Origin of the sequence: Burkholderia sp. RF7-non_BP4 (assembly GCF_001521935.1) — a bacterium.
Classification (GTDB): Bacteria; Pseudomonadota; Gammaproteobacteria; order Burkholderiales; family Burkholderiaceae; genus Burkholderia; species Burkholderia diffusa.
In genome coordinates this window covers 112493-226571 of sequence record NZ_LOTA01000034.1, presented here as the reverse complement: position 1 = coordinate 226571, position 114079 = coordinate 112493, and the positions used below count along the sequence as shown (strand labels likewise).

The window sequence follows — 114079 nt, the reverse complement described above, 5'->3', positions numbered from 1 at the left end:
CACGAACACCGCATCGCGAATACGTGCGGCATCGCCGCCCAGCACGGCCCAGTCACCCGTTTCCACCCAGCCGTCGGTCATCGCTTCCTCCGCGCGGCGCCGGGCGCCGCCGCCGTCAAACGTCGTCGAATGCGGCCTTGAGCGCCGCCACCGCGTCGGCATGCGCGGCCCGCACCTCCGGCACGTAGCCGCCCATCTTGAAGAACTCGTGGATCATCCCCGGATAGCAGACCAGCGTAACCGCATTGCCGGCCGCGCGCAGCTTGTCCGCGTACGCAGCGCCCTCGTCGCTCAGCGGGTCGTATTCGGCCGTCGCGATCCAGGCCGGGGCCACACCGGCGAACGACGGCGCGCCGCGCGTGCCGTCGAGCGGCGCGAAGCGCCAGTCGTCGCGGTCGGATCGATCCCGCACGTATTGCGTGAAGAACCACTGGATCGTGTCCTGCGTCAGCAGGTAGCCGTTCGCGAGCCGTCCGTGCGATTCGGTGTCCTGGTAGCCCGTCACGCCCGGATAGATCAGCAGCTGCAGCGCAAGGTCGATGCCCGCGTCGCGCGCGAGCACCGCGCAGACGGTCGCGAGCGTGCCGCCCGCGCTGTCGCCGCCGACCGCGAGCCGCGCCGCATCGATGCCGAACGCGGCGGCCTCGCGATGCAGCCAGCGCAATGCGTCGTCGGCGTCGTTCACCGCGGTCGGGAACCGGTGCTCGGGCGCGAGCCGGTAGTCGACCGACAGCACCGCGCACTGCGCGTCGCGCGCGAACATGCGACACAGCGCGTCGTGCGTGTCGACGCTGCCGACCGTGAAACCGCCGCCGTGGTAATAGACGAACGCCGGCAGCGGTTCGGCGAGGCTCGGCTCGACCGGCAGATACAGCCGCGCGCCGATCGTGCGGCCATCGCGCGTCGGCACGACGCAGGCCTCGACCGAATGCATCGGCGCGGGCGCGACGTCGAGGATCGGCGCGCTCTTCTCGTACGCGGCGCGCGCCTGCTGCGGCGTCTGATGGTGATAGGACGGGCGTTTCGCGCGCTCGACCATGTCGAGTATCTGGGCGATCTTCGGATTCAGCGGCATCGGTGAGAACGGCGCGTGCGGCGCCGTGAACGGACAAGCGTCACATGATGCCATGCGCGGATCAGACGAGCTGCACGAGCTGCTTGCCGAAATTGCGGCCTTTCAGGAGCCCGAGGAACGCGTCCGGCGCCCGCTCGAGTCCGTATGCGATCGTCTCCCGGTAATGCAGCTGCTTCGTCGCGACGAGCTCGCTGAGCTCGGCCAGCGCGGGCGGCCATGCGTCGGGATATTCGAACACGATGAAGCCCTGCATCGTCAGCCGCGAACGCAGGATCAGGCCCGGATTCGCGAGCGGCACGGGCACGCCGTCGTAGCCGGCGATCATCCCGCACACGGCGATCCGGCCGAATGCGTTCATCCGCGTCATCGTCGTGTCGAGCACGGCGCCGCCGACGTTCTCGAAACAGCCGTCGACGCCGTCCGGCGTCGCGGCGGCCAGATCGTCGGCCAGCCGGCCGGCCTTATAGTCGACGCACGCGTCGAAGCCGAGCGTGTCGACCACGTAGCGGCACTTGTCGGGGCCGCCCGCGATACCGACCGCGCGGCATCCGGCGCGCTTCGCGAGCTGGCCGACGACGCTGCCGACCGCCCCGCTCGCCGCGCTGACGACGATCGTTTCGCCGGCTTTCGGCGCGATGATCCGGTTCAGCCCGACCCACGCCGTCACGCCCGGCATGCCGGTCACGCCGAGCCAGGCGGACAACGGCACCCGCGACGTGTCCACCTTGCGCAGCCCGTTGCCGTTCGACGTGCCGTATTCCTGCCAGCCGAACTGGCCGACCACGTGCTCGCCGACAGCGAAATCCGGGTGACGCGATTCGATCACCTCGCCCGCCGTGCCGCCGATCATCACTTCGTTCAGCGGCTGCGGCACCGCGTACGACTTCGCGTCGTTCATGCGTCCGCGCATGTACGGATCGAGCGACAGGAAATGGTTGCGGACCCGCAGCTCGCCGTCGGCGAGCGGCACGAGCGGCGTTTCGACGAGCCGGAAGTTGTCGGCGCTCGCGGCGCCTTGCGGGCGTGACACGAGCAGAATCTGGCGATTGATCGTGTTCATGGCTGGCTCCTTGGCTCCGTTCGCAGCGTGACGCGGGCCCGCTGCGAATCCGTGCCGCAAAACAAAACGGCCCTGCCCGTAACCAGGCAGGGCCGCGCGTTCCGGCGCTTACGCGTCGCTCGGGCCGGGGTGGGCATCCGGCGCCGTGCGCGTGCGTTGCCGCTTGATGTCGCGGCCGACCGCGAGCCGCCGCATGTACTTGAACGTGCCGAGCGCCTTCGCGACGAAGTTGCCGTCGCTGTCGCGCACTTCACCTTCGCAGTACGCCATCGTCGTCGAACGATGCATCACGCGTCCGTATGCGCGCAACTCGCCGCGCCCGGGCTGCATGAAATTCACCTTCATCTCGACCGTGACGACGCCGACGCCGTCGTCGGTCAGGCTCCGGGCGGCCATCGCGAGCGCGATGTCCGACAGCGTCATCGTCACGCCGCCGTGCGCGATGCTCCACGTGTTCATGTGCCGCTCGTCGAGCGGCAGCACGATCTCGCTCGCGCCATCCTTCGCGGACACGAGCCGCACGCCGAGCAGATCGACGAACGGGCTTTCGATCGACGGGCCGTCCGTCGGGGATGCCGCGTCGCTCATCGTGCGCTGTCGGACAGGTAGTCGACGCACTGGCGCGATTCGGCCACGGCAACGACGAATTTCTTCACTTCCTGGTGAACCGGGTGCACCTGGTACGCATCGAGCGCGGCCTGATCCGTGAAATCGGACACCAGCACGACGTCCGACGTGGCTTCCAGGCCCGGCGTCGCGATGCCGACGTCGAGTTGCAGGATGCCCGGTACGAGGTCGCGGCAGCCTTCGAGCTTTTCCTTCAGCTTCAACGCGTTTTGCGCACGCGTGCCGCCTTCCGCCGATTCTTTCAGCTTCCACATCACGATATGTCTGATCACTTCCGTTGCTCCTGTTCGTTGGCGTGCGTGCTGCCGGCGCGCCGCTGGGGCGGCGGGCGACGCACCCCGTCTGTTGTCGGTCTGCGCTGTTTGCCTGCTGGCGCGGGCGGGCCGGGACGAAACGGGTCGAATATCGACCGTCGTCCGGTCGTTCCGACGACGATACGCGATTTTTCACCGCATCGATATTCGACGACGCGATCCGGGAAACGGCGGCAGGCACCAAGCCTACCAAACTTGACGACCGCGATGGGGTGATCATGCAGCGGGCAGCCCGCATCGGTTGGCGTGCGGCGGCAATGGCGTCCGTCTGCGGCCGAATGGCGGGAACGCGCATTGCTCGGCCGAATCGGCCGGCTTCACGTCGCGATTGGCTCGACTCCGGTCCGGCATCAATCGCCGGATCGCCGGATTGAAGCGCCATTGCCAACCATTTGATCGATCGTTATCCGGATTCGTTATTCATATTTTCATAATCGCAGTTTTTACCGACTAGACGAGTAATAATTGCGATTTAACAGGCAATTAAATATTCGAAAATCCATAAAACATCATTGACTTTGACTTTCATCGAAATTTAGAATCCCATACAACGTCTTTCGTCTGATTTTTCAGAACCGCACGAACATTGCCCTTCGCCTTCGCGAAGGCTTTCTCCAGTGACTACACCCGCATCAAAACGGGCGGCGCGTCCTTTTGCCTTCACTTTTCGGCATTGATCGCCCATTCGATTAATACCGTTCAATTCGCCCCCGAGCATCACTCGACGATTAATCCCGGACATTTTCAGAATGCCCACGACGCGGCACAAAGCGGATCAAACCGTCCGCTCATTCAGCATTCCGATAAAAATCACATGCATCAGGAGGGTCGTCATGAACGTGCACCGCTTCACCAAATCGCTGTGTCTCGGATTCGTCTGCGCGGGCCTGCTCGCCGCCTGCAACGACGACGACGTACAGTCGAGCGGTACGCCGTCGAATAGCGCCGCACTGTCGTTTCGCATGGACGCCGGCGGGCAGATCAATGCGTTCTACCGGCAGGACAAGGTCGCCGCGCACTTGCTGGTGCGCTCGTCGACGAAACCGCGTCTGCTCGTGGTGTTTCCGGCCGGCAACAGCGGCACCGGGGTGTGGTTCGACGACGTCGCTCAGCCGGTGAACTGGAGTCTCGACACGCCACCGTCCGCACTGTCGGCGCCCGACACGCGCGGTCGCGCGTTGTACGGCATCGGCGCCGACGTGTCGGTCGACACCGATACGCTGACGATCCGCCAGGGCCTGCTCGGCAACGTGCGCTTCCTGCGCGACTTCAACGGCGGCGCGACGATTCCGCCGGAGATCGTCACCGCCCCGACGGTCCAGGGCAGCGCCGTGCAATGGCAGCGCGACCGGATCGACGGCGCGCCCGGCCAGATGCTGCGCATCACGCTGCGCGACGGCGGCAGCATCGCGACGGCCGCGGGCGGCAAGCTCGTGCTGCGCGCGGCGCCCGGCGCGCATACGCTGAAACTGCACGTCGACGCGCTGTCGGGCGAAACGCCGTTGTCGCCAATCCTGCGCGCGGACCTGCTCGCGCCGTCCGTGAATCCCGACCCGGTCAGCCAGAACGTGCTCGAATTCCTGAGCTTCCACGACAAGCTGCTGGCCGGCTCGTGGCAATACGACACGTACTTCGGCCGCGACACGCTGATCTCGGTGCGCATGCTGATGCCGGTGCTTGAGCCCGCGGCGATCGAGGCCGGGCTGACGTCGGTGCTGAGTCGCCTGTCGAACGACGGCAAGGTCGCGCACGAGGAAGGCATCGGCGAATTCGCGCTGGTCGACAACGCGAAGCACGGCCGGCCGAACGATGCAACGCCGACCTACGATTACAAGATGATCGACAGCGACTACCTGCTCGCGCCGATCGCGGCGGCCTGGCTGATCGACGACGCGCGCGGCCAGGCGCGCGCGGCCGCCTATCTCGCGCAACGCGGCAGCGACGGCCAGACGAACGGCAGCCGGCTCGTCGTCAACCTGCTGCACGTCGCGGCGACCGCGCAGCCGTTCGCCCAGCAGCCGTCGGTCGCGAACCTGATCCACCTGCGGCCCGGCGAAATCGTCGGCAACTGGCGTGACAGCACCGACGGGCTCGGCGGCGGCGTCTATCCGTACGACGTGAATGCGGTGCTCGTGCCGGCCGCGCTGCGCGCGGCGAATGCGTTCCTCGCGCGCGGCCTGCTCGATCCTTACCTGGACGCCGGGCAACGCGCGACGCTCGCGAACACGGCGACCGAAGCGGCGACCTGGGAGCAGCAGGCGCCGCCGCTGTTCCAGGTGAGCGTGCCGGCCGCGCAGGCCGCGACCGACATATCGGCCTATGCGCCGTCTGCCGGTGTGCCGGCCGGCGCCGCGCCGAGCGCGCCGCTGATGTTCTACGCGCTGTCGCTCGACCAGCAAGGCACGCCGATCCCGGTGATGAATTCCGACGGCGGCTTCGCGCTGCTGTTCGGCACGCCGCCGGACGACCAGCTTCAGCGGATCGTCACCGACGTTACGCGGCCGTTCCCGACCGGGCTCGTCACCGACGTCGGGATGCTGATCGCGAACCCCGCGTATGCGAACCAGGCGCTGTGGCCCAAATTCACGAGTTCCGCATATCACGGCACGGTGATCTGGTCGTGGCAGCAGGCGATGTGGGTCGCCGGGCTCGACCGCCAGCTCGCGCGCCAGGATCTGTCGGACACAACGCGCACGCTGCTGACGCAGGCCCGGCAGACGATCTGGCAGGTGATCTCGAACGGACGCGACATGCGCACGTCGGAAATGTGGACCTGGTCGTACGTGAACGGCCGGTACCAGACCGATGCATTCGGCACCCGCAGCGCGGATGCAACCGAGGCCAACGCGGCACAGCTGTGGAGCACGACGTATCTCGCGATCCGCGATCCGCAACTGCGCGCGGGCAAGTACTGGTGGCAGGCGTCGCAGCGGATGCAGGACGCGCAGCCGGAGCGTGCGGCGGCCATCGCGTCGCGTTAGCCGATGCGCCAGTGAAACGAAAGCCCCGCACGCGCATGCTCGTGCGGGGCTTCATTCCAGTTGCGTGCGAGACGAACCTGCCTCGCGTCGCGCCATCATGTTGCGGCCGCGCGCACTACGTCGTCGAATGCGCGACGGCCGCTCGTCAGTGCGCGACCACGCGATTGCGCCCGTCGCGCTTCGCCTGGTACAGCCGTTCATCGACCGCCCGCAGCAACGCATCGACCGTGCTCCCGTCGACACCGTACTGCGCGACGCCGACGCTGACCGTCACCTGCACGCGCTTGAAATCCAGCCCGAACGGCGAACTCGCGATCGACGAACGCACGCGCTCGGCCGTCATGCGCGCGCCTTCGAGCGGCATCTCGGGCAACAGCGCCATGAATTCCTCGCCGCCGACCCGCGCGAGAGCACCGGCCGGACGAATCGCCTCGAGACACTGGCGCACGACGCCGCGCAGCACCTCGTCGCCGATCTGGTGCCCGTATGCGTCGTTGATGTTCTTGAAGTTGTCGAGATCGAGCGCGAGCAGGCAAAACGGCGTGCCGTCGCGCTCCGCGCGCACGATCTCGCGCTCGACCTGCGCGATGAACTGGCGGCGGTTCGACGCGCCCGTCATCGGATCGGTCGCGGCCATGTATTCGAGCTTCTGGTTCGTGCGCCGCAACTCCTGCAACGCACTCTCGGTGCGCGCCATCGATTCCGAGAGCCGACTCATCAGGTCTTCCTGACTGTAGATCGCCGAGAACGAGCGCGTCGTCTGCAGCGCCTGCACGACGCCGTAGCTGAGCAGGAAGAACCCGCCCGCGAAGATCGCATGCGCGAGCCACCACATGTGGTTCCAGGGCTTGCCGAGGATGAACGCGAGCGACGACAGCGCGAACGCCATGATCGACACGCCGTAGATCACCATCAGCGGCGAACGGATGCGCCGCGCGAGCAGCACGCCGACGTTGAGCAGCGAAAACACCAGCGCGCCGCCTTCCATCGACAGTCGCGTGCCCAGCGCGCCCGCGACCGGCGAATACGCAATGTATGCGACCGCCACGTCGACGACCAGGAACAACACGATCCACGGCAGCCACGTTCGCGCGCGCGTACGCTTCTCAAACCGATCGGGCGGCTGCGAATACGACAGCAGCCCCGTCAGCAGCAGGATCGACATCACGAGGCGCGATGCAGGCCCGTACAGCAGGAACAGCCAGATGTTGTGATGCGCCATCCCGGTGAACACGCCGTGCATCGCATAGATCATCGCGAAGCCCAGAAAGCCGAGTGTCAGCCAGCGCAACAGCGGCTCGCCGGACGACCGGTAGCACACCCACGTCACGTAGGTGACGAACGCACCCTCGAGGGTCGCGGCGGCGATCGCAATTTCATGGAAGGCGTGGCTCTCGAACACGACGTGCGGGTCGCTGTAGAACCACAGATAGGCGATCAGATAGGCTGGCAGCAATGCGAAGCCGACCAGCAGGCATTTCGCATAGAGCCTCGCGGCCGCGCTGACGACGCGCGGCGGTTCCCCGGCTGCATAGGTCGTGCTCAATTCGGTCCCCGTTCGGTCTGCTGCGTGGTTCGAACGTTCACGGTGCCGGACACGCGCGATGCATCGACTGCGCCGGCTACCGGAAACGCATCGCGTGCGTCGGTGCGATGCACGCGTTGCCCCATCCCGCCGAAAGGCAAATGTCAGAGCAAGTATAGGTGCGGCAATTCGTTTGACAAGTAAGGGGAAACGGCAGCATCGAACCGGCACCGTTTGCTTCCCAATCCTTTCGAATCGCATTCGACGGCCGCGGCTTGCGTCGGCGCAAGCGGCAGCCGTCGGCCGGCATGCAAAAAAATCAGACGATTTCGAACAGGCCGGCGGCGCCCTGCCCGCCGCCGATGCACATCGTGACGACCACGTATTTCACGCCGCGCCGCTTGCCTTCGATCAGCGCATGCCCCGTCAGGCGCGCACCCGACACGCCGTACGGATGGCCGACCGCGATCGCGCCGCCGTTCACGTTCAGGCGGTCGTCAGGAATCCCGAGCGTATCGCGGCAGTACAGCACCTGCACCGCGAACGCTTCGTTCAGTTCCCACAGGCCGATGTCGTCGACCTTCAGCCCCGCCTGCTTCAGCAGCTTGGGCACCGCGAACACCGGGCCGATGCCCATTTCGTCCGGCTCGCAACCGGCGACCGCGAAACCGCGGAACACGCCGAGCGGCTGCAGCCCTTCGCGCTGTGCGACATCCGCGTTCATCACCACGCACGCCGACGCGCCGTCCGAGAACTGGCTCGCGTTGCCCGCGGTGATCACGCCGCCCGGCACGGCCGAACGGATCTTCGACACGCCGTCGAGCGTCGTGTCCGGCCGGATGCCTTCGTCGGCCGACACCGTCACGTCCTGCGTGAACAGCCGGCCCGTCGGCTTGTCGGCGATGCCCGCGCGTACCGTGATCGGCACGATCTCGTCGTTGAAGCGCCCGGCTTCCTGCGCGGCCGCGGCCCGCAGTTGCGACCGCACGCCGTACTCGTCCTGCCGCTCCTTCGAGATTCCGTAGCGCTTCGCAACGTTCTCAGCCGTCTGAAGCATGTTCCAGTAGATCTCGGGCTTGTGCTCGACGAGCCAGCCCTCCTGGATCATGTGCCGGTTCATCTCGTTCTGCACGCACGAGATCGATTCGACGCCGCCCGCGACATACACGTCGCCCTCGCCCGCGACGATCCGTTGCGCGGCGAGCGCGATGGTTTGCAGCCCGGACGAGCAGAAACGGTTCACCGTCATCCCCGGCACGCTCACCGGCAGCCCGGCGCGCAGCGCGATCTGCCGCGCGATGTTCGCGCCGGTCGCGCCTTCGGGGTTCGCGCAGCCCATGATCACGTCCTCGATGCGCGCGGGGTCCAGCTTCGCGCGTTCGAGCGCGGCCGCGACCACGTGGCCGCCGAGCGTCGCGCCGTGCGTCATGTTGAATGCGCCACGCCACGATTTCGCGAGCGGCGTGCGTGCGGTCGATACGATTACGGCTTCGGTCATGCGAGTCTCCTTCGGTCCTGCTGTCCTGAATCGGATGGGAATGCGCTACGCCGTCGGGCGCGCGCCCGCGGACGTCACGTGCGCGACGCCCGCCGCCTGCATCTGTTGCCATGCGTGCGCGAGCGACCCGTTCAGGTCGATCGCACGGCACGCATCGTTGATCACGGCGGCCTCGAAGCCGGCCGCGCGCGCGTCGAGCGCGGACCACGCGACGCAATAGTCGGTCGCGAGCCCGCAGCACCACACGCGCTTCGCGCCGAGCTCGCGCAGATAGCCGGCCAGCCCCGTGCGCGTCGTGCGATCGGCTGCGACGAACGCGGAATAGCTGTCGACCTGCGCGTCGCCGCCCTTGCGGATCACGAGCCTCGCGTGCGGGATGTCGAGGTCGCGATGCAGCGCCGCGCCTTCGGTGTCCTGCACGCAATGCACGGGCCACAGCACCTGCTCGCCGTACGGCAGCGCAAGCGTCGAGAACGGCTCGCGCCCCGGATGATTCGCCGCGAACGACACGTGGTCGCGCGGGTGCCAGTCCTGCGTCAGCACGACCTGGTCGAAGCGTCGCGCGAGCGCGTTGATCATCGGCACGACCGCGTCGCCGTCCGGCACCGCGAGTGCGCCGCCCGGCATGAAGTCGTACTGCACGTCGATCACGAGCAACACGTCGTCAGTGCGTTTCATTGCGTTTCTCCTTGCAAGCCCGGGCGCGCCGTCACGCCCGGCGTCAGCCGTTGAACCCGCGTCCGGCCTTCGCCAGTTCGACGATCGACGGCGCGAGCTGCCACGCATCGCCGTTCGGCGCGGCCGCATAGCGGCGGATCGCGCGCTCGACGTTGTAGAGGCCGACCATGTCCGCATACAGCATCGGGCCGCCACGCCACAGCGGGAAGCCGTAGCCGGTCAGATAAACCATGTCGATGTCGGACGCCTTCGACGCGATCTTCTCCTCGAGAATCTTCGCGCCTTCGTTGACGAGCGCGAACACGAGCCGCTCGACGATCTCGTCGTCGCCGATCTTGCGCCGCTCCACGCCGCGCTCCTTCGAATACGCGACGACCATCTCGTCGACGAGCGCCGACGGCTTCGCCTTGCGCTCGCCCGGCACGTAGTCGTACCAGCCGCCGCCCGTCTTCTGGCCGAAGCGGCCCTGTTCGCACAGGCGGTCGGCGATCTTCGAGTAATGCAGATCGGGCTGCTCGACATAGCGGCGCTTGCGGATCGCCCAGCCGATGTCGTTGCCGGCGAGGTCGCTCATCCGGAACGGGCCCATCGCGAAACCGAACTTCTCGATCGCGCGATCGACCTGCGCAGGCAGCGCGCCTTCCTCGAGCATGAAGAGTGCCTGGCGGATGTACTGCTCGATCATCCGGTTGCCGATGAAGCCGTCGCACACGCCCGACACGACCGCCGTCTTGCGGATCTTCTTCGCCACCGCCATCACGGTGGCGAGCACGTCCTTCGCGGTCTGCGCGCCGCGCACGACCTCGAGCAGCTTCATCACGTTCGCCGGGCTGAAGAAGTGCATGCCGACCACGTCCTGCGGCCGCTTCGTGAACGCGGCGATCTTGTCGACGTCGAGCGTCGACGTGTTCGACGCGAGGATCGCACCGGGCTTCGCCACCGCATCGAGCTGGCCGAACACCTGCGCCTTCACGCCGAGCTCCTCGAACACGGCCTCGACGATCAGGTCCGCATCCTTCAGGTCGTCGTAGGACAGCGTCGGCGTGATCAGCGCCATGCGCGCGTCGAGCTTCTGCTGCGTGAGCTTGCCCTTCTTCACCTGCGCGTCGTAGTTCTTGCGGATCGTGGCCAGCCCGCGGTCGAGCGCGTCCTGCTTCGTCTCGAGCAGCGTGACGGGCAGGCCCGCGTTGATGAAGTTCATCGCGATCCCGCCGCCCATCGTGCCCGCGCCGATCACGCCGACGCGGCGGATCTCGCGCACCGGCGTATCGGCCGGCACGTCGGGAATCTTGCTCGCCGCGCGCTCGCCGAAGAACGCATGGCGCAGCGCGCGGCTTTCCGGCGTCATCATCAGCGCGACGAAACCGTCGCGCTCGGCGACGCTGCCCTTGTCGAAACCGTTCAGCACGCCGGCCTCGATCGCGTCGATGCACTTGTGCGGCGCGGGGAAGTTCGGCGCGGCGGCCCGTGCGGAATTGCGCGCGAACTGGATGAAGCCCGCCGCATTCTCGTGGACGATCCCGCGATCGCGCACGCGCGGATGCGGCCCCTGCCGCGCGCCGACCTTGCGCGCGAACGCGACGGCCGCGTCGAGCAGGTCGCCGTCGGCCATCTCGTCGAACAGCCCGCTCGTCGCGAGCTGCTCCGACGGCACCGGCGCGCCCGACACGATCATGTTCAGCGCGGTTTCGAGGCCCACCGCGCGCGGCAGGCGTTGCGTGCCGCCCGCGCCCGGCAGCAGGCCGAGCTTCACCTCCGGCAGCGCGACTTGCGCGCCGGGCGCCGCGACGCGATAGTGCGCGCCGAGCGCGAGCTCCAGGCCGCCGCCCATCACGACGCTGTGCAGCGCCGCGACGACCGGTTTCGCGCTCGCCTCCACCGCGCGGATCACGGTGTGCAGCGTCGGTTCCTGCAGGGCCTTCGGGGTATTGAATTCGGTGATGTCGGCGCCGCCCGAGAACGCGCGGCCCGCGCCGGTCAGCACGATCGCCGTGACCGACGGATCCTGCGCGGCGCGATCGAGCGCGTCCATGACGCCCTGGCGTGTCGACAGGCCGAGCCCGTTGACGGGCGGATTGTTGAGCGTGATGACGGCCACGCCGTCGCGAGTCGAGTAATCCACTGCCATCTGCCTGCCTCCATGCATCGCGCGCCGGGGTGGCTGCGCTTCATTGTGCGCGGTCGAACGGCCGCATGTCCGGATCGAACGGAGGCAGCATACAACGAAAAAGCACGGTCGTTCAATTTGATTTTGTCCCGATCCGGGGCCGGATCGGGAGACCGCGCGGCGGGCCGTCGCCGGTCGCGGCTTACGGCTCGCCGACCGCCGTCGGCAGCACGTAGTTGCGGAACGTCTCGCGCAGCTTCAGCTTCTGCAGCTTGCCGGTCGCGGTGTGCGGCAGCGATTCGACGAACACGACGTCGTCGGGCACCCACCACTTCGCGACCTTGCCCTCGTAAAACGCGAGCAGCGCGTCGCGCGTCAGGTTCGCCCCTTCGCGCGGCACCACGACGAGCAGCGGACGCTCGGTCCATTTCGGGTGCGCGCACGCGATGCAGGCGGCTTCGGCGACACCCGGGTGCGCGATCGCGACGTTCTCGATGTCGATCGAGCTGATCCATTCGCCGCCGGACTTGATCACGTCCTTGCTGCGGTCGGTGATCTGCAGGAAGCCGTCGGGGTCGATCGTCGCGACGTCGCCGGTCGGGAACCAGCCGTCCGACAGCGGCGACGTATCGCCCTTGAAGTAGCGATCGATCACCCAGGGCCCGCGCACCTGCAGCTCGCCGAACGCGACGCCGTCCCACGGCAGTTCGCGGCCGTCGTCGCCGACGATCCGCATGTCGACACCGCAGATCACGCGCCCCTGCTTTTCCAGCAACCGGCGCTGCGCGTCGAGCGGCCGCTGCGACTGCGCCCAGTTCAGCGTCGCGAGCGTGCCGAGCGGCGACAGCTCGGTCATCCCCCACGCGTGGATCACGCGCACGCCGTATTCGTCCTCGAACGTGCGCAGCATCGCGGGCGGGCACGCGGAGCCGCCGATCACCGTGCGGTTCAGCGTCGAGAAACGCACGCCGGCCTCGCGCATGTAGTTCAGCAGCCCGAGCCACACGGTCGGCACGCCCGCGGAAAACGTCACGCGCTCGGTCTCCATCAGTTCGTACAGCGACTTGCCGTCGAGGTCCTTGCCGGGCAGCACGAGCTTGCCGCCCGTGAGCGGCACCGCATACGGCAACCCCCACGCGTTCACATGGAACATCGGCACGACGGGCAGCACGGCGTCGAGCGCCGACAGGTTCATCGCGTCGGGCAGCGCGGCGCCGTATGCGTGCAGCACCGTCGAGCGATGCGAATACAGCACGCCTTTCGGGTTGCCGGTCGTGCCCGACGTGTAGCACAGGCCGGACGCCTGCAATTCGTCGAGACGCGGCCAGTCGTAGCGGCCGTCCTCGGCGTCGACGAGCGTTTCGTAGCAGAGGAACGGCGTCGCGCCGGACGGCAGGTGCGCGGCGTCGGTCATCGCGATCCAGCCTTTCACGTGCGGACACTGCGGCGCGATCACGTCGATGAGCGGCGCGAAATTGATGTCGAAGCAGACGTAGCGGTCTTCCGCGTGATTGACGATGTAGGCGATCTGCTCAGGGAAGAGACGGGGGTTGATCGTATGGCACACGGCGCCCATCCCGCCGATCCCGTAATACGCCTCCAGATGCCGGTAGCCGTTCCAGGCCAGCGTGCCGACTCGGTCGCCCGATTCGACACCGAGCCGCGCGAGCGCCTGCGCGAGCCGTTTCGCGCGCTGCTCGCAGTCGCGGTACGTGTAGCGATGCAGGTCGCCTTCCACGCGCCTCGACACGATCTCCGTGTCGCCCGCATGACGCGCGGCGTGCGCGATCAGCGACGACACCAGCAACGGCATGTCCATCATCTGGCCCAGCAACGGCTTACCCATCGTCTTGTTCTCCCGGAAGGACGCGAATCGGTGACCAGCCTCGACACGGTGCGCCAGCTTGCAGCCTGTCCACGGCCCGGACAGGCCTGACGCAAGGCGCGCGGGCCGCCATGCGGGCGGCGCGGCGCCGCCTTACAATATCGGCTTACCCAGAGGCGCTCAACATGTCGTTTTCCCGAAGCGCAGCCGATACGGCTGACACTCTCCCCGACCTCGCCGCGACGCTCGGCGCGCCGGCCGCCGGCGCGTTCGTCACGCTCGGCGACGCGTTTCATACGCGGCTGCCGGCCGCGCCGCTGCCCGCGCCGTACGTCGTCGGCTTTTCCGACGAAGTCGCGCACCTGCTCGGGCTGCCGGTGTCGCTCGGCCGGCAGCCCGGGTTCGCCGAGCTGTTCGCCGGCAACCCGACGCGCGACTGGCCGGCGAGCGCGATGCCGTATGCGTCGGTGTATTCCGGTCACCAGTTCGGCGTGTGGGCCGGCCAGCTCGGCGACGGCCGCGCGCTGACGATCGGCGAACTCCCCGGCGCGGACGGCCAGCGCTACGAACTGCAGATCAAGGGCGGCGGCCGCACGCCGTATTCGCGGATGGGCGACGGCCGCGCGGTGCTGCGCTCGTCGATCCGCGAATTCCTGTGCTCGGAAGCCATGCATCACCTCGGCATCCCGACTACCCGCGCGCTCACGGTGATCGGCTCCGACCAGCCGGTGGTGCGCGAGGAGATCGAGACGTCGGCCGTCGTCACGCGTGTTTCGGAGAGCTTCGTGCGCTTCGGCCACTTCGAGCATTTCTTCTCGAACGATCGCCCGGACCTGCTGCGCCAGCTCGCCGATCACGTGATCGGCCGCTTCTATCCCGCATGCCGCGACGCCGACGATCCGTACCTCGCGCTGCTCGAAGCCGCAATGCTGCGCACGGCCGACCTCGTCGCGCAGTGGCAGGCGGTCGGCTTCTGCCACGGCGTGATGAACACCGACAACATGTCGATCCTCGGCGTGACGATCGACTACGGCCCGTTCGGCTTCGTCGACGCGTTCGACGCGAATCACATCTGCAACCACTCCGACACGAGCGGCCGCTACGCGTACCGGATGCAGCCGCGCATCGCGCACTGGAACTGCTACTGCCTCGCGCAGGCGCTGCTGCCGCTGATCGGGCTGCAGCACGGGATCGCCGACGACGATGCGCGCGCCGAGCGCGCGGTCGACGACGCGCAGGCCGTGCTCGCGAAGTTTCCCGAACGCTTCGGCCCCGCGCTCGAACGCGCGATGCGCGCGAAGCTCGGCCTCGAGCTCGAGCGCGAGAACGACGCCGAGCTCGCGAACAAGCTGCTCGAAACGATGCACGCGAGCCATGCGGACTTCACGCTGACGTTCCGCCGGCTCGCGCAGCTGTCGAAGCACGACGCGAGCCGCGACGCGCCGGTGCGTGACCTGTTCATCGATCGCGACGCATTCGACGCGTGGGCGAACCTCTATCGCGCACGGCTGTCCGAGGAAACGCGCGACGACGCGGACCGCGCGGCCGCGATGAATCGCGTGAATCCGAAATACGTGCTGCGCAACCATTTGGCCGAGGTCGCGATCCGGCGCGCGAAGGAAAAGGATTTTTCCGAAGTCGAGCGACTCGCGCAGGTGCTGCGCCGGCCATTCGACGAACAACCGGAACACGAAACGTATGCGGCATTGCCGCCCGACTGGGCCGGGTCGCTCGAAGTGAGCTGCTCGTCGTGACCCGCACGACCCGACCGACCGATCAGGAGAACATCCACATGTCACACGATTCCGACGACAAGACCTTCCCGTACCAGAAGGACGACGCCGAACTGCGCCGCCGGCTCACGCCGATGCAGTACGAGGTCACGCAGCATGCGGCGACCGAGCGCGCCTTCACCGGCGAATACACCGACACCGAGGACGCCGGTATCTACAAATGCGTCGTCTGCAGCACGCCGCTGTTCGAATCCGGCGCCAAGTTCCATTCGGGCTGCGGCTGGCCCAGCTACTTCAAGCCGCTCAACGGCGAGGTGATCGACGAGAAGATCGACCGCTCGCACGGCATGGTGCGCGTCGAGGTCCGCTGCAACCATTGCGGCGCGCATCTCGGCCACGTGTTCGAGGACGGACCGCGCGACAAGACCGGTTTGCGGTACTGCATCAATTCGGCTGCGTTAAACTTCGAGTCCCGACCCGAAAACGAATGAGCGGCACCGGACGGATCGGTCGGACAGCCTGCCCGGCTGCCCCGATCCCGGACGGTGGCGCCTGGCGGGTCCCCACAACGGTGAACGGCCGCGCGATGCGGCCTTTCACGCAGCTGCGAGCGCCATGAAATTCCTGTTCGATCTGTTTCCGATCATCCTGTTTTTCGCCGCCTTCAAGGTCTGGGGCATCTTCACCGCCACCGCCGTCGCGATCGTCGCGACACTGGCCCAGGTCGCGTGGGTGGCCTTCCGGCACCGGAAGGTCGACACGATGCTGTGGGTCAGTCTCGGCGTGATCGTCGTCTTCGGTGGCGCCACTCTCGTCCTGCATGACGAGAAATTCATTCAATGGAAACCGACTGTGCTGTACTGGCTGTTTGCGATCGGGCTGCTCGCCGCACGCTATGCGTTCGGCAACAACCTGATCGAGAAGATGATGGGCAAGCAGCTCACGCTGCCGCACCCCGTGTGGGACAAACTGAACGTCGCGTGGGCGCTGTTCTTCGCGGTGCTCGGCGTCGCGAACCTGTACGTGGTGCACAACTTCACCGAATCGCAGTGGGTGAACTTCAAGCTGTTCGGCACGACGGGCGCGATGGTCGTGTTCATCATCCTGCAGAGCCTGTGGCTCACGAAGTACCTGAAGGACGAATGACATGACCGACGCCTTTCTCGCCGCCTCTCCCGACGAACGCATCGCGCTGATCGAAGCGCGCCTGAGCGCAGCGCTCGCGCCGCTGTCGCTCGCGGTGCGCGACGACAGCGCGCAGCACGCGGGCCACGCCGGCGCGGCCGCCGGCGGCCACTACACGGTGACGATCGTGTCGGCCGCCTTCGCGGGCAAGCCGCGCGTCGCGCGGCACCGGCTGGTGTATGATGCGCTCGCTGATGCGATGCAGCGCGGCATTCACGCGCTCGCGATCGTGGCTTATACGCCCGAAGAATTCAACGAATCTTCAATCTAGTCTCAACAGGAATTCCCGATGATCCTGAAATCCCCCCGCCTGTGGGTCGCGGCGGCTGCATTCGCAGCGGCACCGGCATTCGCCCAGAACATCGCCGTCGTCAACGGCACGCCGATTCCGAAGTCGCGCGCCGATGCGATGGTCGCGCAGCTCGTCCAGCAAGGCCAGACCGACAGCCCGCAGCTGCAACAAGCCGTGCGCCAGGAACTCGTGAACCGCGAAATCCTGATGCAGGAAGCGATCCGCGAAGGCATCCCGAACCGTCCGGACGTGAAGGCGCAGGTCGCCGTCGCGCAACAGACGGTCGTGCTGCGCTCGATGATCGAGAGCTTCCTGAAGAAGAACCAGCCGACCGACGCGGAAGTGAAGGCGCGCTATGACGATCTCGTGAAGGGTGCCGGCGGCAACCGCGAGTATCACCTGCACCACATCCTCGTCGACAGCGAGCAGCAGGCGAAGGACCTGATCGCGAAGATCAAGGCCGGCGCGAAGTTCGAGGATCTGGCCAAGCAGTACTCGAAGGATCCGGGCTCGGGCAAGAACGGCGGCGACCTCGACTGGTCCGATCCGAAGGCGTACGTGCCGGAATTCGCGGCCGCCGCGCAGAAGCTCCAGAAAGGCCAGATGACCGACGCGCCGGTGAAGACGCAGTTCGGCTGGCACATCATCCGTGTCGACGACGTCCGCGACATCGCCCCGCCGCCGTTCGACCAGGTGAAGGCGCAGATCGCGCAGCAGCTCGTTCAGCAGAAGCTGCAGGCGTTCGAGGAAGGCCTGCGCCAGCAGGCGAAGATCCAGTAACGTCGGCGACGATCGCCCACGCAAAGGCCGCTCCCCGGAGCGGCCTTTTTCTTTGTCATGCTCGCTTGCGGTCGGCCGACCCACGCGGTGGCCGCGCAAAGAAAAAGCCGCTTCGAGGCGGCTTTTCAGGACTGCGGGGTAGCGTTCGGGCAGCGCGGCGAACCGCTATGCCGGATAAAACACATCGTGGTAGCGGACTTCGCCCGACGGCCGCGGCGCGTCTTCGTCGAACGCCAGCGCGAGAAAATACTCGGGCGGCGCATCCGGGAACACCAGATCGCCGGACTGCGCGAAGTCGAAACGCGCGTAATACGCGGGATCGCCGAGCACGACGCAGCCGCGCGCACCGAGCCGGCGCAACGCGTCGAGCCCCGTGCGCACGAGCCCCGCGCCGATGCTTTGCCGCTGGCAGTCGGGCAGCACCGCGAGCGGTGCGAGCCCGTACCACTGCTGGCTGCCGGCCGGCTCGCCGCCGATCGACACCGGCGAAAACGCGACGTGACCGATCACGCGCTCGTCGCGCTCCGCGACGAGCGACACGCTGAGCACACCCTCCGCGCGCAGCGCATCGACGATCTGCCGTTCGAACCGACCGTGCTGCGGCTCGTCCGCGAACGCGGCCACGATCACGCGACCGATCGCATCGACATCGCTCGCGTGTTCGTCGCGCAGCGTGACGATCTCGACCGGTGCGTGCGGATCGAACATCAGCCGATCCAGCGGCGTGCGTTACGGAACACGCGCATCCACGGGCTCGCTTCGCCCCAGCCTTCCGGATGCCAGCTCATCGTGACCGTGCGGTGCACGCGCTCCATGTGCGGCATCAGCACCGAGAAGCGGCCGTCGGCCGTCGTGACCGACGTGATGCCGGCCGGCGAGCCGTTCGGGTTGAACGGATAACGCTCGGTCGCCTCGCCACGGTGGTCGACGTAGCGCATCGCGACCGCGACGCGATCGATGTCGCCCTGCTGCGAGAAGTCCGCATAGCCTTCGCCGTGGGCGACCGCCACCGGAATCCGCGAGCCTTCCATCCCCGCGAAGAAGATCGACGGCGACTTCTCCACTTCGACGAACGAGAAGCGCGCCTCGAACTGCTCCGACTTGTTGCGCGTGAACTTCGGCCATGCCTCCGCGCCCGGAATCATCGACGCGAGGCTCGACAGCATCTGGCAACCGTTGCAGATGCCGAGCGCGAACGTGTCGGGACGCGCGAAGAAGGCCGAGAACATGTCGGCGAGATTCGCGTTGAAGCGGATCGTCTTCGCCCAGCCTTCGCCCGCACCCAGCACGTCGCCGTACGAGAAGCCGCCGCATGCCACCGCGCCCGCGAAATCGGCGAGCGTCGCGCGGCCGGCCAGCAGGTCGCTCATGTGCACGTCGTGCGCATCGAAGCCCGCGCGGTCGAACGCATAGGCCGTTTCGAGATGCGAATTCACGCCCTGCTCGCGCAGGATCGCGACACGCGGACGCGCGCCCGTCGCGATAAAGGGTGCTGCGATGTCGTCGGCCGGATCGAAGCTCAGCACCGGCGAGATGCCCGGGTCGGCCGCGTCCAGCAGCGCGTCGTATTCGGCGTCCGCGCAAGCGGGGTTGTCGCGCAGACGCGCGATGCGCCAGCTCACTTCGCTCCACGCGCGATGGAGCTCAGCGCGCGGCGCGTCGAACACCTTCTTCGCGTCGCGGTACACCTCGATCACGTCGCGATCGTTGACCGTGCCGATCACGTGCGAGCACGCCGACAGACCGAACTCGCGCAGCGCGCCGAGCACCGCGTCGCGATCGGCCGCGCGCACCTGCACGACGGCGCCGAGTTCTTCCGAGAACAGCGCGCGCAGCGTGCGATCCTCGCGACGGCCGCTCGTCTGCTTCGCCCAGTCCTTCGCGTCGCCGTAGTCCGATTCGTGATTCGGGTCGAGCGTCAGCATGTCGACGTTCAGCGACACGCCCGCGTGACCCGCGAACGCCATCTCGCACACCGTCGCCCACAGGCCGCCGTCCGAGCGGTCGTGGTACGCGAGCAGCTTGTCTTGCGCGTTGAGCGACTGGATCGCGTTGAAGAAGCGCTTCAGGTCTTCCGGATCGTCGACGTCCGGCGTCGTATCGCCGACCTGCTGCGTGACCTGCGCGAAGATGCTCCCGCCCATCCGGTTCTTGCCGCGGCCGAGATCGATCGCGATCAGCACGCTGTCGCCCGCGTCGGCGATGCGGCGCAGTTGCGGCGTCAGGTGGCGGCGCACGTCCTCGACCGGCGCGAACGCGGAGATGATCAGCGACACCGGCGACACCACTTCCTTCGCGACGCCCTGCTCGTCCCACTTGGTCTTCATCGACAGCGAATCCTTGCCGACCGGGATGCCGATCCCGAGCGCCGGGCACAGCTCCATGCCGATCGCCTTGACCGTGTCGAACAGCGCGGCGTCCTCGCCGGCCGTGCCGCACGCGGCCATCCAGTTCGCCGACAGCTTCAGCTTGTCGAGCGACGCGATCGGCGCGCTCGCGATGTTCGTGATCGCCTCGCCGACGGCCATGCGGCCCGATGCCGGCGCGTCGATCACCGCGAGCGGCGTGCGCTCGGCCATCGTCATCGCCTCGCCCTTGAAGCCCGCGTAGTCGAGCGCGGTCACCGCGCAGTCGGCCACCGGCACCTGCCACGGGCCGACCATCTGGTCGCGCACCGACGTGCCGCCGACCGAACGGTCGCCGATCGTGATCAGGAACGACTTGCTGCCGACCGTCGGGTGCTTCAGCACGTCGACCGCGACTTCCGACAGCGCGATGCCCGTCACCTCGACCGGCGCGCGCTCGGTCGCGACGCGCGCGACGTCGCGGTGCATCCGCGGCGGCTTGCCGAGCAGCACTTCCATCGGCATGTCGACCGGGAATTCCTCGATGCCCGTTGCTTCGTCGTCGACGAGCTTGAGCTGGCGTTCGTCGGTCGCGACGCCGACCACCGCGAACGGGCAGCGCTCGCGTGCGCAGATCGCCTCGAAGCGCGGCAGGTCGGCCGGCGCGATCGCCAGCACGTAGCGCTCCTGCGCCTCGTTCGACCAGATTTCACGCGGCGACAGGCCCGACTCCTCGAGCGCGACCTTGCGCAGTTCGAAGCGCGCGCCCTTGCCCGCGCCGTCGACGATTTCGGGGAACGCGTTCGACAGGCCGCCCGCGCCGACGTCGTGGATGCTCAGGATCGGGTTTTCCGCGCCGAGCTGCCAGCAGCCGTTGATCACTTCCTGCGCGCGCCGCTCGATTTCCGGGTTGCCGCGCTGCACCGAGTCGAAGTCGAGTTCGGCCGTGTTCGCGCCGGTCGCCATCGAGCTCGCCGCGCCGCCGCCCATGCCGATCCGCATGCCCGGGCCGCCGATCTGGATCAGCAGCGAACCTGCCGGCACGTCGTGCTTGTGCGTGTGTTGATCCGCGATGTTGCCGAGGCCGCCCGCGATCATGATCGGCTTGTGATAGCCGCGCACCTGGCCGCCGACGTTCTGCTCGTACACGCGGAAGTAGCCGCCGAGGTTCGGACGGCCGAATTCGTTGTTGAACGCGGCGCCGCCGAGCGGGCCGTCGATCATGATCTGCAGCGGCGACGCGATGCGGTCCGGGCGGCCGTACGGGCCGTGCGCATCGTTCGGGTTGCGCTCGCCGACCGGCTGCGCCGCGTCGCGTGCGTTCTCCCACGACTGGCGTGCGTCCGGCAGGTCGAGGTTCGACACGGTGAAGCCCGTGAGGCCGGCCTTCGGACGCGCACCGCGGCCCGTCGCGCCTTCGTCGCGGATCTCGCCGCCCGCGCCGGTCGCCGCACCCGGGAACGGCGAGATCGCCGTCGGGTGGTTGTGCGTCTCGACCTTCATCAGCGTGTGAGTGAGCTCGGTGTGACGACCGTAGCGTTCGCCCGGCTCGCCGGCCGCGCCCGCGTTGCGCGGGAACCAGCGCTCGGCTTCGGCGCCGACCATGATCGACGAGTTGTCCGAATACGCGACGATCGTGCCTTGCGGGCTCAGCTTCTCGGTGTTGCGGATCATCGCGAACAGCGACATGTCCTGCGCTTCGCCGTCGATCGTCCACTGTGCGTTGAAGATCTTGTGGCGGCAATGCTCGCTGTTCGCCTGCGCGAACATCATCAGTTCGACGTCGGTCGGGTTGCGTTCGAGCTTGCGGAACGCGTCGACCAGGTAGTCGATCTCGTCGTCGGCGAGCGCGAGGCCCAGCTCGACGTTCGCGCGCTCGAGCGCGGCGCGGCCGACGCCCAGCACGTCGACGGTCGCGAGCGGCTTGGCCGGCAGCTCGTCGAACAGGTGCTTCGCGTCGTCGCGCGCGGCGACCACGCTTTCGGTCATCCGGTCATGCAGCGCGGCCGCGACGGCTGCGCGCGCGTCGTCGGACAGCGCCTTCTTGCCGCCGAGCAGGCCCGACTTCAGCGTGACCGTGAATTCGACACCGCGTTCGATGCGGCGCACTTGCGTGAGGCCGCAGTGCTGCGCGATGTCGGTCGCCTTGCTCGCCCACGGCGAAACGGTGCCGAAGCGCGGCAGCACGACGAACGTCTCGGTCGTGCCCTTCTCGGCCGCCGGCTCGAACGGCGCGCCGTAGTGCATCAGTGCGTCGATGCGTGCGCTGTCGTCGGCCGACAGCGGCTCGGCCGCATTGACGAAGTGCAGGAACTGGCCGCGCACCGCGACGATGTTGGCGTCGATTTGCCTGAGCGTGTCGAGCAGACGGGTTTGACGGAAATCGGAGAGGGCCGAAGCGCCGGGAAAACACGAGAAGTGAGCCATGGGCTGGACTGACGTCGATGAGTCGCGCGAGGTGGCGACGTGGGGCGAAAGGAAGGCCGTAATTATACCCGGAAGTCGGCCGTCCCAGACCGGCTGATCGGCACCCGTCACGCACCGCAACGGTGCGGCGGCATCCGCGGCGCACAGCCGGCCGCCGCACCGGCAGGCACGGCCGCGGCGGCCGGCGACCACGCTATGGCGGAATCGGACGAGGTCGCGCGACGCCGGTTCGCGCGATTTTGGCGCTATCATTCCCGGTTCACCGGGCCGGGAGCCCGTCAGCGAATCCTCACCGGGCGGCATGCATGCCGCCCGTCATCGAAGCAATCCATGGATGTCATCGTCATCGGCGGCGGAATCAGCGGCGTCGCCACCGCCTACCAGCTGCGCGCGGCCGGCCATCGCGTGTGCGTGGTCGAACGCCACGCGACCGTCGCGCAGGGCGCGACCTACGGCGACGGCGGCACGCTGCTGCCGAGCCCGCTCGACGTCTGGTTCGGGCCGACCTTCATGCGCCAGCGCCAGCCGCAAGACACCGGCATCGTCTACAAGCCCGGCTTCAACGGCGGCGTGCGCCGCTTCGTCAAGCAGCTCGCCGCGCTGCGCGAGCCCGACGCATTCGCCGCGCAGTATGCGCGGCTGCGCCCGCTGATCGACGCGTCGCGCGAGTCGCTCGCCGACATCGAGGCGCGCCTCCAGCTCGAATTCGAGCAGAAACCCGGAATCCTGCACGTCGTGCGCGACCCGCGCGACTGGGAAGCGCTGCAACCGGCACTCGACCTGCTGCGTGCGCTCGACCAGCCGTACCGGGTGCTCACGGCCGGCGAATGCGCGGCGCTCGAGCCGTCGGTGCCGGCCGAGCCCGGCTTTGCCGGCGGCGTGCTGCTCGAGAGCGAGCGCACCGGAAATTGCCCGCTGTTCGCGAAACTGATCAAGCAGACGCTCGACGAGCACGGCGTGCAGTTCCGCTTCGGCGCGGACGTCGCCGCGATCCGCGTCGACACCGGCCGGGCCGCGGTCGAGCTCGCGCCGGCCGGCGGCCGGCACGCGACGAAGGCGCACGAGGTCGACGTGATGTCGGCCGACGCGATCGTGGTCGCCGCGGGCGCCGGCAGCCTGCCTCTGCTGGAGCGGCTCGGCTGGCGGCTGCCGCTGCATCCGGTGCGCACGCATACGCTGACCGCCCCGGTCGCGTACGAAGAACATGCGCCGCACCTGAGCGTCGTCGATTCGATCAAGCGGATCTCGATCACGCGCACCCACCAGCGGCTGCGCATCGGCGGCGGCGCCGTGCTGCAGAGCCTCGCCGACACCGCGAAGCCGCTCCCCGAGCCACTGTCCGAGGCCGCGCTCGCGCTGCTCGGCCAGGCCGTCCACGACTGGGTGCCGGGCGCCGCGAAGATTTCCGCCGCGCTGTCGTGGCAAGGCACGCAGCTGCTGTCGCCGGACGGCCTGCCGGTCGTCGGTCCGACCCCGCATCCGCGCGTGTTCGTCAATTTCGGGCATGGCCCGGCCGGTTGGGGCCTCGCGTGCGGGTCTGCTAAAGTGGTGACAGACTGTCTGAGCGGCGACACGCAGCAGTGGCCCGCCGACACGCTCGCCGCGCTGAGTCCCGCGCGCTTCACGACCTGACCGCCACGGGCCCGTCCCGGGGCGGCCTCCTCCCGCCGCCATGACCCCGCGATGACGAATCCCCGCCCGCTTCCCGACTCCGCCCCGCTCGCGCTGCTGCGCGTCGCCGACCTGCGCGCGGCCGAGGCCGCCGCGACCGCCGAACTGCCGCCGCACACGCTGATGGGCCGCGCGGGCGCCGCCGCCGCGCGCTGGCTGTCCGAACGGGTGGCCGGAGACGACCGCCCGGTCTGGTTCGCGGTCGGCCCCGGCAACAACGGCGGCGACGCGCTGGTGGCCGCCGCGCAACTGCAGCAGCTCGGCGTCGCGACGCAGGCCTGGATGCCGGTGCCGGTCAAGCCCGACGATGCGCAATGGGCGCTCGGCCTCGCGCGCGCGGCCGGCGTGCCGCTGTCGACCGAACCGCCCGCCTCGCTCGACGATTTCGTGTGGGTCGTCGACGGATTGTTCGGCATCGGCCTCGCGCGCGCACTCGACGGACCGTTCGCCGCCCAGGCCGCGCGCATCGCCGCACATGCCCGAAGCGGCGGCCGCGTGCTCGCGCTCGACGTACCGAGCGGGCTCGACAGCGACACGGGCCGGATCGTCGGCGCGGGCGTGGCCGTCACCGCGACGCACACGCTCACCTTCATCGGCGCGAAGCCGGGGCTTTATACCGGCGACGGCCGCGACCTCGCCGGCGAGATCGACATCGCGTCGCTCGACGTCGCACCGCCCGCCGCGCCGGCCGTCGTGCTGAATGCACCGGCACGGTTCGCCGCCGCGCTGCCCGCCCGCGCGTTCGCTTCGCACAAGGGCACGTTCGGCAGCCTGGCGGTGCTCGGCGGCGACACCGGTATGTGCGGCGCGCCGATCCTCGCCGCGCGTGCCGCGCTGTTCGCGGGCGCCGGCAAGGTGCATGTCGGCTTTCTCGGCGCAGGCGCGCCGCCGTACGACCCACCGTTTCCCGAACTGATGCTGCATCCCGCGGACAGCCTCGAGCTCGATGCGATGTCCGCGATCGCGGCAGGCTGCGGCCTCGGCGCGCGCGAGGCCGCGGTCGCCCTCGTGCGCGACGTGCTCGCGCAGGACGCCGCGACGCTGCTCGACGCCGACGCGCTGAACCTCGTCGCGACGCACGCCGACCTCGCCGCCGCCGTCGCCGCCCGCGGCGCCCGGGGCAACGCGTGCGTGCTGACGCCGCATCCGCTCGAGGCAGCGCGGCTGCTCGGCAGCGATACCGCGACGGTGCAGCACGACCGGCTGGCCGCGGCGCAGGCGCTGGCCGCGCGCTACGCGAGCATCGTCGTGCTGAAGGGTTCGGGCACGGTGATTGCGGCGCCCGACGGCCGCCTGACGATCAATCCGACCGGCAATGCGGCGCTCGCCACCGGCGGCACCGGCGACGTGCTCGGCGGCCTGATCGGCGCGTTGCTCGCGCAGCGCGTCGCGCCGTACGAAGCCGCGCTTGCGGGCGTTTACCTTCACGGCCTCGCGGCCGACACGCTGACCGCGAACGGCACGGGGCCGGCCGGCCTCACCGCGGGCGAACTCGCGCCGATGGTGCGCACGCTGATCAATCGCCTTTTTTACCCGTCGGCGCGCGCCGACATATAACGCCGCTATACTGGGTGCCCCGCCGCACGGCGGGCCCGCTCGTCCGCCGGCGTTCCGATCCCGATGCACCGGCGCGGCATTCCTCCCGATTCACGCTTCACTCGAACCGCCATGACGCTGAATTCGCTCCCCGCCTGGACTGCCCTTCAATCCCACTTCGAACAAATCCGCCACGCGCGGCTGCGCGACTGGTTCGCGCCGGAAAACGACCGCGCGCCGACCCGCGCCGAACGCTTCACGATCCCCGGCGGCGGCCTTGCGGCCGACTTCTCGAAGAACCGCATCAACGACGACACGCTGCGCCTGCTCGTGCAGCTGGCCCGCGAAGCGGGCGTCGAGGCGCGCCGCGACGCGATGTTCGCCGGCGAGATCGTCAACCCGACCGAAGGCCGCGCCGCGCTGCACACGGCGTTGCGCGCGACCGACCCGCACGCGCCGTTCCATGCGCAGGTCAGCGCCGAGCGCGCGAAGATGGCGACCTTCGCACGCGCCGTGCGCAGCGGCGCGTGGACCGGCTACACCGGCAAGCGCATCCGCCACGTGATCAACATCGGCATCGGCGGCTCGGATCTCGGACCGAAGATGGTCACGCACGCGCTGCACCATGTCGCGACGCCCGACATTTCGACTCATTTCGTGTCGAACGTCGACGGTGCCGATCTCGCGCGCGTGCTCGAACAGGTCGACCCGGAGGAAACGCTCGCGATCATCGTGTCGAAGACCTTCACGACGCTCGAGACGATGACGAACGCACGCTCGCTGCGCGACTGGTTCGTCGCGCGCGGCTGCCCGGAAGATGCGCTGGCGAAGCACTTCGTCGGCGTGTCGGCGAACCCGGCCGAAGTCGTGAAGTTCGGCATCTCCGCCGACAACGTGTTCGAAATGTGGGACTGGGTCGGCGGCCGCTATTCGCTGTGGTCGGCGGTCGGCCTGTCGATCATGATCGCGATCGGGCCCGAGCAGTTCGACGAACTCCTCGCCGGCGCGAACGACATGGATCGCCATTTCCGCGAAGCGCCGCTCGAGCGCAACCTGCCGGTGCTGCTCGGCCTGATCGGCATCTGGTATCGCAACTTCTTCGGCTCGCAGAGCTATCTCGTCGCGCCGTATTCGGAAGCGCTGCACTACCTGCCGTCGTACCTGCAGCAGCTCGAGATGGAAAGCAACGGCAAGTCCGCACGCCTGGACGGCACGTTCGTCGACTACCCGACGTCGGCCGTCACGTGGGGCGAGCCGGGCACCAACGGCCAGCACGCGTTTTTCCAGATGCTGCACCAGGGCCCGACGATCGTGCCGATCGACTTCATCGCGGTGCTGACGCCCGAGCATCCGCTCGCGAGCCATCATCCGAAGCTGCTCGCGAACTGCTTCGCGCAGAGTGAAGCGCTGATGCTCGGCCGCACGCTCGACGAAGCGCGCAAGGTCGCCGGCCCCGGCAAGGAAGCGCTCGCGCCGCACCTGACCTTCCCCGGCAACCGCCCGACGACGACGCTGCTGGTGGATGCGCTGACGCCGCGCACGCTTGGCGCGCTGATCGCGCTCTACGAGCACAAGGTGCTGGTGCAGGCAACGGTGTGGGACATCAATCCGTTCGACCAGTGGGGCGTCGAGCTCGGCAAGATTCTCGGCAAGGTCGTCGAAGCCGACCTGTCGGCCGAATCGGTCGATCCCGCGAAGCACGATTCGTCGACGACCGCGCTGATCGAGCGCGCGCGTGCGGCGCTCAAGCGCTGACGCGACAGCGTCGAACGCACGCCGGCCGCATCGGGTGAGCCACCCTGCGCGGCCGGCAAGAAATTCGGTCTCGCGCTATGCCGCGTGCGGCGCGACGATGCGGCCGGCGTCGATGGTGATCGTCGTCGCGCAGCGCCGCGCGAGTTCGGCGTCGTGCGTGACGAGCACGAGCGTTGCGCCGTGCGTGCGGTTCAGTTTGAACATCAGGTCGATGACGGCGTGGCCGGTGGCGGCATCGAGACTGCCGGTCGGTTCGTCGGCGAACAGGATTGCGGGATGCGTGACGAATGCGCGCGCAAGCGCGACGCGCTGCTGCTCGCCACCCGACAGCAGCTTCGGATAATGCGCGGTGCGCTCGCCGAGACCGACCTGCACGAGCAACGCGCGCGCCCGATCGGCGGCGTCGCGCGCGTTGATGCCGCCTTGCAACTCGAGCGGAAGCATCACGTTCTCGAGTGCCGTCAGGTGCGGCATCAACTGAAACGACTGGAACACGAATCCGACCGCGCCGTTGCGCAGCGCGGCGCGCTCGTCCTCGTCGAGCTGGTCGAGCGCGCGGCCGAGCAGGCGAACCGTGCCGCTCGTCGCGCTGTCCAACCCCGCAAGCAGGCCGAGCAGCGTCGATTTGCCCGACCCCGATGCACCGACGATCGCGAGGCTGCTGCCGGGCCGCACGGCGAACGTGATGCCGTCGAGGATCGTCAGCTCGCCCGTTGCGTCGGCGACCCGCTTGCACACGTCATGGACTTCGATGATCGGATCGGTAATCTTGAACATGGACACGACATTCCGCTGGAAAAGACGCGCGGCGTTCGCCGCGCTGCTGGGTACCCTGCTCGCAGCAAACGTGCCCGCACGCGCCGCAACGGCGGCGGCCTCGACATCGGGCCAGCCCGCGCTCGTCGTGCTCGGCGACAGCCTGTCGGCCGAATACGGGTTGCCACGCGACACCGGCTGGGTTGCGTTGCTGCGGCAACGGCTCGCGACCGAGCGAATCGATTATAGCGTCGCGAACGCAAGCGTCAGCGGCGACACCACGAGCGGCGGCCGCGCGCGACTGCCTGCGGTGCTGCAACGGCTCAAGCCGTCGATCGTCGTCGTCGAGCTCGGCTCGAACGACGCGCTGCGCGGCGTGCCGCTCGCGACGACCGAACAGAACCTGCGCGACATCATCGCCGATGCGCGGCAAGCGCGCGCGAAGGTCGTGCTGATCGGCATGTACGTGCCGCCCAACTACGGGCCCGATTACACGCAGAAATTCCATGCGGTCTACACGCGCCTGTCGAAGGAACTCGGCGTACCGCTCGTGCCATTCCTGCTGGCCGGCATCGAGAACAAGCCGGAGATGTTCCAGTCGGACCAGATGCATCCCGCGCAGCAGGCGCAGGGCATCCTGCTCGACAACGTCTGGCCGGCGCTGAAGCCGCTGCTCGGCAAGCCGCGCGGCTGACCTCGCGGCGCGCCATCGCCGGAAAGCAAAAAGCCCCGCTACGAGCGGGGCTTTGTGTTGCTGCACGCGAAACACCGTGAACGGCGCTTCGCTTGGTTGTCGCTTGGTCGTGGCTTAGTTGCCGCCATCCTGCGACTGGCTCTGCGTGGTGCCGTACAGCTTCACCTTCGAGCGGTCGCGCAGCGCGGCGAGGTACGCCTCGCCTTCGCTTTGCGCTTCGACCTGCGCCATCTGCTGCTGTGCGGCCGCGAGCTGCTGCGGATCGACGGCCGTGCCCGGGATCACCGCGTTCACGCGATAGATCGCGTAGCCGTCCGCGCCGAGATCGACACCGACGTATGCCGGCAGCGTCTTCGCATCGACCTTGTAGACGGCGCTCAGCGCCGCCGGCGTGAGGCCCTGCGACTGCGTGCGCGACACCTTCTGCGCGGCCGTGAAGCCATCGACCGACTTCGACTTCTGCAGCTCGGCCAGCTTCGCCGCGCCGTCCTTCTTCGCGCGTTCCGCGGCCTGCTCGGCGATGACCTTCTGACGCACCGCGTCCTTGATCGTGTCGAGCGCCGGCACGGCCGCCGGCTTGTAGTCGGTCACGCGCGCCGAGATCAGCGTGTTGTTGCCCACGTCGATCGCCTGCGTGTTGTTCTGGCTCTTCACCGAGTCGTTCGCGAACACCGCAGCGAGGAACTTCGGATTGTTCAGCGGGCTCGTCGGCGGCAGTTGCGGATTCGGCGTCGGCGTGACGGTGGCCGTCTGGATCGTCAGCTTGTACTTGTCGGCGGCCGGCTGCAGCGTCTTCGCCTTTTCATAGACGGTTGACGTGAAGCCTTCCGCGTTGTCGGAGAACGCCTTCGCCGCGTATTGCTGCTTCAGGTCGACTGCGATCTGGTCCTTCACGTCGGCGAACGGCTTGACCACCGACGGCTTCACTTCCGTCGCCTTCAGGATGTGGAAACCGAGATCCGATTGCACGATACCGCTCACGTCGCCCTGCTTCAGCGCGAACGCGGCATCGTCGAACGCCTTGCCGCCCGCCGTCGAGCCACGCGTGATGAAGCCCAGATCGCCGCCCTTCGCCGCCGACGGCGCGTCCTGCGAGCTCTTCTGCGCGATCTGCGCGAACTGGTCCGGATGCGCCTTCACGTCGGCCAGCAGTTGCTCGGCCTTCGCCTTCGCGGCCGCCTTGTCGGCCGCGCCTGCGTCGCTCGCCGCGGCGATGAAGATGTGGCTCACGCGCACCTGCGCTTCCGAGCGGAAGTGCGTCGGGTTGTCGTCGTAGAACTTCTTGATGTCGGCATCGGTCGGCTGCGCGCTCGCGGCGGCAGCGGCCGGCGAATAGACGAGATACTGAATCGTCGCGGTTTCCGGCGTCGCGAAGCCCTGCTTGTGCGCGTCGTAGTATGCGGTGAGCTGTGCGTCGGTCGGCTGCACCTTCGACGCGTAGTCGCTCGTCTTCAGCACGAGCGCCTGCACTTCACGCTGCTGCGCAGCCAGTTCCGACAGCCGTTGCGCCGGCCCCTTCGGCGTGAATGCGCTCGCCACGATGCTCGCCGGAATCTGCTGCAGCGCGAGGCTGTAGCGCACGCGTTCCTGGTACTGCTCGGGCGTCATCCCCTGGAACGACAACAGTTGCGCGTAGCGCTGGACGTCGATCGTACCGTCGGGTTTCTTCAGCGACGCGATCATCGGGTCGCTCATCAGCGCGTCGCGCACCGCGTTGTCGGATGCGGTCAGGTGCAGGCGCTGCGTCTCGTCGGCCAGCACGCGTTGCTGGATCAGGCCGTCGAGCACTTGCTTGCGATGTTCGGGCGTGTCGAATGCCTTGATGTCGAACTGCCCGCCGAGCGCCTGGCGCGCCTGGTCGATCTGCTGGCGGAACGCGCCGTCGAATTCGACCCGCGTGATCTTGTGCCCGTTGACCGCCGCGACGTTCGCGCTGTCGTCGAAGAAGCCGCGGAAACCTTGGATCCCGACGAAACCCAGCCCCGGCAACACGATCAGGAGCAGGAGCGCCATCATCAGGCGCTGGTGATTACGGAAGAAATCGAGCATGCGTGACGGGAAAATTGGACAAAACGTCCGATATTACAACATACGGGGTGGCACGGGAGAAAAGCAGGTGCGCAACGAACGGGCGCAACCGACGACGCAAATGAAAAAGCCCGCACGAGGCGGGCTTCTTCATTTTCTGGCGGAGCGGACGGGACTCGAACCCGCGACCCCCGGCGTGACAGGCCGGTATTCTAACCGACTGAACTACCGCTCCTTGGTCTGGCTGAATCAGGAAACTGGTGGGTGCTGAGGGGTTCGAACCCCCGACCTACGCCTTGTAAGGGCGCCGCTCTACCAGCTGAGCTAAGCACCCGTTTCCGATTCGTTCTGGCTGCGATCTGCGTTTCGGCATCAACAACCAGCGAGCCCGCAAGTTTAATTCATCCCCGATCATTTTGCCAAGCCCGTGCGCAAAAAATTTAACGCGCCGCTCAACCCACGATGTCGACGCACATAAAAAAACCCGCGGACACGCCGCGGGTTTCGTGAACAACCGTCAGGGACAGCGTTCAGGTTTTCAGTGCTTGACGACTTCCGTCGAGCCGGCATCCTTCGCCGCCTCGCCGACCGGTGCCGCAGCCTTCGCCTCTTCTTCCGGCGGCAGCGGGGTCGGCGTACGTTCGAGCGCGAGCTCGAGCACCTTGTCGATCCAGCGGACCGGCACGATCTCGATCGCGTTCTTCACGTTGTCCGGAATGTCCGCGAGATCCTTCACGTTCTCTTCCGGGATCAGCACGAGCTTGATGCCGCCGCGATGCGCTGCCAGCAGCTTTTCCTTCAGCCCGCCGATCGGCAGCACTTCGCCACGCAGCGTGATCTCGCCCGTCATCGCGACATCGGCACGCACGGGGATCCCCGTCAGCACCGACACCAGCGCGGTCGTCATCGCACCACCGGCGGACGGACCGTCCTTCGGCGTCGCGCCTTCCGGCACGTGGATGTGGATGTCCTGCTTCTCGAACGCCTCGTCCTTGATACCCAGACGGCGCGAACGCGAGCGCACGACCGAACGTGCGGCCTCGACCGACTCCTTCATCACGTCGCCGAGCGAACCCGTGCGGATCACGTTGCCCTTGCCCGGCATCACCGCGGCTTCGATCGTCAGCAGGTCGCCGCCGACTTCCGTCCACGCGAGGCCCGTCACCTGACCGACCTGGTTTTCCTTCGCCGCGAGGCCGAAGTCGTACTTGCGCACGCCGAGGAACGTATCGAGGTTCTCGCCATCGACCTTGATCGCGCCCGATGCCTTCTTCAGCAACAGCATCTTCACGACCTTGCGGCAGATCTTCGACACTTCCCGCTCGAGCGAACGCACACCGGCTTCGCGCGTGTAGTAGCGGATGATGTCGCGGATCGCCTGCTCGGTGACCTCGATCTCGCCGTCCTTCAGACCGTTGTTCTTCTTCTGCTTCGGCAGCAGGTAGCGCTGCGCGATGCTGACCTTCTCGTCTTCCGTGTAACCCGACAGACGAATCACTTCCATCCGGTCGAGCAGCGGCGGCGGGATGTTCAGCGAGTTCGACGTCGCGACGAACATCACGTCCGACAGGTCGAAGTCGACTTCGATGTAGTGGTCGGCGAACGTGTGGTTCTGTTCCGGATCGAGCACTTCGAGCAGCGCCGACGACGGATCGCCGCGGAAATCCATGCCCATCTTGTCGACTTCGTCGAGCAGGAAGAGCGGATTGCGCACGCCGACCTTCGCCAGGCTTTGCAGGATCTTGCCCGGCATCGAGCCGATGTACGTGCGGCGGTGACCGCGGATCTCGGCTTCGTCACGCACGCCGCCGAGCGCCATCCGGACGAACTTGCGGTTCGTCGCGCGAGCGATCGACTGGCCGAGCGAGGTCTTGCCGACGCCCGGGGGCCCGACGAGGCACAGGATCGGCGCCTTCACCTTGTCCACGCGCTGTTGCACCGCGAGGTACTCGAGGATACGTTCCTTCACCTTCTCGAGGCCGAAGTGATCCTCGTCGAGCACCTGCTCCGCGTTCGACAGATCGTTGTTGACCTTGCTCTTCTTGCGCCACGGCAGGCCGATCAGCGTGTCGATGTAGTTGCGCACGACGGTCGCTTCGGCCGACATCGGCGACATCAGCTTCAGCTTCTTGAGCTCGGCATCGGCCTTCTTCTTCGCTTCCTTCGGCATGCGCGCGGCGTTGATGCGCTTCTCGAGTTCCTCGAGGTCCGCACCCTCTTCGCCTTCGCCCAGTTCCTTCTGGATCGCCTTGACCTGCTCGTTCAGGTAGTACTCGCGCTGGCTCTTTTCCATCTGGCGCTTCACGCGCCCGCGGATGCGCTTTTCGACCTGCAGGATGTCGATCTCGGCTTCGAGCTGCGCGAGCAGGTGCTCGAGGCGCTCGATGACCGGAAACATCTCGAGGATGTGCTGCTTCTGGTCGAGCTTAAGCGGCAGACGCTCGGCGATCATGTCCGCGAGGCGACCGGCTTCATCGATGCCCGACAGCGACGTGAGAATCTCCGGCGGGATCTTCTTGTTCAGCTTCACGTACTGGTCGAACTGCGACACGATCGCACGGCGCAGCGCTTCCGTTTCCGCGCTGTCGGCGTGATCCGGCTCGAGCGGCATTACTTCACAGGAGAACTGCGTCTCCTGCTCTTCGATCGACAACGCCTTCGCACGCTGCAGGCCCTCGACGAGCACCTTCACGGTGCCGTCCGGCAGCTTCAGCATCTGCAGGATGTTGGCGATACAACCGACCTCGTACATGTCCTTTTCGGTCGGTTCGTCCTTGGCCGCGGTTTTCTGGGCGACGAGCATGATGTGCTTGCCGCCTTCCATCGCTGCTTCGAGGGCCTTGATCGATTTCGGCCGGCCCACGAAGAGCGGAATCACCATGTGCGGGAAAACGACGACATCCCGCAGCGGCAGCAGCGGGAGCGTGATGCGTTCCGGCGGGAGAAGTTGGGTGCCTGACATTTCATTTCCCCATGAGTGGAATCAATTGTTCGGTAATTGAGGCCGCCACAACGAATTGCAAGCCTTCAAGTGCGGGAAATATTCGGTAAGAAAGTAACCACCGCGTGTCGAGTCAGAGTTACCCACAAGATAAACGAAAAAAAGCCGCCCACGGACTCATGAACGGCCTTTTTCGCAGAACATCGTCGGCAAGCCGGTCAGTTCGAACCCGCCACCTTCGGCGTGTCCTCATAGATCAGCAGGGGTTTGCCGTCGCCATCGATGACGTTCTCGTCGATGATGACCTTGCTGACCCCTTTCATCGCCGGCAGCTCGTACATCACGTCGAGCAATGCCTGTTCGATGATCGAACGCAAACCGCGCGCGCCGGTCTTGCGGCGGATCGCCTTGCGGGCGACTGCCTGCAGCGCACCCGGCCGGATTTCCAGCTCGACGCGCTCCATCGCGAACAGCTTGTGATACTGCTTGACGAGCGCATTCTTCGGCTCGACGAGAATCTTCATCAATGCGGCTTCATCGAGCTTGCCGAGCGTCGCGACTACCGGCAGACGGCCGATCAATTCGGGGATCAGACCGAATTTGATCAGGTCTTCCGGTTCCGTTTCGCGCAGCACTTCGCCCGCGTCGCGTTCCTGCTTGCTCTTGACCGTCGCACCGAAGCCGATGCCCGTCTTTTCGGTACGGTCGGTGATCACCTTCTCGAGACCGTCGAACGCACCGCCGCAGATGAACAGGATGTTGGTCGTGTCGACCTGAATGAAATCCTGGTTCGGGTGCTTGCGGCCGCCCTGCGGCGGCACCGACGCCATCGTGCCCTCGACGAGCTTCAGCAGTGCCTGCTGGACGCCCTCGCCCGACACGTCGCGCGTGATCGACGGGTTGTCCGACTTGCGGCTGATCTTGTCGATTTCGTCGATATAGACGATCCCGCGCTGGGCCTTGTCGACCTCGTAGTTGCAGTTCTGCAACAGCTTCTGGATGATGTTCTCGACGTCCTCGCCGACGTAGCCGGCTTCGGTCAGCGTCGTCGCATCGGCGATCACGAACGGCACGTTCAGCAACCGCGCGAGCGTCTGCGCGAGCAGCGTCTTGCCGGAGCCCGTCGGGCCGATCAGCAGGATGTTGCTCTTCGACAGCTCGACGTCGTCCTTCTTGTCGAGGTGCTTGAGGCGCTTGTAGTGGTTGTACACGGCCACCGCGAGGATCTTCTTCGCGCGCTCCTGGCCGATCACGTACTGATCGAGGATGTCGCGAATTTCCTGCGGGCTCGGCAGATCCGACCGGGACAGGCTGGCCTCGACGCCGGCGGCAGCCGCCTCGTCGCGAATGATCTCGTTGCAGAGGTCGATGCACTCATCGCAGATGAATACCGACGGGCCCGCGATGAGTTTCTTCACCTCATGCTGGCTCTTCCCGCAAAACGAGCAATACAACAGCTTCTCGCTGTTCGAACCTTTTTTGTCCGCCATGAATGTAGAGCCTCCGGACAGGTAAATGACATGATACGCCGAATGCTCCGGACGCCGCGCCTAGGGCGCGACCGGAGCCGGCTGGATGCGCTTGCCGCAGATGCTCAGAGCACTCGGGACGTTGCAGGGGCACCGCGCGAATCGGGGCGGCACCCCACTTAAGCTCACGGGCGCTTCAACAGCACCTGATCGATCAGCCCGTACGCCTTCGCATCTTCGCTCGACATGAAGTTATCACGGTCGGTGTCGCGGGCGATGCGCTCGACGTCCTGCCCCGTATGCTGCGCGAGCAGGTTGTTCAGCCGTTCCTTCAGGTAGAGGATTTCGCGTGCCTGGATCTCGATGTCGGACGCCTGGCCGCGCGCGCCGCCCAGCGGCTGGTGAATCATCACGCGCGAGTTCGGCAGCGCGAAACGCTTGCCCTTCGCGCCCGACGCGAGCAGGAACGCGCCCATGCTGGCCGCGAGGCCCATGCAGAGGGTCGACACGTCCGGCTTGATGAACTGCATCGTGTCGTAGATCGCCATGCCGGCCGACACCGAGCCGCCCGGGCTGTTGATGTAGAGGCTGATGTCCTTGTCGGGATTCTCGCTCTCGAGGAACAGCAGTTGCGCGACCACGAGGTTGGCCGTCTGGTCGTTCACTTCGCCGACCATGAACACCAGGCGTTCCTTCAGGAGACGCGAATAGATATCGTACGAACGCTCGCCGCGGCCGCTCGTTTCGACGACGATCGGCACCAGCCCCAGCGCTTGCGCCTCGAAACCCTGCGGCGCGTTCGAAGCAAGCATGTCCAGCAATTCAGCGCGAGTGATCATTCAATGAACCTTGTTCGAATGGAAAATTGAACGGAGGGAAGCCGCCCGCTCAATCGCCATATTAATGGCAACCGTGCGCTTGACGTAAAAACGGCGTGCGGGCCGTCGCTCCGACAGCCGGCACGCCGCTAGAGCGACACTTACGCTTGCGCCGATGCGCTCGCGAGTGCCTCGAAGCTCACTTCCTTGTCCGTCACCTTTGCCTTGCCCAGCACGAAGTCGACGACGTTGCTTTCAACGACGAACGCTTCCATCTCGGCGAGGCGCTGCTGGTTCGAATAATACCAGCGGACCACTTCCTTCGGGTCTTCGTAGCTCTTCGCGAACTCGTCGACTTCCGCGCGGATCTGCTCCGGCTTCGCTTCGAGGCTGTTCGACTTCACCAGCTCGGCCAGCACGAGGCCCAGCTTCACGCGACGCTCTGCCTGCTCGGCGAACATCTCGGCCGGGATCGGTGCGTCCTTCGCGTTCGGCACGCCGCGCTGCGCCAGATCCTGGCGAGCCATTTCGACGAGACGTTGCTGGTCCTGCTCGATCAGCGCCTTCGGCACGTCGAGTTCGGAAATCTTCAGCAGCGCGTCCATCACCTGGTTCTTGACGATGGCTTGCGTGCGACGCTTCGCTTCGCGCTCGAGGTTTTCCTTGATTTCGGCGCGCATCTTCGTCAGGTCGCCGTCTTCGATGCCGAGCGACTTCGCGAATTCGCCGTCGATTTCCGGCATGTGCGGCCACTCGATCTTCTTCATCGTGACCGTGAATTGCGCCGTCTTGCCCGCCACGTCCTTGCCGTGGTAATCGTCCGGGAACTTCAGGTCGAACGTACGCTGTTCGCCCGCCTTCAGGCCCAGCGCCGCCGTTTCGAATTCCGGCAGCATGCGGCCTTCGCCGAGCACGAACGGGAAGTCTTCGGCCGTGCCGCCCTGGAACGCGACGTCGTCGATCTTGCCGACGAAGTCGACCGTCACGCGGTCGCCGTTCTTCGCTGCGGTGTCCGCGCCGCCGTCGCCATGCTCGCCGGCTTCGCCGCGAGCGTGGTAGTGCACGCGCTGCTTGCGCAGGATTTCCAGCGTGCGGTCGATTTCGGCGTCGCCGATCGACGTCGTCGAGCGCTCGACTTCAGCCGTCGCCAGATCGCCGATCTTCACTTCCGGGTAAACCTCGAACGTCGCGTCGAACGCGTATGCGTCCTCAGCCTGCTCCTGCTTCGGCTCGAAGCTCGGCTGGCCGGCGACGCGCAGGTTTTCCGCGCGGCTGATCGTGAAGAATTCCTGGCCGATCTTGTCGCTCAGCACTTCCGCCTCGACCTGACCCGCGTACTGCTGGGCGACCATCTTGAGCGGCACCTTGCCCGGGCGGAAACCCGGCATGCGAACGTTCTTCGCGAGTTTCTGGATACGGGCGTCGATTTCCTTCTGCACAGTGTCCTTCGGCAGGGAAATCGTCACGCGGCGTTCAAGCTTGCCGAGGTTCTCAACAACGTTAGCCATGGCTTCAATCGTCCTAAAATTATTCGAGCGAATCGGGTTTTCCTTGCCGTGCCTGCCTGCGGCGTGAGGTGCATCGCATGCACACGCCGCGCCGGAGCGCCACGCCATCCCTGCACGCGCCGGATGGCTAGCGCAAGCGGCTCGGAGCACGGCTTTGGCCGGAAGAATCGACTATTCTAGCAAACAATTTTCCTCGTACCGCCAGATCGGTACGACAACGATGCCGACCGGCCATGCCGCCCGCTCCCGCGCACGGCAATGCGCGCGGATCGCCGCTATGCCGAACGGCGTATCCCCCACGGGCCCACCATCCTGTAAGCTCCGAATGAGGATGCGCCGCGATCGCGGCCGCCATTCTTCACACCAATCACGCCTTCCGGAGACACCATGCCGCAACACCCGTCCGCGCCTGTCGTCGTCATCGCGCCCGATTCGTTCAAAGGCTCGCTTTCCGCCGAGCAGGTCGCGGACGCGATCGCCACCGGCATCCGCCGTGCCCGCCCCGACGCGGTCGTGCGCTGCTGCCCGATGGCCGACGGCGGCGAAGGCACGCTCGACGCGATGCTGGCGGGCGGCGGCACGCGGCGCACGCTGCGGGTGGCCGGCGCATCGCTCGCGGCACGCGACGCGGCGGTCGGGGTGATCGACGCGCGCACCGCGATCGTCGAGACGGCCGAGATCGTCGGGATCACCGACGCGGTCGGCATGAGCGTGCCCGTCGACGCGCGCAGCACGCGCGGCATGGGCGAAGCGATCCGCACGCTGCTCGACGAGGGTGTGCGCCGCTTCTTCGTCGCGCTCGGCGGCAGCAGCACCAACGACGCGGGCGCCGGGTTGCTCGCGGGCCTTGGCCTGCAATGCTTCGACGCGGCCGGCCAGCCGGTCGAACCCGTCCCGGCGCGGCTCGCCGATATCGAGCGGGTCGACGCGTCGGGGCTCGATCCGCGCCTGAAGGAAGCGGAATTCATCGGCATGTCCGACGTCGACAACCCGCTGACGGGCACGCACGGCGCGACCGCGGTGTTCGGTCCGCAAAAGGGCGTGACGCCCGAGCACGTTGCGACCCTCGACGCCGCGCTCGGCCGTTTCGCCGACCTGCTCGAGGCCGCGCTCGACCGGCGAGGCCGTGAGCTGCCCGGCGCCGGCGCCGCGGGCGGCCTCGGATTCGCGCTCCACATGCTGGGCGCACAATTCGAAGCCGGTGCGGAAGTCGTCGCGCGGCAGATCGGGCTCGATGCCGCGCTCGCCGGCGCCGACTGGCTGATCACCGGCGAAGGCCGCTCCGACGTGCAGACGCTGCACGGCAAGGCACCGTTCATCGCCTGCCTTCATGCGCGGGTCGCGGGCGTGCCCGCGTCGCTGCTGTCGGGCGCGGTCGATCCGGCCGCGCTGCCGCGCCTGTCCGAGCACTTTTCCGGCTGCTTCTCGCCCGCGCCCGGCCCGATCACGCTCGACGTCGCGATCCGCGACGCGGCGAACCTGCTCGCGAACGAAGCCGAACAGTTGACACGGCTGAAGTACGGCGCACACTGACCGTTGACCCGAGCGCGCGATACAGGAACAATCGGGCCCGCCCTTTTTCTTCAGGATTCGACATGAAAGGCCGCCAAGCCGGGCTCGATCAGTTTCTGACCTATCGCCTCCATGCGCTCACGAAGCGATCCGACCGCGGGATCGCCGACGTGTACCGGCACAAGCTGGACATCTCGCTGCCCGAGGCGCGGGTGATCGCCGCCGTCGGCGCCTTCGGTCCGTTTTCGATCATGGATCTCGCTCGCCACACCAACCTCGACAAGAGCCAGGCGAGCCGCGCGGCGGAAGCGCTGCTGCGCCAAGGGCTGCTCCAGCGCAGCGCCAGCGAGGAAGACGGCCGGATCGTGCTGATCGCGCTGACCGCCGACGGCCGCGCGCTGCATCGCAAGATCATGCCGATCGTGCGCAAGTGGAATGACGGCTTGCTCGCTTGCCTGTCCGACAGCGAGCGCCAGACGTTCGAGCGACTGCTCGACAAGGTCGTCGCGAACGCGGTCGAGCGCGACAACTGAATCGCATTACGGGTGCCCGCGGACCACCCGAGTCGCGCAAGGGCAAGCCAAAGGGCAGCGTGCCCGGCTTCTCTTGCCGTGGCTAACGGACGACTGCCCGGCACTTCTTCATCCTTCTTCTCGTGCCGGCCATCGGCGCGGTCATGCGCCTCCGCTATAGCCCGCTGTTCGCCGCACGCTGACGCAGCAATCCCAGCACCGCGTCGCAATACGGCGTCGGCACGTCGAGCTTGCGTCCCAGTTCCGGAAACACGCCGAGGATCGGTCCGATTTCCAGCGCTCGCCCGACCTCGAAATCCTGCAGCATCGATGTCCTGAACGCACCGAGCCTGCGCGTCACGGCAATCCGCTCCGGCCCGCTCATTCCCGTATCGAGACCGAGCTTCGCACCGATCGCGGCCGCCTCCTCCATCATCCGCAACGCGAGGTCGTGCGTGAACGGATCGTCGAGCAATTGCGAGGCGGTCGAACCCGTCAGCGCGCTCAATGGGTTCATGTTCATGTTGCCCCACAGCTTTGCCCAGATTTCGGTGCGGATCGCCGCGGTCGACTCGACGTCGAAGCCGCCCGCGGCGAGCGCCGCCGCGAATCGCGCGGTCGACGCATCGAGCCGCGGATCGGGCGAGCCAATGATCAGACGGTTGCCGCGACCGCGGCGCACGATACCGGGCGCGTCGGTGCTCGACGACAGGTGCACGACGCAGCCGATCGCCTGCGCGGGCGGCAGCGCCGCCGAAACCGCCCCCGCCGGATCGACCGCATCGAGCGGCACGCCGTCGAGCGGACCCGCGAACCCGTGCGTGAACCACCACGGCAGCCCGTTCATCGCGGCGACGATCACCGTGTCGGGCCCGACCAGCGGCGCGATGCGCGCGGCCAGCGCCGGCAATGCCTGCGCTTTGAGCGCGATCACCACGTAGTCCTGCACGCCGAGCGCGGCCGCGTCGTCGCTCGCACGCACCGGGACCGACGACTCGATGCCCGCTTCGTCGATCACGCGCACGCCGTGCGCGTTCAGGGCATCGAGCGTCGCGCCGCGCGCGAATGCGCTCACCGTCATGCCGGCCCGCGACAGCGCGGCCGCGAGCAACCCGCCGATCGCGCCGACACCGACCACCGCCGCGCGCACCGACCCTGAATTCGTGTCGTTCATGATGGAAATCCGTCTACCGGGAGCTGACGAGCATAGCGCCAGATGGTTGCGGATACAACCATTCACGCAAGCATCTGCGTGACCGTGTTCGCATGAGCGATTCAGCGCGGTGCGATGCCCGCCTCCACAGGCTCGTCGTCGGTCGAGCCGCCCGTCGCGCCGAGCACGCCGGCGATCTGGCTCTTGTCGTGCATGCCGAGCTTGCGGTACGCGCAGCGCAGATAGTGACGCACGGTCGTCGGCGAAATCGCCATCTGCTGCGCGACCTCCTTGTGCGAACGGCCGGCACCGTAATAGCGGATCGCCGCCAGCTCGCGCGGGCTCAGCCGGTCGAGCAGCGAGCGCGGCCGCGCCTCGATCTGGAACAGTCCCGCGACGGGCACGCACTGGATGCGCAGCGCGTCGCCGATGTACGGCTGGCCCGACTGGCGCCGCACATGCGCGACCAGCGGCTCCGGCACGCGCGGGCCCGTCCACGCCGGCCATTCAGTCCGCAGCACGTCGTCGAAGCCGTGGTCAGCGTGATGCAGCACGCCGAAGTTGTCGCACAGCGCGCGGGCCGCCGGCGCCACCGCATCGGCACGCTCGCGCGTGAGCTGTGCCGCGCGGTTGATCGTCAGCGCGGCCGCCAGATGCGGAATCACTTCCTCGACGCGGCTCGCGTCGTCGTCGCTGAACGGACGGTTCAGGCCCTGGCGGTAGATCGACATGAACGTCGTCAGCCCGAAGCGGCGATCGAGCGTACACACGCACATCAGTTGCGCCAGCCCGTACTTCACGCACCAGTCGCGAAACCGCGCGTCGAACCCGGGTTCGACGACCGACAAGCGCACCGCGCGACCATGCGCGCCGAGCAGCGTGCGCTGCGCGAGCGGATCGCAATCGCGCACGCGTTTCCAGTCGCTGAAGAACGCGTGCGGAAGACGGTACAGGAAACTGTTGTGCATCACCGGGCCGGTCGGCACGTGCGTCGCGACGCCGGTCCACGCGGCGTCGAACGGGATGAGCCCCTGCAGCAGCGAAAAGAAGCGGCACTCGAATTCGCCGATGCTCGACTGCGCGGCGAGCGCGTACAGGTCGAGCAGCATCAGGCCGAGTTCGCGTCGCGCCGCGTCGCCGCGCGTCACGCCGTCGAAATCGGCGCGGCGCGACGGCAGCAGCGGCCATGCGGATTCGTCGAGCACGATCGCGGCCGGCACGTCGCGCAGCGCATCGGGATCCTGCCTGATATCCGTGGTGATCCTCACCTTTCCGCTCCCCTGCCCGATCGGGCCGCTGATGCGCGCAACGCAGACCGGCCGATTATAGCGACCGGCATTTTTGGCGGGCTCCGCCGCCGGAACACGCGGCAACCCCATCCATTTGAACGGTGCGCCGCCCGTTGCTGCTGCGCAGCACGCCGCGCCGCGGTGTCGCGGTCCGTCCATCCCGTGCACCGCGGGTTTTCCTCACCGTTCATCTGCACGACTGTTCAGCGGTTTTCCTGCTGCCGACACTGCGTCGCGACAACACCAACGACAAACGATGCAGGACGGTATGGAGAACCCCACGTGACGACATTCCGCTTCATCCGCACGGCGACCGCCGCGGCGCTCGCCGCGTGCAGCCTCGCCGCGCACGCGCAATCGACCCTCACGCTGTACGGCGCGCTCGACGCCGGCGTGCAGTACCTGACGCATGCCGACGGACGGCACGCGGCCGTGCAGTTGCGGAACTACGGCATCCTGCCGTCGCAGGTCGGGCTGAAGGGCACCGAGGATCTTGGCAGCGGCTGGCGCGCGCTGTTCAAGCTCGAACAAGGCCTCAACATCAACGACGGCACCTCGACCGTGCCCGGCTACGCGTTCTTCCGCGGCGCGTATGTCGGCATCGCGGGGCCCGTCGGCACCGTGACGCTCGGCCGTCAGTTCAGCGTGCTGTTCGACAAGACGCTGTTCTACGACCCGCTGTGGTACGCGTCGTACAGCGGCCAGGGCGTGCTCGTGCCGATGAACGCGAACTTCATCGACCACTCGATCAAGTACCAGTCTCCGACGTTCGCCGGCTTCGATGTCGAGGCCCTCGCCGCGACCGCCGGCGTCGCGGGCAACACGCGCGCCGGGCGCGTGCTCGAGCTCGGCGGTCAATACGCCAGCAACGGACTGTCGGTCAGCGCGGTGCTGCATCAGGCGCACGGCGACGCGTCAGCCGCGGAGGACGCGTCCGCGCGCCGCCGCGAACTCGGCACGCTCGCCGCGCGTTACGCGTTCGCGACGCTGCCGCTCACCGTCTACGCGGGCGCCGAACGCCTGACCGGCGACCTCGATGCGGCGCGCACGATCGTCTGGGGCGGCGCCCGTTATCTGACGTCGGGCGGCATCGGACTGAACGCGGGCGTCTACCACACCGATTCGCACACGCCGACGATCGGCCACCCGACGCTCTTCATCGCCAGCTCCACCTACGCGCTGTCGAAACGCACCGTCGCCTACGTGAACCTCGGTTATGCGCGCAACAGCGGCCAGAGTTCGCAGACCGTCTACGAATACGACCCGACACCGCTCGCCGGCGCATCGCAGTTCGGCGCGATGGTCGGCATGTATCACCTGTTCTGATTCCGTCCAGCGAGATCCCGCCATGAAAACCCTTTGCTCCGATGCCGCGCCGTCGTCCGACGGCCGCGCGGCGCCTTTCGCGCGCTCGACGCTCGTCGCGCTCGTCGTATTCGCGGCCATCACGCCGCTGCTGCTGCTCGTCGCGCCGGCCGTCGCCGGTCAACTGGCGACGCAGCTCGGGCTGTCCGCGTCGCAGATCGGCACCTACTTCTTCGTCGAACTCGGCGCGTTCAGCCTCGCGACCGTGCCGTCGTACCTGTGGCTCGGCCGCGTCGATGCGCGCCGCGTCGCCGCGTGCGCGATCGCGCTGTTCGGCGCGGGCAATCTCCTGACCGCGTTGTGGATGCCCGGCTTCGTCGCGCTGCTCGCGCTGCGAGCCGTCACGGCGCTCGGCGGCGGCTCGCTGATGGTGCTCTGCATGACCAGCGCGGCCACGAGCGAGAACAGCGATCGTGTGTACGGGCTGTGGGTCGTCGGCCAGTTGGTCGCCGGTGCGGTTGGCCTGTTCATGCTGCCGCACGTGTTCGCCGCGTTCGGGCTGCGCGCGCTGTACGTCGCGCTCGCCGCGCTCGCGCTGGTTGCCGCGCCGTTGTCACGCGGCTTTCCGGCGACGCTCGGTGCGCGGCCCGCGTCGGCCCGGGCCGCGCGCGGCGCCGCGACGGATGCACCACGGCTCTTCGTCGCGCTCGCGATCGGCGCGGTACTGAGCTTCTATCTCGCGATCGGCAGCGTATGGACATTCGCGAGCCGCGCGGCGGCGGAAGCCGGACTCGACCCGCAATCGACCGGCAACGTGCTCGCGATCGCGAGCGTGATGGGGATTGCCGGCGCGGCGCTCGCATCGTGCGCGGGCGGCCGGCTTGCGCGGCGCACGATGCTGGCCGCCGGTTACGCGCTGCTCGCGGCGTCGCTCGTCGCACTCGCCGCGCTGCCGCATGCGAGCGGCTACGGCGCGGCGATCTTCGCGTTCAAGTTTGCGTGGACGTTCGTACTGCCGTTCATTCTCGCGACCGTCGCTCAGATCGACACGTCCGGACGCCTCGTCGCGACGCTCAATTTCGTGATCGGCGCGGGCCTCGCGGCCGGCCCGCTCCTCGCCGGGCTGTTGCTCGATGCCGGCGGCACGATGCACGCGCTGTTCGCGACCGCGACGGCCGTCGCGATCGCATCGTTTGTCGCGCTGCGCCATATCGATCGGCGCGCGCGGTCTTCCATCACTTCCGTTTCTTCCCAACCGTGACAGGTCACCGATCCATGAATCGCACTGCCTTCTTCACCGACGAACGCACCTTCTGGCACACCGGCGGCACGCACGCGCTGTTCTTCCCGGTCGGCGGCTGGGTCCAGCCGCCGTCGAGCGCAGGCTACGCGGAATCACCCGATTCGAAGCGCCGCCTCCTGTCGCTCGTGCAGGCGTCGGGCCTGGCCGACCAACTCGACATGCGCGGTGCCGCACCGGCCACCACCGGCGATCTGCTGCGCATCCACCCGGCCAGCTATCTCGACGCATTCCGCGCGCTCAGCGATGCGAACGGCGGCGACCTCGGCGATCTCGCGCCGTTCGGCAAGGGTAGCTACGAGATCGCCGCGCTGTCCGCGGGTCTCGCGATCGCGGCGGTCGACGCCGTCGTCGCCGAGCGCGCGGCGAACGCGTTTTCGCTGTCGCGACCGCCCGGCCATCACTGCCTGCGCGATCGCCCGATGGGCTTCTGCCTGCTCGCGAACATCCCGATCGCGATCGAGGCCGCACGCGCGAAGCATGGCATCGACCGCGTCGCGGTGATCGACTGGGACGTGCATCACGGCAACGGCACGCAATCGATCTACTACGACGATCCGGACACGCTGACGATCTCGCTGCATCAGGACCGCTGCTTTCCGCCCGGCTACTGCGGCGGCGACGAGCGCGGCGCAGGCGCGGGCATCGGCGCGAACCTGAACGTGCCGATGCTCGCGGGCAGCGGCGACGACGCGTATCGCCACGCGTTCGAGCGGATCGTGCTGCCGGCGCTGGAGCGGTTCCGGCCGGAACTGATCGTCGTCGCGAGCGGCCTCGATGCGAACGCGGTCGATCCGCTCGCGCGCATGCAATTGCATACGGACAGTTACCGGTACATGACGCGCGCGGTAAAGGAGGCGGCGCAACGCCATTGCGGCGGGCGGCTCGTGATCGTCCACGAGGGCGGCTATTCGGAAGCGTACGTGCCGTTCTGCGGACTGGCGATCGTCGAGGAACTGGCCGGTATCCGAACCGATGTCGCCGACCCGATGCTGGATCTCGCGATCGCGCAGCAGCCGGGCGAGCGGTTCGTCGCGTTCCAGCGCGAACTGCTCGACGAACTGGCCGCGTCGTTCGGCTTGTAACGCGCGCTCACCAACGATGCGGAGCCGGCCCTTGCGCGATCGGTGCGGATGGGGTTTCCTGTGCTTTTACACCTGCCAGGTCCAGCCCCCTCTTCAGATGAAATCGTCTCCGCGCGACCCCGACACCAACGACAAAGCGCGCCGCCAGCCTTCGAAGCTCGCACTGAATATCGCCGCCGTGCTGGTCGGGCTCGTCACGTTCGCGATCGGCGCGGCGTGGTTGATCTATAGCTGGATCGTCGATCGCGAAGCGCAGTATTTCGCGATTCCACTGGTGTTCTCGGTGCCGGTGATCGTGGCGGTCGCGGTGCGGAGTTTCTGGGACTAGGCACGCTTGAAACGACGAAGCGCCGCGGTCGGTGGACGCGCGGCGCTTCTTTTTCAGGTCCAGTACAGGTATCTGCGGCGAGCAGCAAGCCTCTCCATTCGGATTGGAACCGTTCATAAGCCCGCGCGTGCACTCCGCGCGGAACCGCACCAACAAAAAAGCGCTGCCGGTCAGCCAACCGGCAGCGCTTTTTTGGAACGGCCCTTGGCGGGGTACGTTCGACTTCGTGGTGCGTGAGGCCGGACTCGAACCGGCACACCCTTGCGGGCGTCAGGACCTAAACCTGGTGCGTCTACCAATTTCGCCACTCACGCGGATTTCTGTCGCCCAATCGCATGGCACGCAAGATGCGGTCTCCACGCGCCCGGGGCTTCATGCCGAACCAAAAACCGGCACACCCGATCAGGCGAGCGCGAGATTCTACCCGATCTGTGCAGCATTGTCTCGCCCAACCGACACCCGTCGAACAGCGGTGCTAGAATGCCGCGCTCGACGTGCCGGCCATGCGCCGGCGCGCGTCCCCGAACCCGCCTCCGCCACGATCCCACCTGTGAACTTCGACGACTACTGTCAGCAAAAGGCCGCCCCCGCAGGCTCCAGCGTCTACTACGCGCTGCGCCAGGCGCCGCTCGCCGCCGAACCGCGGCTGACGGCCCTGTTCGCGCTGCGCCGCGAACTCGAGGAAACCGTCAAGGAAACCAGCGATCCGACCGTCGGACACACGAAGCTCGCGTGGTGGCACAAGGAACTCGCGGCGCTCGCCGCCGGCGAACCGTCGCATCCGGTCACGAAGGCGCTCGCGCAACACCACCCGGCGATCAAGGCCGAATCCGATGCGCTGCGCACGCTCGTCAACGGTTACGGTATGGATCTCGAACAGGCGCGTTATCTGGATTTCGCGAACCTGCAACGCTACATCGCGCAGGTCGGCGGCACCTTCGCGTCGCTGGTCGCGCGCGCAAGTGCCGCGAATCCGGCCGACCCGCAACCGTGGGCCGCGGATGCCGGCCGCGCGCTGATGCTCGCGCAATTCGTGCAGGAACTCGGCAACGACGCGCGGCACGGCCGCATCTATCTGCCGATCGACGAACTGCAACGCTACAACGTGACCGCTGCCGACCTGCTGAACCGCCGCTACAGCCCGGCTTTCACCGAGCTGCTGCAGTTTCAGACGGGCCGCGCACGCGACGCGCTGGCCGCCGCCGACGCAGCGGTCCCCGCATCCGAGCGCCGCGCGCAACGCACGCTGCGCGCGCAGATTGCACTGGCCGGTGCGCTGCTCGACGAAATCGAGCGCGACGGCTACCAGGTGCTGCACCAGCGCATCGCCCTGACACCGATCCGCAAGCTGTGGATCGCGTGGCGCGCCGCGCGCCGCCGCTGACCCGCGCCGTCACCCTCCCCGGCATCACACCTTCAGCAGCGGCAGCGTATCGAAGCGCTGCTGCAGCACGTGCGTCGCATCGAGCCCCCACCACGGCCCGAGCACGGTCGCATACAGCTGGCGGAAATCGACCGCGACCGGCAGGTTGCCGTTGCCGTCGAGATGCCCGAGTGCCGGCGCCGCGCCGTACAACCCGCCCGCCACGCGCCCGCCCATCACGAAATGCGGCGCGGCGGTGCCGTGATCGGTGCCGTTGCTCTGGTTCTCGCGCACGCGCCGCCCGAATTCCGCATACGTCATCACGAGCGTCTGGTTCCAGCGTCCGAGTTCGATCAACGCGCCGCGCATCGCACTCATCCCTTCCGCGAACTGCTTGAGCAGCGCAGCCTGCTGCCCCGGCTGGTTCTGGTGCGTATCGAAACCGTTGAGCGTGAGCCGCAACACCGCGACGCCGTCCTGCGCGCCGGGCCCCGACGCCTCGCATGCAGCGAGCACCTGCATCGCGGTCTTCACAGACGTACCGAACGTGCCGGCCGGAAAGGCGGTCCTGAACTCGCGCATGCCGCCGCGCGGGCGCAGCCGGTCGGCCGCCTTCACGATGTCGTTCTCGACGTCGATGATGTGCGCGAGCGCCGGGTTCCGCTCGCGCAGCGACGACGGTTCGGCCAACCGCGCCGCGCGGATGAACTGCGCCGGATTGACGAGCGCGATCGCGCGCGCGCCGTTCGCGAGCGGCCCCATCTCCGCGCTGCCGAGCACGACGCCGTCGGCCGCGAAGCCCGGCGGCACCGGCGCCTGCGCGAACGTGCGCGTGAGCCAGCCTTCGTGCAGGTACTGGTCGGAGCGCGACGCGGTATCCCAGATCTCGATCGAGCGGAAATGCGACAGGTTCGGCTGCGGATAGCCGACGCCCTGCACGACCGCGACCTGCCCGTCGCGCCACAGCGGCATCAACGGCGCGAGCGACGGGTGCAGCCCCGTATGCGCATCGAGCTGCAGCACCTGATCGCGCTTGATGCCGATGCTTCGGCGAAACTGGTAGTAGAGCGGATCGGCATACGGCACCACGGTGTTGAGGCCGTCGTTGCCGCCCTTCAGCTCGACGAGGATCAGCACGTTCGCATAGCCGGCCGCCGGCTGCCGCCCCGCCGCGGCCATCGATGTCGCCGCCTGCGCGGGCGGCTGCCACAACGACACGCCCGCCGCGGCCGCGGCGCCCGTCAGCGTCAGAAAATCACGTCGGTTCATCGTGCATCCTTCGGTTCGCCGCGCGGCATGGCCACCGCGGCAGCGCGCCTGTTCATCGTCGTTTCGGTCATTTCAGTTGATAGGCCGGATCCATCAGCAGCGCCTCGAGATACGCGCCGCCGGTCGAGTCCGTATCGATGGCCGCGACCGGCGACACCGGCAGCACCGCGTGCTGCAATTGAAGCTCGGTCGACAATCCGGCAATCGCCTGCGGCCGTGCACGATACTGCGCAAGCCAGCGTTCGAGGTCGAATCGCAGGCCGCCGCGCGCGGGCCGGGCCGGCGCACCGCGCATGCCGGCAACCGACGCGGCGTCGGCAACCGGTATCGCGTGCGCATTATTCGGCGACGGTGCCGCCATTGCATGCGCCGGCGCCCGCATGCCGGCGGTCTCGGTCGCGCGGAACAACTGCTCGACGAACTGCTTGCGCGCAAGCAGCGTCGTGCTGTTGATCCACATCGCGCCGCCCGGCCAGCCCTTCACGTTCGGCGGATAGAACAGGTTCTGCCCGAGCGTGCGCACGGTGTTCGCGAGCATCTGCGGATCGCCGTATGCGACATCGAACAACCGCACCGATCCGACGACGAACTCGGCCGGCGACTTCACGAGCACGCCGCGATTGCGCGGATCCCAGAATTCGTCGGTCGACCAAAGGGCGGCGAGCGCCGCGCGTATGTCGTAGCCGCTCGCGCGAAACCGTTCGGCGACGACATCGAGCGCGCCGGCGTCGGGCGTATCGGATACGAACTCGCGCCACAGCTTGCCGGCGATGAAGCGTGCGGTGTCGGGCCGCTTCAACAGGATGTCGAGAAAGCCGTCGCCGTCGAACGCACCGGTCTCGCCGAGTATCGTCTTGTCGCCCGCGTCGTGCCATTCGGGCCGCACCACGAAGCGCAGCGTATCGGGATCGACGCTCCAGCCGGTCATCGCGCGCGCGGCCTCGGTGACGTCGTGCTGCGTGTAATGCCCTTCGCCGAGCGTAAACAGCTCCATCACCTCGCGCGCGAAGTTCTCGTTCGGACGGCCCTTGCGGTTGCTCGCGCCGTCGAGATACTGAAGCATCGCCGGATCTTTCGCGACCGCATGCAGGAGCGTGCCGAAGTTGCCGAGCGCCTCGCGGCGAAACAGCGCATTCTGTGCGGCCATCGTCTGCGGATACGGGACCTTGTCCTGACCGGACGTGAAATGCCCGTGCCAGAACAGCGTCATGCGCTCGGTGAGCGGGGAAGGCGTCACGACCATCTCGTTGACCCACGCCGCCCGCAACACATCGTAGCGACGATTGCGTTCGCCCTGCTCGTCGCGCCGCATGTCGGGCGTCAGCGCCTGTCGCTGCGCGCGGGTCGGCGGCAACTCGGCGAGCCAGTCGGGCCAGGGCGTCACGGGGTCGCGACGCACGTTGCCGAGCGTGTCGGCCACGACTTGCGCGCGCGTCATCCCGACGATGCGGGCGACCTCGGCCGGTGCGGGAGAAAAGCCGGTGCGGCTCAGGAAGAACAGCGCATCGTCGGCGTCGAGCGGCGCCTGCATCGCGGGCGATGCCGGGGCGGCAGCGTTCGCTTTCATCGTCGTGGACTCCCGGAACGCACCGGCGGTGCGGATGCCGGTACAACGGCAGCAGGCATCCGAAAGTTGACGGAAAAATTGCTACGGAATCTTTCCGCGCCGCGCGTGGGCGCGTGCGGATCAGCGCTTGTACAGCTCGCGAACGGCGTCCTCGATGTGCTGGCGCAACAGGTGGCGCTCCTCGGGCGTCATGTGCCCGTCGCGGCGGCGCTGTTCGAGATCGGGAGGCACGGCGGAACGGACCGCCATGTCGGCGGCGCGGTCGGGCTGCGGCGCTTTGCCGCGCGGCAGCTTGCGCGACGAGGCGCCCTGCTCGGGGCGCTGCGCATACGCGAAGTTCGACGCATATGGACCGGCAAGTGCGATCGTCAGCATCAGTGCAATCCGGGCAGATCGCATGACCGTCCTCGCTTCTTTGGTCGATTTGTTCCCTTCGTCACGCGGCAACCGGTTACCTCTGGTACTTGAAAAACCCTGCGGAATTCGGGCGTACAAAGATGAAAGATGGAGTGCAGGGGAGTATCTACCGAATTTCGGCTTCGAGTAAAGGAATCTCTATAGCCTGCCTTTACTCCGCGCGACACTACGGGTAAATTTTGTAACGGACTGTAACGCGCGAAAATACGCGACCGTGCGTAATTTCCCATTCGCGATAAGATGCCGCTCATGGAAACGAAAAACCCCTCCAAGATTCTCGTCGTCGACGACGACCCGCGCCTGCGCGATCTGCTGCGCCGCTATCTCGGCGAGCAGGGTTTCAACGTGTACGTCGCGGAAAACGCGACCGCGATGAACAAGCTCTGGGTGCGCGAGCGCTTCGACCTGCTCGTGCTCGACCTGATGCTGCCGGGCGAGGACGGCCTGTCGATCTGCCGCCGCCTGCGCGGCAGCAACGACCGCACGCCGATCATCATGCTCACCGCGAAGGGCGAGGACGTCGATCGCATCGTCGGCCTCGAGATGGGCGCCGACGACTACCTGCCGAAGCCGTTCAATCCGCGCGAACTCGTCGCACGCATTCACGCGGTGCTGCGCCGCCAGGCGCCGGCCGAGCTGCCGGGCGCGCCGTCTGAAACCACCGAGGTGTTCGAGTTCGGCGAGTTCTCGCTGAACCTCGCGACGCGCACGCTGACGAAGTCCGGCCAGGAAATTCCGCTGACGACCGGCGAATTCTCGGTGCTGAAGGTGTTCGCACGTCATCCGCGCCAGCCGCTGTCGCGCGAAAAGCTGATGGAGCTCGCGCGCGGCCGTGAATACGAAGTGTTCGACCGCAGCCTCGACGTGCAGATCTCGCGCCTGCGCAAGCTGATCGAGCCGGATCCGGGCAGCCCGCGCTTCATCCAGACCGTCTGGGGCCTCGGCTACGTGTTCATTCCGGACGGCGCCGCCTGATCTTTTTCCTTTCCGGTTTCGCCCGCCCTCGGCCCGTCCCATGCGTATCGACCGGCGCCTCCTGCAGCTCGCGTTCGGCGGGCTGTTCTGGCGCACCTTCCTGCTGATCGCGCTGCTGATCTCGGTCAGTCTCGCCGCGTGGTTCCAGAGCTTTCGCGTGATCGAGCGCGAGCCGCGCGCGCAGCGCGTCGCGCTCCAGCTCGTCGCGATCGTGAAGCTCACGCGCACCGCCCTGCTCTATTCCGATCCCGATTTGCGGCGCGCGCTGCTGCAGGATCTCGAGAGCAACGAGGGCGTGCGCGTGTACCCGCGCGAAAAAACCGACAAGTTCAAGCTGCAGCCCGACGAATCGCTGAACCGCCTGATCGAACACGACATCCGCAGCCGTCTCGGCGACGACACCGTGATCGCGCAATCGGTCAACGACATCCCGGGCGTGTGGATCAGTTTCAAGATCGACGACGACGACTACTGGGTCGCGCTCGACCGCGACCAGCTCGACAGCGTCACCGGCCTGCAGTGGGCCGGCTGGGGCCTGTTCGCGCTCGCGCTGTCGCTGTTCGGCTCGGCGTTCATCACGAGTCTCGTGAACCGGCCGTTCTCGCGGCTGGCGCTCGCCGCGCGGCAGATCGGCTCGGGCCAGACGCCCGAGCTGCTGCCCGAGCGCGGGATGGGCGTCGCGGCCGAGACCAACCGCAGCTTCAACCAGATGGTGCGCGATCTCGAACAGCTCGAGGCCGACCGCGCGCTGATGCTCGCGGGCATCTCGCACGACCTGCGCACGCCGCTCGCGCGGCTGCGCCTCGAGACCGAGATGAGCCCGTCCGACCAGGCGACCAAGGACGCGATGGTCGACGACATCGAGCAGATGGACCGCATCATCGCGGCCTTCATCGATTACGCGCGCCCGTCGCAACGCAAGCCCGAGCCCGTCGACCTGTCGTCGATCGCGCAGGAAGTCGCCGCGCGCGTGGCGGGCGAGGACGGCGTCGAGATCCGCACGCGGCTCGCGGCGACCGCCGTGATCGAAGCCGACGAGACCGACATGCGCCGCGTGATCGGCAACCTCGTCGAGAACGCGCGCAAATACGGCCAGAGCCGCGACGACGGCGTATCGCGCATCACGCTCGAGACGCGCGTGACGCACGCGCGCGTCGAGCTGTCGGTGAGCGACGAGGGCCCCGGCATCCCCGAGGACCAATTGCCGCTCGTGATGCGGCCGTTCTACCGCGTCGACACGGCGCGCACCAAGGCGGACGGCACGGGGCTCGGCATGGCGATCGTGCTGCGCCTGGTCGGCCGCTATCGCGGCGCGCTGCGCCTGCGCAACCGCAGCCCCGAAGCGGGCCTCGAAGTCACCCTCGAATTCCCCGGCGCCGGCAAGACGCGTGCGACGGCGTGACGCGTTCGCGCACGCTTCTTGCGCGTCACACTATCGGCGCGGTTGAAAAAAACTATGGGAATCGTTAGCCAAAATCTATTGAAGCGCTTTGTTAATAGTGTTATAGTCCTGCCCATGCTGTCACACCAACGTTGCAGCACCGAGGTAGCTTGACTCAGTCTTCTTCCCAACTCACACAGGAGTATCCGCATGAAAACCGTGGGCGATAAACTCGAAGCATTCACCGTCGTAGCCGCGAAGCCGGGCTTCAACAATCACGAGGAAAACGGCCAGTCGGCGTTCGAGACCGTCACCGAAGCGTCGTTCCCGGGCAAGTGGAAGATCATCTACTTCTATCCGAAGGATTTCACGTTCGTGTGCCCGACGGAAATCGTCGAGTTCGCGAAGCTGACGAAGCAGTTCGAAGAGCGCGACGCCGTCCTGCTCGGCGGCAGCTCGGACAACGAATTCGTGAAGCTCGCATGGCGCCGTGAGCACAAGGACCTGGACAAGCTGAACCACTACTCGTTCGGCGACGTCAAGGGCGAGCTGATCGACCAGCTCGGCGTGCGCGACAAGGAAGCCGGCGTGGCCCTGCGCGCGACGTTCATCGTCGATCCGGACAACACGATCCAGCACGTTTCGGTGAACAACCTGAACGTCGGCCGCAGCCCGGAAGAAGTCCTGCGCATTCTGGACGGCCTGCAAACGGACGAACTGTGCCCGTGCAACCGTGCAGTCGGCGGCGCAACGCTGTAAGCGCATCGATGCACGAAGCCCGCGGCGCACGTCCTGCCTGCGGGCTTTTTTAACGGCCAACCCATAGGAGATATCAATGGAATTCATCGACTCGATTAAGGCACGTATCCCCGACTACGCGAAGGACATTCGCCTGAACCTCGACGGCACGATCTCGCGCTCGTCGCTCGAAGGCACCGATGCAGTCGGCGTCGCGCTGGCGGCGGCGGTCGCGGCGAAGAGCACCGTGCTCGTGAAGACGATCCGCGAAGCCGGCGTGCTGTCGCCCGAAGAGACGAACGCCGTGCTGACGGCGGCCGCGCTGATGGGGATGAACAACACCTGGTATCCGTATGTCGAGATGGCCGACGACGCCGACCTGAAGACGCAGCGTGCCGAGCTGCGGATGGGCGCATATGCGTCGCACGGCGGCGTCGACAAGCGCAGGTTCGAGATGTACGCGCTCGCCGCATCGATCGTCGGCAAGTGCCACTTCTGCGTGAAGTCGCACTATGCGCTGCTGAAGAACGAGCAAGGCATGACGACGACGCAGCTGCGCGACGTCGGCCGTATCGCGTCGGTGATCAACGCCGCCGCCCAGGTGATCGCAGCCGAAGGCGAATAAGCCGTCGCGCCAGCGGCAGCGCGGTGCACTGCGGCGGCCACGCGCGCCGCACCGCACCGCAAAAACGAAAATGCCACGCAAACGCGTGGCATTTTTCATTCCGGCGGCGCGACCGGCGCGCCGCTTCGGGGCGGTTTCAGACGCTCACGCGCCCTGCTTCACCAGCAACGCGGCGGCCTGCGCCTCGATGCCCTCGCCACGGCCGAGATAGCCGAGCTTCTCGTTGGTCTTCGCCTTCACGTTCACGCGCTCGAGCGGCAGTCCGAGATCGGCCGCGATGTTCGCTCGCATCCCGTCGATGTGCGGCGCGAGCTTCGGCGCCTGCGCGATCACCGTGCTGTCGACGTTCTGGATCGTGAAGCCGGCCGCCTTCACGCGGGCGACGCACTCGCGCAGCAGCACGCGGCTGTCCGCGCCCTTGAACGCCGCGTCGGTGTCGGAGAAATGGCGGCCGATGTCGCCCAGCGCCGCCGCGCCGAACAGCGCGTCGGTGATCGCGTGCAGCAGCACGTCCGCGTCCGAATGACCGAGCAGGCCGCGCTCGTAAGGAATCGTCACACCGCCGATGATGAGGGGGCGCCCCGGGACGAGCTGATGCACGTCGTAGCCTTGTCCGATTCTGAAATCCATGCGTAGTCCGGTTGAGATGAGGTGAAAGTCAGGAAGCGTTCGAGGAGCGCGCGAGGATCGCTTCCGCAAGCGCGAAATCTTCCGGGTACGTGACCTTGAAGTTGCGCAGGCTGCCCTGCACGACACGCGGCGTATGGCCGGCCCATTCGATCGCGCTGGCCTCGTCGGTCAGGTCGTGCCCTTCGCGCTGCGCGCGCAGGATCGCGTCGCGCAGCATGCCGATGCGGAACATCTGCGGCGTTTGCGCCTGCCAAAGCGCGTCGCGCGATTCGGTGCGCGCGATCGCGTCGCCGCCGGCCGGCACGCGCTTGAGCGTATCGGCCACCGGCAGCGCGACGATGCCGCCGACCGGGTCGTCCTTCAGCGTCGCGACCAGCGTGCGGATCAGATCCGGCGTGATGCCCGGGCGCGCGGCGTCGTGCACCAGCACCCAGTCCTGGTCGGTCGCGCCGAATTCGGCCAGCCCGAGCAGCCCGTTGAGCACCGACGCCTGCCGCGAGCCGCCGCCGCAGCGGCGCACCGCGAAACGCAGGCCCGCGAAACGGCGCGCGTCGAAGTGCGTGTCGTCCGGTGCGAGGACGACGAGCGTCTGCGCGAATTCGCTGCACGCGTCGAACGCGGCGAGCGTGTAATGCAGGAGCGCGCGGCCGGCCAGCGTGCGGTATTGCTTCGGCACGGCAGAGCCGGAACGGCTGCCCGTGCCGGCGCAAGGAATCAGGGCGAAAAGTCGGGGAGTCACGAAGGGGAAACGCCGGAAAGATGAAATCGAGAAGCGGATTTTATAATAGGTCTTTCGTCTCGACCGGCGCACCGCGATGCGCCCGTGCCCGCCACCCCTGCCGTCCCTATGCCAGACAACGCTTCCACCCCGTTCGCCTCGCCCGTCGCCCGCGTCAAACCGGGCCAGCGGTTCGCCTTCGACGGCGCGCACGGCTCCGCCGACGCACTCGCCATCGCCCGCTATCTCGCCGACAACCGCGACGCGGTCCCGCTCCTCGCGGTGATCTGCGCGAACGCGGTCGACGCGCAGCGGCTGTCGCAGGAACTCCGCTATTTCTCGCCCGACGCGCGCGTGCGCCTGCTGCCGGACTGGGAAACGCTGCCGTACGACACGTTCTCGCCGCACCAGGATCTCGTCTCCGAGCGCCTCGCGACGCTGCACGACCTCGGCGAGGGCCGCTGCGACATCCTGCTGGTGCCCGCGACCACGGCGCTGTACCGGATGCCGCCCGCCTCGTTCATGGCCGCGTACACGTTCGCGTTCGCGCAGGGCGAGCGGCTCGACGAGGCAAAGCTGAAGGCGCAGCTCACGCTGGCCGGCTACGAGCACGTGAGCCAGGTCGTGCGCCCCGGCGAATACTGCGTGCGCGGCTCGCTGCTCGACCTGTACCCGATGGGCTCGCCGCTGCCGTACCGGATCGACCTGTTCGACGACCAGGTCGACTCGATCCGTGCGTTCGATCCCGATACGCAGCGCAGCCTCTATCCGGTGCGCGACGTGCGCCTCCTGCCCGGCCGCGAGTTTCCGTTCGACGAAGCCGCGCGCACGGCCTTCCGCAGCCGCTGGCGCGAAACCTTCGAAGGCGACCCGAGCCGCGCGCCGATTTACAAGGACATCGGCAACGGCGTGCCGTCGGCCGGCATCGAGTATTACCTGCCCCTCTTCTTCGACGAGACGGCCACGCTGTTCCACTACCTGCCGCAGGATGCGCACCTCGTGTTCGCCGGCGACCTCGAAGCGTCGATCCGACGCTTCACGGCCGACACGAAGCAGCGTCATGCGTTCCTCGCGCACGATCGCGAGCGGCCGATCCTCGAGCCGCAGCGCCTGTTCCTGTCCGACGAGGATTTCTTCGCGTTCGCGAAGCCGTTCGCGCGCGTCGTGCTGCCCGCGCAGCCGGCGGGCGGCTGGGCGACGGGCCTGCCCGAGCTCACCGTCGATCGCCATGCCGACGATCCGCTCGCCGCGCTGCGCACGTTCGTCGAATCGTCGGGCAAGCGCGTGCTGCTGACGGTCGAATCGGCCGGCCGCCGCGAAACGATCCTGCAACTGCTCGCCGAGCATCACCTGCGCCCCGCGTCGAACGACCACTTCGCAGGCTGGCTCGAAAGCGACGCGCCCTTCGCGCTCGGCGTCGCGCCGCTCGCGAGCGGCTTCGCGGTGCCGGGCGAAGGCTACGCGATCGTCACCGAAACCGAGCTGTACGGTGCGCTCGGCCGCCGCGCCGGGCGCCGCCGCCAGGAACAGGCGAGCAACGTCGATGCGATGGTGCGCGACCTGTCGGAGCTGAAGGTCGGCGATCCGGTCGTGCATGCGCAGCACGGCATCGGCCGCTACATGGGCCTCGTGTCGATGGATCTCGGCGAAGGCGAAACCGAATTCCTGCATCTCGAATACGCGGGCGAGAGCAAGCTCTACGTGCCGGTCGCGCAACTGCACGTGATCTCGCGCTACAGCGGCGCCGATCCCGACAGCGCGCCGCTGCACGCGCTCGGCTCGGGCCAGTGGGAGCGCGCGAAGCGCAAGGCCGCGCAGCAGATCCGCGACACGGCCGCCGAGCTGCTGAACCTGTATGCGCGGCGCGCGGCCCGCGAAGGCCATGCGTTCGCGCTCGAGCCGCGCGACTACGTGAAATTCGCGGAAAGCTTCGGCTTCGAGGAAACGCCCGACCAGGCCGCGGCGATCGCGGCCGTGATCGGCGACATGACGAGCGGCAAGCCGATGGACCGCCTCGTGTGCGGCGACGTCGGCTTCGGCAAGACCGAGGTCGCGCTGCGCGCCGCGTTCATCGCGGTGATGGGCGGCAAGCAGGTCGCGCTGCTGTCGCCGACCACGCTGCTCGCCGAGCAGCACACGCAGACCTTCGCCGACCGTTTCGCGGACTGGCCGGTGCGCATCGTCGAGCTGTCGCGTTTCAAGACCGCGAAGGAAGTGAACGCGGCGATCGCGCAGATCAACGAAGGCAGCGTCGACATCGTGATCGGCACGCACAAGCTGCTGTCGTCGGACGTGCAGTTCAAGCGCCTCGGCCTCGTCATCATCGACGAGGAACACCGCTTCGGCGTGCGCCAGAAGGAAGCGCTGAAGGCGCTGCGCGCGGAGGTCGACGTGCTGACGCTGACCGCGACGCCGATCCCGCGCACGCTCGGCATGGCGCTCGAGGGGCTGCGCGATTTCTCGGTGATCGCGACCGCGCCGCAAAAGCGGCTCGCGATCAAGACCTTCGTGCGACGCGAGGAAGAAAGCGTGATCCGCGAGGCGATGCTGCGCGAACTGAAGCGCGGCGGCCAGGTGTACTTCCTGCACAACGAGGTCGAAACGATCGAAAACCGCAAGGCGATGCTCGAGGAACTCGTGCCCGAGGCGCGCATCGTGATCGCGCACGGCCAGATGCACGAGCGCGAACTCGAACGCGTGATGCGCGATTTCGTCGCGCAGCGCGCGAACGTGCTGCTGTGCACGACCATCATCGAGACCGGCATCGACGTGCCGAGCGCGAACACGATCATCATGCATCGCTCGGACAAGTTCGGCCTCGCGCAGCTGCATCAGTTGCGCGGCCGGGTCGGCCGTTCGCACCACCAGGCGTATGCGTACCTGCTGGTCCACGACCCGCAGTCGCTGACCAAGCAGGCGCAGCGCCGGCTCGAGGCGATCCAGCAGATGGAGGAACTCGGTTCGGGCTTCTATCTCGCGATGCACGATCTCGAGATCCGCGGCACCGGCGAGGTGCTCGGCGACAAGCAGTCGGGCGAGATCCACGAGATCGGCTTCCAGCTTTACACCGACATGCTGAACGACGCGGTGAAGGCGCTGAAGAACGGCAAGGAGCCCGACCTCACCGCCCCGCTCGCCGCGACGACGGAAATCAACCTGCACGCGCCCGCGATCCTGCCGGCCGATTACTGCGCGGACGTGCAGGAGCGGCTGTCGCTGTACAAGCGTCTCGCGAACTGCGAACACGGCGACGCGATCGACGGCATCCAGGAAGAGCTGATCGACCGCTTCGGCAAGCTGCCGCCGCAGGCGCACGCGCTCGTCGAGACGCACCGGCTGCGGCTGGCCGCGAAGCCGCTTGGCATCGTCAAGATCGACGCGAGCGAGGCCGCGATCGGGCTGCAGTTCGAGCCGAACCCGCCGATCGATCCGATGCGGATCATCGAGATGGTGCAGAAGCACCGGCACATCAAGCTCGCGGGCCAGGACAAGCTGCGCATCGAGACGCGCTCGCCCGACCTCGCGATCCGCGTGTCGACGATCAAGGAGACGCTGCGCGCGCTCGCGCCGCGCGCCGACGCGGCGAGCGCGGCACGCTGACCGCACGGCCGCGATGCTGCACCGCATCGCGGCCGGCGAAGGCGGGCGCGCGCGTTTTTGAGTATGATTTTCCCATTCATCAGACGGAGTTTTGCCATGTCCACACTCGACGCGCCCGCGCCGTCCGCCGCCCCGCAAGGCGACGCTTCGCTCGTCAGCCTGCCCTGGATCGAGCGGCTGGTGTCGATGGACACGACGAGCCGCGTGCCGAACCTCGGGCTGATCGAAACGGTGCGCGACGCACTGGCCGCGAAAGGCATCGTGTCGACGCTCACGCACGACCCGCGCGAAGGCTGGGCCAACCTGTTCGCGACCGTGCCCGCGCACGACGGCTCGACCGACGGCGGCATCGTGCTGTCGGGGCACACCGACGTCGTGCCGGTCGACGGCCAGCAGTGGGACAGCAACCCGTTCGCGCCGGAGCTGCGCGACGGCCGCCTGTATGGCCGCGGCACGTGCGACATGAAGGGCTTCATCGGCGCGGCGCTCGCGCTGCTGCCGGAGATGCAGGCGACGAAGCTCGCGAAGCCGATCCATTTCGCGCTGTCCTATGACGAGGAAATCGGCTGCGCGGGCGCACCGCTTCTGATCGCCGATCTCGTCAAGCGCGGCGTGAAGCCGTCCGGCTGCATCGTCGGCGAGCCGACCAGCATGCGGCCGATCATCGCGCACAAGGGCATCAACGCGTACCGCTGCTGCGTGCGCGGCCACGCGGCGCACTCGTCGCTGACGCCGAAGGGCCTGAACGCGATCGAATACGCGGCGCGCCTCATCTGCCACATCCGCGACATCGCCGAGCGCTTCCGCGCCGAAGGCCCGTTCGACGAGCTGTACGACGTACCGTTCACGACCGCGCAAACGAGCACGATCCAGGGCGGCAACGCGATCAACACGGTGCCGGCGGAATGCCGGTTCGACTTCGAGTTCCGCAACCTGCCGACGCTCGATCCCGAGCAGATCTTCACGCGCATCGAAGCGTATGCGCAGGAAACGCTGCTGCCGCAGATGCGTCGCGAGCATCCGAACGCGGCGATCGAGTTCTCGAAGATCGCCGCCGCACCCGGGCTCGATGCGACCGAACAGGCCGCGATCACGCAGCTCGTGCGCGCGCTGACGGCCGACCAGGACAAGCGCAAGGTCGCATACGGCACCGAGGCCGGCCTGTTCGAACGCGCGGGCATTCCGAGCATCGTGTGCGGGCCCGGCAACATCGAACAGGCGCACAAGCCGAACGAGTATGTCGAACTCGCGCAGCTCGCCGCCTGCGAGCAGTTCCTGCGCAAGTTCATCCGCAGCATGTCGGTCGACGCACACTGACTGCCCCCCGCCACGCCGGCCTGCGTGCGCGGGCCGGCCCACCCCGCCATCCGCCACGTCATGTCGACTGAACAACAGGGCACCGCCCATACGACGATCGACGGCGAGCCGATTCCGACGCTCGACGAAATCGCCGCGCAGCATTTCGCGTTGTCGCCGTGGGTCGCGCGCACGCCCGTGTTCGAGCGCGCCGACCTCCCGTCCCTCGAGGGCACGCACGTCAACTTCAAGTTCGAGCTGCTGCAGGTGAGCGGCAGCTTCAAGGCGCGCGGCGCGTTCACGCACCTGATGGCCCTCGACGAAGCGCGCAAGAACGCCGGCGTCACGTGCGTGTCGGCCGGCAATCACGCGGCAGCCGTCGCGTACGCGGCGATGCGGCTCGGCAGCAGCGCGAAGGTCGTGATGTTCCATACCGCGAGCCCGGCGCGCATCGCGCAGTGCAAGCAGTACCGCGCCGAAGTCGTGCTCGCCGGCAGCGCGTCGCAGGCATTCGACCTCGTGCGGCGGATCGAGGCCGAGGAAGGCCGCTTCTTCATCCATCCGTTCAACGGCTATCACACGATTCTCGGCACCGCGACGCTCGGCTACGAATGGGCGACGCAGACGCCCGATCTCGACGCGGTGATCGTGCCGATCGGCGGCGGCGGGCTCGCGGCCGGCATGGCGACCGCGCTGCGGCTCGCGAATCCGCGCGTGCACGTGTATGGCGTCGAACCGGAAGGCGCCGACGCGATGAGCCGCAGCTTCGCGGCGAATCACACGATCAAGATGAGCGCGATGCAGACCATCGCCGACTCGCTGATGGCGCCGCACACCGAGGAATACAGCTACCAGCTGTGCCGGCGCCACGTCGACCGCATCGTCACGGTGTCCGACGACGCGCTGCGCGCGGCGATGCTGTTCCTGTTCTCGCATCTGAAGCTGGCGGTCGAACCGGCGTGCGCGGCCGCGCTCGCGGCGCTGCTCGGCCCGCTGCGCGAAACGCTGCAGGGCAAGCGGATCGGCGTGCTGCTGTCGGGCACGAACACCGACCCCGCGACGCTCGGCATGCATCTCGCGCACGCGAAACTGCAGCACTGACGCCGTGCACGGCACCCCGGGTTATCCCCAGTTTATGTTGACAGCCCTGTTGATAACCCGCCGGACATGCACGCAAGTGGTTGAGCGCGCAGCGTTTTACGCGCGCGAAGCACGCCGGACGCGAAATAGGCAGATGCCGCCTTCGAACGCCCGTCCCGCGACGTGGCGGCGTCGCGCGCATTACGCGATCGGCACCGCCGCCATCGCGCTGCTCGTCGGTTGCGCGGCGCCACCCTCGCCCGTCGTCGGCACGCCCACGGCCTGCGTGCAGCCGGACGCGCACCGGATGCTGCAGGCCGACCTGCTGTTCGGGCGCGATATCGCCGGACGCGGCCCCGTCACCGATGCGGAACGCGCGGGGTTCCTCGCCGACGTCGTCACGCCGCGCTTTCCGGACGGCTTCACCTACTGGGACACCCACGGCCAATGGCGCGACCGCGCCACCGGCCGGATCATCCGCGAAGCGAGTTTCGTGGTCCGCATCGTCGCCGACGATACGGCCAACACGCACGCGCGGCTTGCCGAGATCCGGCAAGCGTACCGCGAGCGCTTCCGGCAGGAGTCCGTCGGCATCACGCTCGTGCCGGCCTGCGCGTCGTTCTGATTCGTCTTCATCGGCCGGCGCACGGCGACACGCAAAAGAAAACGGGCGCCCGAAGGCGCCCGTCGCATGCGAAACATCCGCGTATCGCTTACTTGTTCTGGAACATGTCCATGATCTGCTGCTTCTCCTGCTGCGTGACGGGCGGCGGCGCGAGCCCCTCCGAGCCGGCCGAGCCGAGCGCGTCGTTCGCGCTGATCGCGTTCGCGGCCGGGTTGATGTCCACGCTCGCGACGAAGCCGTTGCCCGGCGTGCGATCAGCGTAGTAAAGCTCGCCGTCGATCGAGGTCAGCCCGTCCGGCATCGGCATCTGCTGCTCGGGCACGCCGTTCAGCGCGGTGCGCATGTAGTTCACCCAGATCGGCAGCGCGAGCTGCGCGCCGAATTCGCGGCTGCCGAGGCTCTTCGGCTGGTCGAAGCCCATCCACGCGACGGCGACGAGCGACTGCTGGTAGCCGGCGAACCAGCCGTCCTTCGCATCGTTCGTCGTACCCGTCTTGCCCTGCAGGTCGCTTCGGCCGAGTGCGTTGGTGCCCGCGCCCGTGCCGGCCGTCGCGACCGTGTGCAGCAGGCTGTTCATCACGTATGCGTTGCGGCCTTCGATCGTGCGCGGCGCGGTGCCGCCGGCGATCACCGGCTGCGACTTCTGCAGCGGCTGGCCGCGCGCGTCGTCGACTTCGGCGATCAGGTACGGATCGACCTTGTAGCCGCCGTTCGCGAACACCGCATAGCCGGTCGCGAGCTGCAGCGGCGTCACGAGGCCGGCACCCAGCGCCATCGGCAGATACGGCGGCGTCTTCGCCGGATCGAAGCCGAAGCGCTGCGTCACGTACTCCTGCGCGTACTGCGTGCCGATCGACGCGAGGATCCGGATCGAGACCAGGTTCTTCGAACGCTGCAGGCCCGTGCGCATCGACATCGGGCCGTCGGGCTGATCGTCGTCCTTCGGCTCCCACGCGGTGCCGCCCGGCACGCTCGGCGGGAAGTACAACGGCGCATCGTTGATGATCGTCGCCGGTCCGAGGCCCTTGTCGAGCGACGCCGAATAGATGAACGGCTTGAACGACGAACCCGGCTGGCGCCACGCCTGCGTCACGTGGTTGAACTTGCTCTTGTTGAAGTCGAAGCCGCCGACGAGCGAGCGGATCGCACCGTCCTGCGGCGCGATCGCGACGAGCGCGCCTTCGACCTGCGGCAGCTGCACGACCTGCCAGCCCGTCTTGCCGTCCTTCAGCACGCGCACGATCGAGCCCGGCTTGATCCGCAGCGTCGCGTTCGCGCGCGGGCTCAGCGCGGCCGACACGAAGCGCAGCCCGGCCGGGCCGATCGTCGTCGTCGCGCCGCCGACGAACTGCACCTCGACCGCGTTCGGCGACGCGGCCAGCACCACCGCCGACTGCAGGTCGCCGTTGTCCGGGTGATCGGCGAGCGCATCGTCGATCGCCTCGTCGCGATCGTCGCCGGCCGCCGGCAGGTTGATCGAGCCTTCCGGCCCGCGATAGCCGTGGCGGCGCTCGTAATCGAGAATGCCGCGACGCACGGCCTGGTACGCCGCTTCCTGGTCGGCCGAGTTGATCGTCGTCGTGACGGTCAGCCCGCGCGTATAGGTTTCGTCCTTGTATTGCTGGTACATCATCTGCCGCACCATCTCGGCGACGTATTCGCCGTGCACCGCGTACTGGTTGCCCGGCGTGCGCACGTGGATCTCTTCCTTCACCGCCTGGTCGTACTGCGGCTGCGTGATGTAGCCGATCTCGAGCATGCGCTTCAGGATGTACTCCTGACGCACCTTCGCGCGCTTCGGATTGACGACCGGGTTATACGCGGACGGCGCCTTCGGCAGCCCCGCGAGCATCGCCGCTTCCGCGAGCGTGATGTCCTTCAGGTCCTTGCCGAAATACACGCGCGCGGCGGCCGCGAAACCGTACGAGCGCTGGCCCAGGTAGATCTGGTTCATGTACAGCTCGAGGATCTGGTCCTTCGTCAGGGCCTTTTCGATCTTGTACGCGAGCAGCATCTCGTAGATCTTGCGCGTATACGTCTTCTCGCTCGACAGGAAGAAGTTGCGCGCGACCTGCATCGTGATCGTGCTCGCGCCCTGGCGCGCGCCGCCGTGCATCAGGTCGGCGACGCCCGCGCGCAGGATGCCGAGGAAGTCCACGCCGCCGTGCTCGTAGAAGCGGTAGTCCTCGATCGCGAGCACCGCCTTCTTCATCACGTCGGGAATGTCCTGGAAGCGCACGAGGCTGCGGCGCTCCTCGCCGAACTCGCCGATCAGCACGTGATCGGCGGTAAACACGCGCAGCGGCACCTTCGGCTGGTAGTTGGTCAGCGCATCGAGCGACGGCAGCTGCGGCGCCATCACGACGAGTGCGTAGCCGACGATCAGCGCACCGACGATCGCGAGCGTCGCGAACAGGCCGACGAACCACAGCGCGACGCGCGAGCCGAACGAACGGCGATCGCCGCCCCCGCCGCCGCGACGCTGCGCGCGCCGGTCGTCGCCGCGGTCGTCGTCATCGGGGTAATAGGCTCCCGACGGCGAACGGCGCAACGTGTAGTGAGGTTCGTTCCGATCGGAAGAAGAAGACGGTCGTTTGATAATTGGCATGTCGGAATGGCGGGCGGCGTGGCGCCCTCGGACGCATGCGGAAAATGCAAGCGGATGAATCAGAGTGGGTGCATCGTGGCAACTGTCACGTCGACAGACCCCGCCGCGCGGCGATCCGTTCCCGCGACGTGACAGCGCATTTTAATGAAATCGACCGATCGGCTTCGCGATTTTTTGTAAAAATTCCCGCACAAGCGTGAATTGCGGAACGTATTGGCGCCATGCTCCGCCTATCATGGACTCGCAACCCGGTGCGTGCCGCGCCGTTTCTTTCAGATGCGAAAGGTGGAAGTCCGCACACGCCTCGCGCTTGAACTCCGGCACTTAAGCCGTATTTAAGGGGCCGGCGGTGTAATATCCGCCAGCTCACGCGGGTCGGAACCGATTCGCGACGGGCATTGCCGCTGACGCGGCACCTTTCAACCACGGAGGATTTCATGTCGCTTTTCGACTCTGTTTCGCGCACGATCAAAGGCCTGCTGAACGATGCGGCCGACTCGGTACAGGATCCGTCGCGCGACGCACGGCAGATCGTGCGGGAGCTCGACGACAGCATCGGCCGTGCCGAGAATTCGCTGATCGAGATCGAGGCACAAGTCGCGACCCAGCGCAGCAAGCGCGATGCGGCCGACGACAAGGTGAAGAAGTACGAGGACGGCGCGAAGCGCGCACTGCAGGCCGGCGACGAAGCGCTCGCACGCGAGGCGCTCGCCGCGCAGTCGAACGCGGAAGCCGAGCGCGATGCGCTCGCGGCCGAACTGACGACGCTCGAGCCGTCGGTCGACAAGCTGAAGGGGCAGATCGCCGACATGCGTCAGCGCCGCAACGACCTGAACGCGCGCTCGAACATCCTGCAGGCCAAGCAGGAAATCGCGCAGGCGAAGGACGTCGCGGCCAGCGCGCTGGGCGGCATCGGCGGCAAGAACCTGTCCGAGGACTTCCAGAAGCTCGAGGACAAGGTCGCGCTGCAGAACGCGCGCTCGGACGCCCGCCTGAATTCGGCCGACACGTCGAGCGGCAAGGCGCTCGACGACAAGCTCGCCGCGCTGAACAAGGGCCCGTCGGTCGAGGACCGCCTCGCCGCGCTGAAGAAGCAGCTCGACACGCCCGCGCAGTAACGGCAACCGCGCCGCGGCCCGCCGGGCCCGCGGCGCGCACCGATCGTCAGGAGACGGGCGCTCGCGCCCGGTTCGACCATGAAGAAATCTCTCGCCGCTCTCGGCCTTTCGCTGATGCTGCTGTCGTCCGCCGCGTTTGCGGTCCCGTCGCTGCAGCAGGTCGAGCAATCGATCGCGCAGCGCAACTGGCAGCAAGCCGACACGCAGCTGTCGCAAGTCATCGACGCGCATCCGAACAATGCGCATGCGCGCTACCTGTACGCCCAGGTGCTGGACCGCGAAGGCCGCGCGTCCGACGCGCTCGCGCAACTGCAGCGGGCGAAGTCGCTCGATCCGCAACTGCGCTTCACCGACGCGTCGCGTTTCGCGCAGACCGAATCGCGCATTCGCGCCGACGCCGCACGCACCAGCGGCAACGCACCGTCGGCCACCCAGGCCGGTTCGTTGCAGTCGTCGCTCGCGCCCGCCGCGCCGGTCGAGAAACACGGTCCGTCGACCGGCATGTGGATCGGCCTCGGGCTGATCGTCGCGATCATCGCGTTGGTGCTGCGCTGGACGTTGCGGCGCGCGCGCTCCGCCGACAACAGCCGCGCCGACGACGAACGCCGCACGCAATTGAAGCGCGCGACCGACGTGCTGAACGACATCCGTCCGCTGAAACTCGACGCGAAGCTGTCGACGGCGCCGGGCGCCGCCGCGCTCACCGGCGAACTCGAAGGCATCGAGACCGATGCACGCACGCTCGTCGAGACGCTGTCGAACGGCAAGAACCCGGTGCCGCCGTATCGCATCGACGAACTCGAACAGCGACATGCGAGCGTGAAAGCGCGCGTCGAGGGCCGCCCCGATCCGAGCGCGCAGCCCGCGGCGCCCGCGAACGGCGGCGGCTCCGTGTATGCGCAGGAAGCCGATCGCATGACCGGCATGCAAGGCCAGCCATATCAGCAGCAACCGTACCCGCAGCAGCCGTATCCGCAACAGCAGCCGCCCGTCGTGGTTCAGCAAGGCGGTGGCTTCGGCGGCGGAATGGGCGGGCTGCTGACGGGCGTGCTGCTCGGCGAGGCGATGTCCGGCGGCCGCGAACGCGTGGTCGAACGCGACGTGATCGTCGACGACCAGCGCCGGCGCCAGGAAAACAACGATCCGGGCTTCGACTTCGGCCGCGGCGACAGCTCGAACTGGAGCGACGGCAACGGCGGTGGCGGCGTCGATCTCGGCAGCAACGACGACGGCTGGACCGACGACAACACCTGAGCCGTGCACACGCGGGCGTCGACGCATCGCGCCGCGCCCGCCGCCTCACACCGCGCTTCCTTTCATTTCCGCTCGCGCCGGCCCCGTCCGTGATTTGTTAATCATTTCAAGATGGGCTACCGGCAATGGGGCACGTTCGCTATCATGCGGCCATCGGCGTGCCTCCGATCCCCCTCCGACCCGCCAGACGCTTCGCAGCCCTGCGTGTCGCGGCACGCCTCCCCTCGCCCAACCAGGAGAAAGCCGCTCATGAGCATAATCAAGGAATTCAAGGAGTTCGCCGTCAAAGGCAATGTGATGGATCTCGCCGTCGGCGTGATCATCGGTGGCGCATTCTCGAAGATCGTCGACTCGGTCGTGAAAGACCTCATCATGCCGGTCATCGGCGTGCTGACGGGCGGTCTGGATTTCTCGAACAAGTTCGTTCTGCTCGGCACCATCCCTCCGTCGTTCAAGGGTAATCCCGATTCGTTCAAGGACCTGCAGGCCGCGGGCGTCGCCGCATTCGGCTACGGCTCGTTCATCACCGTGGCGATCAATTTCGTGATCCTCGCGTTCATCATCTTCCTGATGGTGAAATTCATCAACAAGCTGCGCAAGCCTGACGAAGCCGCGCCGGCCGCGACGCCGGAAGACACCGTGCTGCTGCGCGAGATCCGCGATTCGCTCAAGCAACGCTGAGCACCGCGCGACGCAGCATCCGCCGGGCCCGCCAAGTGCGGGCCTTTTTCATGGGCGCGCGCCGTGCGCGGCCTGTCTCACTTTTTTGTGACGCGCGAATGCACGCGCGGGAAAAGCAGGTCTATGATGGAGACTAAACGACAGTACGGGCGCCAAGACGCTGGCTGTGTCGATCATCGTGGCAAGCGGGTCGACGGGAGACATTGATCGTCGTACCGCACGAGTGCAGCATTTTCGTGTGCTATAAAGGATCGACATGCGGCGTACATAGCCGGGAGTGGGTCGCATGAAAGTGCCGCATTTCTTGCAATTGTTTTTGAGGCGAGTGTTTATGTCCTTCCCGAAAAAACGTCGACGTGCGCAACAGGACGGCCAGGAGTCGTTCCTCGCGGTATTGCGCCACTCGAAACCGTTCGCGCAGCTCGACACCAAGATTGCCCGCGCCCGTGCGCAGGACGAGCCCGTCCTCTACGCGCATGTGCTGCCCGGCCTCGACGTGCTCCTGTGCAGCGTGCGCGGCGCTCAGCCGCCCTATCCGGCCATCGCCGAACTGCGCAAGCGCTGCATCGAATCGATCGCCAACGCACTCGAACAACCGCTCGACGGCCTCGAGAACGGCGGGTACTGGTACGAGGCGAACGGCTTCGGCTTCCTCGTGTTCGCGAGCCGCGCCCGCGCGCGCATCCTGCCCGAATTTGGTGCAGGCACGAAGGCGAGCCTGCGCGGCGGCCTCGGACGCCAGAACGCCGGCGATACGACACCGCGCTCCCTCGGCTGAACCGACACCGACACGATGGGCCGCCTCCGGGCGGCCCATCGGCCATTCAGGCTTCCCGCTTCACCGTCGCCGCGCGATCACTGCGCCGTCGCGCGCCCGTTGCTGGGCCGGACGATGTCGATGAACGCGGCGAAATCGGCACCGGCGAGCCCCTGCGCGGCGCCCAGCCGCAGCACCTGCTGCACCGTGGCCGATACGGGCATTACCGCGCCGGTGTCGCGCGCGGCGTCGGCGATCGCGTCGACGTCCTTCTGGAACGTGCTCAGCGCGCCGATCGGCGGATGACCGCCTGACGTCATGCGCGGCACGAAGGTCTGCAGCAGCACCGAATCGGCCCACCCGCCCGCCAGCGCGTCGGCCAGACGCGCGGCGTCGATGCCGCTCGCCTGGGCGAGGCCGACCGCTTCCGCGATCGCGGTCACCGTCGCGGTAACGATCGCCTGGTTGCAGAGTTTCGCGGTCTGGCCCGCGCCCGCGTCGCCCATGTGCGTGATGCGCGACGCATAGGTGTCGATCAGCGGCCGCACCGCGTCGAGGTCGGCCGCGCCGCCGCCCGCCATCACCGCGAGCGTGCCGGCCTGCGCGCCGGGCACGCCGCCCGACACCGGCGCGTCGATCCAGCCGACCCCGAGCGCGGCCGCGCGCGCCGCGTAGTCGCGCGTCGCCGCAGGCGGAATGCTCGAATGATCGACGATGCGCTTCAGGCGGCGCGCATTCGCATCGCCGGCAAGGAGCCCGTGCTCGCCGAACGCGACGTCGCCGACCGCGCGGCCGTCGAGCACGCACACGAACACCGTGTCGACACGCTCGGCCAGTTCGCGCGGCGTGTCGACCACCTGCGCACCATCCTTTTCAAGCGCCTCGGCCTTGGCGCGCGTCCGGTTCCATACGCTGACCCGATGGCCCGCCGCCAGCAAATGCCGAATCATCGGCGCGCCCATCAATCCCGGTCCGCAAAATCCGACTTCCACGATGTTCCTCGTCTCCAATTGGGGTTGCACTTGCCGCCCATCATACCTATCACTCAAGAAGCCGGACACGCACGGCGCCGTCTCGGGCCCGCCGCTTGCGCCGGCCGCACACACCGACAACCCAGGGAGCGCATCATGAGCGACCACGTCTACAAGCTGATCGAACTGACCGGTTCATCGCGGCAATCGTGCGACGACGCCATCCGCAACGCGATCTCGAAAGCCGGCAAGACGCTGCACAACCTGCACTGGTTCCAGGTCACCGAAACGCGCGGCCACATCGAAGGCGACCAGGTCATCCACTGGCAGGTCACGCTGAAAGTCGGCATGCGCATCGACGACTGACGCACGCGCGTCACGCGCGGTGCCTTAGCCACCGGATGCGTGCAATGCGCATCCGCGCGGTGCCGCGCCCACCCGCATCACGCCCCGTTCAGCCCCCTTCGCGAGGCCCGGCCGGCGCGCGTGTGCGGGTATCCATCTCTTGACGCTGACTTTCGTTCATATTAAAAACCATATACCCACATCACCCCTCGATCAGCCCAGCCATATAAACTGGAGAAATCATGAGTCAGCAACGCGAGGCGATCGACACGTACCTCTTGCGCGTCTTGCATACCTTGTTGATGGAGCGCAGCGTCACGCGCGCGGCCGTCAAACTGAACCAGTCGCAACCGGCGATCAGCGCCGCACTGCGGCGCCTGCGCGACATCACCGGCGACCCGCTGCTCGTGCGCGGCAAGTCCGGCATGGTCCCGACCGAATACGGATTGCGCCTGCTCGAGCCGGTGCAGAACGCACTGCGCGAAATCGAGCGCATCAAGTTCCAGCAGCACAATTTCGACCCGGCCACGTCGATCCGCTGCTATCGGATCGGCTGCCCCGACTACCTGAACGTGCTGTTCGTGCCGACCGTCGTCGAACGCTTCCGCCAGGCGGCGCCGAACGCGACGCTCGAGTTCCACTCGCTCGGCCCCGCATTCGACTACGAGCTCGCGCTGGAAGACGGCAAGCTCGACATCGTCGTCGGGAACTGGCCCGAGCCGCCCGAGCAACTGCACCTGTCGAACCTGTTCGTCGACGAAATCGTCTGCCTGATGAGCAACACGCATCCGTTCGCGAAGCGCGGCGGCCTCACGCTCGACCAGTACCTGAACGCGCCGCATCTCGCGCCGACGCCGTACTCGGTCGGTCAGCGCGGCGCGATCGACGTGCATCTCGCGCGCGAACGGCTCAAGCGTCACGTGGTCGTCACGCTGCCGTACTTCAACCTCGCACCGTACGTGCTGGTGAAGTCCGACCTGATCTTCACGACGACGCGCCTGTTCGCCGATCACTACGCGAAATTCCTGCCGCTGTCGGTCGTGCCGGCGCCGCTCGACTTTCCGCCGATGCAGTATTACCAGCTGTGGCACGAACGCTGCCACTACTCCGACGAGGTGCGCTGGTTGCGCAGCCTCGTCGCCGAAGCGACCCGCACGCTGATCGAGGCGTAAGCGCGCACGACGCACGCGCCGGCCATGCCGTCGCGGTGCGGCCCGGTGCGATGCGCGGCATGTGGCGGCCGCGACCGCCACCGCGCGCCCGATCCGCGGCGCGCGGCGCGGCCTTCACATCGATGCGTCAGCGCGACGCCTCCACGAGTGCCTGCGCCAGCGCGTTGTGACGCTCGATGACCGGCGGCAGGTCGAGCGTCGCGAGCCGCCCTTCCCGCACCACTACCTTCCCGTTCACCACCGTGTACGCCGTCTGCGACGGCGCGCAGAACACGAGCGCCGCGACCGGATCGTGCAGCGCGCCCGCGAACAGCGGCTGGCGCAGGTCGAATGCGGCGAAGTCCGCGGCCATGCCGGGCTTCAGCGCGCCGATGTCGTCGCGGTTCAGCACCTTCGCGCCGCCCAGCGTCGCGATCTCGAGCGCCTCGCGCGCGGTCATCGCGTCGGGCCCGAAACCGACCCGCTGCAGCAGCAGCGCCTGCCGCACTTCCGCGACCATCTGCGCGCCGTCGTTCGACGCGGAACCGTCGACGCCGAGCCCGACCGGCACGCCCGCGAGACGCATCTTCTTCACCGGCGCGATACCCGACGCGAGCCGCATGTTCGAACATGGACAGTGCGCGACGCCGGTGCCGGTGCGCGCGAACAGGCCGATGCCCGCATCGTCGAGCTGCACGCAGTGCGCGTGCCATACGTCGTGGCCGACCCAGCCGAGATCTTCCGCGTATTCGGCGGGCGTCATCCCGAACTTCTCGCGGCTGTACGCGATGTCGTTGACGTTCTCGGCCAGGTGCGTGTGCAGCGACACGCCGTAGTCGCGCGCCAGCACGGCCGCGTCGCGCATCAGGCCGCGGCTCACCGAGAACGGCGAGCACGGCGCGACCACCACCCGCAGCATCGCGTAGCGACCTTCGTCGTGATAGGTCTCGATCAGGCGCTGCGCGTCGCGCAGGATGTCGGGCTCGCGCTCGACGACCGAATCGGGCGGCAGCCCGCCGTCGCGCTGGCCGACACTCATCGCGCCGCGGCTCGCGTGAAAGCGCATGCCGATTCGCTGCGCGGCGCCGATGCTGTCGTCGAGCCGGCTGCCATTCGGATAGATGTACAGATGATCGCTCGACGTCGTGCAACCCGACTGCAGCAGCTCGGCCATCGCGGTCAGCGTCGACACCTCGATCATCTCGGGCGTCAGGTGCGCCCAGATCCGATACAGGTTCGTGAGCCAGCCGAACAGCTCGGCGTTCTGCGCGGCCGGCACCGCGCGCGTGAGGCTCTGGTACATGTGGTGATGCGTGTTCACGAGCCCCGGGATCACGAGGTGGCCGCGCAGGTCGAGCACTTCGTCGGCGGTATCGGGCAACTCGGCGCTCGGGCCGACCGCGACGATCCGGTTGTCTTCGATATACAGGCCCGCGTCGCGCAATTCGCGGCGCGTGTCGTCCATGGTCACGAGCACGTCGGCGTGCTTGACCAGCAGGGTCGTCGGGCGGGATGAGGATGGGTGCGGCGCGCGTGCGCCGGCGTGCTGCTCGAGGTTCATGCGTTCTCCGCGTCGTTCTGCCCCCGGGAGCCGCTCCCGGAGACCGTCACAAGGCCGTTCGAACGCTGATTCGCGGCACGCCCCGGTGCCTGCGTCCGTTCGAACGCGCTGGCCCGGTTACCCGGCGTGAATGCCGTCTTCGGGGTACGCGCGGGCCCACGGCCCGACGCGCACGGCGGGAGCATCGCCCAAGCGCGCGCAACGCACAATGCGCGATCCGGAATACCGCGCTTCACGGATTCGATATGGTACGCCGCGCGCGGCCCCGGCAGGCGCCGGAATCCCGGGCCGCCGGCCGCTTCCGGCAGGGCGTCGACAGCGGTTCATGCGCGGCGCATTATCTTTGATATCGCGCCCGTATTTGCACGGGGAACCTTTTTACAATGCCTGCACGGCGCTCGCTTCAATCTCGCCGACGGGTATGTAGCCACGTGACGTGGAGCCTCGATCCGCCGCACAGTCAATGGATCGAGTCGCCGCCGAACCTCGCATTCACACAAGGACAATTGCGAATGGGAAAGCTCACTACCCACGTACTCGATACGGCACACGGTCGCCCCGGCGCTGCCATCAAGGTGGACCTCTACGCGCTGGACGGCGAATCGCGCCGCGCGATCAAGACCGTGCTGACCAATAGCGACGGCCGCTGCGACGAACCCCTGCTCGAAGGCGCCGCGCTCGCCGCCGGCGAATACGAACTCGTGTTCCATGCCGGCGACTACTTCGCGTCGCTCGGCGTGAAGGTGCCCGAACCCCGCTTCGTCGACCGCGTCGTGCTGCGCTTCGGCATCGCCGACACCGCATCGCACTACCACGTGCCGCTGCTCGTGTCGCCGTGGTCGTACAGCACCTATCGCGGCAGCTGACACACGCATCGGCGCCCGCATCAAAGACAACGATCTGAGTCTGGAGGAGTTTCATGGAAGGCTTCATCACCGACTGGCTGAACCTCGCGCTGCGATGGCTGCACGTCATCGTCGCCATTGCGTGGATCGGCGAGTCCTTCTATTTCGTCGCGCTCGACAACAGCCTGAAACCGCCGACCGACGCGAACCAGCGCAAGCGCGGCGTGTTCGGCGAGCTGTGGCACGTCCACGGCGGCGGTTTCTACAACATGCAGAAGTACACGGTCGCCCCGCCGGAAATGCCGGATGACCTGCACTGGTCGAAGTGGCCGTCGTACACGACCTGGCTGTCTGGCTTCTCGCTGTTCTTCGTGCTGTACCTGCTCGCACCGAACACGTATCTGATCGACAAGAGCGTGCTCGACATGGGCCCCGTGGTCGCCGTCGCGTCCGCCCTCGGCTTCCTCGCGGCCGGCTGGATCGTCTACGACTCGCTGTGCCGCATCCTCGGCACCAACGATCGCGTGCTGGGCATCTGCGTCGGCCTCTACGTCGTCGTCGCCGCGTACCTCGCGTGCCACATCTTCTCGGGCCGTGCGGCGTACCTGATCGTCGGCGCGATGCTCGCGACGATCATGTCGGCGAACGTGTTCTTCGTGATCATCCCGGGCCAGCGCAAGATGGTCGACAAGATGCTCAAGGGCGAAGAGCCGAACCCGATCTACGGCAAGCGCGGCAAGCAGCGTTCGGTGCACAACACGTATTTCACGCTGCCGGTCGTGTTCGCGATGCTGTCGAACCACTATGCGATGACGTATACGAACAAGTTCAACTGGGTCGTGCTCGTGCTGATCATGCTGGCCGGCGCGCTGATCCGTCAGTTCTTCGTGATGCGTCACCGCGGCAAGCAGCTGTGGTACCTGCCGATCGGCGGCGTCGCGCTGCTGTCGGGCGCACTGGTGTGGACGATGCCGAAGCCGGTCGCACCGGAAGCGCAGGCGGCGAACGCACCGAAGATCGTGATCAACGACATCATGCCGATCCTGCAGCAGCGCTGCGTCGAGTGCCACTCGGCAAAGCCGACGCTGATGGGCAGCGCGCCCGCCGGCGTGATGTTCGACACGCCGGACGAGGTATCGAAGAACGCACAACGCATCTACGAACAGGCCGTGCGCCTGAAGGCGATGCCGATCGGCAACGTCACGCACATGACCGACGACGAGCGCGTGAAGCTCGCCGCCTGGTTCGAGGGCGGCGCGGTCAAGTAAGCCGCCCTGCGCCGGCCACCGCTTGGTTGGTCGGTGCAGTCCTCTCCGTTCGCGGGCCCGGAAACGGGCCCGTTTTTTTGCCCGCGCGGAACGTGTCTCCCGCTAGCTTCGCATCGCGTCGCGCTGCAGCGCGACGAGCGCGTCGAGCGCACGCGGGCCGTCGTCGAACGGCACGAAGATGTGATCGTGATACGCGGCGGCCATCACGTTGCAGCTGATGCCGGCCGAGCCGAGGGCGCTCGCGAACGCGGCCGTCAGGCCGACCGCCGCGAGGTCCGAATGCACCGTCAGCGTGATCCACGCTGCGCGGAACAGCACCGGCCAGCCGCGACGTGCGGCCGTTTCCTCGTCGACGACGACGGTCATGCCTTTCGTTTCGCGGAACGTTGCAATCGCTTCGGATAACGATATGTCGGCATCGGCCGGCAGCGCGACGAACGCGAACGCACCGCGATGCAGTTCGGGCTGCATCGTGCGCAACAGGATCGCGAGGTCGTTTTCAGGTTGGCTCATCGTGGTACGGCCCGGGAACCGGGCGTCGTGCGGTGGCGATGCGGGCACGATAGCACGCGATCGACGTCTTCGACGTAGCGGCAACGTCATGGGCCTGTGCGCGCGGCGAGCATAAAAAAAACCCGCGCAGATCGCGCGGGTCTCTTCGATGAAACGGTACTGTCGAAATGCTGCTCAGGCCGTCAGTGCATCCAGCGCGTCCTCGGTGAGCCACAGCGATTCCTGCAGGTCCTGCTCGTTCAGATTCAGGCCGTCGCCGCCGCGATCGACGACGATGAAGTCGCTGACGCCGCCGAGCGCGATCAGCGGGTGATGCCACACGCCCTTCGCATAGTTCACGCCCTGCCACCCGCTCGTCACGAACGCACGGATCTTCGACGGATCGAGATCGCCCGCCGGCGCGACGACGACGAGATACGGCTGGTCGTTCAGCGGCACGAACGCCTGGCTGCCGAGCGGATGACGCTCGAGCATCTTCACCTCGAACGGCAGCGTGCGCGGCTGGCCGCGGAACAGGTTGACGAGCGTGCGGCCGTCTTCGTCGGTCACGTCGACCTTCGCGAGATCGTGAAAGCGGATCGTCGTGCCGAGGTTGATCGGAATCTGCTTCGCGCCGTCCGTTTCGATCACGTCGCCGAACGGCGCGAACGCGTCCTTGGTCAGCGGTTCGATTGCGAGCGTCTTCATTTGTCGAGCGTCCCCCACAGACGCAGGCGCGACACGCCGCCGTCCGGAATGATGTTCAGGCGCACGTGAGTCACCGGGCCCAGCGATGCGATCTCGTGCTCGAAGTAATGCTGCTTGTCCATCTGCAGCTTCTGTTCGCCGAGCAGCACCGGCCAGAACATCGACTGCGTGATCAGCGAGCTGTCGGTGCCGCCCGACACGTACGCGGCCTGGATCGAGCAGCGGTCCGGATAGTTGCCCTTGAAGAACGCGGTATCGACTTCGATCTTGCGGATCACGCCGGGCTGCGCGAGCGCGATGATCGCCCAGTCGTTGCCCGGTTCGCGGCGGCGGCGGGTTTCCCAGCCATCGCCCATGTTCACGCCGCGGCCCGGCAGCAGCAGGTTCGACGCGACGCCGAAATGCTGGTTGTTCGCGGCCACCACGTAGCCGCCGTTTTCCATCGCCGCGAGGTCGAACTGCTCGGTCGCGCTCGCGCCGGCCCAGTCGAGCTGCGGCTGGCCATACACGCGCAGGCGCGCGATGCCGCCATCCGGATAGATGTTCACGCGCAGGTGCGTGAACGCACGCGCGTCGCGCGCTTCGACATAGTGATGGCTGTTGCCCTGCAGCGTCGTCGACGGCACGATCTCGACCCATTCCGTCGCATGCGTCGGTGCGCCGTCGGCCACGTATGCCGCCTCGATCGACGCGGCCGGCGGGAAGTTGCCGGTGAAGTGGCTCGTGTCGATGTCGAAGCCCTTGATCACGCCCGGTCGCGCGAGCTTGACGATGCACCAGTCATAGCCCGTCGTACGCTTGCGGCGCGTCTCCCAGCCGTCCATCCACTTGCCGTGGTCGTCGTACTTGCCGGGGATGAACACCGCCGGCTCGGGGTTCAACATTCGGTCCTTCGGCGCGAAGAAATCGTCGCTGGCCTCGAGCGACTGCGCACCGAGGCGCGGGTCGGCGAGGTTCACGTAGCGCCGCGTGAAGTCGGGGGCGTCGGGATCGAGAAGCGGAACAGCCATGATGTTTCCTTGTTTCAGTGATGCGATCGGCCGCCGCGACGCAGCAGGCCGTCGTGAGGTGTCAGGCGTCGATCAGGTCGTCGAGGCGAAAGCGCGCGATCCGGTAGATCTGGTCGAGGCTCGCGCGCAGTTCCTCGGTGCGCGAATGATTCACGCGCGACTCGAAGTTCGCGATGATGCCGTGCCGGTCGTAGCCGCGCACCGCGAGGATGAACGGGAAGCCGAACTTCTCGCGATACGTGCGGTTCAGCGTCAGCAGCTTGTCGAACTCTTCCTGCGTGCACTGGTCGAGACCCGCGCCGCTCTGCTCGCGGGTCGACTCGGCCGTCAGCTCGCCGCGCACGGCGGCCTTGCCGGCCAGCTCCGGGTGAGCGTTGATCAATGCGAGCTGGCGCGCTTCGCCGCCCGTCTCCACCGCGTTCGACATCGTCTCGTGCAGCGCGTCGATGCTCACGAACGGCCGCTCGCCCGCGGCGACCTCGGCCACCCACGGCGAATGTTCGAAGATCCCCGACAGCGCCGCGACGAATGCGCTCGGCGCCATCGTGTTCAGTTGCTCCAACGTGTAACGCATCGCCTTCATGCTTTCCCTTCGTTTCGATGATTGGGCTGATACGGATGATGTTCACGCCAATGACGCGCGATATCGACACGGCGCGTCACCCATACGCGATCGTGCTTCTCGATGTGATCGAGGAAACGCTGCAGCCCGCGGAAACGTCCCGGCCGGCCGAGCAGACGGCAGTGCATGCCGATCGACAGCATCTTCGGCGCGTCGTCGCCCTCCGCGTACAGCACGTCGAACGCGTCGCGCAGGTAGTCGAAGAAGTGATCGCCGGTGTTGAAGCCCTGCGGCGTCGCGAAGCGCATGTCGTTCGTATCGAGCGTGTACGGGACGATCAGCTGCGGCGACGTCCCGCCGCCCGACACCTCGACGTCCATCCAGAACGGCAGGTCGTCGCCGTAGTTGTCGGAGTCGTACAGGAAGCCGCCGTATTCCGCGACGAGACGGTGCGTGTTCGGGCTGTCGCGACCGGTGTACCAGCCGAGCGGACGCTCGCCCGTCACGCGCTCGATCGCTTCCATCCCGAGGCGCATGTGCTCGGCCTCGAGCTCGGGCGTCATGCTCTGATAGTGGATCCAGCGCCAGCCGTGGCACGCGATCTCGTGGCCGAGCTCGACGAATGCGCGCGCGAGTTCAGGATGACGCTCGATCGCCATGCCCACGCCGAAGACCGTCAGCGGCAGCCCGCGCTTCTCGAATTCGCGCAGGATGCGCCACACGCCGGCACGCGACCCGTATTCGTAGATCGATTCCATGCTCATGTGGCGATCCGGATACGCGGCCGCGCCGACGATTTCGGACAGGAACTGCTCGGAGCCCGGGTCGCCGTGCAGCACGCAGTTCTCGCCGCCCTCCTCGTAGTTCAGCACGAATTGCACGGCGACGCGGGCACGCCCGGGCCAGTTCGCCTGCACGGGATGGCGGCCGTAGCCGATCAGGTCGCGAGGATAGTTGGGATCGAGTGACATGGGTTCGAAGTGCGGCGAAAACTTGCTGAAGTAATGGGTTCGCATCGACCCGCGCGGGTGCCGGAGGCCGGCCGCACGGGCCGATGCGATGACGGCCCAGTGTAGCGAAAACGTTCATACGCGCCCATACAGCGGCGCAGATAGTGCATGTCAGACGGCGTGTATGTGCGGTTGCGGCAAATTCGGGACCGGTTCCGACGCGGCGCTCCCGCTTCGCGCCGTGGCGGCGGCCGACGCGGGCGCGGGCGCGTCCTCCGGCGGGCTGAAACGCGCGAATTCGCCGTCGTAGCGCTTCGGCAGCGGCCGCGCATAGTCGCCGCGCTTCGCGGTCGCGAGGCGCAGCGCGACGAGCGCCTCGGCCCACTTGACGGCCGCCGTGACGCCTTCCACGACCGGCGCGCCGATCTGCTGCTCGATCTCGTGCGCGAATTCGGCCATCCCGGCGCAGCCGAGGACGATCGCGTCGGCGCCGTCCTCGTCGAGCGCGCGCCGGCATTCGTCGACGATGATCCGCCGCGCGGCCGAACCGGGCCGATCGAGTTCGAGCACCGCGACGTCGGTTGCCCGCACGTTGCGGCAGAATCGCTTCATCCCGTAGCGCTCGGCGAGATGCCACGCCATCCCGCAGGTGCGCGCGAGGGTCGTGACGACCGAGAAGCCCGGCGCGAGCACGCTCGCCGCATGCATCGCCGCCTCGGCGATCCCGATCACCGGCCCGCGCGCGAGTTCGCGCGCCGCATAAAGGCCCGGGTCGCCGAAACACGCGATCACGTACGCGTCGCAGCCGTCGCGCTCGCCCTGCGCGACCTCGGCCAGAAGCCCGGGCGTCGCGAGCGCCTCATCGTAATAGCCTTCGATCGACGGCGGCCCCATCGGCGGGCTCACCGCGACGATCTCGGTGCCTGCCGCCGCGATTTCACGCGCGCAGCGGCCCATCGCATCGGTCATCCGCTGCGTCGTGTTCGGATTGATCAGCTTGATCTTCATCGCGCGCTCCTCAGGCCTTCGTGCGAACGAGCAGCCGGTAGAACACGAAACCGAGCCCGGCGCCGATGAACCACGAGAAGTTCGCGGCGGCCTGCCAGCCCGGCACCATCACGCAGATGACGGCGATCACCGCGGCCGGCAGCAGCGCGGCGAGCGCGCGGCGGTTCACGCCGCCCGTGTACCAGTAGGTGCCGCGCTCCGACATCGTGTACAGGTCGTCGCGCACGAGCCGGCCGCGCTTGACGAGGTAGAAGTCGGCGATCAGCACGCCGTACAGCGGGCCGATGAACGCGCCGAGCACGTCGAGCGTGTAGTGGATCACGGCCGGGTTGTTGAACAGGTTCCACGGCGTGATGAAGATCGACGCGACGGCCGCGAGCATCCCGCCCGCGCGCCAGCTGATCAGCCGCGGCGCGACGTTCGAGAAGTCGAACGCGGGCGACACGAAGTTCGCGACGATGTTGATGCCGATCGTCGCGATCGTGAACGTCAGCGCGCCGAGGATCACGGCGGTCGGATGGTCGATGCGGCCGACCGTCTCGACGGGATCGGTGATGAGTTCACCGAACACCGGAAGCGTCGCGGCGGTGGTGATCACCGTGACGAGCGAGAACGCGAGGAAGTTGACCGGCAGCCCCCAGAAGTTGCCGCGCTTCACGTCGCCGAACGAGCGGCAGTAGCGCGAGAAGTCGCCGAAATTGAGCATCGGCCCGGAGAAGTACGACACGACGAGCGACACGGCCGTGATCATCACCGGAATCACTTCCGCGCCGTGATACTTGACGCCGCCGAGGTTGATGCCGATGTTGCGCCAGCCCGCGCGCCACACCATGTAGCCGGCCAGGATGAACATCACGACGTAGACGGCCGGGCCCGCGAAGTCGATGAATTTCTTGATCGTCTCCATCCCGTTCCAGAACACGAGCGCCTGCAGCACCCACAGCAGCATGAAGCCGGCCCAGCCGACCGCCGACAGCCCGAGGAAGCCGTAGCGATGGACGTCCGCATACGGCAGCCATTGCGGAAAGAACTTCAGCACGACGATCACGAGCGCACTGGATGCGAGATAGGTCTGGATGCCGTACCACGCGATCGCGATCAGCCCGCGGATCACGGCCGGCACGTTCGCACCGAGCACGCCGAACGTCGCGCGGCACGCGACCGGATACGGCACGCCGATCTGCTGGCTCGGTCGCGCGATCAGGTTGCACAGCCGGTTCACGATCGTGATGCCGACGATCAGCGCGATCAGCACCTGCCAGCTCGTCAGCCCGAGCGCGAACAGGCTGCCCGCGAACACATAGCCGCCGACGCTGTGCACGTCCGACATCCAGAACGCGAAGATGTTGTAGGCGCCCCAAGTCTGATTCTTAAGGGGTGCCAAATCTTCGTTGTACAAACGTTGACTGTAACCGTCCGGCAACACGGGTCCACCGCCCTCGCCGCCTTCTTCCGCCGGATAAGCGCTGTCGTGCGCCACACTGAACTGAGCCATGACTTCTCCTTGACGCGGCCAACCAGCCGCTCCACCGTCATCGATATCGCTCCGGATCATCGCCCGGAGTCGGACTGGCGGCCGGCGGTGCAAACCGCCGGCCTGCATTGCTCTCGTCGTGTGGCGCGCGGCCGGATTCGCGTCGCCGCTCAGGCGCCGCCGAACACTTCGCGCAAATCGACCTGCCCTTGCGCGGGCCGGTCCAGCATCTTCAGTTCGACATGCTGCAGGTGGTGCGCCATCAGCGTCACCGCCCGCTTCGAATCGCCCGCCTCCAGCGCGGTCAGGATCTCGTCATGGTCGTCGCACGAGCACGGGCTGCGCCCGTGCGATTCATACAGCGCCGACATCAACGTCGAGCGTGCGACGAGCCCGTCGAGGCACTCGCAGAGCGTCGCATTGCCCGTCAGCGCCGCGAGCGCCGTGTGGAATTCGCCCGACAGGCGGATCCACGCCGCGAAATCGTGCCGCTCGAACGCCTTGCGTTCCTTGTCGATCAGCGCCGCAACGCCCTTCAGCCGCTTCGCGCCCGGCCCCGTCGCGAGCCGCTCGACGACGGCCAGCTCGATGATCCGGCGCATCTCGAACACCTCGTGCACGTCCTGCAGCGTCGGACTCGCGACAAACGCACCGCGATTCGGCTCGAGATCGACCAGTTTGTCGGCCGCGAGCTGCGAAAGCGCCTGCCGGATCGTTCCGCGCTTCACCCCGAACACGTCGCAAAGCTGCGCCTCCGTCAGCTTCGCGCCGGGCGCGAGCCGATGCTCGAGGATCGCCGTGCGGATCCGCTCGGCGATCGCTTCGGGACCGGCAACGCCGGACGGATGGGTATCGGAGTCGTTCATGTTCTGCATCGCGTGATGGTCCTCATCCTAGGACGGACATAAAGATTGTCAACAATTCTTTTCCCGGAATGCGCACAATCTGCGTGCATCCCCCTGTATCAGAGCGGTGCGCGGCACACCAAATCCAGGCATGGCAAGCCTCTGCTGCTTTCCCATCGCGGCTCACGGTGTATACCCTTCCGGTCATTTTGTTGACAAAACTGGTGCACGCGATGCCGCCAACCCGATCGACGGCGACAAAAATTTATGACCGTTAGTTGCGCGCTTACTTAAAGAAAAAGGCGGGAAGCCCCGCCTTTCGATCGTCACTGCCCGACTCAGCCGAGATGCGGATAGTCCGACAGCGTGAGCCGGAAACCGTGCGCATTCGCGACGAGCTGCGCCTGCGCACCGAACGGCAACGTCAGCAGGTCGGGAACGTGGCCGAACTGCAGCCCCGTGACGACCGGAATACCGACCACGGAGCGCACCTGGTCGATCATCGCCTGCATGTCGTAGCCGTTGTCGTACTCGAACGGCCGCGCACCCGTGAACTGGCCGAGCACGAGCGCCTGCTGGCGCGCGAGCACGCCCGACAGGTGCAACTGGTAGATCATCCGTTCGATCCGGAACGGCTGCTCGTTGACGTCCTCGACGAACAGGATGCCGCCCTCGATGTCGGGCATGTAAGGCGTGCCGACGAGCGATGTGAGGATCGCCAGGTTGCCGCCCCACAGCGTGCCCGTCACGTTCACGGTCTGCACCTGCGGCGCCTCGGCGATGATCGTCGTGGTCGGCTGCGACAACGTCCGCCAGAAGTGCTGCATCGTGAAATCGCTCGGCGTTTCCGCGCCGAAATCGGCCGACAGCATCGGGCCGCCGAACGTCTTGATGCGCGCCTTCGCGTACAGCGCGAGCTGGATCGCGGTGAAGTCGCTGTGGCCGACGAGCGCGATCGGCTGGTCGCGCAGGCGGCGCTCGAGCCCGCGATAGTCGAGCCCGTGCAGGATGCGTGCGGCGCCGTAGCCGCCGCGCACCGCGAGTGCGATGTCCGGCAGCGCGCGCTCCGGATCCGCGAGGCGGTTCAGGTCGCCGGCCCGCTCGCCGTCGGTGCCGCCGAATCGCTGGAAGCGGCGTTGCGTCGCCTCGATGTTCTCGATGCGATGTTGCGAGCCGCTCAGGCGCTCGAGCGCGCGGTTGATCGCATCGGGGTCGTGCGGGTAGCCGGACGGCGCCAGCAGGCGAATGGTGTAGGACGCAGCGGGCTGGAGGGACATGGCGAAAGGTATCGGGATCGTCAAACCTGCTTAGAGGGTCCGAACCGTCTCCGGTTCACGGAACCGTGCTGCCCGCCCCGCTCCAGGCGACGGGCGCGGCAGGGGTTACGGCGCGCCGGATTCGGCGTCGCGTGCGAGCCGCGCCTCACGCAGCGCGCGACGGCGCTCCGCGAAGAACGACTTCAGCGCGGCGCCGCACTCGTCGGCGAGCACGCCGCCGGTCACGTCGGTATGGTGGTTGAGTTGAGGATTCGCGAACGCGTCGATCACGCTGCCGCACGCGCCCGTCTTCGGATCGGCGGCGCCGTAGACGACTCGCGCGATGCGCGCGTGCATGATCGCGCCCGCGCACATCAGGCACGGCTCGAGCGTCACGTACAGCTCGCAGCCGGGCATCCGGTAATTCTGCAGATGCTGAGCGGCCATGCGCAACGCGGCCATTTCCGCATGGGCCGACGGGTCGTGCCCGCCGATCGGATGGTTGAAGCCGCGTGCGATCACCTCGTCGCCACGCACGAGCACCGCGCCGACCGGCACTTCGCCGGCCGCGCGCGCCTCTTCGGCGGCGGCCTGCGCGAGCCGCATGAAATGCAGGTCGCGCGCCGACACGGGCACGGCTTCGGGAACGGGAGAATCGGGAGCTGCGGCCGATCCGGCTGCGGCGTCGTGCAGCGCGTCGGCGCTCACATCGGCCCCGCTTCGGCGGACGCGTCGTCGAGCCCGCGCTCGCACAGACGTTCCGCGATGCGCCGGCAATAGTCGCGCGGCATCACCATCGGGCCGCCGCGCAGCGATTCGAGCGCCATGTCGAGGGCGAGGATCTTCGCCTGCAGCCGGCAGCGCGCGGCACGATCGCTGACCGCCTGCAGTTCGTCCTGCAGGTTGCGCAGCGCGCGCAGTTGCTCGACGGCCGGCGGCACGAAGCCCGCATTCTTCAGGATACGGTTGGCCACCCGCACCTCCTCGGGTACGAGCAGGTCGTCATCCAGCGCCTGCGGCGCGCCGGTACCCGGCAAATCGTCGAACTCGCCCCGCGCGGCGGCGGCGGCAATGCGTTGTTCGACCAGTGCGTCAAGCAATCTCATCAGTCAATCGGAACAAATGCGGCAGCCGAATTCTAGCAGGGTGACGTGCGTATGACAGGCCCTTCGAAGGTATGCTCGATATTGTGTTTTTAGGGGCCGAATCGGCGCGCATGCGCGCCGATCGCCACGACTTGCCGCTGTGCTGCGCCGCAGCAGGCTCCGCGCCGATTTGGCGTCGCCTGCGCGGGCGACGTCCGGCCCTGTTTTTTTATTTTCGCCCGGGTCGGTCGGCGTTCGTCATCGCGCAGAAATCGCCGTTTCGCGACTGCCGGGTCATGCGGCGACCACGTGCGACCGCGCCTTCGGAAACGGGCGGAACATCATCGCGACGAGGAACGCGCCGATGCCGATCGCAAACGATCCGAGGTACAGCCAGCCATAGCTGCCCAGCGCATCGACGATCAAACCGCCCGCGACCGGCCCGGCCGCCATCCCGAGGCTGCCGGCCATCGCGCAGCCGCCGATCACGGTGCCCATCATCCGCAGCGGGAAGTTCTCGCGCGCGAGCACCGCGTAGAGCGGCATCACGCCCGCATAGATGAAACCGAACAGCATCGCGACCGCGTAGAACCCGTCGAGCGTGCGCACGAAGTAGTAGCCGAGCGCGCCGAGCGCCTGCGCGAGCAGCCCCGCCACCAGCATGCGTTTCGCACCGAGGCGGTCGCCCAGCAGCCCGAACGCGATGCGCCCGCCCATGCCGGCGAGCCCCTCGACGCTGTAGATCGACACCGCGACGATCAACGGAATCCCGCACGTCACCGCGTAGCTGACCGTATGGAAGATCGGGCCGGAATGCGTCGCGCAGCAGAAGAAGTTGGTCAGCAGCAGCACGAGGAACTGCGGCGAACGCAGCGCGCCGCCGACCGACAGCGGCGCGGCCCCGGGCCCGCCGGCCGGCGCCGGCTCGGCGTGCGGCCCGTCGAGCGCGGGGGCGCGGCGCACGAGCAGCGACGCCGGAATCATCACGGCCGCCGCGAGCGCGGCGATCAGCTGCATCGACGTGCGCCAGCCGTGGCCCGACACGAGCCACGCCGCCAGCGGCGACATCGTCATCGGCGCCATGCCCATGCCGGCCGACACCAGCGACACCGCGAGACTGCGGTGCGTGTCGAACCAGCCCGTCACGCAGGCCATCATCGGCGCGAACACCGCGGCCGTCGCGCTGCCGACGGCCAGCCCGAAAATCAGCTGGAACGCGAGCAGCGACGGCGCTCGGCTCGCAAGCGCCAGGCTCGCCGACAGCAGAACGGCGCCCGTCACGACCACCGCACGCGTGCCGATCCGGTCCGACAGGCTGCCCCAGCCGATGCTCGCGAAGGCCATCGCGATGAAGCCGAGCGTCATCGCGGCGGAAATGCCGGTCATCGACCAGCCGGTGTCGCGTGCGATGGCCCGCAGGAACACGGGCAGCGAAAACATCGCGCCGATCGCGATGCAGCCCATCAGGCCGCCCGCGGCGACGATCACCCAGCGATAGCGGGAATCAGGCATCTGGCACCTCCTTTCGCTCTGTCGGTCAGGCATCGATGCGGAACCGGACTGCGGACGCCGTCGCGAATCCGGTCGACATCGATACGACGAACGACGCGGCGTGAAATCGACATGCGCGGCACATGCGAGCGCGAATCTCCGATTGTCTGCCGATTCGGGCAGCCGACAAGCGGCAGATCCGGACGAAGCTCGGCCACGCAGCCGCCCCCCGCTTTTCCGGAATCGGAAAGTCGAAATCAGAAATCGTTGGTTTGGGCGCGCGAGCGCGCTCACTACACTCGAGTCCTCTTGTCATGACAAGTTGACCGATGACCTCATCCAACGTCGTGCCGCTATCGGCGGCCCCGCTCTACGTGCAGATCAAGGACACGCTGCGGACGCGCATCCTCGACGGCACTTATGCGCCGCACAGCAGGATGCCGTCCGAGCACGAACTCTGCGCGATGTTCGACGTGAGCCGCATCACGGTACGCCAGGCACTCGGCGACCTGCAGAAGGAAGGCTTGCTGTTCAGGCTGCACGGCAAGGGCACGTTCGTGTCGAAGCCGAAGGCGTTCCAGAACGTGACGTCGCTGCAGGGCTTCGCCGAGGCGATGTCGTCGATGGGCTACGAGATCGTCAACCAGTTGCGCAGCTTTCGCACCGTGAAGGCCGACCGCCATCTCGCGACGAAGCTGAACGTGCCGGAAGGCGCGCCGCTCGTCGAGATCCGCCGCGTGCGGCTGCTGAACCGCGAGCCCGTGTCGCTCGAGCAGACGTGGGTGCCCGCGGCGCTCGGCAAGCGGCTCGCGGGCGCCGATCTCGCAACCCGCGACATCTTCCTGATTCTCGAGAACGACTGCGGCGTGCCGCTCGGTCACGCCGACGTGTCGATCGACGCGATCCTCGCCGACGATGAAATCGTCGATGCGCTGCGCGTCGAGGAAAGCAGCCCCGTGCTGCGGATCGAGCGTCTGACGCACGACGCGTCCGGTGCGCCAATCGACTACGAACACCTGTACTTCCGCGGCGACGCGTTCCAGTACCGGCTGCGCATCGACCGGCAGAAAACGCACCAACCATTAAGGAATCCGCAATGAACACCCATGTACTCGAATACGACATCGTCGTGGTCGGCGGCGGCACGGCCGGCCCGATGGCGGCGATCAAGGCGAAGGAGCGCGATCCGTCGCTGCGCGTGCTGCTGCTCGAGAAGGCCAACGTGAAGCGCAGCGGCGCAATCTCGATGGGAATGGACGGCCTGAACAACGCGGTGATTCCCGGCCACGCGACGCCCGAGCAGTACACACGCGAAATCACGATCGCCAACGACGGGATCGTCGACCAGGAGGCCGTTTATGCGTATGCGACGCACAGCTTCGCGACGATCGAGCAACTCGACCGCTGGGGCGTGAAGTTCGAAAAGGACGGCACCGGCGACTACGCGGTGAAGAAGGTCCACCACATGGGTTCGTACGTGCTGCCGATGCCGGAAGGTCACGACATCAAGAAGGTGCTGTACCGGCAGTTGAAACGTGCCCGCATCGCGATCACGAACAGGATCGTCGCGACGCGCGTGCTGACCGACGCGCAAGGCCGCGCGAGCGGCGTGCTCGGCTTCGACTGCCGCACGGCCGATTTTCACGTGATCCGCGCGAAGGCCGTGATCCTGTGCTGCGGCGCCGCCGGCCGTCTCGGGCTGCCGGCGTCCGGATACCTGATGGGCACGTACGAAAACCCGACCAACGCGGGCGACGGCTACGCGATGGCGTACCACGCCGGCGCGGCGCTCGCGAACCTCGAATGCTTCCAGATCAATCCGCTGATCAAGGACTACAACGGCCCGGCGTGCGCGTACGTGACCGGCCCGCTCGGCGGCTTCACCGCGAACGGCAAGGGCGAACGCTTCATCGAGTGCGACTACTGGAGCGGCCAGATGATGTGGGAGTTCTACCAGGAGCTGCAAAGCGGCAACGGCCCGGTGTTCCTGAAGCTCGACCACCTCGCGGAGGAAACGATCCAGACCATCGAGCAGATCCTGCACACGAACGAGCGGCCGAGCCGCGGTCGCTTCCACGCAGGACGCGGCACCGACTACCGGCACCAGATGGTCGAGATGCACATCTCCGAGATCGGCTTCTGCAGCGGCCATAGCGCGTCCGGCGTGTACGTGAACGCCCGCGCCGAAACGACCGTGCCGGGGCTCTACGCGGCCGGAGACATGGCGGCCGTCCCGCACAACTACATGCTCGGCGCGTTCACCTACGGCTGGTTCGCCGGGCAGAACGCGGCCGACTACGTGGCCGGCCGCGATCACGCGCCGGTGGACGACCAACAGGTCGCGGCCGAACGCACCCGCGTGCTCGCGCCGCTCATGCGCGAGCGTGGCCTCGCGCCGGCGCAGGTCGAATACAAGCTGCGCCGCATGGTGAACGATTATCTGCAACCGCCGAAGGTGACGCGCAAGATGGAAATCGGGCTGCAACGTTTTGACGCCATTATTGAGGATGTCGAAGAACTCAAGGCGAACCACCCTCATGAACTGATGCGCGCGGCCGAAGTGCGCGCGATCCGCGACTGCGCCGAAATGGCCGCGCGTGCATCGCTGTTCCGCACCGAGAGCCGCTGGGGGCTATATCACCATCGCGTCGATTTTCCGCATCGCGACGACGCCGAATGGTTCTGCCACACATGGTTGCGCAAGAATGCCGACGGCACGATGCGCAGCGAGAAGCGGCCGGTCGAGCCCTATGTCGTGCCGCTCGCCGACGACGAACGCAGCGCCTACGCGCACCTGCGCATCCGCGAACCGGCCGCCCTCGCGGCCGCCCTCTGACTCCGAGGAGCCTCACCGTGCCCCATACCCCGCAAGACATCTTTCTGCGCAGCAGCGCGCCCGTGACGATCGACGAGGATCGCTGCATCGCCGACAAGGGCTGCACCGTCTGCGTCGACGTATGCCCGCTCGACCTGCTCGCGATCGACGTGACCAAAGGCAAGGCCTACATGCAGTTCGACGAATGCTGGTACTGCATGCCGTGCGAACGCGACTGCCCGACCGGCGCGGTCAAGGTCGACATCCCATACCTGCTGCGCTGACCCGGCGGACCGCGTGTGCATCGACATCGCGCGTGTGCCGATCATCCGGCCGCGCATGCTGCCGATGGATGAATCGTTCGGCGTGCTCGACACGCAGAGGCGCCGCATGATGCGGACGCTGCTGCGCGCCATTGGGTCGCGGATCGGCGCGACCGTGTCGTTCGTCACGCCTCTTACGCATCGTTAATGCTCCGGATTTTGCCCATGACCACCTCCTCCCCTGCTTTCCCGCTACCTGGCGCGCACGCTTCCGACCTTGCCGCGCTCGTCGCGCGTGTTGCGGCGCCCGATGCATCCGTGCGCCGCATCGCGCTGCTCGAACTCGCCGATCTCGAAGATCCCAATCTCGTGCCGATCTTCGTTGCGGCACTGCGCGACGATCCGGCCACCGACGTGCGCGGCGAAGCGGCGCGCGTGCTCGCCGCCTGGGAGCAGCCCGACGTCGTCGACACGCTGTGCCACGCGCTGCTCGATCCGGACGACGACGTGCGCGCGACCGCGGCACGCAGCCTGTCCGAACTGAAGGATGTCGCGTCCGGTGCGGTGCTGTGCCGCTGGTCCGAACACGCCGAGCCGTTCGTGCGCGGCGCCGCGTTGCGCGCGCTGCGCGAACTGCGCGACCCCGACGCGTTCGCGCCTGCGTTGCACGCGCTCGACGCGCCGCAGGCAGCCGTGCGCGCCGAAGCCGTCGCCGTGCTCGGCTGGCTCAGGGACGTCCGCGCGTTGTCGCCGCTCGCACGCATCGCCACGACCGACGCTGATGCGGACGTGCGGCGCATCGCGGTCGGCGCGGTCGGGTTCGCGGCGTCCGGCGACACGGTCGTCGTCAACGCGTTGCTTGCCGCACTGCGCGACGCCGAATGGCAGGTACGCGAGGAAGCGGCCGCGACGCTCGGCAAGCTGCGTGTCTCGATCGCACGCGCGCCGCTCGTCGCCGCGCTCGATGACGATTACTGGCAGGTGCGCCTGCGTGCGGTGCGCGCGCTCGGGCAATTGCGCGACGCCGCCGCGGCGCCGGCCGTCGCCGCGCTGCTGTCGCATGCGATCAGCAACCTGCGCAAGGAGGCCGCACTCGCGCTCGGCGAACTGCGCGATCCCGCGACGCTGCCCGCGCTGCGCGACGCACTGGACGATCGCGATCCCGAAGTCCGCAAGGCCGTGCGGATCGCCATCGCGCAGATTGGAGGAGGTGCACGATGACGCCGCCGGCCGAGATTCGTCTCGATCATGCGACTCGTGCGTTGACGCTGTGCTGGCCGGACGGCAGCACGCAGCGTATCGGCTTTGCGAGGTTGCGCGGCGATTGTCCGTGCGCCGCGTGCCGGAAGATCCGGCTCGACGGCAGGCAAGTCGACGCGCCGCCCGACCTGACGCTGAACGGCGTGGAAGCGGCCGGTTACGGCATCCGCCTGCTGTTCGGCGACGGTCACGCGCGGGGCATCTATCCGTGGCCATATCTGGCGGAACTGGGCAGAGACGAGCCGGATGCGGGCATCACATCCTGCGACGTGCTCGCGTTTGGACGACCAGCGGACTGAGCGTCGACGAATCGACTCGCATCGGGCCGCCCGCTTCGGCCGCGTATCAGACAGCGACTTACACAGCTTCCGTGCGCCCGTCACTCGCCGACCGCACAAACGACAACGCCCGGCAGGTCATCCCTGCCGGGCGTTCGCATCGTCAGATGCCGTGGTCCGCTACCGAGGCACGCCCCGGCGCCGGATCACTCCCACTCGATCATCAACAGGTCTCGCAAACCCGCGTAGATAAAGGGATTAGCTGTGATCGACACGAGGCCTTACCGTCGCCTTTACCGTCAGAAGCCACCACCTTTTACTGGCGCGGCAGATGGAGCGATTTGCGGGGCGACGACTCTAGCGACACCATCATCGATCACCTCATAAGAATACAGGAGGCAGCGAGCCTTGTCCCCTCCCCGGTCCTCGATCGGTTTGCCTACGCTGTCCTTAACAGCTTCTCGATCGCAGCGGCCACTGCCCCCAACGCATTGATGACGCCGTCCAAGACGAAATCGAGTGCCCGTCCGTAGCCTGCGTTGACATTTGCAGTGTCGAAGCCGAGCCGCTGCAAGGTCGTCAGGCACTGCTCGACGGCCTCGTGCGCATCGGCGATTCTGAGATCATTGTTCAGAAATAAGGGTGCCATGGCTCCATTGCGATCGTTCCAGCCTTCCGGTTCTCTGCCTGAGGCAAAGGCATCGCTTGCCTCCTCGTGAGCATTCAGCGTTTCAATGACGTTCAGAAGTGCCTGCAACAACCGGAGGCTTCCTAACTCCTTGACAGCCCCCCTCGGACACCCAGCTCGCTCCAACAATGACTTGAAGTAGCCGTTTGGAACGCGCTGCCACACCTCGTGCAAGCCTTTGCAGCGAGCCAGGAACATCTGCTGCGTCATGCTCAACGGTGCAACCTGGGCCAATCTACTGAGCGCCGGATAGGCCAACCAACCATTGGCCGCCACCTCTGAACGATCAAAGCCAGTCAGCTCTACTGCCGACTTGTTTAGCCCCACGGTTGCGCCGAGGGCGGAAAGGCCATCACCCAGTCGTAGAAGCACATCGAGCAGCCGCTGCACCTTGGCGACCACATGCTCTTCATCTAGGTCCACATGCGCCAAGTCGGCCGGATCGACCGCGAATAATCGCGCGTGCACGATCTCGCGATCCGGCTTTGGCTTGTACAACTCACGCATCGACACCTGGATCAAATTTCTTCCGACGCGCCGACACTCCGTAAAGGTCCACTGCCCTCTGTACGACGGACTGCAGTACCACTGCTCCCAAACAAAAGCTGGTGTCGAGTCGTAGAAGACGCTCTGTTCGTATTTCTGGAGAAACCGATCATCGAGATAGACCAGATCGTGTCCCATTAGGGCGTCCGCACGCGCGTGGGTCATGGGCTGCGCGTCGCCAGGCCACTGAATGCCCTCTGCAGTTTGCTCTGGACAGAGTTCTGGCATGACCGCCTCGACCGAAGCCCAGAGTTGGAGCAGAAGTCGGCCCTTATGTTCGCGAATATCCAGTTCATACCAAGCCACCCCGTCGGCAGGCTTGCGGAACACATGAGGCTCTCCGCGCATGATTCCGCGAATTTCCGGGACATCTGGAAGCAGGACTGAGTAATAGAAGACTCTCACACCCCGAGCCTTACGCAGCCAGAGGTAGCGACGGAGGTACTCATTCGACATGCGCCAACTGACCGCTCTCTTCAAGCTCCAGTGATATTCACTAGACACTTCGCCCTCGGCCACGCCGAACTCTGGAAGTTCCAAGTCATCGTAGACCAGACGTTGTTGATCGTTCCCGACGCAGCGGGGTGTCAGTCCAAGCGTCATCCAGACCTTTTCGGCCAGATTGAAGGTGTAGAACGAGCCATTACCCCACGCCGCGACAATGTAGTCATGTCCCGATATAGAAGGACAAAAATTGGCCGAACAACCTCGCTCGTTGCCGACAGGAACAGAATATTCCACCACACCACTGCGCGTTTCAGACAGCACTTCCATCGGGCCATCATCCAGCCCAGAAACCACGGCCATCAGCAAATGAAGATGCTCGGCCTGCTCCCCATGCGGATCGCACTCTTGCTTTGAGGCCACCTCAACGAATTGATTTGGCGACAGGCCGACAGGCTCCAGTAGGCCGCGTAACCTTGGCGGAATAACGTGGGCTGGGATAGGAAATGCTGCCAGATAATCAAACGGCATAATTGATCTCGTGAGACCTCGATAGTGGTCAAGTTCTAGGCACTAACTCAAAACCCTGGATCTACACCAAGCCGTTGAATCAGTTCCTGCTGCAGTTCTAAGGCAGAGAGCTTTCGCTTGCCGGCATCGGTCTTGACATACACCTCCTGACCACCCGTCGCAAAAAGCAACGTACGCCTGACCGACGGCACGCGAACTTCCACGACATACAAATCGTCAATCACGATAGAACCGTCACTCACAGGATGAAGATCGATGCGGTAGGCGGTCGGGGCAATGGGCGGAACAATCTGGTGCAGTCGCTCCGTGACAATACGCCGAAGCTCATCGCATTCCTGTGGCTGAAGTTCAACGCCGACGATGGATCGATCTGCATCACGAATGCCCCAGAAAATCGCTCCCTCTTGGGGAAGCCCAGCATTCAGGAAGGCTACGGCGTACTGATCCACGACTCCCTTGATTGCGCCAACGGCGTTGCCACCCTTGACCTCTTTAAACTCACAGGTCCGATTTTCCTGAGTCGGATATTGCGCGCCTCTGATCCATTTTGACCGGAGAGATCGCTGAAAGTTGGGCCTTCGCGTTTCGTACCACGAGTTGAATGCTGCGAGAGACGTACCGCTAGGTGTCGTGGACACCTGCAGCAGGGACCCTGGACCCACCTCAACGTCATCGCGATGCGGACAAAGTAAGAACACTTGCGAATCGTGTGCAATTTCGCCAAGAAGCAGGAGCACAAACTGATGTTCTTGTTGTGGCCAATGCCAGAACACCTCGTCAACTATGAGAGGGAGCTTAAAGTGGGCACGTCGACGCGCCACGATCTGGGCGATCAGTTCCACTGCCGAACGTTGAGCCCCAGACCCGATATAGCTCGCATCGTTCCCTCTCCGCTTCAGCTCCGTCCATCCTGGATGGTTCGTAAGCTCTCTTGGAAGCAGTTCCCCCACTTCATCGAAATCAAGGGTCTCAGGAACGGTCTCGCGCACATGACCGATCATGAGGCGCTGACCTTCGGAATCGGCCATCGCTGCCAACGTCTGGAGCGCTAATGCTCCTGTCGTTTTCGACACCTCCGGCTTACCCCGAGAGGACTCGGCGACCTGAAGACTGACCGTTTCTCTGGCATCCCCTTCCCCTAAGGTGAGCACCACCGTAGAAGGTCCCACGCCGCCCGCAGTCAGTGACAATGCAGGCTTCCCGACAATGGCGGCCAGCATCGCCCCCGCCATCTGTGTCTTGCCTGAAGCATTATTTCCGATGACCCAATTTATCGCATTCGGCTCAAAATCGAACTGTGCATCGGAAAACGGCCCAAAGTTTCTAAGCCTGATTTGCGTGAAGTACATGAGGTCCTTGATGCTTATGGAATGAACGTTGGTTTACCTGAGCGCCTTCTCACTCTCCTTCTTTGGACGAGAGGTGCGGGCCGTCAGCATTTTTCCAGCATGGGCATGGCCAATCAGGCGTTCTCATGGCTGGCCGAAGCCGGCGACTCCAGGTATAGCAGGGCCCTGCACTTCACTGCCAACCATATCGCAGGAAAAACGGTTCAGCCAAGTCCATAGAACTTGCTCAACGCTGTCGCTAATACTCCACCGGCAGTCGCCACGCTGATTTCCCATCCACCGGAAGCAGCCAAAGAGACCATCTTGCCGACCCATGCGCTAACCTTCGGGCCAAAGCCCTTCCCGTGACTCGGCTCGGGATCGCTATCGACAGCCAACTCCAATTCTCGGATCTCGGCTTCTCCGACACCTTGACTCGCGAGATAACGTGCAAGCGAGGAGAAATCTGAAGCCTTAATCTTCTGAGTGTTGGTCTGAGTCACTGAACTACCCTCAACGTTGCCCAAGATGCCTTGGAAGTTATCAATACGGATGTTCTGACTCTGCATAGCTGCCTGCTTTTCGCTTGCGGAAAATGAAAGCCCATGGCCAAGGATGCCTTCTTCTTCCAGCGAGAGCGACCATTCCAAAATGCGTGTGCGAACAGTATTGAGGATCGCCGTCAGCTTGTTGGCACCAATCACACGCAACGGCCGCAGCGGCGCAAAGTCATTCTGCATCGACATCAATATGCGTTCTTGCTCAGGCGAAAAATAGAATACAAGGTGCCCTGTTCTCGATCCTTCAATCAACTGCTGGATAGAAGCTACTGACTCGGTCACATTGACTTGGGTGACCGTGTCATGCAATTGCTGGGGCACTAAGAAAGGCTGCAATCCATGAAAAGGATTTTGAACCCGCAACTCCCCATGGATAGTGCGGTAATCAGGCAATATCTCTCGGCTAGCGCCGGCGTAGCCATTAAGTTCAGCGAGAATCCACTCTCGAAACTCGGCAAGACCAAGCTTGGTCGCAACCATCAATGCTTTGCGAAGCAGGTTGCTAATGTCATGATCGTTATTCGACGCTAGCTCTTGAAGCTGGATGACAATGGGCTGAACCATGAAAGTGCGTTATCCCCTAAGTAATTGGCGGCTCTCATCCGATGTGCTCGTCCGCCGCGTTCTAAGGATAACAGCGCGGCACGGGAGACACAGGCAATATCGACACGCGACTCCCACTGCTCGTCACCCTAATGAGGCATTTGCACTAGAACCTGTTTTTCCCCCTACCTTGTCGAAAACCTCGATCCCTAGCCATAAACGCCTCCAGCATGTGTGGAATCAACACCACAGCGTCCACCGCGTCCCCATAGGCTTGGGCATGCAGCGCCGCGTAGCGGTCTAGCTCCACCTTCAGGCTGGCCGGGCACATGAAGGTCAGTTTGATGTTTTCGGTCTTCGGAAGCGGCCCCAGCCGCAGCTTGCGCGTGGTGCTCATTGTGATGTCCCCCGGTTGAAGAACAGCGGCTGATACGGTCGCAGCACCAAATCGCGGTTGACGATGATGCGCACCGGCAAGCCAGGCCGCTCGGTCAAAGTTGGCTGGATGTTGAGATTGCGCCGGGTCATCTCCTGGCCAGCCTGGTTCACGCTGTCCTGCAAACTGTCGCGTCCGGCGATGATGACGCGATCACCGTTGCGGTTCTCCGGCGCGGCCAGCTCGGCGCCGACGCCCAGCATCGTCGTCAGCGCCGCGCCGGCGACAATGCGATCCCAATGCCAATCGACGCCATCCTCCAGGCCGGCGTAGCCGGCCGGGTCGGTGCCGGCAAGGTTGTCCAGCGTCAGGGAAGACGTGTCCGGCAGGATGATGCGATTCCACACCACTTGCACGCGGCTTTGCCCGTAGGCGACCTGGCTGTTGTATTTGCCAAAGATGCGCGACCCCTGCGGGATCAGCAGATAGCGGCCGGTCGCGGTGTCGTACACCGGCTCCGTCACTGTGCCAATCACGTCGCCCGGCAAGTCCGACTTGATGCCTGTCACCAGCGCCGCCACGATCACTGTCCCGGCCATCACCTGATACGGCGAGGTCGGCATTTGCAGGTTGCCGGAATTACGGGTTTCCGTGGTTCCGGCTTTCTGGAACGCCTCTTTCTGGTCCTGCCGGTTTTGCACGGCGGTCGAGTCGGCGGGCTGCGCCGCCGTTGAGGCCGGCCCGGCGGCCTGCGGGTCGAAGCCCGCCAGGCCGGATGCAGACGCAGCCGAAGCGGTCTGCGTAGGCGTAGCGGTTGCGGCACGCTGCGGGTTGCTGGAGCGGAAGAACACCGACGAACCCGCCGCTGCTTCGGCTTCCTTGCGCAGCACGTCGCGCTCGGCCGCCGCCGCGTCCTGGCCGGGCGGCGTGTAGCTGGCCACCACCGGCGGCTGCGATTTGACGATGGCTAGTCCCAAGTCGCCCGGCAGCGGCGGCCCCAGCTCCGGCACCTTCGTCGGCAGCTTGGAGTAATCGCTGGGAAGCTGGTTGAGTCCTTCCGAGCGCGACACGCGATCGACGTTGTAAAGCTCGGTTGGCTCGTTCCCGGCGCGCTGATGCTTCGGCTGCAACGACCACATCGTCGCGCCGAGCACCGCAGCGCCCAGGCCGCCGCTCAGCAGCGCCAGCGTGCGCCTGTTAAGGCGCGTCACTGGACGCGGCTGCGCCCGCAGCGTCATGTTCTCCGGCGCGACCTTTGGTGCAGCGTCGGGAGTCGATACGTCCGGGGTGTCGTCCTGGTTCATAGTCAATTCCCCCGCGTGCCGTCCGTGCGCTCGATGCGCACCACGTCGCCCTTGTCGCCGCCCAGCCGCAGTTCGGCCGCGCCAAACAGCCGGTCCACGATGTAGTACGGCGAACGGAAACGGTAGTTGACCAGTTGGCCGTCACCCTGCGCGCCGATGACGAACAGAGGCGGCAGCTCGCCTTGGGCGATGCCCGACGGGAACTGGATGTAGACCTTCTCGCCGTCATCGAAGGCACGCAGCGGCTTCCACGGCGGATTGCTGCCGCTGACCGCGTAGCGGAAGCGGATCTTCTCCAGCGACAGGCCGGTATCGACCGGCGCCGCTGCTTGCGCGGCACGATCCTGATGCTGCAATGCGAGCATCTGGTCTTTCGGGTACTCCCACGATACCGACGCCATCCACGCCTTGTCTGTCGAGGTCAGCTCGATCAGGTAGGTTCGCCGGCTGGTAGTGATGACCAGGTTCGTCTTGAGGCCCGAACGGATTGGCTTTACCAGCACGCTCACGCGCAGTTCGTTGCCGGCGCCGCTGGATGTGTCGCCGACGATCCAACGTACCGTGTCGCCGGCGGCGACCGTCACCAGTTCCTCGCCGGGCTGGAGCGAAATCACGGTGACGCGCCCCGGCGAAGCGTAGACCTGATACAGCGCGCCATCGGTGAAGGGCCATACCTGGATCGCGTTGACGTAACCCTCGCGCGTCGGCGCGATCCGCGCCTCGGCGTTGGCGCGCGAGACGCGCATGGTTTCGTCAGCAGGTTCTGGCGCAGGCTTGGCGTCGTCTACTCCCGGCAACGGTTTCATCTGCGCAGGCATCGGCAGCACCTTCGGCATTGGCACCACTTCGACCGGCTTGGGCGGCTCGGGCTGCGGCTGCGCTTGCACCGGCTCATCGAGCGAAATGCGCGGTGGCGGCATACCCTGCGAGGCGCAGCCCGACAGGGCCAACACAGTCGACACGAAAGCATAAAAGCGGAAAGACAGGTTCATGGCTTGGCTCCTTCGGACGCATCCAGCTCGCGGCTCCACGACAGACCATTGACGTAGATACCCAGCGGGTTCTTGCGCAGCCGCTGCTCGGTGTGCGGGGTTTGCAGGACGATGGAAAGCACGGCATTCCAGCGTTCAGTACCAGTGGGCGCGCCGTTGACGAACCGCTGCTCCGTCCAGCGCACGTTGAACGACGAATCGCTGGCGCGCGTGACGCTGGTAATCTGCACCGTCACTGATTCCTTACCGACGCGGGCGAATGGGTCGTTCCTGCTGGCGTAGTCGTTGAGCACGGCCGCGCCGCGGTCGGTGGTGTAGTCGTAGGCGTCGAGCCAGTTCTGCCGCACGACGATCGGGTCGATGGATAGCGAGCGAACCAGCGAGATGAAGTGCGCGAGGTGGTAGGCGATTTGTGCATCCGCCGGGCGATACGGCGTGGCGGCTTCGCCGACCGCACGTACCTGACCGGTCTTGTCCACCTCCACCACGAAGGGCGTGACGATGGATTGCGCCGAACGCCAGACCAAGCCGCCGGCCATCAGCAGCGCGAGCACGAGGCAGCCGAAGGCCATCAGCCGCCAGTTCTTCGCCTGTACGCGTGCCGAGCCGATGCGCTCGTCCCACACCTGCGCGGCGGCTTGATACGGGGTGGCAGGCTGCGGCGTATCGGCATAGCGCACCTGCGGTCGCTTGAATCGCATGGTTAGTTCTCCTCAAGAATCGGAATTGCCCAGACTTGGGCCTTGCGCCGAGCCGCCGCCGTCCCCGCTGCGCAGCGCGTGCGCGGCGGTGGTCGCGGCGTGAGCAATCTGTTGGCGGCGATGCAGACGCTTTGCCCAGGCGGGTTGCTCTTGATCGGGCGTCGGAGGGGACGAGCCGGCTTCGGATGCGCTCGCTCCGGCAGATGCGCCAGCAGCCGAGCCACCTTCGCCACGGAATGCACCGGCAACCCGTTCGCCGAACGCGCGTGCCCCGGCGGCGACTTTCTGCCCGGCGGCCTGTGCGCCAACCCTTGCGACATTGCCCATACCTGCAGCAGCACCCTTGAAGCCACCGCCTGCGGCAGCGGAACCGGTCTGGAACGCCGACCGTGCGCTGCCGGCGGTTGAAGCGGTGGCACGTGCGCCGCTGCCGATCGCACTGGCAACGGCAGGTGCCATGCGTGCACCAGCGGCCACCGCACCACCGACGCCAGTGGCGGCCGCACCGATGGCGACGGCGGTGCCGGCTGCGCCCACCGCAGCGCCGGCCATCGCACCCGCGCCGAGCTGCGGCGCGCCGGACACGAGGCCCGTGGCGATGCCTGGTCCAAAGATGCCGAGCGCGAGCATCGCAAGCGAGGCCAGCATCACGACCAGCGCGTGGTCGATGGATGGTTCGTTGGGCGTGGCCTGGAACTCGGAGAACAAACCCGTGCCGATGCCGACGATGACGGCCAACACCAGCACCTTGATGCCCGACGACACCACGTTGCCGAGCACCTTTTCGGCGAGAAACGCGGTCTTGTTCCAGAGCGCGAACGGCACCAGCACGAAGCCGGCGAGCGTGGTCAGCTTGAACTCGATCAGCGTGATGAATAGCTGCACCGCCAGTACGAAGAAGCAGAGGATGACCACCAACCACGCGAGGAACATGACGACGATGGGCGTGAGGTTGATGAATACCTCGGGGAAGCCGGTCATCTCGCTGACCTGGTCGAGGATCGGCGCGGCGGCGTCGATGCCGGTCTTGGCGAGATGCCCCGGTTGCAGGAACGTCTCCATGCTCAAGGTCGAGCCGGCGGCAGTCAGGCCTAGGCCAGCGAACGAGCGGAACACGATGCTTGCCAGCATGTTGAAGTTGCCGATGATGTAGGCGAAGGCGCCGATATAGAGCACCTTGCGGATGAGCTTCGCCATCACGTCTTCGCCTTGGCCTGTGGCGTGGCCGAGTGCCCAATACAGGCCGGCGAGCGTCATGTCGATCGTCACCAGCGTCGCCGTCAGAAACGCGACTTCGCCGCGCAGCAATCCGAAGCCAGAGTCGATGTAGGTGGAAAAGACGTTGAGGAAATGGTCGATGATCGAGACGTCGTTCATGGCCGCCCCTCCTTCGGCACGTCAGGGCCGTCGAAACTCGCCGGAATCGGCGGCAGGTCGGTGAGCGTCTGGTATTCGTCAGGCCGGGTATGCCCGGAGAGGAAACGGCGCAGGTCGGCTTGCGCGACCCGCGCGCAAACCGCGCCGTCCTGTTCGCCACGGCGGCACTGCGCGACGAGCGCGTGCAGCCGCGTCGGGTCGGCGGCGAGTGCATCGACCGACAACGCTCGCGGCCGGTCGCAGCCGGCCAGCAAGCACGCGAAGGCAAACAGGACGGGCGCGCGGTTCATGGCCGTCTCCGTCAATTGCCGTAGAAGGTCACGGGCTGCGGCGTGTACGCCGTGCCGGCGCCCAGGAAGCGCCGCGTCACCTCGCGGCCACGTTCTACCGCAGCAGCTTGACGTGCCAGTTCCAGCGCCGTCGCCCGCCCCTGCGTGAGCTGGAGCTGTTGTGACTGGATGGACTGCTTCGCCTGCAAGGCCAGAAGCTGATTGGTCGCCTGCATCGCTTGCAGTGCGCCGGTCGCGGACTGGCTCTGGCTCACGAGGTCGGTCAAGACGCCTTCGTCTTCGGTCAGGTTCTGCGAAACCTGGGCCTGCATCTGCATCGCGGTCTGCAGGCCGCTGAGCGAGTTGCGCCAACGCTGCTGCGCATCGTGGTACATCTGGTTGCCGCTGACGGTCGCGGCGTACTGCTCCGGGTACAGGCGTGCAAACTCGGAGTTCATGCCTTGAACCTCGAACGCCAGCCCCTGGGCCTGAGCGATCAGCCTTTCGGTGGTGGCGAGCGTCGAGCGCAGCCGGTTGACCACGTTGAACGGCAGGCTCGCCAGATTGCGTCCCTGGTTGACGAGCATCTGCGCTTCGTTCTGGAGCTGGTTGATCTGGTTCTCGATCATTTCCATCGTGCGAACCGCCGTCAGCGTGTTTTGCACGAGGTTGGTCGGGTCGATGACCGTGATGGCCACCGCCGGCTGCGCGAGCATCAACGAACCGGAGAGCACGGCAGCAAGCGCCGCAGAAAGAACACTGGTTTTCATGGCGAAACCTCCAGCGGTTGGGAAGCAAGGAAAGAAGCCGCCGGTGCGGACGGCAGCAGGTCGGCGGCCCAATCGAGGCCGCTATGGCGCAGCCACGCGCCGGCGAAGCCGGGTACGCCGGCCTGCGTCAGCACGCGGTCGATGTCGCGTTGGTCTTGAGGTGTGGATGCGCCCGCGAACGCGAGCGCGACTGGCCCCAGGTCGAGGTCGAACAGGCGATTGCCGAGGCGGGACTGGAAGTAGTAGTCCCTCTTGGGTTGCGCAGTGGCGACGATCTCGATTTGCCGGCTGTTGAGGCCAAAGCCTTCGTAGATCGTGCGAATCTGCGGTTCGGTCGCTTGCGGGTTCGGCAGGAAGATGCGGCTCGCGCAGCTTTCGATGATGGCCGGCGCAATGCTCGAATCCTTGATGTCCGCGAGCGATTGCGTGGCGAAAATCACGCTGACGTTCTTCTTGCGCAGCGTCTTGAGCCATTGCCGGATGCGCGCGGCAAATACAGGGTCGTCGAGGAACAACCAGGCTTCATCGAGGATCAGCAGCGTCGGCGCACCGTCGAACCGTTCATCGAAACGCACAAAGAGGTAATGCAGCACGGCCATGACGGCGACCTTGCTGTGCATCAGCTCCTCCATCTCGAAGCCCTGCACGTCGGCCAGCCCCAGCCTGTCGCGGTCGGCGTCCAGCAACTTGCCGTGCGCGCCGCCGAGCACATAAGGCGCGAGCGCCTGCCGCAGCGCATTGGATTGGAGCAGCACCGAGAAGCCGGTGAGCGTGCGCTGTTCCATCGGTGCGCCGGCGAGGCTGCCGAGCGCCGACCAGATCGCCACCTTCTCGTCGGGACCGATGGCAACGCCTTCGTGGCGTAGCCGACCCTCGATCCACTCGGCGGCCCAAGTGCGGTAGCCCTCCTGGTCGATGCGTGCGAGCGGTTGGAACGCGATGCCGCCATCGGCGCCGAGGTCGTAGTGCTCGCCGCCGAGGCCGAGGATGGTGGCGCGCATCGAGCGCCCCATGTCGAAGGCGAAGATCCGCGCGCCGCGATAGCGGCGGAACTGCAAGACCAGTAGCGCCAGCAAGACGGACTTGCCCATGCCGGTCGGGCCGGCGACCAGCGTGTGGCCCACGTCGCCGATGTGCGTCACCAGCCGGAACGGCGTCGAGCCCTCGGTGCGGGTGACGACCAGCGGCGGGCCGTCGAGGTGATCGTTCTTCTCCGGCCCGGCCCATACCGCCGATTCCGGCATCAGATGCGCCAGGTTCAGCGTCGAGACGATGGGCTGGCGCACGTTGGCGTAGGCATTGCCCGGCACCGACGACAGCCACGCCTCCACAGCGTTGAGCGTTTCGGGGATGGTGACGTGGCCCCGCCCCTGAATCACGCGCTCCACCATGCGCAGCTTCTCGTCGGCGGCGTTGGCGTCCGTGTCGAGCACGGTCACGGTCGCGGTGATGTAGCCGTAGGCGACTTGATCGCTGCCCAACTCCTGCATCGCAGCGTCCGCATCGGCGGACTTGTTGCTGGCATCGGTATCGACCAGCGGCGATTCCTGTTGGAAAATGGTTTCGCGCAGTAAGGCTATGACATTCTTGCGCTTGGCGAACCACTGCCGGCGCAGGCGGCCGAGTTCCTTCTCGGCCTCAGACTTATCCATGCAGAGGAAGCGCGTGCTCCAGCGGTAGGCGAAACCGAGCCGGTTGAGGTCATCCAGAATCCCTGGCCAGGTTGAGGTCGGGAAGCCACGCACGGTCACGACGCGCACATGGTGATCGCCGAGCATCGGCGCCAGCCCGCCGATCAGCGGCGCGTCGGCCAACAGCGCGTCGAGGTGGAACGGCACTTCGGGCACACCGACGCGATAGCGTCGCGTCGAGATGGTGCCGTGCAGGTAGGTCAGCACCTCGCCGTCATCGAGCCATGCGATTTCCGGCATCACGCCGTTGAGCAGGTCGTAGAGGCGATCCGTCTCCGCAATGAACGCCGTCAGACGTTCGCGCCAATCCACGCCCTCGGTCGACCGGTTCTCGTACAGTAGGCCGGCGGCGCGTGCGCGCGATTCCTCCGGCGGCAGGTATTGCAGCGTCAGGTGATAGACGCTCTCGAAATGACTGCCGGATTCCTCAAACGCGGCGCGGCGTTCTTCATCGATTAGCCATGACAGTGGTTCGGGAAAGTCGGAGTGTGGGTAGTCCGCCGCTGGCCGGCGCTCGGCTTCGATGTAGAAGGCCCAGCCGGAACCGCAGCGGCGCAGCGCGTTGTTCTGGCGAGCCGCCGTGGCGATCAGCTCGCCTTGCGTCGCGCTGTCCAGATCGGGGCCACGAAACCGGGCCGTGCGCTGGAAACTACCGTCCTTGTTGAGCACGACGCCGGACGCGACCAGACCGGCCCACGGGAGCCAGTCGGCAAGCAAGGCCGGACGTTGGCGGTATTCGGCAAGGTTGAGCATCGCGGCGCCCTCCTCACACGTCCAGCAGCGGCTTGTGCTTGAGGTGGCGTGCGAACACCTGCATGAACTGCGCATCGACCCGCGCGCCCCACACGGCGAGCGAATGGCCGACGATCCAGAACACCAGCCCCGGAATCCACATTTGCAGGCCCAGCCCCACGGCAGCGGCCAGCGTGCCGTTGGCGATCGCCACGGTGCGCGGTGCGCCCCCCATCAGGATCGGTTCGGTTAGCGAACGATGCAGCGGCACCTCGAAGCCCGGCAGGTCGTTGGCCGTGCTCATACGACGGCCCCGCCGGAGAAGCTGAAGAACGACAGGAAGAAGCTCGAAGCCGCGAACGCAATGGACAGGCCGAACACGATCTGGATCAGCTTGCGAAAGCCGCCACTCGTGTCGCCGAAGGCCAGCGCGAGGCCGGTGGCGATGATGATGATGACGGCGACGATGCGCGCGACCGGCCCCTGTATGGATTCGAGGATGGATTCGAGCGGACCCTCCCAAGGCATCGAGGAACCCGCGGCCTTCGCCGTGCCAACCGTCATCAGCATGGCGGCGGCCAGCAGCAGGCCGTGATGCACAGGCTCGGCCAGACGGCGCAGGCGTGCAAAGGCGAGAGCCGGAATTACGGAAATACGGAAAGCATGGGTGTGCATCTGCGTCATGGCAGTTCTCCAGGGTGGTTGGGGGACGGGGAAGAAAGCGGTAGCTCTGGAAGCAATGGCTTCAGTGCATCCGCGAGGCGATAGCCCATGCCGTCGAAGCCAAGGACGCGGGCGATGGTCTCGATGCGGCGGCGCCGGCCGCGGCCGGCGATGTGAATGACGACGTTGACCGCCTCGGCGACGAGCGCACGCGGCGGGTTCACGGCGACTTCGAGAATCAGTTGTTCGAGACGCAGCAGCGCGCCGAGCACGGAACCGGCGTGGATCGTGGCGATGCCGCCCGGATGGCCGGTGCCCCACACCTTGATGAGATCCAGCGCCTCGCCGCCGCGCACCTCACCAACGATCACGCGGTCGGGGCGCAGGCGCATCGTGGCGCGCACCAGTTCGGTCATCGACACGACGCCGGCGCGCGTGCGCAGAGGTACGTGGTCGCGCGCCGCGCATTGCAGTTCGATGGTGTCTTCGAGCACCAGCACGCGGTCGCCGGTGGCGGCGATTTCCGCGAGCAAGGCATTGGCGAGCGTGGTCTTGCCGGTGCTAGTGCCGCCGGCGATGAGGATGTTCTGCCGTTCGCGCACTGCGCCGCGCAGGAACGCGGCCTGCTCGACGGTCATCATTCCATCGGTGACGTAGCGATCCAGCGGAATGACGCCGACGGCGCGTTTGCGCAGCGCAAAGGCCGGCCCAGGCGCAGCAGGCGGCAGGATGCCCTCGAAGCGTTCGCCGGTTTCCGGCAGCTCAGCGGTCAACAGCGGCTGGCCGCGATGCACTTCCGCGCCGACGTGGGCGGCGACAAGGCGGATGATGCGTTCGCCGTCTTCCTCGGACAGCTCCGCCCCCATCGGTGCGCGGCCCGACGACAGGCGATCGACCCATAGCGTGCGATCGGGGTTGAGCATGATTTCGACCACATCCGGGTCTTCCAGCGCGGCGGCGATCAGCGGGCCCATCGCCGTGCGCAACATGCGGATGCGACGGTCGAGCGACGTGGAGGCGAAGGACTGCCCATCGGTCGAAATGCGGGCGCTCATGATGCACGCTCCTGCGCTTCGGCCTGTGTCGCCGCATCGTCCAGCCGTGCGGCGTCGGGGTTTAGTTCTTCCACCACTTCACGCACCAGGCTGCGCCCGCGCATCAAATGACGCCCAAGCTGTTCAACGAACTGCTCAAAACGCGCCTTGCCCTGTGCGCGAGCCGCTTCCTGGTGGGCTTCTGGAACTGGCGTGCTGACCGTCAGGTAGTAGCGGACGAACAGCGCCAGTGTCTCAATCTCGATGTTCTGGTCGCGCTCCAGCCGCTCGAACTGGCGCGACAGCCGATCAAGGCGCTTGGCGATGGCTGCCTCGCGCTGGTCGCCTGCATCAGGCGATAGCCAGGACGCAAGCGCCGCCGCGACGATGGACGACTTGGACACGCCTTTCTTGGCGGCCAACTCGTCGAGGCGCTTGGCGTGTTCGTGCGGAATAAACAGGTTGAGGCGGTACTGGCTCATAGCTCGATCCCGTCGTGTTGGTCGAGGGACGCCAGCCGGGCCGTGCGTTGCATGGCCGGATCTAGCTGACGGGGAAGCAGCAACGGCAGGTCGTCGTCATCGAGCAACGCCAGGTCGTTGTCGGCGGTCTGCAGTTCGGGGATGTATTCGGACACCTCGGATAGCTCCGGCTGCCGGCGCGGGCCGCCGTCGTCAGCAGTAACGGCATCGCCGGCAATGTCAGTGACAGGCGATGCGGGAACAGCGGGGATTGCGAGTCCGCCCCAGTCATCGGGCCGCAGTGGTGGCGCATCGGCGTAGCGGCCAGCCGCGAGCGCAGGCGGCGGCAGCACACGCCGCTTGAAATTGGCGTCGGTGTAGTAGCGGAGCTTCTTCGCCTTGATCGGCGCGACGCTGGACACCATCACCACTTCGTCGTCGGGCGGGAGCTGCATCACTTCGCCCGGCGTCAGCAGAGGGCGTGCCGTTTCCTGGCGAGACACCATCAGGTGCCCAAGCCAAGGCGCGAGCCGGTGCCCGGCGTAGTTGCGCTGCGCGCGCAGCTCGGTTGCGGTGCCGAGCGTTTCGGAAATGCGCTTGGCGGTACGTTCATCGTTGGTGGCGAACGTCACACGCACATGGCAATTGTCGAGAATGGAATGGTTTTGGCCGTAGGCTTTGTCGATCTGATTGAGCGACTGCGCGATGAGGAAGCTGCGGATGCCGTAGCCGGCCATGAACGCCAGCGCCGTCTCGAAGAAGTCGAGCCGGCCGAGTGCCGGAAACTCGTCGAGCATCAGCAGCAGCTTGTGACGGCGCGCGATGCCGTCGCTACCATCGATTGATTCGGTGAGCCGCCGCCCGATCTGATTGAGGATCAGGCGCACCAGCGGTTTCGTGCGGCTGATGTCCGATGGCGGCACGACGAGATAAAGCGAGACTGGATGCTCGAATGCGATCAGGTCGGCGATACGCCAGTCGCAGCGCGAGGTGACTTCGGCCACCGTGGGATCGCGGTACAGGCCAAGGAACGACATGGCCGTGGACAACACGCCAGACCGCTCGTTGTCCGACTTGTTGAGCACTTCGCGCGCAGCGGACGCGACGACAGGATGCGGCGCGTCGCCTAGGTGGCGCGTCATCATCATCCGGTGCAGCGTCACCTCAAACGGGCAAGCCGGATCCGAGAGGAAGTTGGCGACGCCGCGCAGCGTCTTGTCCGCACCCGCGTAGAGCACATGCAGAATGGCGCCAACCAGCAGCGCGTGACTCGTCTTCTCCCAATGATTGCGGCGTTCAAGCGCCCCTTCGGGATCAACCAAGATGTCCGCGATGTTCTGCACGTCGCGCACTTCATGCGCACCGCGTCGAACCTCCAGTAGCGGGTTGTACGCGGCCGATTTCGGATCGGTCGGATTGAACAGCAGGCAATGCGAGAAGCGCGAACGCCAGCCGGCCGTGATCTGCCAGTTCTCGCCCTTAATGTCGTGGATGACGGCGGACGCAGGCCAGCTCAACAGCGTCGGCACGACGAGGCCGACGCCTTTGCCGGAGCGCGTCGGCGCAAAAGTCAGGACGTGTTCCGGGCCTTCATGGCGCAAGTATTGGCCGCGATGCAGACCGAGGAAAACGCCGGCGGGCTTGTCGAGGCCGGCCTTGTGAATGTCGGCGACCTCGGCCCAGCGGGCAGAACCATAGGTGGTGACGAGGCGCGATTGCCGCGACCGCCACACCGACATGACGATAGCGACCAGCACTGCGACCAGGCCGCTGCCGCCTGCGATGGCGCCGCCCATGTCGAATACGCGCGGTGCATAGGCGTCGTAGAAGAACCACCACTCGAACAACCGCCAAGGGTGATAGACCGGCGTGCCGAAGAAGTCGAACCAAGGCGAGCCAAGGCGTAGTTGGTAGTCCAAGGCGGCGGCCGTCCATTGCGTGGCGGACCACACTCCGGTGAACACGATGCCGAAAACGACGGCAATCTGTCCGAACAGCACGCCTTGACCTTGCATCCCGGCCTCCGCTTTCCCCTGTGCGACACGCGACACAAAGGTGTGCCGCAGTCGCAAGGATTGGCGTCAGGCCAAGAGGCGGTCAAAGACCGTTATCGGAAGGAATATCGAGGAAAAAGCAAGATTTCGTGCAGGGACAAGGGAAGTAAAGACGCCGCAAGCTGCGGCGCAGTGCGGCGTATCGAGTTAGGAAGACAAAGTTTTGTGCGAATCGGAACAATGAGAACGTCGACTGCTCCTTCGGCGGGTGGCCTGATCACTCACACAAATGCTTGCTGAAACATCTTCCACGCTTCGGTATGGGCCTCGAAACCGATGCCGGGCATCTGAGGCAACGCGGCACGGCCCGCCTCGATACACGAGCCATCCGGCAGTCCGCGAAACGGTGCAAACGCGAACGGGCTGATCTCCGCGCCACCCAGGTCAAGCGCTGCCACCAGATGCAACGCGAAGAGATGCCCACCATGCGGCCAGAACGCGTGTTGCGGCCAGCCATCGGCGGTCATGGTTTCGATAATGCGTAGGTAACCTAGCACTCCATAACAGTGCACCGGATCGAAGACCAGCACATCACGCGCGCTGCGCAAACCACCGTATTGGGCAAGCAGGCGCGCCTCTGCTTGCGAGAAGAGTGCCTCGCCCGCTGCGATGGGCGGCCTGTACGCCTTGGCCACCCGTGCGTGTGTAGCGAAATCCAACGGGTCGCAAATATCCTCGAGCCACCAAAGCCCATATCGCGCCAGCGCGGCAGCGGCCTGCAATGCGGTATCTTGGTCGTACAGATTCATCGCATCCACAGCGAGGTGATCCGCGCCGGGCAACCGCGCAGCCGCGGCCTCGATGCGCCGACAATCTGCGTCGAGCCCGGTTCCGCCTACCTTAATCTTGGCGTGCGTAAAACCGAGATCAATGCAACGGCGCATCTCGTCGGACAAACGTGCAAGATCGTCCTGCGGATAGCGATACCCGCCGCCCGCATACACCCGCACACATGCCTGCGCGGTGGCGCCCAACCGCTGCGCGAGGAAAGCGTATAGCGGCAGACCGGCGATCTTCGCGGCAGCATCCCAAATAGCCATGTCGAGCGTACCGACAGCCACGCAGCGCTCACCATGGCCGCCCGGTTTTTCGCCAGCCATCATCGTATGCCAAGCGCGAAACGGGTCGAGGTTGGTGCCCTTTTCGTCGGCCAAACTGCCGCTTGGCGACGTCAGCAGGCGCATTGCAAAGCGTTCACGGATCAGCCCACCCTGTGCGAAGCGACCGACCGACGCATAGCCGTAGCCGACCACCGGTTTGCCGTTGCGCATAACATCGGTCGTGATGGCTACAAGGCTAGTCGTCAGTCCACCGGACGGGATGGACGGATCTTCATATCGGGAAACCGGAATGGATTTCTCTCGGATATCGATAATGTGCATGCTATTTCAACACATGACGTGTAAGGGAGGCGGAGTTCCGCAATAGATAGCCGCCTCGTCTCTCGCTTAGCTTGCTTTCAAGACCGTAGCCACCGTTTGGGATGAGCAGCAAGCGTTTCCACGGTCTCGATGGGTTCGGACGTGCCGCAGGCGCGTCAATACCGCAGCAAGCAAAAGCAGCACGAATTTGTTCATGTCTCGATCGCCTCTGAAGCGTCGAGGTCGGATAGTATGGACGACTTCTTCTCGGCAGATGCTTCGAGGGTGCCTGTCCGTTCGATAAAACGTGCCAACGTCTCCGAAGGTTCGTTATCCAGACGTAGAATGTACGTGGTAAGCATGAGCTTTTGGCCTGCCAGTGGCCGAGCAACCACACCCGGTTCGCGGCTGTTGACGATCTGCGAGGCACCAGCCAAACCCAAAGCAAAGCCTGCTGCCACCAGTGCCATCATCAAGTCAACGGATGCCACCCGCTCCGCAATCAACGGTTCTCGGTCGACTCGCCGCAGCACTCGTTCAATCTGCCGAGAGTAGCCTTCGCACGCATGGGGATCTCCGAGTACCAGCGGATAGCGGAGCACCTCCTCCAATGGGATTCTCTTGTACGTCAGCAAAGGATGACGAGCAGGCACAGCGATCATCAAGGGATCGCTCCAAACTGCTTCAGCGATGATGCCGTCGTCGACCTCATCCGAGCGTGCAAACCCTACGTCGTACAGGTCGTCATGCAGCCCTTTGATCTGCTGTGTCAGTGGAACCTCCGATAGGCGTATCTCGATCTCCGGTTCTTCCTGACGACACAGCGCCAGGAAGGTGGAGAAACGCGACGGCGGGATGCCATCCGAAAGCGCGACCCGCAACTGGCTGTGAAAGCCATTGGCGGCCGCCTTCACACTGTCTCGCGCTTGCTGCAACGCAGTGAAGACACGCGGCACGTGCTCCAAGAATAGCCTACCCGCTCGGGTCAGGCGGGTGCTGCGCGTGGTGCGCATAAAAAGCTGGGCACCAAGATCTTCTTCCAATTCCTTTATCGCGCGTGATAGCGGAGATTGCTCGATATGCAATCGCTCCGCAGCCCGGGCGAAATGGAGTTCTTCAGCAACGGCCAGGAAACAGCGAAGGTGGCGAAGTTCCATATGTCTTCCTTCCTGACGACCAGCCTTGCAGCCTTCACGATCGATGTAAAGCGCAACGGCAAACCGATGTTCCTCAAGCCACTTTCCATCAGGTCGCGACGCAAACACCGAGCATCATCGGCTTCGTGCAGGCACAATGCAGCCCTGATAGGAAAGAGTCAGTACATCGACGCGTACGAGGGCTACACCACACCGCGTGACTCCACAGATGATTTCCAAATACTTCAGCGTCGCACGCGTGCAGACAGCAACGCCGCGAGTAGCGGGGCAACGGCAAACGATGCGAACAGCGTCAGCGCTGCAGATCGCGCCCCTTCGACGCCACCAGGATCGGTCAGTCCACCAGCATTGGCTGCCACACCGGCCAGTGCGGCGGCGAGCGCCGTTGCATAGAGTTGTACGGTCGTAATGGACGAAGACGCGAGCGTTTCTTCTCCTGAAACAGCCGCGGAAAACACTCGTGTCAGGAGATGTGGCCAGCTCAAACCGATACCGAATCCGACCGCTGCAAGAACGAAGCAATACACCGCACTACCCACCAGAGCGCCACCCCCTGCAGTGATGGGCATTGCGACCGCCAAAACGAGTAACGCCATCAGCACGATGAGCGGGCTGATCCTAATGAATCGGTACGTCAGCCCAGCTTCGCCACGCCCCGCGCTGTACAACGAAGCGAGGGTCCACCCTCCCGCCATTATCGCCGTCATATAGCCAGCCGCAAGCGGCGTCATCCCGTGGATCACCTGCAAGAAGTACGGCACGAAAATCTCGGTCGTCATCCCAGCCACCAGCAGCCCCATCATTGCGTAGATCACGCCGAGTTGCGTTGAAAGCGACCAGGCGCCGGATGGCAGCAACTTCGTGTCGGCTCGCATATCGATGCGTGCGATGACGACAGTGATGACTACGCCGATGAGGATGCCGATGACATTCCACGCGAGCTGCCGTGACAAGCTGCCAATGGAAATCGTCAAGACCGCGAGTACCAACAGCACCATTGAGCGCAACGGCACGCGAGTGCTTGCCGCCGAGCCAACAGTACGTCCGCCAAATTGCACAAGGACGATCAACGCCAACAACAGAGCAACGGGCAGCAGTGACCAGAACGCCCATCGCCAATGCCCTGTTTGGGCAAACACCCCGCCGACGGCTGGGCCGCAAAGCGTAGCCACGCCCCACATACCCGAAACGAGCGCCATCGCCCTGGGCCAAAGACGCGGATCGAACACCACTCGGATTAGCGCATAGCTGAGCGCGAACAGCACGCCACCGCCCAACCCCTGCACCGTCCGGCCTAACAACAAAATGGGCATCGACGCAGCTGTCGCACACACGACCACCCCCAGCGAAAAGCCGGCGAGTGCGAGCAGATAGGCCAGGCGCGGCCCCATCGTGTCGATCAGCCTTGCTGACAGCACCGATCCCACGATCGACGCCACAACGAACAAGGTGGTATTCCACGCGTAGTACCCGAGGCCACCGATCTCGTCGATGATGGTTGGCAAGATCGTCGTGACCACATAGATGTTCACCGCATGCAGCGCGACGCCACCGGCGAGCGCGATGGAGCGGAGTCCGTTGCGTCCTTGAAGCAGCTCGCCCCATGAAGTTTGTTGCCGCGTTTCCGTTGACCTCATTTTTCGTCCTCTGCACAAGAAACAAACATCATTCCAACTATTGATGGAATGTTAGATCGATGATATCTTGCTGTCAACGAGATCCTGTTTTGCCGTCATGAAAACAATCGCGCGCCCCACCGAACCTTTAGATGATCTAGCGGATGTCGCCAAGACCCTTGGGCATCCTCATCGCTTAGCGCTTCTGGAGGCCATCTTCCAGCGGGAGAGCTCAGTGGAGCGGCTGGCCGAACTTTCGGGACTGTCGATCACCAACGCATCGCAGCACTTGCTGCAACTGAAGCGGGCTGGGTTCGTCCAGTCCCGACGCGACGGCAAGCACGTGATGTACCGCATCGGCAGTGGACCGGTGGCCAATGTGGTCGCTGCACTGCACGACTACGTTGCCCATCAGCGCACCGAAATGCGACGCGTGATCGCGGACAGCGTTCATCACCCGGAACACCTCGATGGCGTGTCAATCGAGGAACTGATCGACAGACTAAAAGACGGCGCTCTGCTACTGGATGTCCGTTCGGCAGAAGACTATGCAACGGGGCACATTCCCGGTGCTATCAATATCCCGACAGAAGAGCTAGAGCGCCATCTGGGCGAACTGCCGCGGAATCAGAACATTCTCGCCTACTGTGGCGGCCGCTACTGCGTGCTCTCTATCCAGGCTGTCGCGTTGCTGCGTGCCAAGGGATTTAGCGCGGACCGCGTGAGCGACGGGTTTCCCGGATGGTGGGCCGCTGGCTTGCGCGTGGAAGCCGCGGCGCAGGCGCAGCACACTCGCCGCTTGTAAAGGCACAAACCACAGTATCTGCTCGCACGAGGCGCCGGCAGGACTTCTGCACAATCGTTCAAGACACTCTGCTGCGGTATGGATATAAAGGACTGTCTATTCACCCGCAAGGTGCAATATGCAAGAACAAATCGGATTCATCGGGCTCGGGGTCATGGGGACCCCGATGGCGCTCAACCTCGCCCGCAGCGGTGCGCCTGTCGCGGTCTGGAGCCGCTCCAAGGATAGATACGCCGAGTTGGGTGCAGCCGGCGCATGTACGGTCGAGAAAGTTGTCGACGTATTCGCACAATGCCGCGTTGTCATTCTCATGCTGGCCGATGACGACGCAATCGATACCGTGCTTGGCCGCCATACCGCCGATTTTTCCGTTCGCGTGCGCGAACATGTGATCGTCAATATGGGAACGACCTCGCCCAGCTATTCACGAGCGCTCGCAACTGAGATCGAATCCGCCGCTGGCCATTACGTTGAAGCCCCTGTGTCTGGTTCGCGCAAGCCCGCGGAAGCAGGTCAACTCGTCGTCATGCTGGCCGGTGCGCCTGAGGACGTGCAGGAGGTGCGCAACATCGTCAAACCTCTGTGTCGCGAGAGCATTATCTGCGGCGCAGTCCCTTCCGCGCTGACGATGAAGCTCGCTGTCAATCTGTACCTCATCACGATGGTCACCGGCCTGGCGGAAGCCACTCACTTCGCCCAGCGCCACGGCATGGACCTCGCGCAATTTACCAGCGTACTGAACAACGGCCAGATGGCCAGCGATATTTCGCGCGTGAAGCTGGATAAACTCACGACGCAGGACTTTACTGTGCAAGCCGCCATCACCGACGTGCTGAAAAACAGCCGGCTGGTAGCGGAGTCTGCGAGAAGCGCAGGTCTCGCCTCGCCTTTGCTTGACGTCTGCCACGCACTTTATGGTGAAACCGTGGCCTTGGGGCATGGGTCATTGGACATGGCGGCGGTCATCCGTGCGATTGAGTGGCGGACCGGAACAGTGCAATAGCCCTATTGCGCCGTGTGCCATGGTTACGTTGCCCTGCAAGGGCCTTAACAGACGGGCCCTTCTCCTTCGTCCTTGCAAATGAACGTCACGTCGTCCGTACAGCCCGTTCCAGCCGTGATTGGTGTCGTCCTAAGGAAACAAGAGGTCCTGCTCGTTCGACGTGCCAATCCACCCGACGCTGGTCGCTGGGGTCTTCCTGGAGGGAAGATCGAGGCCGGCGAGACAATTTTGGAAGCTGTCGTCCGCGAGGTACACGAAGAAACGGCCATTAGCGTCTCCCCACGGAACGTCTTCACCGCGTTGGAGGCCTTAGACCACAGCTCCGAGGGCGAATTGCGCCAGCACTTCGTGCTCATTGCCGTCTTGTGCGAATGGCTGCAGGGAGAGCCCGTGGCCGGCGACGATGCGCTCGATGCCCAGTGGGTCAACCTCATTGAGCTTGAACGGCAAAATCTGGTCATGAGCTTCGGCGTGCGCAGCGTAGTGCGCCGCGCCGAAGAGCTGACGACAGCGCATACGAGGCAGCCGAGCCAATAGGAATTCAGTTCACCACGGTGCACACCACATGGCGCATCCTTTAAACGGAAAAATTTAATCGACACCAAAAACGCTATGATCACG

The 114079-nt window shown here is 66.2% G+C and carries 102 protein-coding genes and 3 tRNA genes (2 of these 105 cut by a window edge); 43 read left to right on the top strand and 62 right to left on the bottom strand.

Annotated features, from left to right (window positions below):
- From WS49_RS14865 to WS49_RS14845, 5 genes are all read right to left on the bottom strand, one after another.
- On the bottom strand, positions 1–81 hold the 5' end (the start) of the coding sequence (locus tag WS49_RS14865) for a GNAT family N-acetyltransferase (RefSeq protein ID WP_059529746.1). 360 nt of this gene lie to the left of the window's left edge; 81 of the gene's 441 nt are visible here — the first part of the coding sequence; it begins with the start codon at positions 79–81; its stop codon lies beyond the left edge, outside the window.
- Between the two features lie 34 nt (positions 82–115).
- Positions 116–1075: an alpha/beta hydrolase gene (locus WS49_RS14860; RefSeq protein ID WP_059529743.1), complete on the bottom strand. Its 960-nt coding sequence runs from the start codon at positions 1073–1075 to the stop codon at positions 116–118.
- A gap of 61 nt (positions 1076–1136) precedes the next feature.
- Entirely contained in the window at positions 1137–2135 is a 999-nt protein-coding gene (locus WS49_RS14855; RefSeq protein ID WP_059529740.1) for an NADP-dependent oxidoreductase, read from the bottom strand.
- A gap of 108 nt (positions 2136–2243) precedes the next feature.
- Positions 2244–2723, bottom strand: coding sequence for a PaaI family thioesterase (locus WS49_RS14850; RefSeq protein WP_011885047.1), 480 nt, complete (start codon positions 2721–2723; stop codon positions 2244–2246).
- Positions 2720–3034, bottom strand: a complete 315-nt coding sequence (locus WS49_RS14845) for a Dabb family protein (protein ID WP_059529737.1) — start codon at positions 3032–3034, stop codon at positions 2720–2722. The genes WS49_RS14850 and WS49_RS14845 overlap by 4 nt, the downstream gene beginning before the upstream one ends.
- An 881-nt stretch (positions 3035–3915) precedes the next feature.
- Between WS49_RS14845 and WS49_RS14840 the strand changes: the two genes are divergently transcribed.
- Positions 3916–6057 carry a hypothetical protein gene (locus WS49_RS14840; RefSeq protein ID WP_059529971.1) on the top strand — a complete coding sequence of 714 codons (2142 nt, stop codon included), beginning with the start codon at positions 3916–3918 and terminating at the stop codon, positions 6055–6057.
- Positions 6058–6202: 145 nt separating this feature from the next.
- Here WS49_RS14840 and WS49_RS14835 read toward each other — a convergent pair whose 3' ends face one another.
- The 5 genes from WS49_RS14835 to WS49_RS14815 form a co-directional block, all read right to left on the bottom strand.
- Positions 6203–7603 carry a sensor domain-containing diguanylate cyclase gene (locus tag WS49_RS14835; protein ID WP_059529734.1) on the bottom strand — a complete coding sequence of 467 codons (1401 nt, stop codon included), beginning with the start codon at positions 7601–7603 and terminating at the stop codon, positions 6203–6205.
- A 298-nt stretch (positions 7604–7901) separates the two neighbouring features.
- A complete protein-coding gene (locus tag WS49_RS14830; RefSeq protein ID WP_059529731.1) occupies positions 7902–9080 on the bottom strand; it encodes an acetyl-CoA C-acyltransferase in 1179 nt (392 codons plus the stop codon).
- A gap of 45 nt (positions 9081–9125) precedes the next feature.
- Positions 9126–9758, bottom strand: coding sequence for a bifunctional nicotinamidase/pyrazinamidase (pncA, locus tag WS49_RS14825; RefSeq protein ID WP_059529728.1), 633 nt, complete (start codon positions 9756–9758; stop codon positions 9126–9128).
- Between the two features lie 43 nt (positions 9759–9801).
- Positions 9802–11886: a 3-hydroxyacyl-CoA dehydrogenase NAD-binding domain-containing protein gene (locus tag WS49_RS14820; RefSeq protein WP_059529725.1), complete on the bottom strand. Its 2085-nt coding sequence runs from the start codon at positions 11884–11886 to the stop codon at positions 9802–9804.
- Between the two features lie 181 nt (positions 11887–12067).
- On the bottom strand, positions 12068–13711 hold the full coding sequence (locus WS49_RS14815; RefSeq protein ID WP_059529722.1) for a 3-(methylthio)propionyl-CoA ligase: 1644 nt from the start codon (positions 13709–13711) through the stop codon (positions 12068–12070).
- Between the two features lie 164 nt (positions 13712–13875).
- Here WS49_RS14815 and WS49_RS14810 point away from each other — a divergent pair, with 164 nt between their 5' ends.
- The 5 genes from WS49_RS14810 to WS49_RS14790 all read left to right on the top strand — a co-directional run bounded on the left by WS49_RS14810 (position 13876) and on the right by WS49_RS14790 (position 17680).
- Positions 13876–15444: a protein adenylyltransferase SelO gene (locus WS49_RS14810; RefSeq protein ID WP_059529719.1), complete on the top strand. Its 1569-nt coding sequence runs from the start codon at positions 13876–13878 to the stop codon at positions 15442–15444.
- A gap of 38 nt (positions 15445–15482) precedes the next feature.
- Positions 15483–15914 (top strand): peptide-methionine (R)-S-oxide reductase MsrB, encoded by a 432-nt coding sequence (msrB, locus tag WS49_RS14805; RefSeq protein ID WP_059529717.1) that lies wholly within the window; start codon positions 15483–15485, stop codon positions 15912–15914.
- 124 nt (positions 15915–16038) lie between these two features.
- Positions 16039–16569 carry a septation protein A gene (locus WS49_RS14800; protein WP_011352350.1) on the top strand — a complete coding sequence of 177 codons (531 nt, stop codon included), beginning with the start codon at positions 16039–16041 and terminating at the stop codon, positions 16567–16569.
- Position 16570: 1 nt separating this feature from the next.
- Positions 16571–16879 (top strand): BolA family protein, encoded by a 309-nt coding sequence (locus WS49_RS14795; protein ID WP_059529714.1) that lies wholly within the window; start codon positions 16571–16573, stop codon positions 16877–16879.
- Positions 16880–16897: 18 nt separating this feature from the next.
- Positions 16898–17680, top strand: a complete 783-nt coding sequence (locus WS49_RS14790; RefSeq protein WP_059529712.1) for a peptidylprolyl isomerase — start codon at positions 16898–16900, stop codon at positions 17678–17680.
- A 165-nt stretch (positions 17681–17845) separates the two neighbouring features.
- Here the strand turns inward: WS49_RS14790 and WS49_RS14785 are convergent, their stop codons facing one another.
- Positions 17846–18388 (bottom strand): GNAT family N-acetyltransferase, encoded by a 543-nt coding sequence (locus WS49_RS14785; RefSeq protein ID WP_059529709.1) that lies wholly within the window; start codon positions 18386–18388, stop codon positions 17846–17848.
- Complete coding sequence (purL, locus tag WS49_RS14780; protein WP_059529706.1) at positions 18388–22452, bottom strand: phosphoribosylformylglycinamidine synthase; 4065 nt, start codon at positions 22450–22452, stop codon at positions 18388–18390. The genes WS49_RS14785 and purL overlap by 1 nt, the downstream gene beginning before the upstream one ends.
- A gap of 330 nt (positions 22453–22782) precedes the next feature.
- Here purL and WS49_RS14775 point away from each other — a divergent pair, with 330 nt between their 5' ends.
- From WS49_RS14775 to pgi, 3 genes are all read left to right on the top strand, one after another.
- Entirely contained in the window at positions 22783–24084 is a 1302-nt protein-coding gene (locus WS49_RS14775) for an FAD-dependent oxidoreductase (protein WP_059529703.1), read from the top strand.
- A gap of 51 nt (positions 24085–24135) precedes the next feature.
- Entirely contained in the window at positions 24136–25680 is a 1545-nt protein-coding gene (locus WS49_RS14770) for an NAD(P)H-hydrate dehydratase (RefSeq protein WP_059529700.1), read from the top strand.
- A 111-nt stretch (positions 25681–25791) separates the two neighbouring features.
- Positions 25792–27414 carry a glucose-6-phosphate isomerase gene (gene pgi, locus WS49_RS14765; protein ID WP_059529697.1) on the top strand — a complete coding sequence of 541 codons (1623 nt, stop codon included), beginning with the start codon at positions 25792–25794 and terminating at the stop codon, positions 27412–27414.
- Positions 27415–27489: 75 nt separating this feature from the next.
- Here the strand turns inward: pgi and WS49_RS14760 are convergent, their stop codons facing one another.
- Positions 27490–28191, bottom strand: coding sequence for an ABC transporter ATP-binding protein (locus tag WS49_RS14760; RefSeq protein WP_059529693.1), 702 nt, complete (start codon positions 28189–28191; stop codon positions 27490–27492).
- Here WS49_RS14760 and WS49_RS14755 point away from each other — a divergent pair.
- Entirely contained in the window at positions 28190–28864 is a 675-nt protein-coding gene (locus WS49_RS14755; RefSeq protein WP_059529690.1) for an arylesterase, read from the top strand. The genes WS49_RS14760 and WS49_RS14755 overlap by 2 nt on opposite strands.
- 114 nt (positions 28865–28978) lie before the next feature.
- On the opposite strand, the gene WS49_RS14750 is transcribed toward WS49_RS14755, so the two are convergent.
- The 7 genes from WS49_RS14750 to tig all read right to left on the bottom strand — a co-directional run bounded on the left by WS49_RS14750 (position 28979) and on the right by tig (position 37628).
- Positions 28979–30913 (bottom strand): SurA N-terminal domain-containing protein, encoded by a 1935-nt coding sequence (locus tag WS49_RS14750; RefSeq protein ID WP_059529687.1) that lies wholly within the window; start codon positions 30911–30913, stop codon positions 28979–28981.
- Positions 30914–31050: 137 nt separating this feature from the next.
- Positions 31051–31127 (bottom strand) — tRNA-Asp (locus tag WS49_RS14745).
- Positions 31128–31150: 23 nt separating this feature from the next.
- Positions 31151–31226: transfer RNA gene (locus WS49_RS14740), tRNA-Val, on the bottom strand.
- A gap of 204 nt (positions 31227–31430) precedes the next feature.
- Entirely contained in the window at positions 31431–33854 is a 2424-nt protein-coding gene (gene lon, locus WS49_RS14735) for an endopeptidase La (RefSeq protein WP_044843675.1), read from the bottom strand.
- A gap of 197 nt (positions 33855–34051) precedes the next feature.
- Positions 34052–35323, bottom strand: coding sequence for an ATP-dependent Clp protease ATP-binding subunit ClpX (clpX, locus tag WS49_RS14730; protein WP_006754177.1), 1272 nt, complete (start codon positions 35321–35323; stop codon positions 34052–34054).
- A 164-nt stretch (positions 35324–35487) separates the two neighbouring features.
- Positions 35488–36141, bottom strand: a complete 654-nt coding sequence (gene clpP / locus WS49_RS14725) for an ATP-dependent Clp endopeptidase proteolytic subunit ClpP (protein ID WP_006496351.1) — start codon at positions 36139–36141, stop codon at positions 35488–35490.
- A gap of 140 nt (positions 36142–36281) precedes the next feature.
- On the bottom strand, positions 36282–37628 hold the full coding sequence (gene tig, locus WS49_RS14720; RefSeq protein ID WP_059529684.1) for a trigger factor: 1347 nt from the start codon (positions 37626–37628) through the stop codon (positions 36282–36284).
- A 387-nt stretch (positions 37629–38015) separates the two neighbouring features.
- Here tig and WS49_RS14715 point away from each other — a divergent pair, with 387 nt between their 5' ends.
- Positions 38016–39161, top strand: coding sequence for a glycerate kinase (locus WS49_RS14715; protein WP_059529681.1), 1146 nt, complete (start codon positions 38016–38018; stop codon positions 39159–39161).
- A 62-nt stretch (positions 39162–39223) separates the two neighbouring features.
- A complete protein-coding gene (locus WS49_RS14710; RefSeq protein ID WP_059529679.1) occupies positions 39224–39673 on the top strand; it encodes a MarR family winged helix-turn-helix transcriptional regulator in 450 nt (149 codons plus the stop codon).
- Between the two features lie 154 nt (positions 39674–39827).
- Here the strand turns inward: WS49_RS14710 and WS49_RS14705 are convergent, their stop codons facing one another.
- Together WS49_RS14705 and WS49_RS14700 are read right to left on the bottom strand one after the other, a co-directional pair.
- Complete coding sequence (locus WS49_RS14705; protein ID WP_059529664.1) at positions 39828–40826, bottom strand: 2-dehydropantoate 2-reductase; 999 nt, start codon at positions 40824–40826, stop codon at positions 39828–39830.
- A 101-nt stretch (positions 40827–40927) separates the two neighbouring features.
- Positions 40928–42073: a helix-turn-helix transcriptional regulator gene (locus WS49_RS14700; RefSeq protein ID WP_059529968.1), complete on the bottom strand. Its 1146-nt coding sequence runs from the start codon at positions 42071–42073 to the stop codon at positions 40928–40930.
- A gap of 303 nt (positions 42074–42376) precedes the next feature.
- On the opposite strand from WS49_RS14700, the gene WS49_RS14695 reads away from it, so the two are divergent.
- From WS49_RS14695 to WS49_RS14680, 4 genes are all read left to right on the top strand, one after another.
- On the top strand, positions 42377–43420 hold the full coding sequence (locus WS49_RS14695) for a porin (RefSeq protein ID WP_059529661.1): 1044 nt from the start codon (positions 42377–42379) through the stop codon (positions 43418–43420).
- A 22-nt stretch (positions 43421–43442) separates the two neighbouring features.
- Positions 43443–44660, top strand: coding sequence for an MFS transporter (locus WS49_RS14690; protein WP_059529657.1), 1218 nt, complete (start codon positions 43443–43445; stop codon positions 44658–44660).
- A 14-nt stretch (positions 44661–44674) separates the two neighbouring features.
- Positions 44675–45784 (top strand): class II histone deacetylase, encoded by a 1110-nt coding sequence (locus WS49_RS14685; RefSeq protein ID WP_059529653.1) that lies wholly within the window; start codon positions 44675–44677, stop codon positions 45782–45784.
- 97 nt (positions 45785–45881) lie between these two features.
- Positions 45882–46112 carry a hypothetical protein gene (locus tag WS49_RS14680; RefSeq protein WP_059529650.1) on the top strand — a complete coding sequence of 77 codons (231 nt, stop codon included), beginning with the start codon at positions 45882–45884 and terminating at the stop codon, positions 46110–46112.
- Positions 46113–46339: 227 nt separating this feature from the next.
- On the opposite strand, the gene WS49_RS14675 is transcribed toward WS49_RS14680, so the two are convergent.
- Positions 46340–46426 (bottom strand) — tRNA-Leu (locus tag WS49_RS14675).
- A 236-nt stretch (positions 46427–46662) separates the two neighbouring features.
- On the opposite strand from WS49_RS14675, the gene hpnD reads away from it, so the two are divergent.
- On the top strand, positions 46663–47496 hold the full coding sequence (hpnD, locus tag WS49_RS14670; RefSeq protein ID WP_059529647.1) for a presqualene diphosphate synthase HpnD: 834 nt from the start codon (positions 46663–46665) through the stop codon (positions 47494–47496).
- Positions 47497–47520: 24 nt separating this feature from the next.
- Here hpnD and WS49_RS14665 read toward each other — a convergent pair whose 3' ends face one another.
- From WS49_RS14665 to WS49_RS14655, 3 genes are all read right to left on the bottom strand, one after another.
- Entirely contained in the window at positions 47521–48744 is a 1224-nt protein-coding gene (locus tag WS49_RS14665; protein ID WP_059529644.1) for a DUF1501 domain-containing protein, read from the bottom strand.
- 67 nt (positions 48745–48811) lie between these two features.
- A complete protein-coding gene (locus WS49_RS14660; RefSeq protein WP_059529641.1) occupies positions 48812–50311 on the bottom strand; it encodes a DUF1800 domain-containing protein in 1500 nt (499 codons plus the stop codon).
- Positions 50312–50431: 120 nt separating this feature from the next.
- Positions 50432–50710: a hypothetical protein gene (locus WS49_RS14655; RefSeq protein ID WP_059529638.1), complete on the bottom strand. Its 279-nt coding sequence runs from the start codon at positions 50708–50710 to the stop codon at positions 50432–50434.
- Positions 50711–50968: 258 nt separating this feature from the next.
- Between WS49_RS14655 and ompR the strand changes: the two genes are divergently transcribed.
- The 4 genes from ompR to WS49_RS14635 all read left to right on the top strand — a co-directional run bounded on the left by ompR (position 50969) and on the right by WS49_RS14635 (position 54447).
- The gene (gene ompR / locus WS49_RS14650) at positions 50969–51703 is read left to right on the top strand and encodes an osmolarity response regulator transcription factor OmpR (protein WP_004192636.1); all 735 of its coding nucleotides are present in this window, start codon (positions 50969–50971) and stop codon (positions 51701–51703) included.
- A 40-nt stretch (positions 51704–51743) separates the two neighbouring features.
- Positions 51744–53105, top strand: coding sequence for an ATP-binding protein (locus tag WS49_RS14645; protein ID WP_059529635.1), 1362 nt, complete (start codon positions 51744–51746; stop codon positions 53103–53105).
- 189 nt (positions 53106–53294) lie between these two features.
- The gene (locus WS49_RS14640) at positions 53295–53843 is read left to right on the top strand and encodes a peroxiredoxin (protein WP_006478563.1); all 549 of its coding nucleotides are present in this window, start codon (positions 53295–53297) and stop codon (positions 53841–53843) included.
- A 76-nt stretch (positions 53844–53919) separates the two neighbouring features.
- Complete coding sequence (locus WS49_RS14635) at positions 53920–54447, top strand: carboxymuconolactone decarboxylase family protein (RefSeq protein ID WP_044843722.1); 528 nt, start codon at positions 53920–53922, stop codon at positions 54445–54447.
- Positions 54448–54591: 144 nt separating this feature from the next.
- On the opposite strand, the gene ispF is transcribed toward WS49_RS14635, so the two are convergent.
- Positions 54592–55077 carry a 2-C-methyl-D-erythritol 2,4-cyclodiphosphate synthase gene (gene ispF, locus WS49_RS14630; RefSeq protein WP_057925367.1) on the bottom strand — a complete coding sequence of 162 codons (486 nt, stop codon included), beginning with the start codon at positions 55075–55077 and terminating at the stop codon, positions 54592–54594.
- Positions 55078–55105: 28 nt separating this feature from the next.
- Positions 55106–55816, bottom strand: coding sequence for a 2-C-methyl-D-erythritol 4-phosphate cytidylyltransferase (gene ispD, locus WS49_RS14625; RefSeq protein ID WP_059529630.1), 711 nt, complete (start codon positions 55814–55816; stop codon positions 55106–55108).
- A 108-nt stretch (positions 55817–55924) separates the two neighbouring features.
- Here ispD and mfd point away from each other — a divergent pair, with 108 nt between their 5' ends.
- From mfd to WS49_RS14605, 4 genes are all read left to right on the top strand, one after another.
- Positions 55925–59395 carry a transcription-repair coupling factor gene (gene mfd / locus WS49_RS14620; RefSeq protein WP_059529627.1) on the top strand — a complete coding sequence of 1157 codons (3471 nt, stop codon included), beginning with the start codon at positions 55925–55927 and terminating at the stop codon, positions 59393–59395.
- A gap of 96 nt (positions 59396–59491) precedes the next feature.
- The gene (argE, locus tag WS49_RS14615; RefSeq protein WP_059529624.1) at positions 59492–60712 is read left to right on the top strand and encodes an acetylornithine deacetylase; all 1221 of its coding nucleotides are present in this window, start codon (positions 59492–59494) and stop codon (positions 60710–60712) included.
- 60 nt (positions 60713–60772) lie between these two features.
- A complete protein-coding gene (locus WS49_RS14610) occupies positions 60773–61792 on the top strand; it encodes a threonine/serine dehydratase (RefSeq protein WP_059529616.1) in 1020 nt (339 codons plus the stop codon).
- A 133-nt stretch (positions 61793–61925) separates the two neighbouring features.
- Positions 61926–62396 carry a DUF3574 domain-containing protein gene (locus WS49_RS14605; protein ID WP_059529613.1) on the top strand — a complete coding sequence of 157 codons (471 nt, stop codon included), beginning with the start codon at positions 61926–61928 and terminating at the stop codon, positions 62394–62396.
- Positions 62397–62484: 88 nt separating this feature from the next.
- Here the strand turns inward: WS49_RS14605 and WS49_RS14600 are convergent, their stop codons facing one another.
- Positions 62485–65004 carry a penicillin-binding protein 1A gene (locus tag WS49_RS14600; protein ID WP_059529610.1) on the bottom strand — a complete coding sequence of 840 codons (2520 nt, stop codon included), beginning with the start codon at positions 65002–65004 and terminating at the stop codon, positions 62485–62487.
- Between the two features lie 437 nt (positions 65005–65441).
- On the opposite strand from WS49_RS14600, the gene WS49_RS14595 reads away from it, so the two are divergent.
- The 4 genes from WS49_RS14595 to WS49_RS14580 all read left to right on the top strand — a co-directional run bounded on the left by WS49_RS14595 (position 65442) and on the right by WS49_RS14580 (position 68835).
- Entirely contained in the window at positions 65442–66122 is a 681-nt protein-coding gene (locus WS49_RS14595) for a PspA/IM30 family protein (protein ID WP_044843730.1), read from the top strand.
- A gap of 78 nt (positions 66123–66200) precedes the next feature.
- A complete protein-coding gene (locus WS49_RS14590) occupies positions 66201–67376 on the top strand; it encodes a tetratricopeptide repeat protein (protein ID WP_059529607.1) in 1176 nt (391 codons plus the stop codon).
- 249 nt (positions 67377–67625) lie between these two features.
- Complete coding sequence (gene mscL, locus WS49_RS14585; protein ID WP_059529603.1) at positions 67626–68057, top strand: large conductance mechanosensitive channel protein MscL; 432 nt, start codon at positions 67626–67628, stop codon at positions 68055–68057.
- A gap of 331 nt (positions 68058–68388) precedes the next feature.
- Positions 68389–68835, top strand: coding sequence for a hypothetical protein (locus WS49_RS14580; protein ID WP_027784713.1), 447 nt, complete (start codon positions 68389–68391; stop codon positions 68833–68835).
- A 77-nt stretch (positions 68836–68912) separates the two neighbouring features.
- On the opposite strand, the gene WS49_RS14575 is transcribed toward WS49_RS14580, so the two are convergent.
- Positions 68913–69806, bottom strand: coding sequence for an NAD(P)-dependent oxidoreductase (locus tag WS49_RS14575; RefSeq protein WP_059529601.1), 894 nt, complete (start codon positions 69804–69806; stop codon positions 68913–68915).
- A gap of 135 nt (positions 69807–69941) precedes the next feature.
- Between WS49_RS14575 and WS49_RS14570 the strand changes: the two genes are divergently transcribed.
- Together WS49_RS14570 and WS49_RS14565 are read left to right on the top strand one after the other, a co-directional pair.
- Entirely contained in the window at positions 69942–70151 is a 210-nt protein-coding gene (locus tag WS49_RS14570; protein WP_006755984.1) for a dodecin, read from the top strand.
- Positions 70152–70372: 221 nt separating this feature from the next.
- Positions 70373–71302, top strand: coding sequence for a LysR substrate-binding domain-containing protein (locus tag WS49_RS14565; protein ID WP_006762467.1), 930 nt, complete (start codon positions 70373–70375; stop codon positions 71300–71302).
- Positions 71303–71429: 127 nt separating this feature from the next.
- Here the strand turns inward: WS49_RS14565 and WS49_RS14560 are convergent, their stop codons facing one another.
- Complete coding sequence (locus tag WS49_RS14560; RefSeq protein ID WP_059529598.1) at positions 71430–72842, bottom strand: 8-oxoguanine deaminase; 1413 nt, start codon at positions 72840–72842, stop codon at positions 71430–71432.
- Positions 72843–73354: 512 nt separating this feature from the next.
- On the opposite strand from WS49_RS14560, the gene uraH reads away from it, so the two are divergent.
- Both uraH and WS49_RS14550 read left to right on the top strand, forming a co-directional pair.
- Positions 73355–73708, top strand: a complete 354-nt coding sequence (uraH, locus tag WS49_RS14555; RefSeq protein WP_011657188.1) for a hydroxyisourate hydrolase — start codon at positions 73355–73357, stop codon at positions 73706–73708.
- A 53-nt stretch (positions 73709–73761) separates the two neighbouring features.
- Positions 73762–74955 (top strand): urate hydroxylase PuuD, encoded by a 1194-nt coding sequence (locus WS49_RS14550; protein ID WP_059529595.1) that lies wholly within the window; start codon positions 73762–73764, stop codon positions 74953–74955.
- Between the two features lie 102 nt (positions 74956–75057).
- Here the strand turns inward: WS49_RS14550 and WS49_RS14545 are convergent, their stop codons facing one another.
- From WS49_RS14545 to WS49_RS14490, 12 genes are all read right to left on the bottom strand, one after another.
- Entirely contained in the window at positions 75058–75468 is a 411-nt protein-coding gene (locus WS49_RS14545) for an ACT domain-containing protein (RefSeq protein ID WP_059529592.1), read from the bottom strand.
- Positions 75469–75642: 174 nt separating this feature from the next.
- Positions 75643–76155 carry an ureidoglycolate lyase gene (locus WS49_RS14540; protein WP_059529590.1) on the bottom strand — a complete coding sequence of 171 codons (513 nt, stop codon included), beginning with the start codon at positions 76153–76155 and terminating at the stop codon, positions 75643–75645.
- On the bottom strand, positions 76152–77165 hold the full coding sequence (gene alc, locus WS49_RS14535) for an allantoicase (RefSeq protein WP_059529587.1): 1014 nt from the start codon (positions 77163–77165) through the stop codon (positions 76152–76154). Before alc ends, WS49_RS14540 begins: the two co-directional genes overlap by 4 nt.
- 61 nt (positions 77166–77226) lie before the next feature.
- Positions 77227–77748, bottom strand: coding sequence for a 2-oxo-4-hydroxy-4-carboxy-5-ureidoimidazoline decarboxylase (gene uraD, locus WS49_RS14530; RefSeq protein WP_059529583.1), 522 nt, complete (start codon positions 77746–77748; stop codon positions 77227–77229).
- Positions 77745–78698, bottom strand: a complete 954-nt coding sequence (gene puuE / locus WS49_RS14525) for an allantoinase PuuE (protein WP_059529581.1) — start codon at positions 78696–78698, stop codon at positions 77745–77747. Before puuE ends, uraD begins: the two co-directional genes overlap by 4 nt.
- A gap of 150 nt (positions 78699–78848) precedes the next feature.
- Positions 78849–79685 (bottom strand): aspartate/glutamate racemase family protein, encoded by an 837-nt coding sequence (locus tag WS49_RS14520; RefSeq protein WP_059529578.1) that lies wholly within the window; start codon positions 79683–79685, stop codon positions 78849–78851.
- Positions 79686–79695: 10 nt separating this feature from the next.
- Positions 79696–81180: an NCS1 family nucleobase:cation symporter-1 gene (locus WS49_RS14515; RefSeq protein WP_059529575.1), complete on the bottom strand. Its 1485-nt coding sequence runs from the start codon at positions 81178–81180 to the stop codon at positions 79696–79698.
- A gap of 149 nt (positions 81181–81329) precedes the next feature.
- Positions 81330–82034 (bottom strand): GntR family transcriptional regulator, encoded by a 705-nt coding sequence (locus WS49_RS14510; RefSeq protein WP_059529572.1) that lies wholly within the window; start codon positions 82032–82034, stop codon positions 81330–81332.
- A gap of 308 nt (positions 82035–82342) precedes the next feature.
- Entirely contained in the window at positions 82343–83281 is a 939-nt protein-coding gene (ldcA, locus tag WS49_RS14505; protein ID WP_059529569.1) for a muramoyltetrapeptide carboxypeptidase, read from the bottom strand.
- Between the two features lie 105 nt (positions 83282–83386).
- Positions 83387–83968, bottom strand: a complete 582-nt coding sequence (tadA, locus tag WS49_RS14500; protein ID WP_059529566.1) for a tRNA adenosine(34) deaminase TadA — start codon at positions 83966–83968, stop codon at positions 83387–83389.
- Positions 83965–84366 carry a DnaJ family domain-containing protein gene (locus WS49_RS14495; RefSeq protein ID WP_009694817.1) on the bottom strand — a complete coding sequence of 134 codons (402 nt, stop codon included), beginning with the start codon at positions 84364–84366 and terminating at the stop codon, positions 83965–83967. The genes tadA and WS49_RS14495 overlap by 4 nt, the downstream gene beginning before the upstream one ends.
- Positions 84367–84639: 273 nt before the next feature.
- Positions 84640–85857, bottom strand: coding sequence for an MFS transporter (locus WS49_RS14490; protein WP_059529564.1), 1218 nt, complete (start codon positions 85855–85857; stop codon positions 84640–84642).
- Between the two features lie 308 nt (positions 85858–86165).
- Here WS49_RS14490 and WS49_RS14485 point away from each other — a divergent pair, with 308 nt between their 5' ends.
- Genes WS49_RS14485 through WS49_RS14465 form a run of 6 tightly spaced genes read left to right on the top strand, consistent with a single transcriptional unit; the run spans position 86166 to position 90473 of the window.
- On the top strand, positions 86166–86936 hold the full coding sequence (locus tag WS49_RS14485; RefSeq protein ID WP_059529561.1) for a GntR family transcriptional regulator: 771 nt from the start codon (positions 86166–86168) through the stop codon (positions 86934–86936).
- Positions 86933–88672, top strand: a complete 1740-nt coding sequence (locus tag WS49_RS14480) for a fumarate reductase/succinate dehydrogenase flavoprotein subunit (RefSeq protein ID WP_059529558.1) — start codon at positions 86933–86935, stop codon at positions 88670–88672. The genes WS49_RS14485 and WS49_RS14480 overlap by 4 nt, the downstream gene beginning before the upstream one ends.
- A gap of 17 nt (positions 88673–88689) precedes the next feature.
- Entirely contained in the window at positions 88690–88935 is a 246-nt protein-coding gene (locus tag WS49_RS14475) for a 4Fe-4S dicluster domain-containing protein (RefSeq protein WP_059529554.1), read from the top strand.
- A 13-nt stretch (positions 88936–88948) separates the two neighbouring features.
- On the top strand, positions 88949–89122 hold the full coding sequence (locus WS49_RS35025; RefSeq protein ID WP_156441394.1) for a hypothetical protein: 174 nt from the start codon (positions 88949–88951) through the stop codon (positions 89120–89122).
- Positions 89123–89139: 17 nt separating this feature from the next.
- Positions 89140–90135 carry a HEAT repeat domain-containing protein gene (locus tag WS49_RS14470; RefSeq protein ID WP_059529551.1) on the top strand — a complete coding sequence of 332 codons (996 nt, stop codon included), beginning with the start codon at positions 89140–89142 and terminating at the stop codon, positions 90133–90135.
- Positions 90132–90473: a gamma-butyrobetaine hydroxylase-like domain-containing protein gene (locus WS49_RS14465; protein WP_059529548.1), complete on the top strand. Its 342-nt coding sequence runs from the start codon at positions 90132–90134 to the stop codon at positions 90471–90473. The genes WS49_RS14470 and WS49_RS14465 overlap by 4 nt, the downstream gene beginning before the upstream one ends.
- 418 nt (positions 90474–90891) lie before the next feature.
- Here the strand turns inward: WS49_RS14465 and WS49_RS14460 are convergent, their stop codons facing one another.
- From WS49_RS14460 to WS49_RS14360, 19 genes are all read right to left on the bottom strand, one after another.
- Positions 90892–92661, bottom strand: a complete 1770-nt coding sequence (locus tag WS49_RS14460; protein ID WP_059529545.1) for a hypothetical protein — start codon at positions 92659–92661, stop codon at positions 90892–90894.
- Positions 92662–92708: 47 nt separating this feature from the next.
- Entirely contained in the window at positions 92709–94010 is a 1302-nt protein-coding gene (locus WS49_RS33595; RefSeq protein WP_082725519.1) for an ATP-binding protein, read from the bottom strand.
- A gap of 203 nt (positions 94011–94213) precedes the next feature.
- Positions 94214–95113, bottom strand: a complete 900-nt coding sequence (locus WS49_RS14440) for an AbiTii domain-containing protein (RefSeq protein WP_059529530.1) — start codon at positions 95111–95113, stop codon at positions 94214–94216.
- A gap of 145 nt (positions 95114–95258) precedes the next feature.
- Positions 95259–95489 (bottom strand): DUF2274 domain-containing protein, encoded by a 231-nt coding sequence (locus WS49_RS14435; RefSeq protein WP_059529527.1) that lies wholly within the window; start codon positions 95487–95489, stop codon positions 95259–95261.
- Entirely contained in the window at positions 95486–96772 is a 1287-nt protein-coding gene (locus tag WS49_RS14430; protein ID WP_059529523.1) for a TrbI/VirB10 family protein, read from the bottom strand. Before WS49_RS14430 ends, WS49_RS14435 begins: the two co-directional genes overlap by 4 nt.
- Before the next feature lie 2 nt (positions 96773–96774).
- The gene (gene trbG / locus WS49_RS14425; protein WP_059529520.1) at positions 96775–97764 is read right to left on the bottom strand and encodes a P-type conjugative transfer protein TrbG; all 990 of its coding nucleotides are present in this window, start codon (positions 97762–97764) and stop codon (positions 96775–96777) included.
- Positions 97761–98465, bottom strand: coding sequence for a conjugal transfer protein TrbF (trbF, locus tag WS49_RS14420; RefSeq protein WP_059529517.1), 705 nt, complete (start codon positions 98463–98465; stop codon positions 97761–97763). Before trbF ends, trbG begins: the two co-directional genes overlap by 4 nt.
- A 12-nt stretch (positions 98466–98477) precedes the next feature.
- Positions 98478–99842, bottom strand: coding sequence for a P-type conjugative transfer protein TrbL (gene trbL, locus WS49_RS14415; protein ID WP_059529514.1), 1365 nt, complete (start codon positions 99840–99842; stop codon positions 98478–98480).
- The gene (locus tag WS49_RS14410) at positions 99839–100132 is read right to left on the bottom strand and encodes an EexN family lipoprotein (RefSeq protein WP_059529512.1); all 294 of its coding nucleotides are present in this window, start codon (positions 100130–100132) and stop codon (positions 99839–99841) included. Before WS49_RS14410 ends, trbL begins: the two co-directional genes overlap by 4 nt.
- Before the next feature lie 11 nt (positions 100133–100143).
- Positions 100144–100881, bottom strand: a complete 738-nt coding sequence (gene trbJ, locus WS49_RS14405) for a P-type conjugative transfer protein TrbJ (protein WP_059529509.1) — start codon at positions 100879–100881, stop codon at positions 100144–100146.
- Positions 100878–103325 (bottom strand): conjugal transfer protein TrbE, encoded by a 2448-nt coding sequence (gene trbE, locus WS49_RS14400; protein WP_059529506.1) that lies wholly within the window; start codon positions 103323–103325, stop codon positions 100878–100880. Before trbE ends, trbJ begins: the two co-directional genes overlap by 4 nt.
- A gap of 13 nt (positions 103326–103338) precedes the next feature.
- Positions 103339–103608 (bottom strand): VirB3 family type IV secretion system protein, encoded by a 270-nt coding sequence (locus tag WS49_RS14395; protein ID WP_059529503.1) that lies wholly within the window; start codon positions 103606–103608, stop codon positions 103339–103341.
- The gene (locus WS49_RS14390; protein WP_059529500.1) at positions 103605–103988 is read right to left on the bottom strand and encodes a TrbC/VirB2 family protein; all 384 of its coding nucleotides are present in this window, start codon (positions 103986–103988) and stop codon (positions 103605–103607) included. The genes WS49_RS14395 and WS49_RS14390 overlap by 4 nt, the downstream gene beginning before the upstream one ends.
- Entirely contained in the window at positions 103985–105022 is a 1038-nt protein-coding gene (trbB, locus tag WS49_RS14385) for a P-type conjugative transfer ATPase TrbB (RefSeq protein ID WP_059529497.1), read from the bottom strand. Before trbB ends, WS49_RS14390 begins: the two co-directional genes overlap by 4 nt.
- Complete coding sequence (locus tag WS49_RS14380; RefSeq protein ID WP_059529494.1) at positions 105019–105483, bottom strand: ribbon-helix-helix protein, CopG family; 465 nt, start codon at positions 105481–105483, stop codon at positions 105019–105021. Before WS49_RS14380 ends, trbB begins: the two co-directional genes overlap by 4 nt.
- Complete coding sequence (locus tag WS49_RS14375; protein WP_059529492.1) at positions 105480–107477, bottom strand: conjugal transfer protein TraG; 1998 nt, start codon at positions 107475–107477, stop codon at positions 105480–105482. Before WS49_RS14375 ends, WS49_RS14380 begins: the two co-directional genes overlap by 4 nt.
- Before the next feature lie 260 nt (positions 107478–107737).
- Positions 107738–108898 carry an enolase C-terminal domain-like protein gene (locus WS49_RS14370; protein ID WP_059529489.1) on the bottom strand — a complete coding sequence of 387 codons (1161 nt, stop codon included), beginning with the start codon at positions 108896–108898 and terminating at the stop codon, positions 107738–107740.
- Positions 108899–109089: 191 nt separating this feature from the next.
- Positions 109090–110034 (bottom strand): LysR family transcriptional regulator, encoded by a 945-nt coding sequence (locus WS49_RS14365; RefSeq protein ID WP_059529487.1) that lies wholly within the window; start codon positions 110032–110034, stop codon positions 109090–109092.
- 224 nt (positions 110035–110258) lie between these two features.
- The gene (locus WS49_RS14360) at positions 110259–111671 is read right to left on the bottom strand and encodes an MFS transporter (RefSeq protein WP_059529484.1); all 1413 of its coding nucleotides are present in this window, start codon (positions 111669–111671) and stop codon (positions 110259–110261) included.
- 97 nt (positions 111672–111768) lie between these two features.
- On the opposite strand from WS49_RS14360, the gene WS49_RS14355 reads away from it, so the two are divergent.
- The 4 genes from WS49_RS14355 to WS49_RS33590 form a co-directional block, all read left to right on the top strand.
- Positions 111769–112455, top strand: coding sequence for an ArsR/SmtB family transcription factor (locus WS49_RS14355; protein WP_059529481.1), 687 nt, complete (start codon positions 111769–111771; stop codon positions 112453–112455).
- Positions 112456–112573: 118 nt separating this feature from the next.
- Positions 112574–113458: an NAD(P)-dependent oxidoreductase gene (locus WS49_RS14350; protein WP_059529478.1), complete on the top strand. Its 885-nt coding sequence runs from the start codon at positions 112574–112576 to the stop codon at positions 113456–113458.
- Between the two features lie 78 nt (positions 113459–113536).
- A complete protein-coding gene (locus tag WS49_RS14345; protein ID WP_059529476.1) occupies positions 113537–113995 on the top strand; it encodes an NUDIX hydrolase in 459 nt (152 codons plus the stop codon).
- A gap of 75 nt (positions 113996–114070) precedes the next feature.
- Positions 114071–114079, top strand: the start of a protein-coding gene (locus WS49_RS33590; RefSeq protein ID WP_081332273.1) for an acetyltransferase. Its footprint extends 459 nt past the window's final position; only the first 9 of its 468 coding nucleotides appear in the window; it begins with the start codon at positions 114071–114073; its stop codon lies beyond the right edge, outside the window.

What these genes read in the sequence shown, in the direction of transcription:
- WS49_RS14860 (WP_059529743.1), bottom strand. Translation starts at nt 1,075, where the DNA reads ATGCCGCTGAATCCGAAGATCGCCCAGATACTCGACATGGTCGAGCGC.
- WS49_RS14855 (WP_059529740.1), bottom strand. Translation starts at nt 2,135, where the DNA reads ATGAACACGATCAATCGCCAGATTCTGCTCGTGTCACGCCCGCAAGGC.
- WS49_RS14850 (WP_011885047.1), bottom strand. Translation starts at nt 2,723, where the DNA reads ATGAGCGACGCGGCATCCCCGACGGACGGCCCGTCGATCGAAAGCCCG.
- WS49_RS14830 (WP_059529731.1), bottom strand. Translation starts at nt 9,080, where the DNA reads ATGACCGAAGCCGTAATCGTATCGACCGCACGCACGCCGCTCGCGAAA.
- pncA (WP_059529728.1), bottom strand. Translation starts at nt 9,758, where the DNA reads ATGAAACGCACTGACGACGTGTTGCTCGTGATCGACGTGCAGTACGAC.
- WS49_RS14820 (WP_059529725.1), bottom strand. Translation starts at nt 11,886, where the DNA reads ATGGCAGTGGATTACTCGACTCGCGACGGCGTGGCCGTCATCACGCTC.
- WS49_RS14815 (WP_059529722.1), bottom strand. Translation starts at nt 13,711, where the DNA reads ATGGGTAAGCCGTTGCTGGGCCAGATGATGGACATGCCGTTGCTGGTG.
- WS49_RS14810 (WP_059529719.1), top strand. Translation starts at nt 13,876, where the DNA reads ATGTCGTTTTCCCGAAGCGCAGCCGATACGGCTGACACTCTCCCCGAC.
- msrB (WP_059529717.1), top strand. Translation starts at nt 15,483, where the DNA reads ATGTCACACGATTCCGACGACAAGACCTTCCCGTACCAGAAGGACGAC.
- WS49_RS14800 (WP_011352350.1), top strand. Translation starts at nt 16,039, where the DNA reads ATGAAATTCCTGTTCGATCTGTTTCCGATCATCCTGTTTTTCGCCGCC.
- WS49_RS14795 (WP_059529714.1), top strand. Translation starts at nt 16,571, where the DNA reads ATGACCGACGCCTTTCTCGCCGCCTCTCCCGACGAACGCATCGCGCTG.
- WS49_RS14790 (WP_059529712.1), top strand. Translation starts at nt 16,898, where the DNA reads ATGATCCTGAAATCCCCCCGCCTGTGGGTCGCGGCGGCTGCATTCGCA.
- WS49_RS14785 (WP_059529709.1), bottom strand. Translation starts at nt 18,388, where the DNA reads ATGTTCGATCCGCACGCACCGGTCGAGATCGTCACGCTGCGCGACGAA.
- purL (WP_059529706.1), bottom strand. Translation starts at nt 22,452, where the DNA reads ATGGCTCACTTCTCGTGTTTTCCCGGCGCTTCGGCCCTCTCCGATTTC.
- WS49_RS14775 (WP_059529703.1), top strand. Translation starts at nt 22,783, where the DNA reads ATGGATGTCATCGTCATCGGCGGCGGAATCAGCGGCGTCGCCACCGCC.
- WS49_RS14770 (WP_059529700.1), top strand. Translation starts at nt 24,136, where the DNA reads ATGACGAATCCCCGCCCGCTTCCCGACTCCGCCCCGCTCGCGCTGCTG.
- pgi (WP_059529697.1), top strand. Translation starts at nt 25,792, where the DNA reads ATGACGCTGAATTCGCTCCCCGCCTGGACTGCCCTTCAATCCCACTTC.
- WS49_RS14755 (WP_059529690.1), top strand. Translation starts at nt 28,190, where the DNA reads ATGGACACGACATTCCGCTGGAAAAGACGCGCGGCGTTCGCCGCGCTG.
- WS49_RS14760 (WP_059529693.1), bottom strand. Translation starts at nt 28,191, where the DNA reads ATGTTCAAGATTACCGATCCGATCATCGAAGTCCATGACGTGTGCAAG.
- WS49_RS14750 (WP_059529687.1), bottom strand. Translation starts at nt 30,913, where the DNA reads ATGCTCGATTTCTTCCGTAATCACCAGCGCCTGATGATGGCGCTCCTG.
- lon (WP_044843675.1), bottom strand. Translation starts at nt 33,854, where the DNA reads ATGTCAGGCACCCAACTTCTCCCGCCGGAACGCATCACGCTCCCGCTG.
- clpX (WP_006754177.1), bottom strand. Translation starts at nt 35,323, where the DNA reads ATGGCGGACAAAAAAGGTTCGAACAGCGAGAAGCTGTTGTATTGCTCG.
- clpP (WP_006496351.1), bottom strand. Translation starts at nt 36,141, where the DNA reads ATGATCACTCGCGCTGAATTGCTGGACATGCTTGCTTCGAACGCGCCG.
- tig (WP_059529684.1), bottom strand. Translation starts at nt 37,628, where the DNA reads ATGGCTAACGTTGTTGAGAACCTCGGCAAGCTTGAACGCCGCGTGACG.
- WS49_RS14715 (WP_059529681.1), top strand. Translation starts at nt 38,016, where the DNA reads ATGCCGCAACACCCGTCCGCGCCTGTCGTCGTCATCGCGCCCGATTCG.
- WS49_RS14710 (WP_059529679.1), top strand. Translation starts at nt 39,224, where the DNA reads ATGAAAGGCCGCCAAGCCGGGCTCGATCAGTTTCTGACCTATCGCCTC.
- WS49_RS14705 (WP_059529664.1), bottom strand. Translation starts at nt 40,826, where the DNA reads ATGAACGACACGAATTCAGGGTCGGTGCGCGCGGCGGTGGTCGGTGTC.
- WS49_RS14690 (WP_059529657.1), top strand. Translation starts at nt 43,443, where the DNA reads ATGAAAACCCTTTGCTCCGATGCCGCGCCGTCGTCCGACGGCCGCGCG.
- WS49_RS14685 (WP_059529653.1), top strand. Translation starts at nt 44,675, where the DNA reads ATGAATCGCACTGCCTTCTTCACCGACGAACGCACCTTCTGGCACACC.
- WS49_RS14680 (WP_059529650.1), top strand. Translation starts at nt 45,882, where the DNA reads ATGAAATCGTCTCCGCGCGACCCCGACACCAACGACAAAGCGCGCCGC.
- WS49_RS14665 (WP_059529644.1), bottom strand. Translation starts at nt 48,744, where the DNA reads ATGAACCGACGTGATTTTCTGACGCTGACGGGCGCCGCGGCCGCGGCG.
- WS49_RS14660 (WP_059529641.1), bottom strand. Translation starts at nt 50,311, where the DNA reads ATGAAAGCGAACGCTGCCGCCCCGGCATCGCCCGCGATGCAGGCGCCG.
- WS49_RS14655 (WP_059529638.1), bottom strand. Translation starts at nt 50,710, where the DNA reads ATGCGATCTGCCCGGATTGCACTGATGCTGACGATCGCACTTGCCGGT.
- ompR (WP_004192636.1), top strand. Translation starts at nt 50,969, where the DNA reads ATGCCGCTCATGGAAACGAAAAACCCCTCCAAGATTCTCGTCGTCGAC.
- WS49_RS14645 (WP_059529635.1), top strand. Translation starts at nt 51,744, where the DNA reads ATGCGTATCGACCGGCGCCTCCTGCAGCTCGCGTTCGGCGGGCTGTTC.
- WS49_RS14640 (WP_006478563.1), top strand. Translation starts at nt 53,295, where the DNA reads ATGAAAACCGTGGGCGATAAACTCGAAGCATTCACCGTCGTAGCCGCG.
- WS49_RS14635 (WP_044843722.1), top strand. Translation starts at nt 53,920, where the DNA reads ATGGAATTCATCGACTCGATTAAGGCACGTATCCCCGACTACGCGAAG.
- ispF (WP_057925367.1), bottom strand. Translation starts at nt 55,077, where the DNA reads ATGGATTTCAGAATCGGACAAGGCTACGACGTGCATCAGCTCGTCCCG.
- mfd (WP_059529627.1), top strand. Translation starts at nt 55,925, where the DNA reads ATGCCAGACAACGCTTCCACCCCGTTCGCCTCGCCCGTCGCCCGCGTC.
- argE (WP_059529624.1), top strand. Translation starts at nt 59,492, where the DNA reads ATGTCCACACTCGACGCGCCCGCGCCGTCCGCCGCCCCGCAAGGCGAC.
- WS49_RS14610 (WP_059529616.1), top strand. Translation starts at nt 60,773, where the DNA reads ATGTCGACTGAACAACAGGGCACCGCCCATACGACGATCGACGGCGAG.
- WS49_RS14605 (WP_059529613.1), top strand. Translation starts at nt 61,926, where the DNA reads ATGCCGCCTTCGAACGCCCGTCCCGCGACGTGGCGGCGTCGCGCGCAT.
- WS49_RS14600 (WP_059529610.1), bottom strand. Translation starts at nt 65,004, where the DNA reads ATGCCAATTATCAAACGACCGTCTTCTTCTTCCGATCGGAACGAACCT.
- WS49_RS14595 (WP_044843730.1), top strand. Translation starts at nt 65,442, where the DNA reads ATGTCGCTTTTCGACTCTGTTTCGCGCACGATCAAAGGCCTGCTGAAC.
- WS49_RS14590 (WP_059529607.1), top strand. Translation starts at nt 66,201, where the DNA reads ATGAAGAAATCTCTCGCCGCTCTCGGCCTTTCGCTGATGCTGCTGTCG.
- mscL (WP_059529603.1), top strand. Translation starts at nt 67,626, where the DNA reads ATGAGCATAATCAAGGAATTCAAGGAGTTCGCCGTCAAAGGCAATGTG.
- WS49_RS14580 (WP_027784713.1), top strand. Translation starts at nt 68,389, where the DNA reads ATGTCCTTCCCGAAAAAACGTCGACGTGCGCAACAGGACGGCCAGGAG.
- WS49_RS14570 (WP_006755984.1), top strand. Translation starts at nt 69,942, where the DNA reads ATGAGCGACCACGTCTACAAGCTGATCGAACTGACCGGTTCATCGCGG.
- WS49_RS14565 (WP_006762467.1), top strand. Translation starts at nt 70,373, where the DNA reads ATGAGTCAGCAACGCGAGGCGATCGACACGTACCTCTTGCGCGTCTTG.
- WS49_RS14560 (WP_059529598.1), bottom strand. Translation starts at nt 72,842, where the DNA reads ATGAACCTCGAGCAGCACGCCGGCGCACGCGCGCCGCACCCATCCTCA.
- uraH (WP_011657188.1), top strand. Translation starts at nt 73,355, where the DNA reads ATGGGAAAGCTCACTACCCACGTACTCGATACGGCACACGGTCGCCCC.
- WS49_RS14550 (WP_059529595.1), top strand. Translation starts at nt 73,762, where the DNA reads ATGGAAGGCTTCATCACCGACTGGCTGAACCTCGCGCTGCGATGGCTG.
- WS49_RS14545 (WP_059529592.1), bottom strand. Translation starts at nt 75,468, where the DNA reads ATGAGCCAACCTGAAAACGACCTCGCGATCCTGTTGCGCACGATGCAG.
- WS49_RS14540 (WP_059529590.1), bottom strand. Translation starts at nt 76,155, where the DNA reads ATGAAGACGCTCGCAATCGAACCGCTGACCAAGGACGCGTTCGCGCCG.
- alc (WP_059529587.1), bottom strand. Translation starts at nt 77,165, where the DNA reads ATGGCTGTTCCGCTTCTCGATCCCGACGCCCCCGACTTCACGCGGCGC.
- uraD (WP_059529583.1), bottom strand. Translation starts at nt 77,748, where the DNA reads ATGAAGGCGATGCGTTACACGTTGGAGCAACTGAACACGATGGCGCCG.
- puuE (WP_059529581.1), bottom strand. Translation starts at nt 78,698, where the DNA reads ATGTCACTCGATCCCAACTATCCTCGCGACCTGATCGGCTACGGCCGC.
- WS49_RS14520 (WP_059529578.1), bottom strand. Translation starts at nt 79,685, where the DNA reads ATGAAGATCAAGCTGATCAATCCGAACACGACGCAGCGGATGACCGAT.
- WS49_RS14515 (WP_059529575.1), bottom strand. Translation starts at nt 81,180, where the DNA reads ATGGCTCAGTTCAGTGTGGCGCACGACAGCGCTTATCCGGCGGAAGAA.
- WS49_RS14510 (WP_059529572.1), bottom strand. Translation starts at nt 82,034, where the DNA reads ATGCAGAACATGAACGACTCCGATACCCATCCGTCCGGCGTTGCCGGT.
- ldcA (WP_059529569.1), bottom strand. Translation starts at nt 83,281, where the DNA reads ATGTCCCTCCAGCCCGCTGCGTCCTACACCATTCGCCTGCTGGCGCCG.
- WS49_RS14495 (WP_009694817.1), bottom strand. Translation starts at nt 84,366, where the DNA reads ATGAGATTGCTTGACGCACTGGTCGAACAACGCATTGCCGCCGCCGCC.
- WS49_RS14490 (WP_059529564.1), bottom strand. Translation starts at nt 85,857, where the DNA reads ATGCCTGATTCCCGCTATCGCTGGGTGATCGTCGCCGCGGGCGGCCTG.
- WS49_RS14485 (WP_059529561.1), top strand. Translation starts at nt 86,166, where the DNA reads ATGACCTCATCCAACGTCGTGCCGCTATCGGCGGCCCCGCTCTACGTG.
- WS49_RS14480 (WP_059529558.1), top strand. Translation starts at nt 86,933, where the DNA reads ATGAACACCCATGTACTCGAATACGACATCGTCGTGGTCGGCGGCGGC.
- WS49_RS14470 (WP_059529551.1), top strand. Translation starts at nt 89,140, where the DNA reads ATGACCACCTCCTCCCCTGCTTTCCCGCTACCTGGCGCGCACGCTTCC.
- WS49_RS14465 (WP_059529548.1), top strand. Translation starts at nt 90,132, where the DNA reads ATGACGCCGCCGGCCGAGATTCGTCTCGATCATGCGACTCGTGCGTTG.
- WS49_RS14460 (WP_059529545.1), bottom strand. Translation starts at nt 92,661, where the DNA reads ATGCCGTTTGATTATCTGGCAGCATTTCCTATCCCAGCCCACGTTATT.
- WS49_RS33595 (WP_082725519.1), bottom strand. Translation starts at nt 94,010, where the DNA reads ATGTACTTCACGCAAATCAGGCTTAGAAACTTTGGGCCGTTTTCCGAT.
- WS49_RS14440 (WP_059529530.1), bottom strand. Translation starts at nt 95,113, where the DNA reads ATGGTTCAGCCCATTGTCATCCAGCTTCAAGAGCTAGCGTCGAATAAC.
- WS49_RS14435 (WP_059529527.1), bottom strand. Translation starts at nt 95,489, where the DNA reads ATGAGCACCACGCGCAAGCTGCGGCTGGGGCCGCTTCCGAAGACCGAA.
- WS49_RS14430 (WP_059529523.1), bottom strand. Translation starts at nt 96,772, where the DNA reads ATGAACCAGGACGACACCCCGGACGTATCGACTCCCGACGCTGCACCA.
- trbG (WP_059529520.1), bottom strand. Translation starts at nt 97,764, where the DNA reads ATGAACCTGTCTTTCCGCTTTTATGCTTTCGTGTCGACTGTGTTGGCC.
- trbF (WP_059529517.1), bottom strand. Translation starts at nt 98,465, where the DNA reads ATGCGATTCAAGCGACCGCAGGTGCGCTATGCCGATACGCCGCAGCCT.
- trbL (WP_059529514.1), bottom strand. Translation starts at nt 99,842, where the DNA reads ATGAACGACGTCTCGATCATCGACCATTTCCTCAACGTCTTTTCCACC.
- WS49_RS14410 (WP_059529512.1), bottom strand. Translation starts at nt 100,132, where the DNA reads ATGAACCGCGCGCCCGTCCTGTTTGCCTTCGCGTGCTTGCTGGCCGGC.
- trbJ (WP_059529509.1), bottom strand. Translation starts at nt 100,881, where the DNA reads ATGAAAACCAGTGTTCTTTCTGCGGCGCTTGCTGCCGTGCTCTCCGGT.
- trbE (WP_059529506.1), bottom strand. Translation starts at nt 103,325, where the DNA reads ATGCTCAACCTTGCCGAATACCGCCAACGTCCGGCCTTGCTTGCCGAC.
- WS49_RS14395 (WP_059529503.1), bottom strand. Translation starts at nt 103,608, where the DNA reads ATGAGCACGGCCAACGACCTGCCGGGCTTCGAGGTGCCGCTGCATCGT.
- WS49_RS14390 (WP_059529500.1), bottom strand. Translation starts at nt 103,988, where the DNA reads ATGACGCAGATGCACACCCATGCTTTCCGTATTTCCGTAATTCCGGCT.
- trbB (WP_059529497.1), bottom strand. Translation starts at nt 105,022, where the DNA reads ATGAGCGCCCGCATTTCGACCGATGGGCAGTCCTTCGCCTCCACGTCG.
- WS49_RS14380 (WP_059529494.1), bottom strand. Translation starts at nt 105,483, where the DNA reads ATGAGCCAGTACCGCCTCAACCTGTTTATTCCGCACGAACACGCCAAG.
- WS49_RS14375 (WP_059529492.1), bottom strand. Translation starts at nt 107,477, where the DNA reads ATGCAAGGTCAAGGCGTGCTGTTCGGACAGATTGCCGTCGTTTTCGGC.
- WS49_RS14370 (WP_059529489.1), bottom strand. Translation starts at nt 108,898, where the DNA reads ATGCACATTATCGATATCCGAGAGAAATCCATTCCGGTTTCCCGATAT.
- WS49_RS14365 (WP_059529487.1), bottom strand. Translation starts at nt 110,034, where the DNA reads ATGGAACTTCGCCACCTTCGCTGTTTCCTGGCCGTTGCTGAAGAACTC.
- WS49_RS14360 (WP_059529484.1), bottom strand. Translation starts at nt 111,671, where the DNA reads ATGAGGTCAACGGAAACGCGGCAACAAACTTCATGGGGCGAGCTGCTT.
- WS49_RS14355 (WP_059529481.1), top strand. Translation starts at nt 111,769, where the DNA reads ATGAAAACAATCGCGCGCCCCACCGAACCTTTAGATGATCTAGCGGAT.
- WS49_RS14350 (WP_059529478.1), top strand. Translation starts at nt 112,574, where the DNA reads ATGCAAGAACAAATCGGATTCATCGGGCTCGGGGTCATGGGGACCCCG.
- WS49_RS14345 (WP_059529476.1), top strand. Translation starts at nt 113,537, where the DNA reads ATGAACGTCACGTCGTCCGTACAGCCCGTTCCAGCCGTGATTGGTGTC.